95 protein-coding genes (1 of these 95 running past the window's edge) are annotated in these 115343 nt (G+C 32.5%); 57 read left to right on the forward strand and 38 right to left on the reverse strand.

Annotation, left to right across the window (positions count from 1 at the left end):
• Positions 1–316 precede the first annotated feature (316 nt).
• The 11 genes from thrS to DG435_RS09175 all read left to right on the forward strand — a co-directional run bounded on the left by thrS (position 317) and on the right by DG435_RS09175 (position 13438).
• On the forward strand, positions 317–2263 hold the full coding sequence (thrS, locus tag DG435_RS09125) for a threonine--tRNA ligase (protein ID WP_106794915.1): 1947 nt from the start codon (positions 317–319) through the stop codon (positions 2261–2263).
• A 69-nt stretch (positions 2264–2332) separates the two neighbouring features.
• Complete coding sequence (gene infC / locus DG435_RS09130) at positions 2333–2851, forward strand: translation initiation factor IF-3 (RefSeq protein ID WP_084050423.1); 519 nt, start codon at positions 2333–2335, stop codon at positions 2849–2851.
• 60 nt (positions 2852–2911) lie between these two features.
• On the forward strand, positions 2912–3109 hold the full coding sequence (gene rpmI, locus DG435_RS09135) for a 50S ribosomal protein L35 (RefSeq protein WP_027394180.1): 198 nt from the start codon (positions 2912–2914) through the stop codon (positions 3107–3109).
• 141 nt (positions 3110–3250) lie between these two features.
• Positions 3251–3595 (forward strand): 50S ribosomal protein L20, encoded by a 345-nt coding sequence (gene rplT / locus DG435_RS09140; RefSeq protein WP_101449784.1) that lies wholly within the window; start codon positions 3251–3253, stop codon positions 3593–3595.
• 175 nt (positions 3596–3770) lie between these two features.
• The gene (locus DG435_RS09145; RefSeq protein ID WP_106794917.1) at positions 3771–4178 is read left to right on the forward strand and encodes a hypothetical protein; all 408 of its coding nucleotides are present in this window, start codon (positions 3771–3773) and stop codon (positions 4176–4178) included.
• 6 nt (positions 4179–4184) lie between these two features.
• On the forward strand, positions 4185–6959 hold the full coding sequence (locus tag DG435_RS09150) for an ATP-binding protein (protein WP_106794918.1): 2775 nt from the start codon (positions 4185–4187) through the stop codon (positions 6957–6959).
• A 51-nt stretch (positions 6960–7010) separates the two neighbouring features.
• On the forward strand, positions 7011–7820 hold the full coding sequence (locus tag DG435_RS09155; RefSeq protein ID WP_106794919.1) for an RNA methyltransferase: 810 nt from the start codon (positions 7011–7013) through the stop codon (positions 7818–7820).
• Between the two features lie 94 nt (positions 7821–7914).
• Positions 7915–9147 (forward strand): M48 family metallopeptidase, encoded by a 1233-nt coding sequence (locus tag DG435_RS09160; RefSeq protein WP_106794920.1) that lies wholly within the window; start codon positions 7915–7917, stop codon positions 9145–9147.
• 168 nt (positions 9148–9315) lie between these two features.
• Entirely contained in the window at positions 9316–11523 is a 2208-nt protein-coding gene (locus DG435_RS09165; protein WP_106794921.1) for a bifunctional (p)ppGpp synthetase/guanosine-3',5'-bis(diphosphate) 3'-pyrophosphohydrolase, read from the forward strand.
• A 176-nt stretch (positions 11524–11699) separates the two neighbouring features.
• Positions 11700–12167: a Fur family transcriptional regulator gene (locus DG435_RS09170; RefSeq protein ID WP_024771200.1), complete on the forward strand. Its 468-nt coding sequence runs from the start codon at positions 11700–11702 to the stop codon at positions 12165–12167.
• Positions 12167–13438 carry an adenylosuccinate synthase gene (locus DG435_RS09175; protein WP_106794922.1) on the forward strand — a complete coding sequence of 424 codons (1272 nt, stop codon included), beginning with the start codon at positions 12167–12169 and terminating at the stop codon, positions 13436–13438. Before DG435_RS09170 ends, DG435_RS09175 begins: the two co-directional genes overlap by 1 nt.
• Before the next feature lie 71 nt (positions 13439–13509).
• Here the strand turns inward: DG435_RS09175 and DG435_RS09180 are convergent, their stop codons facing one another.
• Positions 13510–14214, reverse strand: a complete 705-nt coding sequence (locus tag DG435_RS09180) for a hypothetical protein (protein WP_106794923.1) — start codon at positions 14212–14214, stop codon at positions 13510–13512.
• An 89-nt stretch (positions 14215–14303) separates the two neighbouring features.
• The gene (locus DG435_RS09185) at positions 14304–15665 is read right to left on the reverse strand and encodes a tetratricopeptide repeat protein (protein ID WP_106794924.1); all 1362 of its coding nucleotides are present in this window, start codon (positions 15663–15665) and stop codon (positions 14304–14306) included.
• Positions 15666–16159: 494 nt separating this feature from the next.
• Here DG435_RS09185 and DG435_RS09190 point away from each other — a divergent pair, with 494 nt between their 5' ends.
• The 7 genes from DG435_RS09190 to DG435_RS09220 all read left to right on the forward strand — a co-directional run bounded on the left by DG435_RS09190 (position 16160) and on the right by DG435_RS09220 (position 26058).
• Positions 16160–17935, forward strand: coding sequence for an OstA-like protein (locus DG435_RS09190; RefSeq protein WP_234387192.1), 1776 nt, complete (start codon positions 16160–16162; stop codon positions 17933–17935).
• Positions 17936–17982: 47 nt separating this feature from the next.
• Positions 17983–19173 (forward strand): aspartate aminotransferase family protein, encoded by a 1191-nt coding sequence (locus DG435_RS09195; RefSeq protein WP_106794925.1) that lies wholly within the window; start codon positions 17983–17985, stop codon positions 19171–19173.
• A 331-nt stretch (positions 19174–19504) separates the two neighbouring features.
• Complete coding sequence (locus tag DG435_RS09200; RefSeq protein ID WP_024771206.1) at positions 19505–20896, forward strand: tetratricopeptide repeat protein; 1392 nt, start codon at positions 19505–19507, stop codon at positions 20894–20896.
• Positions 20897–20983: 87 nt separating this feature from the next.
• On the forward strand, positions 20984–21949 hold the full coding sequence (locus DG435_RS09205) for a DUF368 domain-containing protein (RefSeq protein WP_024771207.1): 966 nt from the start codon (positions 20984–20986) through the stop codon (positions 21947–21949).
• 3 nt (positions 21950–21952) lie between these two features.
• Complete coding sequence (locus tag DG435_RS09210; RefSeq protein ID WP_106794350.1) at positions 21953–22978, forward strand: DUF368 domain-containing protein; 1026 nt, start codon at positions 21953–21955, stop codon at positions 22976–22978.
• Positions 22975–23706, forward strand: a complete 732-nt coding sequence (locus DG435_RS09215) for a shikimate dehydrogenase (protein WP_106794382.1) — start codon at positions 22975–22977, stop codon at positions 23704–23706. The genes DG435_RS09210 and DG435_RS09215 overlap by 4 nt, the downstream gene beginning before the upstream one ends.
• A gap of 141 nt (positions 23707–23847) precedes the next feature.
• Positions 23848–26058 (forward strand): DUF349 domain-containing protein, encoded by a 2211-nt coding sequence (locus DG435_RS09220; RefSeq protein WP_106794351.1) that lies wholly within the window; start codon positions 23848–23850, stop codon positions 26056–26058.
• A 379-nt stretch (positions 26059–26437) separates the two neighbouring features.
• Here DG435_RS09220 and DG435_RS09225 read toward each other — a convergent pair whose 3' ends face one another.
• The 7 genes from DG435_RS09225 to mazG form a co-directional block, all read right to left on the reverse strand.
• Positions 26438–27895 (reverse strand): RagB/SusD family nutrient uptake outer membrane protein, encoded by a 1458-nt coding sequence (locus DG435_RS09225; protein WP_106794352.1) that lies wholly within the window; start codon positions 27893–27895, stop codon positions 26438–26440.
• A gap of 16 nt (positions 27896–27911) precedes the next feature.
• On the reverse strand, positions 27912–30989 hold the full coding sequence (locus DG435_RS09230) for a TonB-dependent receptor (protein ID WP_106794383.1): 3078 nt from the start codon (positions 30987–30989) through the stop codon (positions 27912–27914).
• A gap of 260 nt (positions 30990–31249) precedes the next feature.
• Positions 31250–32686 (reverse strand): AraC family transcriptional regulator, encoded by a 1437-nt coding sequence (locus DG435_RS09235; RefSeq protein ID WP_159025732.1) that lies wholly within the window; start codon positions 32684–32686, stop codon positions 31250–31252.
• 401 nt (positions 32687–33087) lie between these two features.
• Positions 33088–34437 carry a RagB/SusD family nutrient uptake outer membrane protein gene (locus DG435_RS09240; RefSeq protein ID WP_106794354.1) on the reverse strand — a complete coding sequence of 450 codons (1350 nt, stop codon included), beginning with the start codon at positions 34435–34437 and terminating at the stop codon, positions 33088–33090.
• A 14-nt stretch (positions 34438–34451) separates the two neighbouring features.
• On the reverse strand, positions 34452–37490 hold the full coding sequence (locus DG435_RS09245) for a TonB-dependent receptor (RefSeq protein WP_106794355.1): 3039 nt from the start codon (positions 37488–37490) through the stop codon (positions 34452–34454).
• A gap of 571 nt (positions 37491–38061) precedes the next feature.
• Positions 38062–39546 carry a helix-turn-helix domain-containing protein gene (locus DG435_RS09250; RefSeq protein ID WP_106794356.1) on the reverse strand — a complete coding sequence of 495 codons (1485 nt, stop codon included), beginning with the start codon at positions 39544–39546 and terminating at the stop codon, positions 38062–38064.
• Positions 39547–39876: 330 nt separating this feature from the next.
• Positions 39877–40650 carry a nucleoside triphosphate pyrophosphohydrolase gene (mazG, locus tag DG435_RS09255; protein WP_106794357.1) on the reverse strand — a complete coding sequence of 258 codons (774 nt, stop codon included), beginning with the start codon at positions 40648–40650 and terminating at the stop codon, positions 39877–39879.
• Between the two features lie 90 nt (positions 40651–40740).
• Here mazG and DG435_RS09260 point away from each other — a divergent pair, with 90 nt between their 5' ends.
• On the forward strand, positions 40741–42045 hold the full coding sequence (locus DG435_RS09260) for a glycosyltransferase (RefSeq protein WP_106794358.1): 1305 nt from the start codon (positions 40741–40743) through the stop codon (positions 42043–42045).
• A gap of 9 nt (positions 42046–42054) precedes the next feature.
• On the opposite strand, the gene DG435_RS09265 is transcribed toward DG435_RS09260, so the two are convergent.
• From DG435_RS09265 to ruvX, 8 genes are all read right to left on the reverse strand, one after another.
• Positions 42055–42999 carry a nitronate monooxygenase family protein gene (locus DG435_RS09265; RefSeq protein WP_106794359.1) on the reverse strand — a complete coding sequence of 315 codons (945 nt, stop codon included), beginning with the start codon at positions 42997–42999 and terminating at the stop codon, positions 42055–42057.
• 27 nt (positions 43000–43026) lie between these two features.
• Positions 43027–44214, reverse strand: a complete 1188-nt coding sequence (gene mnmA, locus DG435_RS09270; RefSeq protein ID WP_106794360.1) for a tRNA 2-thiouridine(34) synthase MnmA — start codon at positions 44212–44214, stop codon at positions 43027–43029.
• 113 nt (positions 44215–44327) lie between these two features.
• Positions 44328–45017 (reverse strand): toxin-antitoxin system YwqK family antitoxin, encoded by a 690-nt coding sequence (locus tag DG435_RS09275; protein WP_106794361.1) that lies wholly within the window; start codon positions 45015–45017, stop codon positions 44328–44330.
• 148 nt (positions 45018–45165) lie between these two features.
• Positions 45166–47049 carry a membrane protein insertase YidC gene (gene yidC, locus DG435_RS09280; protein WP_106794362.1) on the reverse strand — a complete coding sequence of 628 codons (1884 nt, stop codon included), beginning with the start codon at positions 47047–47049 and terminating at the stop codon, positions 45166–45168.
• Between the two features lie 94 nt (positions 47050–47143).
• Entirely contained in the window at positions 47144–48784 is a 1641-nt protein-coding gene (locus DG435_RS09285) for a CTP synthase (RefSeq protein ID WP_106794363.1), read from the reverse strand.
• Positions 48785–48988: 204 nt separating this feature from the next.
• The gene (locus tag DG435_RS09290) at positions 48989–49411 is read right to left on the reverse strand and encodes a DUF5606 domain-containing protein (protein WP_106794364.1); all 423 of its coding nucleotides are present in this window, start codon (positions 49409–49411) and stop codon (positions 48989–48991) included.
• A 205-nt stretch (positions 49412–49616) separates the two neighbouring features.
• Complete coding sequence (def, locus tag DG435_RS09295; protein WP_106794365.1) at positions 49617–50207, reverse strand: peptide deformylase; 591 nt, start codon at positions 50205–50207, stop codon at positions 49617–49619.
• A 23-nt stretch (positions 50208–50230) separates the two neighbouring features.
• Positions 50231–50641: a Holliday junction resolvase RuvX gene (gene ruvX / locus DG435_RS09300; protein ID WP_106794366.1), complete on the reverse strand. Its 411-nt coding sequence runs from the start codon at positions 50639–50641 to the stop codon at positions 50231–50233.
• A gap of 126 nt (positions 50642–50767) precedes the next feature.
• On the opposite strand from ruvX, the gene DG435_RS09305 reads away from it, so the two are divergent.
• The 7 genes from DG435_RS09305 (at position 50768) to DG435_RS09335 (ending at position 58734) form a co-directional block, all read left to right on the forward strand.
• Positions 50768–51583, forward strand: a complete 816-nt coding sequence (locus DG435_RS09305) for a 2,3,4,5-tetrahydropyridine-2,6-dicarboxylate N-succinyltransferase (RefSeq protein WP_106794367.1) — start codon at positions 50768–50770, stop codon at positions 51581–51583.
• A gap of 77 nt (positions 51584–51660) precedes the next feature.
• Complete coding sequence (locus tag DG435_RS09310; protein ID WP_106794368.1) at positions 51661–52722, forward strand: glycosyltransferase family 9 protein; 1062 nt, start codon at positions 51661–51663, stop codon at positions 52720–52722.
• A gap of 37 nt (positions 52723–52759) precedes the next feature.
• On the forward strand, positions 52760–53527 hold the full coding sequence (locus DG435_RS09315) for a glycosyltransferase family 2 protein (protein ID WP_106794369.1): 768 nt from the start codon (positions 52760–52762) through the stop codon (positions 53525–53527).
• A 154-nt stretch (positions 53528–53681) separates the two neighbouring features.
• Positions 53682–56057 carry a TonB-dependent receptor gene (locus tag DG435_RS09320; protein WP_106794370.1) on the forward strand — a complete coding sequence of 792 codons (2376 nt, stop codon included), beginning with the start codon at positions 53682–53684 and terminating at the stop codon, positions 56055–56057.
• A 12-nt stretch (positions 56058–56069) separates the two neighbouring features.
• The gene (locus DG435_RS09325; RefSeq protein ID WP_106794371.1) at positions 56070–56942 is read left to right on the forward strand and encodes a DUF4249 domain-containing protein; all 873 of its coding nucleotides are present in this window, start codon (positions 56070–56072) and stop codon (positions 56940–56942) included.
• An 11-nt stretch (positions 56943–56953) separates the two neighbouring features.
• Positions 56954–57991, forward strand: coding sequence for a sensor histidine kinase (locus DG435_RS09330; RefSeq protein ID WP_106794372.1), 1038 nt, complete (start codon positions 56954–56956; stop codon positions 57989–57991).
• Positions 57988–58734, forward strand: a complete 747-nt coding sequence (locus DG435_RS09335; RefSeq protein WP_106794373.1) for a LytTR family DNA-binding domain-containing protein — start codon at positions 57988–57990, stop codon at positions 58732–58734. The genes DG435_RS09330 and DG435_RS09335 overlap by 4 nt, the downstream gene beginning before the upstream one ends.
• A 10-nt stretch (positions 58735–58744) precedes the next feature.
• Here the strand turns inward: DG435_RS09335 and DG435_RS09340 are convergent, their stop codons facing one another.
• The 3 genes from DG435_RS09340 to DG435_RS09350 all read right to left on the reverse strand — a co-directional run bounded on the left by DG435_RS09340 (position 58745) and on the right by DG435_RS09350 (position 61659).
• Entirely contained in the window at positions 58745–59530 is a 786-nt protein-coding gene (locus tag DG435_RS09340) for a lipopolysaccharide kinase InaA family protein (RefSeq protein WP_106794374.1), read from the reverse strand.
• Between the two features lie 127 nt (positions 59531–59657).
• Positions 59658–60713: a glycosyltransferase family 1 protein gene (locus DG435_RS09345; protein ID WP_106794375.1), complete on the reverse strand. Its 1056-nt coding sequence runs from the start codon at positions 60711–60713 to the stop codon at positions 59658–59660.
• Between the two features lie 4 nt (positions 60714–60717).
• Positions 60718–61659, reverse strand: a complete 942-nt coding sequence (locus DG435_RS09350) for a hypothetical protein (protein ID WP_106794376.1) — start codon at positions 61657–61659, stop codon at positions 60718–60720.
• 108 nt (positions 61660–61767) lie between these two features.
• Here DG435_RS09350 and DG435_RS09355 point away from each other — a divergent pair, with 108 nt between their 5' ends.
• Both DG435_RS09355 and DG435_RS09360 read left to right on the forward strand, forming a co-directional pair.
• Complete coding sequence (locus DG435_RS09355) at positions 61768–62430, forward strand: class I SAM-dependent methyltransferase (protein ID WP_106794377.1); 663 nt, start codon at positions 61768–61770, stop codon at positions 62428–62430.
• 177 nt (positions 62431–62607) lie between these two features.
• Complete coding sequence (locus tag DG435_RS09360; RefSeq protein WP_106794378.1) at positions 62608–63249, forward strand: class I SAM-dependent methyltransferase; 642 nt, start codon at positions 62608–62610, stop codon at positions 63247–63249.
• 166 nt (positions 63250–63415) lie between these two features.
• Here the strand turns inward: DG435_RS09360 and DG435_RS09365 are convergent, their stop codons facing one another.
• Positions 63416–64366 (reverse strand): hypothetical protein, encoded by a 951-nt coding sequence (locus DG435_RS09365; RefSeq protein WP_106794379.1) that lies wholly within the window; start codon positions 64364–64366, stop codon positions 63416–63418.
• Positions 64367–64574: 208 nt separating this feature from the next.
• Here DG435_RS09365 and DG435_RS09370 point away from each other — a divergent pair, with 208 nt between their 5' ends.
• The 6 genes from DG435_RS09370 to DG435_RS09395 all read left to right on the forward strand — a co-directional run bounded on the left by DG435_RS09370 (position 64575) and on the right by DG435_RS09395 (position 70162).
• Positions 64575–65144 (forward strand): L-threonylcarbamoyladenylate synthase, encoded by a 570-nt coding sequence (locus tag DG435_RS09370; protein WP_106794380.1) that lies wholly within the window; start codon positions 64575–64577, stop codon positions 65142–65144.
• Between the two features lie 7 nt (positions 65145–65151).
• Positions 65152–66594 carry a CCA tRNA nucleotidyltransferase gene (locus tag DG435_RS09375; RefSeq protein ID WP_106794381.1) on the forward strand — a complete coding sequence of 481 codons (1443 nt, stop codon included), beginning with the start codon at positions 65152–65154 and terminating at the stop codon, positions 66592–66594.
• A 72-nt stretch (positions 66595–66666) separates the two neighbouring features.
• A complete protein-coding gene (locus DG435_RS09380; RefSeq protein WP_106794415.1) occupies positions 66667–67683 on the forward strand; it encodes a COX15/CtaA family protein in 1017 nt (338 codons plus the stop codon).
• 47 nt (positions 67684–67730) lie between these two features.
• On the forward strand, positions 67731–68246 hold the full coding sequence (locus DG435_RS09385) for a hypothetical protein (protein WP_106794414.1): 516 nt from the start codon (positions 67731–67733) through the stop codon (positions 68244–68246).
• A 54-nt stretch (positions 68247–68300) separates the two neighbouring features.
• Complete coding sequence (locus tag DG435_RS09390; RefSeq protein ID WP_074408648.1) at positions 68301–69359, forward strand: nucleoid-associated protein; 1059 nt, start codon at positions 68301–68303, stop codon at positions 69357–69359.
• A 29-nt stretch (positions 69360–69388) separates the two neighbouring features.
• Positions 69389–70162, forward strand: coding sequence for a sulfite exporter TauE/SafE family protein (locus DG435_RS09395; protein WP_106794413.1), 774 nt, complete (start codon positions 69389–69391; stop codon positions 70160–70162).
• Between the two features lie 229 nt (positions 70163–70391).
• Here DG435_RS09395 and DG435_RS09400 read toward each other — a convergent pair whose 3' ends face one another.
• A complete protein-coding gene (locus DG435_RS09400; RefSeq protein ID WP_159025734.1) occupies positions 70392–71261 on the reverse strand; it encodes a hypothetical protein in 870 nt (289 codons plus the stop codon).
• A gap of 398 nt (positions 71262–71659) precedes the next feature.
• Here DG435_RS09400 and DG435_RS09405 point away from each other — a divergent pair, with 398 nt between their 5' ends.
• Complete coding sequence (locus tag DG435_RS09405) at positions 71660–72496, forward strand: tail fiber protein (RefSeq protein WP_106794411.1); 837 nt, start codon at positions 71660–71662, stop codon at positions 72494–72496.
• Between the two features lie 80 nt (positions 72497–72576).
• On the opposite strand, the gene DG435_RS09410 is transcribed toward DG435_RS09405, so the two are convergent.
• A complete protein-coding gene (locus DG435_RS09410; RefSeq protein WP_024771245.1) occupies positions 72577–73641 on the reverse strand; it encodes a hypothetical protein in 1065 nt (354 codons plus the stop codon).
• 222 nt (positions 73642–73863) lie between these two features.
• Between DG435_RS09410 and DG435_RS09415 the strand changes: the two genes are divergently transcribed.
• The 7 genes from DG435_RS09415 to DG435_RS09445 all read left to right on the forward strand — a co-directional run bounded on the left by DG435_RS09415 (position 73864) and on the right by DG435_RS09445 (position 82658).
• Positions 73864–74763 (forward strand): ABC transporter ATP-binding protein, encoded by a 900-nt coding sequence (locus DG435_RS09415; RefSeq protein WP_106794410.1) that lies wholly within the window; start codon positions 73864–73866, stop codon positions 74761–74763.
• A 4-nt stretch (positions 74764–74767) separates the two neighbouring features.
• Positions 74768–75604, forward strand: coding sequence for an ABC transporter permease (locus tag DG435_RS09420; protein ID WP_106794409.1), 837 nt, complete (start codon positions 74768–74770; stop codon positions 75602–75604).
• Between the two features lie 25 nt (positions 75605–75629).
• Entirely contained in the window at positions 75630–78455 is a 2826-nt protein-coding gene (locus DG435_RS09425) for a T9SS type B sorting domain-containing protein (RefSeq protein ID WP_106794408.1), read from the forward strand.
• A 46-nt stretch (positions 78456–78501) separates the two neighbouring features.
• Entirely contained in the window at positions 78502–80508 is a 2007-nt protein-coding gene (uvrB, locus tag DG435_RS09430; RefSeq protein WP_106794407.1) for an excinuclease ABC subunit UvrB, read from the forward strand.
• 67 nt (positions 80509–80575) lie between these two features.
• Positions 80576–81595: an adenosine deaminase gene (locus tag DG435_RS09435; protein ID WP_106794406.1), complete on the forward strand. Its 1020-nt coding sequence runs from the start codon at positions 80576–80578 to the stop codon at positions 81593–81595.
• Positions 81596–81646: 51 nt separating this feature from the next.
• A complete protein-coding gene (locus tag DG435_RS09440) occupies positions 81647–81991 on the forward strand; it encodes a 5-carboxymethyl-2-hydroxymuconate Delta-isomerase (protein ID WP_106794405.1) in 345 nt (114 codons plus the stop codon).
• 148 nt (positions 81992–82139) lie between these two features.
• Positions 82140–82658: a flavodoxin family protein gene (locus DG435_RS09445; protein ID WP_106794404.1), complete on the forward strand. Its 519-nt coding sequence runs from the start codon at positions 82140–82142 to the stop codon at positions 82656–82658.
• Positions 82659–82764: 106 nt separating this feature from the next.
• On the opposite strand, the gene DG435_RS09450 is transcribed toward DG435_RS09445, so the two are convergent.
• Positions 82765–85149: a TonB-dependent receptor gene (locus DG435_RS09450; protein ID WP_106794403.1), complete on the reverse strand. Its 2385-nt coding sequence runs from the start codon at positions 85147–85149 to the stop codon at positions 82765–82767.
• A 271-nt stretch (positions 85150–85420) separates the two neighbouring features.
• Between DG435_RS09450 and DG435_RS09455 the strand changes: the two genes are divergently transcribed.
• The 3 genes from DG435_RS09455 to DG435_RS09465 are packed head-to-tail and all read left to right on the forward strand — an operon-like array spanning position 85421 to position 87894.
• Positions 85421–86500 (forward strand): sensor histidine kinase, encoded by a 1080-nt coding sequence (locus DG435_RS09455; protein ID WP_106794402.1) that lies wholly within the window; start codon positions 85421–85423, stop codon positions 86498–86500.
• Position 86501: 1 nt separating this feature from the next.
• A complete protein-coding gene (locus DG435_RS09460; protein ID WP_106794401.1) occupies positions 86502–87260 on the forward strand; it encodes a LytTR family DNA-binding domain-containing protein in 759 nt (252 codons plus the stop codon).
• 10 nt (positions 87261–87270) lie between these two features.
• A complete protein-coding gene (locus tag DG435_RS09465) occupies positions 87271–87894 on the forward strand; it encodes a DUF2306 domain-containing protein (protein WP_234387162.1) in 624 nt (207 codons plus the stop codon).
• A gap of 71 nt (positions 87895–87965) precedes the next feature.
• Here DG435_RS09465 and DG435_RS09470 read toward each other — a convergent pair whose 3' ends face one another.
• From DG435_RS09470 to DG435_RS09485, 4 genes are all read right to left on the reverse strand, one after another.
• Positions 87966–88145: a hypothetical protein gene (locus DG435_RS09470; RefSeq protein WP_024771257.1), complete on the reverse strand. Its 180-nt coding sequence runs from the start codon at positions 88143–88145 to the stop codon at positions 87966–87968.
• A 3-nt stretch (positions 88146–88148) separates the two neighbouring features.
• Positions 88149–89003: an SPFH domain-containing protein gene (locus tag DG435_RS09475; RefSeq protein WP_106794399.1), complete on the reverse strand. Its 855-nt coding sequence runs from the start codon at positions 89001–89003 to the stop codon at positions 88149–88151.
• A gap of 198 nt (positions 89004–89201) precedes the next feature.
• Complete coding sequence (locus tag DG435_RS09480) at positions 89202–89639, reverse strand: Hsp20/alpha crystallin family protein (RefSeq protein WP_106794398.1); 438 nt, start codon at positions 89637–89639, stop codon at positions 89202–89204.
• A gap of 298 nt (positions 89640–89937) precedes the next feature.
• Complete coding sequence (locus DG435_RS09485) at positions 89938–90339, reverse strand: hypothetical protein (RefSeq protein ID WP_106794397.1); 402 nt, start codon at positions 90337–90339, stop codon at positions 89938–89940.
• Between the two features lie 116 nt (positions 90340–90455).
• On the opposite strand from DG435_RS09485, the gene DG435_RS09490 reads away from it, so the two are divergent.
• Entirely contained in the window at positions 90456–90722 is a 267-nt protein-coding gene (locus DG435_RS09490) for a DUF1456 family protein (protein ID WP_106794396.1), read from the forward strand.
• Positions 90723–90800: 78 nt separating this feature from the next.
• Entirely contained in the window at positions 90801–92405 is a 1605-nt protein-coding gene (locus DG435_RS09495; protein ID WP_106794395.1) for a class I SAM-dependent methyltransferase, read from the forward strand.
• A gap of 106 nt (positions 92406–92511) precedes the next feature.
• Here the strand turns inward: DG435_RS09495 and DG435_RS09500 are convergent, their stop codons facing one another.
• From DG435_RS09500 to DG435_RS09515, 4 genes are all read right to left on the reverse strand, one after another.
• Entirely contained in the window at positions 92512–92844 is a 333-nt protein-coding gene (locus DG435_RS09500; protein ID WP_024771263.1) for a hypothetical protein, read from the reverse strand.
• A 150-nt stretch (positions 92845–92994) separates the two neighbouring features.
• A complete protein-coding gene (locus DG435_RS09505; protein ID WP_106794394.1) occupies positions 92995–93501 on the reverse strand; it encodes a cupin domain-containing protein in 507 nt (168 codons plus the stop codon).
• Between the two features lie 85 nt (positions 93502–93586).
• On the reverse strand, positions 93587–94780 hold the full coding sequence (sucC, locus tag DG435_RS09510; protein ID WP_106794393.1) for an ADP-forming succinate--CoA ligase subunit beta: 1194 nt from the start codon (positions 94778–94780) through the stop codon (positions 93587–93589).
• A gap of 153 nt (positions 94781–94933) precedes the next feature.
• Positions 94934–95569, reverse strand: coding sequence for an LON peptidase substrate-binding domain-containing protein (locus DG435_RS09515; RefSeq protein ID WP_106794416.1), 636 nt, complete (start codon positions 95567–95569; stop codon positions 94934–94936).
• A gap of 153 nt (positions 95570–95722) precedes the next feature.
• Here DG435_RS09515 and lysA point away from each other — a divergent pair, with 153 nt between their 5' ends.
• Positions 95723–96952, forward strand: coding sequence for a diaminopimelate decarboxylase (gene lysA / locus DG435_RS09520; RefSeq protein WP_106794392.1), 1230 nt, complete (start codon positions 95723–95725; stop codon positions 96950–96952).
• A gap of 79 nt (positions 96953–97031) precedes the next feature.
• Here lysA and DG435_RS09525 read toward each other — a convergent pair whose 3' ends face one another.
• Positions 97032–98597, reverse strand: coding sequence for an amidohydrolase family protein (locus DG435_RS09525; RefSeq protein WP_106794391.1), 1566 nt, complete (start codon positions 98595–98597; stop codon positions 97032–97034).
• Between the two features lie 211 nt (positions 98598–98808).
• Here DG435_RS09525 and DG435_RS09530 point away from each other — a divergent pair, with 211 nt between their 5' ends.
• Positions 98809–99321 (forward strand): SRPBCC domain-containing protein, encoded by a 513-nt coding sequence (locus DG435_RS09530; RefSeq protein WP_106794390.1) that lies wholly within the window; start codon positions 98809–98811, stop codon positions 99319–99321.
• On the opposite strand, the gene DG435_RS09535 is transcribed toward DG435_RS09530, so the two are convergent.
• From DG435_RS09535 to guaA, 4 genes are all read right to left on the reverse strand, one after another.
• Positions 99322–99546: a DUF3820 family protein gene (locus DG435_RS09535; RefSeq protein ID WP_035092407.1), complete on the reverse strand. Its 225-nt coding sequence runs from the start codon at positions 99544–99546 to the stop codon at positions 99322–99324.
• Between the two features lie 20 nt (positions 99547–99566).
• Entirely contained in the window at positions 99567–100103 is a 537-nt protein-coding gene (locus DG435_RS09540; protein WP_106794389.1) for a DUF922 domain-containing protein, read from the reverse strand.
• A gap of 428 nt (positions 100104–100531) precedes the next feature.
• Positions 100532–102697: a LysM peptidoglycan-binding domain-containing protein gene (locus DG435_RS09545; protein WP_106794388.1), complete on the reverse strand. Its 2166-nt coding sequence runs from the start codon at positions 102695–102697 to the stop codon at positions 100532–100534.
• Positions 102698–102748: 51 nt separating this feature from the next.
• Positions 102749–104278: a glutamine-hydrolyzing GMP synthase gene (gene guaA / locus DG435_RS09550; RefSeq protein ID WP_106794387.1), complete on the reverse strand. Its 1530-nt coding sequence runs from the start codon at positions 104276–104278 to the stop codon at positions 102749–102751.
• Positions 104279–104515: 237 nt separating this feature from the next.
• Between guaA and DG435_RS09555 the strand changes: the two genes are divergently transcribed.
• Positions 104516–104842, forward strand: coding sequence for a hypothetical protein (locus DG435_RS09555; protein WP_159025733.1), 327 nt, complete (start codon positions 104516–104518; stop codon positions 104840–104842).
• Between the two features lie 56 nt (positions 104843–104898).
• On the opposite strand, the gene bshC is transcribed toward DG435_RS09555, so the two are convergent.
• Positions 104899–106494 carry a bacillithiol biosynthesis cysteine-adding enzyme BshC gene (gene bshC, locus DG435_RS09560; protein ID WP_106794385.1) on the reverse strand — a complete coding sequence of 532 codons (1596 nt, stop codon included), beginning with the start codon at positions 106492–106494 and terminating at the stop codon, positions 104899–104901.
• A gap of 215 nt (positions 106495–106709) precedes the next feature.
• Here bshC and DG435_RS09565 point away from each other — a divergent pair, with 215 nt between their 5' ends.
• The 7 genes from DG435_RS09565 to DG435_RS09595 form a co-directional block, all read left to right on the forward strand.
• Positions 106710–109196, forward strand: a complete 2487-nt coding sequence (locus DG435_RS09565; protein WP_106794384.1) for a M14 family metallopeptidase — start codon at positions 106710–106712, stop codon at positions 109194–109196.
• Between the two features lie 11 nt (positions 109197–109207).
• Complete coding sequence (locus DG435_RS09570) at positions 109208–111382, forward strand: M3 family metallopeptidase (RefSeq protein ID WP_108840595.1); 2175 nt, start codon at positions 109208–109210, stop codon at positions 111380–111382.
• A gap of 157 nt (positions 111383–111539) precedes the next feature.
• Positions 111540–112334 carry a hypothetical protein gene (locus DG435_RS09575; protein WP_106794995.1) on the forward strand — a complete coding sequence of 265 codons (795 nt, stop codon included), beginning with the start codon at positions 111540–111542 and terminating at the stop codon, positions 112332–112334.
• Between the two features lie 42 nt (positions 112335–112376).
• Positions 112377–113444 (forward strand): ribosome small subunit-dependent GTPase A, encoded by a 1068-nt coding sequence (gene rsgA / locus DG435_RS09580; protein WP_106794996.1) that lies wholly within the window; start codon positions 112377–112379, stop codon positions 113442–113444.
• 17 nt (positions 113445–113461) lie between these two features.
• Entirely contained in the window at positions 113462–114172 is a 711-nt protein-coding gene (locus DG435_RS09585; protein ID WP_106794997.1) for a hypothetical protein, read from the forward strand.
• A gap of 53 nt (positions 114173–114225) precedes the next feature.
• Positions 114226–114702 (forward strand): hypothetical protein, encoded by a 477-nt coding sequence (locus DG435_RS09590; RefSeq protein WP_106794998.1) that lies wholly within the window; start codon positions 114226–114228, stop codon positions 114700–114702.
• A 6-nt stretch (positions 114703–114708) separates the two neighbouring features.
• Positions 114709–115343, forward strand: the 5' portion of a protein-coding gene (locus tag DG435_RS09595; RefSeq protein ID WP_106794999.1) for a hypothetical protein. The gene runs 58 nt beyond the window's last position; only the first 635 of its 693 coding nucleotides appear in the window; the start codon lies at positions 114709–114711; the stop codon falls past the right edge of the window.

Genomic DNA, 115343 nt, shown 5'->3' on the forward strand with positions numbered 1-115343 from the left:
GTGCAAATATAAAAACCTTTTCCTTCCTAACAACATCTTTTATTAACTATTTTGAAACTTTTTTTTAATACTCTGATATAACAACATTTACATAATCTGCGAAATTAGAGATAGCATAATACAGTATTATTATCTTTCTCTATATAATCATATAAAGACATCACAAAAAGAACTGTCAAGCCTCGTTAAAAGTCAGAGATACCAACGACTACCCTACCCTACTCCTATATTATAGTATTAATCTGTTAAATTATGTCTTATATATATTGTATGGATTTTATTATCGTATTATCTTTGCTCCTTTAATTAGAAAAAGATGATCAAGATTACGTTACCAGATGGTTCGATTAGAGACTACAATAGCGAAGTTACTGCTATGGATGTTGCAAAAGATATTAGTGAAGGTTTTGCCAGAAATGTAATTTCTGCAAAATTTAACGGAACTACTATCGAAACCTCCACAGAATTAACCACAGATGGTAACCTTGTTTTATTCACATGGAGAGATGATGAAGGTAAAACAGCATTTAGACATTCTACATCTCATGTCTTGGCTCAAGCTCTTGAAGATTTATACCCCGGGGTTAAACTATCTATTGGACCGGCTATAGATAATGGGTTCTATTACGATGTCGATCTAGGGGATCAAGTTATTTCTGAAAAAGATTTTAAAGCTATCGAAGACAAAATGCTTGAAATCGCAAGAGGAAAGCATGATTTCAAAATGAGATCTATTTCTAAAGCTGATGCTTTAACTAAATACAAGGAAGAGAACAATGAGTATAAGGTTGAATTAATTGAAAACCTAGAAGATGGTACAATAACATTTTGTGACCACGATACTTTTACTGATTTATGCCGAGGAGGACATATTCCCAACACAGGGCTTATTAAAGCTGTAAAAATTATGAGTGTTGCGGGAGCATATTGGCGTGGTGATGAGAATAATAAACAATTAACAAGAGTTTACGGAACCTCTTTTCCGAAACAAAAAGAATTAAAAGAATATTTAGAATTACTCGAAGAAGCTAAAAAACGCGATCACAGAAAACTAGGCAAAGAACTTGAACTTTTTACTTTTTCTCAAAAAGTAGGTCAAGGATTACCTCTTTGGCTTCCTAAAGGAGCTGCTTTACGTGATCGTTTGGAACAGTTTTTGAAAAAGGCGCAGAAGAAAGCTGGTTATGAAATGGTAGTAACACCTCATATTGGCCAAAAAGAATTATATGTAACTTCTGGTCATTATGCAAAATATGGAGAAGATAGTTTTCAACCTATTAACACTCCCGCTGAAGGTGAGGAATTCTTGCTAAAACCAATGAATTGCCCTCATCATTGTGAGATTTATAATAGTGGACCATGGTCGTACAGAGATTTACCTAAACGATATGCAGAATTTGGCACCGTATACAGATACGAACAAAGTGGAGAACTCCACGGACTTACTCGTGTAAGAGGGTTTACTCAGGATGATGCTCATATTTTTTGTACTCCCGATCAATTAGATCTAGAATTCAAAAAAGTAATTGATTTAGTCTTGTATGTTTTTAGTTCTTTAGGTTTTGAAAATTTTACAGCTCAGGTATCAGTAAGAGATTTAGAAAACCCTGATAAATATATTGGAGATGTAGAAAATTGGGAAAAAGCAGAAAATGCAATTATAAATGCAGCAAAAGATAAAGGGTTAAATTACATAATCGAAAGCGGAGAAGCTGCTTTTTACGGACCTAAGCTCGATTTTATGGTAAAAGATGCATTAGGTAGAAATTGGCAACTAGGAACTATACAAGTAGATTACAATCTACCTGAACGTTTTGACCTTACATATAAGGGTAGTGATAATGAACTACACAGACCAGTAATGATTCACAGAGCTCCTTTTGGTAGCATGGAACGATTTATTGCTATCTTGCTAGAACATACAGGAGGTAATTTCCCTCTATGGCTAATGCCAGAACAAGCTATTATACTCTCTATCAGTGAGAAATATGAAAAATACTCTGAAAAAGTTTTAAATTTGTTAGAAAATGACGAAATTCGCGCCCTTGCCGATCATAGAAATGAAACAATAGGTAAAAAGATTAGAGAGGCAGAAATGAATAAATTTCCTTATATTATCATTTTAGGGGAACAAGAAGAGAGAGACAACACCATATCTGTTCGCAAACATGGTGGTGAAGATTTAGGAGCTATATCAATTGAAGAGTTTTCTAAAATAATAAAAGAAGAAATTAACAGAACGCTAAAACCGTTTAATGGATAACGATAAATAATTAAGTTTAATTTAAAATTTTAAGTCATAGCAATAAGAAGAAGAAGGTCTCAAAAACCACTGAGAGTAATCAAAGAAGATGCACACAAAATCAATCATAAAATTCGTGTTGATGAAGTGCGCCTTGTAGGTGACAATGTAGAAGTTGGTGTTTACCCAACAAAAAAAGCGCTACAACTTGCTGAAGAGCAAGAACTTGATCTTGTAGAAATTTCGCCTAAAGCAGTGCCTCCCGTTTGTAAAATAATGGATTATAAAAAATTCCTTTACGAGCAGAAGAAAAGAGACAAAGCCTTAAAATCAAAGGCGACTAAGGTTGTTATTAAAGAAATTAGATTTGGTCCCAACACCGATGAGCATGATTATGAATTTAAGAAAAAACATGCTATTAAATTTTTATCAGAAGGAGCTAAATTAAAAGCTTATGTCTTTTTTAAAGGACGTTCTATCATATACAAAGATCAAGGTCAAATTCTACTGCTTAGATTAGCACAAGAGCTAGAAGAGTATGGTAAAGTAGAGCAAATGCCAAAACTCGAAGGTAAACGAATGATTATGTTTATCGCTCCAAAAAAATAAGAAATTCCTATTACAAGGAATAATTAAGATAATAAGTGAGATTATAAAAACAAGGATACAATGCCTAAAATGAAAACAAAATCCAGTGCAAAGAAGCGTTTTAAGCTTACCGGTACTGGTAAAATCAAAAGAAAGCACGCTTTTAAGAGTCATATTTTGACAAAAAAATCTAAAAAACGTAAGCTTGCTTTAACGCACTCAACATTAGTGCACAAAAGCGATGAAAATAGTATTAAAGAACAATTACGTTTAAAGTAATTCTTTTTTAATCAGGTTAGAATTAGTATAAACCCAGGAGTTAGGCCTACAAATTTTAGATTCATAATTTTCGAATTAAGATTTAAAATTTAAATGATCAAGTGTCGATTGTCGACCGCCTACTACTAAAAAATTTAAATTATGCCAAGATCAGTAAATTCTGTTGCAAAAAGAGCTAGAAGAAAAAAAGTTCTCAAGCAAGCAAAAGGTTATTTCGGACGTCGTAAAAACGTTTGGACAGTAGCAAAAAATGCGGTTGATAAAGCGATGCAATATTCGTATAGAGATCGTAGAGCAAAAAAGAGAACTTTCCGTGCATTATGGATTACTCGTATTAATGCGGGTGCCCGTTTACATGGTATGTCTTATTCTCAATTTATGGGAAAAGTAAAAGCTAATAATATCGAATTAAACCGTAAGGTTCTTGCCGATTTAGCGATGAACAACCCAGAAGCTTTTCAAGCAATTGTAGAAAAAGTAAAGTAATTCTTTTAGTAAAATAATACAATCTCACTTATAAAAAATCCTGCTTTTGAAGCAGGATTTTTTTTATACCTAATTTTTAAGACACGATGCACTTCATCGTAGAAAACAGTATTTAATCCATTAAAAGGAATGAGGATTGGTATTTTTTCATTACTTTTAAGAAAACTGAATAGGTATGAAAAAAAAACACTTTTTGCTTATATCAACTTTACTTTTAATTAGTCAGGGATTACTGGCACAAGATCATACTACACATTCTAATACTAGTAATTTAGGAGCAGAGCAAATTTTTGGCCTTTTAGAAATGCCTTTTCTTGCCATTGCACTTGTGTTTAGTTTTCTTACAGCGACAAAGTTAAAAGGAGGGAAATTTGGATCAGGAATGACACTACTCGCTTGGGGGTTTGTAGTTATGGCTCTTGGACATCTCCATATGCAGATAGCTCATATCTTTGGCTACAATATTTTCAAGAATATATTTGGAGATACTTTTGGCAACTACATTTGGTTTATCGCACTAATTCTTACATGGGGTTTATCGGCATTAGGCTTTTACAAAATATATAAAGCTAGCAAAATATGACCCTAGATGATCTTAAAATGGTTTAAAAGAATAACGACCGCCAAGAAAACCAGTCCCCAAAAAAGCCAAGAAGAGCAAGAAATTATTGATCTAATTGATTTTCTTTGGAAAGAGATTGACATATCTAAGAATACTTCTAATCTAAAAATAAAAGTAACAGCTTTTAGAGAATTTTCTTATGTAAAAAAAATTGAATTTTTACCAGAACTATACTTATTTCTAGAAGAGTATATTACAGAAAAAAATGCGGTACGCCGGCCTAGCAAACAATTTGTGCGTAATCAAATTATAGAAAGGTATAATTCTGTATTCAAACACACATCTTTCAAATTAATATTTGATCCATTAAAAGAACAAGAATTAATCTTATGTAAAGTTTTTCTCTCTAAAGTATTAGAGAAATCTTCAGAACTTATTGGTAGTTATAATGATGCTAAAATTATTCAGATCAAAAAATATCTGAATACCCCGTATGATTTTCGCACTATTGACCTGATCAAAGAGAGAAAAAATCTATTAGAATTTTCTAATCAGATTTTTCTTAAAATCAAAAACAGTTTAGGCATAAATGCAATTACCAATATCTATTTACTTATCTATAAAAAGCATTTTCAATCTTATCATTTATTAGACTCATTTACTGCAATACTAAATGTAATTCCTGAAGAAATTCTTGCTAAAGATCTTATCAATTTCCCTAGTAAACAACAAATGCATAAGATGCTGCAGAAACAGCTCTATAGCCTAGAGGAAATCAATGAAAGGCTTACCGAAGAAGTTATAGAAAGAAAAAAGGTAGAGGAAGAATTAAAATATAGTGAGCATTTAAACACAACTATTTTAGAAACAGCAATGGATGGTGTGGTTTTGGTAAATAGTAAGGGAGTTGTATTAAATTGGAACAAACAAGCAGAAAACATACTAGAGCTAAAAAGAGAAGAAACGATTGGTCACAATATCTACTCATTAGTCCCATATAAGCTTAGACAAGAGTTAAAAAGAAGTTTTAGCAATTATATACATACCGGAGACGATGAACTGATCAATAAAAGAGTAGAAACTTCGGTGAATAGAAAAAATGGTTCTATTGTATATATAGAACTTACAGTAATTGCTATTGAAACCAAAGATGATTATCTTTTCAACGGTTTTTTTAGAGATATAACAAATCGAAAAATTATTGATAATGAAATTAGAGAAGCAAAGGTTATAGCAGAGAAATCTGCTAAGGCAAAAACCGTTTTTTTATCTAATATGAGTCATGAAATCAGAACTCCTCTTAATGTTATTTTGGGGCTTACAGGTATTTTACAAAAAAGCAACTTTGCAACTTCTCAAATTGACAAAAAAAACTTGGATGGAATTCAATTTTCTGCCGAAAACCTTTTGATATTAATCAATGACATTCTTGATTTTTCTAAAATTGAAGCTGGAAAACTCACATTACATAATACAGATTTTAGTCTTAAGGAACTAATCACTAACATCTCACGTGGTTTTAAAATAAAAGCAGATGAAAAAGGTTTAAAATACACAACGCTTATTGACCCTTCAGTACCTAAATTTATTATTGGAGATCAGCTTAGGCTAAATCAAATTCTAATCAACCTAATAGGTAATGCAATAAAATTTACTCAAACCGGTGAGATAACAATACAGGTAAAAACAGAAGAATCAAACACAGAAGGAATCACTATTAATTTTTCTGTTAAGGACACAGGAGTTGGTATCCCTGAAGATAAACTTAAGAATATTTTCGAAAGTTTTTATCAAGTGCACAAACCAGGGAAAAATAAGATAGAAGGAACAGGACTTGGCCTCTCAATCTCTAAACAACTTATTGAATTACAAGGAGGAATACTTAAAGCTGAAAGCAAACCAGGAGTCGGGTCCACTTTTGATTTCTCTATCACATATGCAAAAAGTAATTTTAGATCTACAGAAATAAATAAGAAACATACTATTATGTCTGAAAATAACTATGACCTATCTGGAATGAGAGTACTGGTTGTTGAAGATAACAAAATGAATCAGTTCTTTATAAAACAATTATTCTCTAATTGGCATATAGATACTCATATAGCAGATAACGGAATGATTGCATTAGAAAAACTTAAGGATTTTACTTATGACCTAATACTCATGGATATGCATATGCCTGTAATGGATGGCCCTGAGGCTACAAAAATCATAAGAAGTTCTAATGATGATAAAATAAATAAAATACCTATAATAGCTTGTTCGGCAGATGTGTTTCCAGAATCAAAAAAGAAAGCAATAGAGTCAGGAATGAATTTTTACCTTACTAAACCATTAAGTGAGCAAGCTCTTGAAGAAGTGCTATTAAGTATCCAATCAAAAAACCCACAAAACGACACCATTATTTCTAGCAATATTGATAATACCGATAAGTCAGCATCTTTAGAAGTTAAAAAACTCTGTGACCTGTCTTTTCTGAAAAAAACTTTTGATAATGATACCGAAATCATTCAGGGAGTTTTACAAATGTTCATTGATGAAACCCCCAAAGACTATCAAAAACTAAAACAGGCCATTGAAGAAAGAAACTGGGACGTGACACGAGAAATTGCTCACAAACTTAAATCTAGTTTTAAAACTATTGGCTTGAAAAATGAAACAAATATTCTACAAAAAATAGAATATTCTTCAAAAGAAAAAATAGAATTTAGTCTACTCAAAGAATACTTTCTAACATTAAATCAATCCTACCATAAAATCATTGCAGAAATCAATCAGTACATACAAGATTTATCCTCTTAAATACATAAAAAAAGAAAACATTTTTTATTGGCTATTATTATCTTTGCGTTTATGCAAAACCAGATAAAAAGTTTTCAGAATGATAAAATAAAATTTCTTAATCAACTTAAAGAAAAATCGAGAGTTCGCAAAAGAGAAAAACGTTTTATTATTGAAGGTAAACGTGAAATTACATTAGCCATACAGGGAGGATATACGATCACTCAACTTTATTATTGTTCTTCTATTATTCCTCTTACAGAAATTTCGACACTAATTACTGCTTCTCAACATCAAATTGAACTGTTTGAAATTACTTCAGAAATATATCAGAAATTAGCTTATAGAACCACAACAGAAGGAGTCTTGGCTATGGCTATTTCAAAAGATATTGATATTAATAATTTTGCACTATCATCAAAAAACTCTTTGATCCTTGTAGCCGAATCTCCTGAAAAACCTGGCAATATCGGAGCATTACTACGTACTGCAGATGCTGCTCAATTAGATGCTGTTTTCATTGCAAATCCAAAAACAGATATATACAACCCAAACATTATACGATCTAGCGTTGGATGTATATTCACCAACAAAATAGCAACCGGATCTTCTAGTGACATTATAGACTTCTTAAAAAAGCACAAAATCAACATTTATGGAGCGGCATTACAAAAATCGATAGATTATCATACCCAGGATTACACTAACCCCTCTGCTATAGTAGTTGGTACAGAAGCTACAGGATTAAGTGACATTTTTTTAGAAAGCGCAACTCAAAATATTAAAATACCAATGAGTGGCGTAATAGACTCAATGAATGTTTCGGTCGCTGCCGGAATTCTTATTTTTGAAGCAAAGCGTCAACGAGGGTTCACAGTCTAAAAGATTAAAAATAGTACTGAAAATCAATTAAAAATCATTAACTTACCATTTCCTACATATCCCAAATCTTTAAACTACTAATTGCTCTAAACCAATGACCCCCAATTCCCTTTTTTATTTATTAATAGCTATTATTATTATTGTATTTCTAATAGATTCTTTATTAGACATCCTTAATTCTAGACATTATAATAATCAGATTCCCGAAGAACTTACAGACGTTTACCCCGAGGAAGAATATCAGAAATCTATAGCATACAAAGAAGCTAATTTCAAATTTAAATTAGTTTCTTCTACTATTTCATTGTGTATAATGCTTGCATTTTTCTTTTTAGATGGATTTGCCTTAGTTGATACTATATCAAGGAGTATTTCAGATAATTCAATTATAGTTGGTCTTCTTTTTTTTGGAATTATAATGATTGGTAGTGATATTCTCTCTACTCCTGCTACTTACTATAAAATTTTTGTCATTGAAGAAAAATTCGGCTTCAATAAAACCACTACAAAAACCTTTTTTATTGATAAAATAAAAAGCATCATAATGATGATGATTGTAGGGGGAGGACTTTTGGCATTGATTATATGGTTTTATCAAATTACAGGAAACTCTTTTTGGATTTATGCCTGGACATTAGTATCTATATTTACGTTGGCAATGAATATGTTTTACGCAAAACTTATTGTTCCGATTTTTAATAAACAAACTCCTTTAGAACCTGGAGAACTAAGAAATACAATTGAAGCTTATTCTAAGAAAGTTGGTTTTCAGTTAAAAGATATTTTTGTTATTGATGGCTCTAAAAGAAGTACTAAAGCAAATGCTTACTTCTCTGGTTTTGGAAGTGAAAAAAGAATCACTCTTTATGACACATTAGTCAATGACCTAGATAATGAAGAGATTGTAGCAGTACTAGCGCATGAAGTTGGGCATTATAAAAAAAGGCATGTGATCGTTAATTTGTTTTTATCTATTGCACTTACTGGTTTAACATTATGGTTTTTATCTCTTTTTATTACAAACCCACTCTTATCTGAAGCACTTGGAGTAGAAACTCCTTCGTTTCATATTGGGCTTATAGCTTTTGGGATTTTGTATAGTCCGATTTCTGAAATAACAGGGTTAATAATGAACATGGTTTCTAGAGCTTTCGAGTATCAGGCAGATAACTATGCGAAGGAAACTTATAATAATGAAGCCTTGATTAATAGTTTGAAAAAACTTTCAAAAAACAACCTTAGTAACTTAACCCCTCACCCTGCTATGGTATTTATTCATTACTCACATCCCACTCTTTTACAAAGAATTAAAAATCTTAGGAAATAAATCCCCTACTCAAGACTTGGTGGTTACATTTCTTAATTGTATTTTTAATTATTAATGACAAAAAAATATAGTTTAATCATTAATCTCAAGGCACAATTTTGTCGGTTAATATTACTAGGGGATATCACACACGATACTTAATAGGGCTTTCTTAAAAAACTTTATGTTATGACTGAAGCTGCTATAGATAAAGAAAATAAACAGATTGCTAAGCAATACAAAGAATTGCTTCGTATTAGTTATAGAGACCTTACTAAAGAGGATAAAATACTTATACGACAGGCGTTTGATATTGCTGTTGATGCACATAAAGATCAGCGTCGTAAAAGTGGTGAGGCTTATATTTTTCACCCTATAGCAGTAGCAAAAATTGTAGCTAGTGAAATTGGATTGGATGCTACATCAATTGCAGCTGCATTACTTCATGATGTTGTAGAAGATACAGAATATACCTTGGTCGATATTGAGCAAATGTTTGGCGAAACAGTAGCTCGTATTGTAGATGGTCTTACCAAAATCTCATCTCTTAAAAAGGACAGAGACATTTCCTTACAAGCAGAGAATTTCAGAAAAATGCTTCTTACACTTAATGATGATGTAAGGGTTATTATTATTAAAATTGCCGATCGTTTACATAATATGCAAACGATGGATGCTATGAGGCCAGATAAGCAGGTAAAGATTGCGTCTGAAACTTTATATATATACGCTCCTCTTGCTCATCGAATCGGCTTATACAATATCAAAACAGAATTAGAAGATCTGGGATTAAAATATACCGAACCCGAAGTATATAAGGATATTCTAGAAAAAATTAAAGAGAGTAAGGAGGAACAAGATGAGTATATCAAAAAATTCTCTGATCAAATTAGAGAAGGCCTTGATAAAGAAGGATTAAATTATGAAATAAAAGGAAGACCAAAGTCCATTTTTTCGATTCGTAGAAAAATGGTAAAACAAAACATCGCATTTGACGAAGTATATGACAAATTCGCAATACGAATAATATACAAGTCCGATAATATAGAGAATGAAAAGTTTATTGCCTGGAAAATATATACTGTGGTAACCGATTATTACAGGCCAAACCCTATTCGATTAAGAGATTGGATTTCTCAACCCAAGTCCACTGGTTATGAAGCTTTGCATATAACAGTTATTGGCCCAGACAGCAAATGGGTTGAAGTACAAATTCGTAGTGAGCGTATGCATGAAATTGCAGAAAAAGGATACGCTGCACATTATAAGTATAAGAATACCGAAGAAAAGCAGGATCAAGGATTAGATGGGTGGCTTAATCGATTACAGGAAGCATTAGAAAATTCTGAAACAAATGCCGTAGATTTTGTAGAAGAATTTAAACTAAATCTTTATGCAAAAGAAATATTTGTCTTTACTCCAGAAGGAGATTTAAAATCATTACCAAAAGGAGCAACTGCTCTCGATTTTGGTTTTAGTGTGCATACCGAGGTTGGATTAAGAACTAGAGGAGCACGAGTGAATGGTAAATTAGTACCACTAAGCCACGAACTTAAAAGTGGTGATCAGGTAGAAATAATTACCTCGACCAAATCAAAACCTTCTTCTAGCTGGCTGGATTATGCCACTACAGCAAGAGCGAGGGCCAAAATTAAATCTGCTTTACGAGACGAGAAAAAACAAATTGCCGAAGATGGCAAAGTCGTTTTGAAACGTAAACTTCGCTCTCAGAAAATAACAATGAGCGAAAAAGTGGTTAACGAACTTGTACTTTATTTTAAACTTAAAACAAGTTTGGATCTATTCTATAGAGTAGGCATAGGGACTATTGACAATCAAAAGATCAAAGAGTTTGCTACTACTCGAAGTAATGTCTTCATGAATTTTATCAAAAATAGAATTCGAAGAGGTAATATTAAAGACGTTAATAAGGAGGAAATTACATCTAAATACGATCTACTTGTTTTCGGAAAAGATTCAGAAAAATTAGAATACAAATTATCAAATTGTTGTAATCCAATTCCTGGAGATGATGTTTTTGGTTTTATAACGGTTAATGAAGGCATAAAAGTTCATAAAAATAATTGTCCAAATTCGTTACAGTTACAAAGTAACTATGCTTATCGCATTATTCCGGCAAAATGGATTGATTCTAGCCAGGAAGAATTCAAGGCTGTAATAAGGCTTAATGGTATTGATAATATTGGAGTAGTAAATGAGGTAACTCAAATTATTTCAAACAATATGAGTCTTGCCATATACAATATGAATTTTGACACTAATGATGGAGTTTTTACAGGTAAAATAACAGTTGGTGTTAAAAATAAAAACACCTTGAAAACAGTCATGAAAAACCTTTCAAAAATAAGTGGTATTGATAAAGTGGTAAGAGAATAAAAACCTCGTATTTTTATTCTAAAAAGAATAATGAATTAAGAATTATACTATTCTATAAAGATTCTTTTTTGTGATAAGGTCAGTTCAAATCAGCTAATTTTAAAAATCCTTAAATAATCGTTTTTAAATCAGAGTCTCACTAATAAAAAATAATGTAACTTTGCGTTTTTAAACGTATGAGTACTAAAGCAACTACACAAAACGACCAGATAATCGTTAAAAATGTTTTTACCAGTTTCTTAGAAGAAAATGGTCATAGAAAAACACCCGAAAGATACGCTATACTTCAAGAGATTTACGAAAGTGATGAGCATTTTGATATAGAATCATTATACATCAAAATGAAAAATAAAAACTATAGGGTAAGCCGTGCAACACTTTATAATACTATAGAGCTTTTATTAGAATGTAAACTAGTTAGAAAACATCAGTTCGGACAAAATCAAGCTCAATACGAAAAATCATATTTCGACAGGCAACATGATCATCTAATTTTAACTGATACCGGGGATGTATTAGAATTTTGTGATCCTAGAATTCAATCTATCAAAAAAACAATCGAAGAAATTTTTGATGTAGATATTACAAATCATTCTTTGTATTTCTACGGAACTAAAAAAAACCCAACTAATAAAGATAACTAATGGCGGTAAACTTATTACTTGGTCTTCAATGGGGAGACGAAGGGAAAGGAAAAATTGTAGACGTTCTTACAAAAGATTATAATATTATTGCACGATTTCAAGGTGGGCCCAATGCTGGTCACACTTTAGAATTTGATGGAATCAAACATGTGTTGCATACTATTCCTAGTGGAATTTTTCATGATAAGGCCATTAATTTGGTTGGAAATGGTGTCGTAATAGACCCTGTGATTTTTAAAAAAGAGTTAGATAACCTTAATAAATTTAATTTAGATTATAAATCCAAATTATTGATTTCTAGAAAAGCCCATCTAATTCTTCCTACTCATAGGATTCTGGATGCTGCTTCTGAAGCTTCTAAAGGAAAGGCAAAAATAGGCTCTACTTTAAAAGGGATTGGTCCTACATATATGGACAAAACTGGTAGAAATGGTATTAGAGTTGGAGATTTAGAATTAAATGACTGGAAAGAACGTTACCGTGCTTTAGCTAATAAGCATGAAGCAATGATTGATTTTTATGATTCTAAAATAGAATACGATCTTACAGAATTAGAGAATGAATTCTTTGAAGCAGTTAAAGTTTTAAAAACACTTACTTTTATTGATAGTGAAGAATACCTTCATCAGGCTCAAAAAGAGGGAAAAACAATTCTAGCTGAAGGAGCACAAGGATCTTTATTGGATATAGATTTTGGCACATATCCTTTTGTAACTTCATCAAATACTACCGCAGCAGGAGCATGTACAGGCCTAGGTATTGCACCAAATAAGATCAAAGATGTTTTTGGTATATTCAAAGCATACACTACTCGAGTTGGTAGTGGACCATTCCCTACAGAATTATTTGATCAAGATGGAGAGACAATGGCGCAAGTTGGTCATGAATTTGGAGCTACCACAGGTAGACCAAGAAGATGTGGATGGCTAGATCTTGTAGCTCTAAAATATGCCGTACATGTAAACGGAGTAACAAAATTAATGATGATGAAAGGCGATGTACTAAGTGGGTTTAACACCTTAAAAATATGTACCGCTTATAAATACCAAGGTAAAACAATTACTCATTTACCTTACAATATAGAACCTGAAAATGTAACACCGGTCTATACTGAAATGAAAGGTTGGTCAGAAGACCTTACTGGTATGACTGATCCTTCTCAGCTTCCAAAAGAGTTAAATGAATATATTTCGTTTTTAGAAAAAGAATTAGAAACACCAATTACGATTGTTTCTGTAGGACCAGATAGAACGCAAACCATACACAGGTAAAAAATATTGTTATAAAAAAATAAGAGTGTTTGTAAAAACAAACACTCTTATTTTTTTATATATATACCCTATTAATTTCCCAAATAAATAAAAGTGTTAATTACCAGATAAGGTTGATAGCGATCAAAAGATTGATTTGTTCCTCCACTATTTAGTGTTACATTATGGTTATGATTACCTGCATTACCTGTATTTGTATTTCCTCCAGCTAATAAAATTCTTCTATTAGCATCTACCCCATTCTGTACACGTTGATTAGAAAAGAAACCAGCAAAACCATGTCTGTGATTTCCTCTGTTTGTGGTTGTACCGGTAAAATTAACATTAGGCAAATTTGCCTGGACTAACGTTGTATTTGCCTGGCCTCCTGTATCTCCTATATTTTCTCCTCCTGCAGGATGTTTTAAGACTCTATCTGTTGCATTGGGTAAATTTGTGGTAAATCCTAAACTAGTTGCAACTACCTGAGCAGTAACCGAAAGTGTTGCAGTACTACGACCATCTAAAATATACCATCCACCATGATCTGCAGTAACAACACTAAATTTCACATCTCCATCTGATGCTGATTCATTTGCAGCAACCCATTTTGTTCCATCCCAGTAATATATCTTATCATCTGTAATATTATACACTATGGATCCTTCATTAGGGGTTGCAATACCATTCATTTCGGCGGTAGTAACATTAGGCAGTCCTAATATAGAATTCCTATCTACTTGAGAATAAAAAAAATGAGATATAAAAATGAAAATTAAAAATAGTTTTGCTTTCATATAGTTACTTCTTTTATCATAAATATATAAAACCAAAAATACTTATTAGAAAATAAATCCAAAAGATATTCTTTATCAATCTATAAATATCATAACGAAGTAGTCCCTTCCTTATTAGATTTTAACTCTATCACTCTTTCTAATTTTCGAATAATTTTCTGTTTACGATAATACCGCTCAGGAAATGGGCTTATCTGCTTGAAACCATAGATATCGTCATCACCCTTACCTCCCTTACGATTACTTGCAAAATATCCTGTTTTATTTTCTTCATTAATAATAAAGGTAAAATCATCTTTGGGACTATTAATAGGGTTTCCTAAATTATAAACTTCTACCATTCCCTCTTCATTTGGAATAGCCATAAAAATATCTAAACCACCTAATCCCTTATGTCCGTCACTTGCAAAAAACAATTTTCCTTTATCACTAATATAAGGGAAAGTTTCACGCCCCGAAGTATTAATTAAACTTCCTAAATTTTTAGGAGTCCCAAAACTCTTATCTTCATTTATTTTGACTACATACAAATCTGATTTCCCATGAGTTCCTGGCATATCACTTGCGAAATACAAAAATTTCTCGTCATAAGATAACGCAGGGTGTGCTATTGAATATTCATTACTATTAAACGGTAATTCTTCTATATCTCCCCATTTTCCCTTATCATAATGTGCTCTATATATTTTTAACAAAACAACACCTTCCGTATTCGTTTTAGATTTTCTTTTAGAATAATTATTTCTAGTAAAGTATACAGTTTTTCTATCCTTGCTAAAAGTTGCAGAAGACTCATGAAACTTTGAATTAATATTTCCTTTTAATTTTTCAACACTTTTTTCTTCAGAAACGTGTGTAGTTGTATACAAGTCTAAAAAAGGTTGATTATTCCATTCATGTAATACTGTAGAAAAATTATTAGTGTTTCGTGAAGATGCAAATACCAATTCACCATTATAAAAACTAGGAGCATAATCCGAATATTTCGAATTGATCTTTAGGGTATCAACTATAAACTCCCCTGACTTATCTCTCCTTGATGAAACACCACCTAATGAGTCACATGCCTTTTCTTCTCTTGCATCATTATTTGTATATAACCAATGAGCTATATTATCTTCATTTTTATATCCTTCGGTACTCTTAATGCATTGTGCATATCTGGTTCGATATTCTGATTTTATCTTTTCTGGATACAAAGAAGACAATACTCGATACCATTGTGCTGCTTTTTCTAACTCCCCATTAAAGTAATATGAATCCCCTAATCTTTCATATAACTCTACAGATTTACCTCCTTTTCCTATAGCTTTCAAGTACATTTCCCTTGCCTCGATATAGGCATACTTTTTAAAAGCTTCATTTGCTTTTTCCAGCTGTTTTTCCTGAGAAAACACAGCGCCCCAAAAAAACAAAAAAAATAGAGCCCCTAAGTTTTTTTTCAAAACCATCTATTATCCTTTTGTTAATAGTATAACGACCTAAACTTTTCTTTTTCAAAAAAAAAAAAAAACAACAACTCTATATCTATTCTTAAAAATGAATCAGAATAAACAAATTCGTGTTTGATAAAAAATAAAAAGTTAAGATGATGCTATCCCCATAGCATTGATCGTTCCCTTGTTGTTTCCTATCGCAATTTACTGATGCTTAAGTAGATCTAGTGTTAAAAAATTCGAAAATTTCTTTTGTTTGCTTCTTTTTATCTGTATTAGTCCTTTGATCGTACAAAACTTACACATTATCCTTTTTTTATTGATGTACAACAATTCATCAATTATAGAAATCGCTTGATTTTAAGTTATTAAAGAGGTAAAACATGTTAAAATGCAACATGAGATAAGACATAAAGTTATTAATTGAAAATGACTTACTTTTTATTTTACCGTCATAGCCACAATCATTAGATACAATTTTCGTTATTTTGCATACAAATTTGAAACACTTGAAAAACAAATTCTTCTATATAATACTTGCCTTTATATTTTCGGTAGCATCATTTGCACAGGAAGGAAAACAAATCAAAGTTCAATCTGATCGTACCATAAAAGATCAAAACCGGTTTCCTGGAGCAACTATTCTGGCAAAAGTAGACAAACAGGTATATATGCAACATGAAGGGATTGAGATATGGTGTGATCAAGCTATTCATTATGGTGAAGATAAGTTTGTCAAGGCTTTGGGAAATGTAAAAATGAAACAAGGAGATACCATTATTATGACTAGTAAATATGCTGAGTATAATGGTAATACTAAATTCGCATACGCGAGTGATAATGTATTTATGGAAACTCCTTCTAATACATTGCGCACCGATACTTTATTCTTTGATCGACTTAGACAACAAGCCTATTACCGTAGTGGTGGGACAGTTCGAGACTCTTCAAATACATTGACGAGTCAAATTGGGAGGTATTTTATGGACCGAAAACAATATTCATTTAATACCACAGTAAAAATTGTAAATCCTGAAAATACAGTAGATTCGGATCGATTAGATTATTATACAGAAAATGGTCATGCATACCTGTATGGCCCTTCGACAGTTAAAGGTAAAGAAAGCACTTTATATTGCGAACGAGGGTTCTATGACACTAAAGCTAAGACTGGATATGCCATCAAAAATGCCAAAATCGATTATGATAAACGTACTGTTTTTGGAGATAGTATTTTTTATAATAGTGCGGATCAATTTGCATCAGCCACTAATAATATTAGAGTATTAGATACAGCTAATAATTCTGTAATCACCGGGCATTATGCAGAGGTTTTTAAAGAAAAAGATTCTGTCTTCATTACAAAGAGAGCACTTGCAGCCACCTTGCAGGAAAAAGATTCTATTTTCATTCACAGTGATACACTTATGATTACTGGTAAACCCGAACGAAGAATAATGAATGGTTTTTATGATGTAAGAATCTATAAGAGTAATATGAGTGGCAAAAGTGATTCTATTAATGTAGATCAAACCACAGGCTATACCAAAATGATTGGCCGACCTATTATTTGGTCACAAAGAAATCAAATGACTGGTGATACCATAAAAATTATCTCGAATACAAAGACAGAAAAATTAGATTCACTTATCGTATATCAAAATGCTTTTTTGGTTCAAGAAGACACCCTTAAAGCTGGATATAACCAGGTAAAAGGTCAAATACTTTATGGTTTATTTAAAGATAATGAACTCTATCAGGTAGATATTGATAAAAACACAGAAACTATATTTTACCAAAGAGAAAGTGAAGGTGAATTAAAACTTATTGGTATTAATAAAGTCCTCTCTAGTTCTATTAAATTATTACTAAATAATCGCGAGATAGAAGATGTCTATTATTATCAGAATATTGATGGTACATTATATCGTGAAATTGATCTACCAGAAAATGCTCGTGAACTCTCTGGTTTTAATTGGCGTGGTGATGAACGCATTAATAGTAAAGCTGATTTATTTAGAGGAGAATCTCCTCCTGAACTTATTAAAATAACAGGAATCCCATTACCAAAAGACGAAACAGATTTCTTTGATGAAGAAACGGTGAAACGTTTGGAGGATAATAAATCTGAAGGTTCTCGACTACTTGAGCAAGAACTCAAAGATGCTGAACTTAAAGAAACTAACGAACAACTAGATTCTATTCCTTTTAAAAAGAAAGTAAAAGAAGAACTTAATACCGAAAAGAAAAAAAATCAAAAAGATAGTATCAACATCGAACATTGATCTCTTTTTGTGTAAAAAATATCGGATAATCTAGTAAAAAAACAATCTTGAAACAGGATTTTTTCAAATATCAAGCCCAAACTACTCCGCATCCCTTAGCTATAGAAGTTTCACATGCTATCGGTAGTTATATTTATGATACTAATGACAAGAAGTATTTGGATTTTGTTGCTGGAGTCTCAGCATGTAGCTTAGGACACAAACATCCCAGAATTATACGTGCAATAAAGGATCAGTTAGATAAATATCTACATGTCATGGTGTATGGGGAATATATACAACAACCTGCTGTAGAACTCACTAAACTATTAGCTTCTCACCTACCCCATCCATTAGAAAAAACCTACTTAACCAACTCAGGAACAGAAGCTATTGAAGGCTCTTTAAAATTAGCCCGAAGAGTTACAGGTAGAAGCCAGATTATTGCAGCAAAACTAGCATATCATGGTAACACTATGGGATCTATGAGTGTAATGGGGTATGAAGAACGTAAACAAGCATTTAGACCATTAATTCCCGATACAGCTTTTATTACGTTTAATGATGAAAAAGATATAAAACAGATTACGCACAAAACCGCAGCAGTTATCTTAGAAACCATACAAGGAGGAGCAGGATTTATTGAGCCTAAATACGAATATTTAAAAAAGGTAAAAATGCAGTGTGAAGAAGTTGGGGCACTGCTAATTTTAGATGAGATACAACCTGGATTTGGGAGAACCGGTAAATTATTTGGTTTTCAAAATTATGATATCATTCCTGATATCCTTGTAATGGGTAAAGGAATGGGTGGTGGACTTCCGATTGGAGCCTTTACTGCTTCAACATCAATGATGAATCAATTACAGGATAACCCAAAATTAGGTCATATTACAACATTTGGAGGAAATCCTGTCATTGCAGCTGCCGCTTTGGCAACATTACAGGAAATTACCGAGAGTGACGTAATGGCAGCTACTCTGGAAAAAGAAAAACTATTCAGATCACTATTAATTCATCCATTAATCAAAGAAGTTAGAGGTCTAGGCCTTATGCTAGCTTTTATAACTCCTTCTGCAGAAATAACGAATCAAGTTATATTAAAATGCCAAGACCATGGATTAATATTATTTTGGTTACTTTTTGAACCCCTTGCAATACGTATTACACCGCCACTCACTATATCTGAAAGTGAAATCAGAGAAGGATGTCAACTCATTCTTACTGTTTTAGATCAAATACAAGACATCAAAATTTAAAAGACAATTATTGAATTTTTATTAAAAAAACCGTATCTTTAGTAGACCATCCATTATTTTCACAAATCCCTTAATACATTTCGGCTTCTATAAAAGAAAAACTCTATATCATTATCATATAATGGTACGTATTTTGTTAATTAGTTTGTTAAAAACAATTGGTTTTTGAAGTATAATCATTCAATTACATTTGTAATTTTAATACTGAGGAAATCAATAATGCGAAAATAGATTAAGTAATGGATTTATTAAATACTTTTGATTGTTGGGGAAGACAAAAAAGGTATTTACATCAATTTTATGATTTATTGAGCATCTTTAATCAACGTGTATGAGATTTAACCACGAAGAAGAAGAAAATAATTTCTCGATTACTCGATACGAGTCTATGCTGAGATCTAATGATGTTAAATTTTTTGATTCAGATGAATTTGAATCTATTATTCATCACTATCTGGAAAACGGAAAAATTGCTAAAGCAAAAAAGGCAATTTCTTTAGGCCTTTCTCAACATCCGTCATCCGTTAATCTTAAATTACTGCAAGTCGAAGTTCTCGTCTTTGAAAATCGCTTGGATAAAGCAGATAATCTTTTGGCTCAGCTACATGCTATAGAACCAGAAAACGAGGAAATCTACATCCAAAAAGCTAATATTCTTTCTAAACAAAATGATCATATAAAAGCTATAGAGTTATTAATGATGGCTCTTAGTTATACAAATGACGCAGCAGATGTGTACTCCCTTATAGGAATGGAGTATCTTTTTATGGATGATTTTGAAAATGCAAAAGTCAATTTCATGAAATGCCTTGAAGCAGATGATCAGGATTATTCTGCTTTGTACAATGTTATATATTGTTTTGATTTTCTCGAACAACATGAAGAAGCCATCGAATATTTAAATATGTTTCTAAACAAAAATCCGTACTGTGAAGTAGCCTGGCATCAGGTTGGTAAACAATATTTTGATTTAGAAGAATATGAAAAAGCACTTGCAGCTTATGATTTTGCAATTATAAGTGATGAATATTTTATTGGTGCTTATTTAGAAAAAGGAAAAGTATTAGAAAAACTCAAAAGACATAATGAAGCTATAGAAAACTACAGAATAACATTAGAACTGGATGACCCTACTTCTTTTGCTCTGTTAAGAATAGGAAAATGTTATGAAAAATTAGGTGTAGATGACCTGGCAATTCAACATTATTCTAAGACCGTACATGAAGACCCATTACTAGACAAGGGATGGATAGCCATTACCGATTTCTATATGCGTAAACGTGATTATCAAAAAGCACTGTATTATACTAACAAGGCTATAAACATTGATAGTGAGAATGTTTTATACTGGAAACGCTATGCAAAAATAAACAATAGACTTGCATTTTTTGAAGAAGCAGAACGAGGATATAGAAAAGCTATTGAACTAGGAAATTATGAACTAGAAACCTGGCTAAATCGTTCTGATATCCTTAGGTTTATTGGAGAATCAGATGCTGCAGTACAAAATTTACACCAGGCTATCGAGTTTTATCCAGATAATGCAGAAATTCAATATAGACTTGCTGGTTTATACTATGAGCTACAAGATTATCAAAAAGGTGAATATCATATAAGAAAAGCACTGGATCTTGACTATGAATACCTTATTGTTTTAGAAGAGCTTTTTGAAAAGATTTTCAACCTCACTCTTGTTAGAAACATTATTTCTGAATATAAATAATTCTAAAAAAGACTGTTTTTTTTCTAATAGGTTGCATTGCAAAAATCCATACATTTGTTTTAACTAAAAACACCAAAAACAATAAGAATGCAAAGAAATCTTAAGGATTACCTTATCATCTCTGCAAAAGGATTAGCAATGGGAGCAGCAGATGTAGTTCCTGGAGTTTCTGGGGGAACTATTGCATTTATATCTGGCATATATGAAGAATTAATTGAAACTATTAATGGTTTAGACCTTGGTTTTTTCTCAGTTTGGAAAAAAGAAGGATTTAAAACTTCCTGGAAAAAATACAACCTTTCTTTTTTAACAGCACTTTTTTTAGGTATAGTAACCAGTATTCTTTCTCTTGCAAAACTTATAAAGTGGTTGCTTCATAATGAGCCGTTATTACTTTGGGGATTTTTCTTCGGATTAGTTCTTGCCAGTATCGTTTATATTGGAAAACAAATTACTGCCTGGAAACCAAAAGTAATTATTGGTATTGTTCTGGCGGCTGTACTTTCTTATTTTATAACTATAGCAGAACCTTTGGCTTCACCAGACAGCAATTGGTATCTTATGTTTTGTGGATTTATAGCAATCATTGCTATGATACTACCAGGGGTATCCGGAGCTTTCATTCTACTTATCTTAGGAGTATACCAAACAGCCATTGATATCCTAAATCAATTACGTGATGGAGTTGTACAAATGGATTTCGATATGATGTGGCAAGCTATTTATAAAATAATAATCATGGGGATCGGTGCCGTTATAGGTTTGAAATTATTTTCTAAAGCACTTAACTGGATGTTTAAGTATCATAAAAATATGACTTTAGCTATACTTACAGGATTCATGATAGGTTCGCTAAATAAATTATGGCCTTGGAAAAAAGTAGAATCCTGGAGAACAAACTCTGAAGGAATCGAAGTCCCTTTCATAGAAAAAAGCATTCTACCAAGTCAATTTGAAGGTGATGTTAAAATGATTTGGGTTTTACTTTTTATAGCTATAGGTTTTCTATTAATTCTTATCTTAGAACGCCTTTCTGTAAAAAAACCAAACTAACCAATGCAACAGAGTACCCGAACCTTTACTGATAGACTTTTCCTTGTTATTAAAGGTCTTGCAATGGGTGCTGCAAATAAAGTCCCTGGTGTTTCTGGAGGTGTCGTTGCATTTGTTGCCGGGTTTTATGAAGAATTTATTTATTCTCTTCAAAAAATAAATTTTAAAGCATTTAAACTTTTTATCAATTTTAGATTTAAAAGTTTTTGGAGATACATAAATGGACGATTTCTCGGCCTCCTAATTTTAGGAATGTTAATTAGCTATTTTAGTGTTTCTAAAATTCTGGATTACCTTATTATTCATTTTGAATTATACGTATGGGCAGCATTTTTCGGGATGATTATAGGCTCTATTTATTATATAGTAAAAGATTTTAACGATTGGAACAGAAGAAATATCTGTCTGATCATTATAGGTATCATAGTTGGAGTTAGTATAAGTTTATTGGCTCCTGCAAAAGAAAATGACAATCTTTGGTTTGTATTTATCTGCGGCATAATCGGTGTATCAGGCATGACATTACCTGGGTTATCTGGCTCTTTTATTCTTATTTTACTAGGTAATTATGTTCTTTTACTGGTTGATTCTGTGAATGCGCTATATGACACAATAGCTGATCTAATACGCTGGGATTTTTCATTTATAGAAGATTCTCACAGAACTCGATTATTGAAGGTACTTGTTGTGTTTAGTCTTGGCTCATTAACTGGTCTAGTTACCTTATCTCATTTTTTAGGGTATGTTTTAAAACACTATAAAAATGCGACTTTTGCAGCCATTATTGGATTTATAACCGGTTCTCTAGGTGTTGTTTGGCCCTGGAAAAATAAAATTTACAAAGTTGATACTATAGGAAACACACAAATTGATGCACTAGGCAATCCAATATTGGATAATTATGATCGATATTTTCCTGATTTTACAACTATCGAAACCTATATTGGGATTTTTTATATTCTTGTAGGTATTGGTATCGTTTTATGGTTAGAATGGTATGGCCAAAAAACACTAAAAACTTCAAAATGAAAAAAGTATACGGCTTATTAGGCAGAAACATCAGTTATTCTTTTTCTAAGGGTTATTTTTCAGAAAAATTTGAAAAAGAAAATCTAGATTGTGAATATAACAACTTCGATCTTACCCAAATCAAAGATTTTATAGAAGTTACTAAAGATCCTCATGTACAAGGTTTAAATGTAACAATACCCTATAAAGAAGAAGTAATTCATTATATGGATGATTTGGACCCAATAGCCAAGGAAATTGGAGCCATAAATGTTATAAAATTTGATAAGGATCAAAAACTCAAAGGATATAATAGTGATTATTATGGTTTTACAGAATCTCTAAAACCTTTACTTAATAAAACGATAAAAAAAGCATTAATTCTTGGTACAGGAGGTGCTTCAAAAGCTATTGCTTATGCATTAAGCCATCTAAATATCGATCATACATTTGTATCTCGTAATCCTGATTTTAATGAACTAAGTTATAGTGATCTCGATGAGGATATTATACATGCATACAAACTAATAATCAACTGTACACCTCTGGGGACGCATCCAAACATTCATAATTATCCAGATATCCCTTACGAATATATTACCAAAAACCATGTTTTATACGATTTGATTTACAATCCAGATGAAACCACCTTTATGAGTAAAGGAAAAGAAAAAGGAGCTACAGTTTCTAATGGATTACAAATGCTAATACTACAAGCAGAAAAGGCCTGGGAAATCTGGAATATGTGACTTTTCACTTCATTTTGTCATAAAATTCTTACTAAAATCCTTTTTAACTAATCTTAAAACCTTTCAATAACTTTGAGTTTTTCTAATATGTTAGTATCTTAGTCAGGCTATTAAACTCAGACAAACAAAAACGCTCACACAATGTCCACACGTGATAACCTGCCTAAGGCAGATGGAAATGAAGAAAATAAGACTAAGATTTTAGATGTAAACTTAGAAACCGAAAATCCAGAAGCTGTTAAACCAGATGGTTCTGATGAAGAAACCACTGAAAATACAGAACATTCTGAAAACGAAGAATCTAAAACATTAGTTAATCCACAGATTACAGATACTATAGAAGAAGATTCTGAGTCTGAAAATAGTATTACAACTTCAGAAGAAGCATTAAATTCTGACACCGACGTAAAAGAAAATGCGCCTACTCCAGATGAAGTTACTGTAGAGAATAGTGATGATGCACCTGCTTCAGAAAATGATGTAAAGGAATCTGTAGATGAGAGCAGTGAGGCAATTACTTTACAAAAAGAAGAAGCAAAGCCCAAAACTCCTGCGGGCGAGGATCAAATTCAAGATCAAATGGACGAAGCTGTCGCTGAGCATAGTGAAGATGAGACTACCATAGAGCGCCATAATATCGAGAAGAAGGATTATCATGCCATGAATAAGGAAGAATTGATCAAAGAATTACGAGAATTGGTCAAAAATGAAAAAATTCAGGCAATAAGAGAACATGTTGAGGAAATCAAAAATGAGTTTAATGAAAAATTTAATGAAGAAGTAGAACAAAAGAAGGAAGAATTCATGGCCGATGGTGGTGATATTATAGATTTCTACTATTCTACGCCAATAAAAAAAGAATTTAATTCTGTTTATTTTGATTATAAAGAAAAACGAAATTCATATTACCAAAATCTTAAAAAAGACCTTCAGGAAAATCTAAAAAGAAGATTAGAATTAATTGATGAGTTAAAAGGATTACTTAATGTAGATGAAAATATAAATACAACATACAATCATTTTAAAAGTATCCAGGAAAGATGGCGTAATGCGGGTCCTATACCAAGGGATAAATACAATACGGTATGGAACACCTATCATCATCATACCGAGAATTTTTATGATTTTCTGCATTTAAACAGAGAATTTAGAGATCTTGATTTTAAACATAACCTTGAGCAAAAACTTAAGATTATTGAGCGTGCTACAGAATTAGCACAGGAGACGGATGTTAACAGAGCCTTCAGAGAATTACAGTTACTTCATAAAATGTGGAAAGAAGATCTGGGACCTGTTGGAAAAGAATACAGAGAACCTATCTGGGAAAAATTTAGCGCCTTAACAAAGCAAATTCATGAAAACCGCCAGAGGTACTTTAAAGATCAGGATAAAGTCTATGAACAAAATCTAGTAGTCAAAAGAGAAATCATTGCAAAAATTATTGAAGTTAGCCAGGATCATCCTAAAAACCATAGTGGTTGGCAGCAAAAAATAAAAGAAATTGAAGCATTAAGAGATCATTTTTTTAAAGCAGGAAAAGTACCTTCTAATGTAAATGAGCAGACTTGGAGTGAGTTTAAAACTGCCGTAAGAGATTTTAATCGTAATAAAAATGCATTTTATAAAGGACTCAAAAAAGATCAGTTTGATAATTTAAATAAAAAGATGGAACTGATCCAGATTGCAGAAGACAATAAGGATAGTGATGATTTTACTGCCATTACTCCACTTATGAAAAAAATTCAATCGGATTGGAAAAAGATTGGCCATGTACCTCGAAAGGATAGTGATAGAATCTGGAAAAGGTTTAAAGATGCATGTAATTCTTATTTTGATAGACTTCATGCAGAGAGAAATGAAGCTAATAAAGAAGAGCTTGTTTCTTTAGAAAAGAAGCAAGAACATATAGAGATTCTTAAAAAATTAGAGTTTTCTGGGGATACCGAAACCGATCTTAAAACTATAAAAGAAAACATTGCTACCTGGAAAACTTTAGGTAGAGTGCCATATAAAAAGAAAAATATAGAAACCGAATATAACAAAGTTCTCGATGGTTTCTTTCAGCAACTTAATTTAGGTCGCAAAGAAACAGAACTTATTAAATATGAAAACAAACTAAATACTTTATCCGGTCAGAGTGATGATCGAGCTCTTAGAAATGAACAGAGCTTTATTCGTAAAAAAATTGATGAAGTTAATGGTGAAATTCGCCAATTAGAAAACAATCTTCAGTTCTTTAAACATGCCAAAGATGACAATCCAATGGTAAGAGATGTACGAAAGAATATCGAAAAGTATAAAGAAAACTTAGATGTATGGAAAGCTAAATTAAATAAGATCAGGCAACTTTAGTCATACATACAATGGCTTTCTGTAATGTAGAAACATAGTATTCTGGAAATACAGAAACGAATACATTCGTATTACATTCCTTTAACATTTTCTTTCATTCAGTATAGAAAGAGAGCCATCAATTGCTTCAAAACGAAACAAATGATTCTACATGTGCTTTTTCCTATTCTACTGATTTAAGTTGTGATATAAAACTTTTAAAGTGTCTTATAGAAATTTATCTCGACTTTTATAGATTCATATAAAAATATCTTCCTTTTTTGGTCGAATCAAAAAGTTAAATAAATAAGTTCAAAAAATAAATTACCCGTCAACTCTTGAAGTTGACGGGTAATTTTGTTTAAAATGTTTGTTTATTTAACAAACAGTGTATTTCCAATTAATAACCTGGATTCTGTTGTCCAGCTATAGTTGGATTTGCGTTAATCTCTGCTGTTGGAATAGGGAACTGAAATCTAAAATCTCCTGCAGCTAGAGTTGGAGCTTCAGGAGGTGTTCCTGTACCATCAATAATATCTCCTGCAGTAGCATTTCTTGTTATACTCTCTCCTCTTCTTTTAAGATCAAAAAATCTATGACCTTCACAAGCTAATTCAACTCTTCTGTTAAATTGGATAGCGTCTTCAAGAGCTGTTCCTGTTTCTCCTCCTGTAAAGGAAGTAAAGCGCTCATTTCTTAACTGATCTAAAGTAGTTAATGCCTGAGCTCCCTGACCTAGTTCAAATTGAGCTTCAGCTTTGTTTAAAAGAACTTCTGCATAACGAAGTACTTTTACATCTACTCTACCATTAACCTGACCTGCTTCACCTAAAAACTTTTTGATTGCATTGTAGTCATTCCCTTGATTTGTTCCTACAAATTGTAAAATATCTCTTCTTACATCATTAGCATCTATACTATTGAAGAAATCAAAATCAAGTACATATTCTGAAATAGTTGCAGAACTAGAAGATTGACTATAAAGAACCCCTACATTATTACCATTAGATTCTGAAGTAGTATTAATAGAAAGTTCTATCACTACACCAGCATTGGTAGCATCTGTATACACATCTGGGAGTTCTGCTGCAGTTGCTAATGCAACAGAAACTGCATCAGCTGCATTTATAACTTTTTGATATTCTCCATTGTATAAATATACTCTGGATAATAATGCATTTACTCCATTTTTATTTAATCTTCCTTCTCCATTATCATCTCCAATTAATGTGCTCGCTCGCTCTAAATCTTCAATAATTTCAGCATAATTCGATGCCACAGTTTCTCTTGCAGGTTGTGCAAAAGGATCCCCTGTTTCACCATCTTCTACTTTAAGGTACACAGCACCTAAAGAACCATTAGCGTCACCACTTTGTGTTGGGATTTTACCAAAGATTCTTGCCAAGTCAAAATGTGCCCAGGCTCTTGCAGCTAATGCCTGTCCGAGGATATTATCCTTTTCAGGACCATCATTAAGGTTTTCTATTTGTCCTATTACCAAATTGGCAACATTAACTGCCTCATACGCTTCACTCCAGTATAACGGAATAGGCCCAAGAGTACTTGCTACATATCTAAGATCATGATAATCATCATTAGATCTTCTACCAGTCTGTGCCTGTATTACATTATCAGAAACTATATCTGGAATACCCTGTAAACCAGAGTTAGGGTTAGAATAATAAAGCCATAACTGTCTATAAATACCATCTACACCGTTTTGAAAAGCGGCTGGGCTATTAAAGAAAGTATTTGGATTACCTTCCGTAAAAGGTTGCGCATTATCTAATTCATCGTCGCAGGCAAAAAACCCTAACGATAGAAATAAAATAACTACTATATAAATTTTATTGTTCATCTCTCTTTTTTTTTAATTAAAATCCTACTTCAACTCCAAACGTGTAAGATCTCGTTTGTGGGTAACTAAACAAACTAAACTCTCCAGGAACAAAACCTGCATCTCCTTGTTCTCCTGATTCTGCAGAACCTATACCGATTTCTGGATCACCATTATAATCTGTTATTGTCCAAATATTTTGACCCGTAACAAAAAGTCTAAGTGATTCTAATTTTATAACGTCTAAGAATTTTCTAGGCATATTATAATCAAGAGTTAATGTTCTTAATCTAATAAAATCACCTTTTTCTAAGAATCTTGTTGTTCCTCCTTGATCCGCATTAGCTTGAAATAATGGACTAGGTAAAACATTAGTATCTCCCGGTTGTCTCCAGTAATTAAAAGCTTCTGTTCTTAGGTTTCTGTTAATGTTTCCTATTGCGATACCTTGTTGACGTTGGTTATTCAATATATAGTTTCCTCCTCGGTATACAAAATCACCTCTTAAACCAAATCCTTTATATTTTACAGAAGTATAAAACCCTCCTTCGTATTTAGCTATTGGAGATTTTCCTTCCTGGATTTTTTGGAAACTATCATTGTATGTTTCTGTAACATTTCCGTCAAGATCTACGTATTGCGGTGCTCCATTGGCAGGATTCACTCCAGCATATTCTACTAGATAGAAAGAATTGATATCTTGTCCTTCTCTAAGAATGATATTACCAAATGTTCCTGTAACGATATCCTGACTGTTGATCAGTTTATTAACTTTTGTATCCAACAGTGTAATATTTCCTCCCATAGATAAAAGGAAGTTATCTGTTCTTATTACATCAGCATTTAAAGTAATTTCAAAACCACTATTTTCTACCTCACCAATATTCTGGAAAATTGCATTATCTTCATCTCCAACAGTAAAAGAAATAGGTCTGTTAAGAAGAAGATCTTTTGAAGTCTTCTTAAAGTAATCTACAACACCACTAATTCTATTGTTAAAGAAAGCATATTCTAAACCAATATCAAGAATAGCTTGAGACTCCCACTGAATAGCTGGGTTTGGCGCTCTTAAAGGTACAGCTGTTGTCTGACCGTTATATGTATTATTAAATCCTAGTACCGGTAAAAATTGAAAATTAGGAATATTCTGGTTACCTGCTGTTCCGTATGAAGCACGAAGTCTTAAGTCATTAAAAAATGAATCATCCATAAAACTTTCTTTAGCTATATTCCAAGCTAAACTTCCACTAACAAAGGTACCATATTTATTATCTGGTCCGAATCTAGAAGATCCATCACGTCTAACCGAAGCAGAAACAATATATCTACCATCAAAATCATAATCTGCAAATACTGCCTGAGAGAATAAAATTCTTCTATCTTCTTCTGATCCAGCAGCTGTAGCTTCTGCAGCAACATCTAAATATGGAATATCTGGAGAAGGAAACCCTCTTGCTGTTGCAAATAAATCTGTTCTGATATTTTCGTTATATTCTAATAAGAAACTAGCAGATACATTGTGTAGGTCATTAAAAGTATCATTATAGCTAAATAAGTTCGATACATTATATTCAAAATCAAGGGCAAAATTTTCAGTCTGAGTTCCAGGGAAATTAGCATCTCCGATAAATCCTTGTAATACTCCTCCTGCAATTGATCTATTTGTTCTGTTAAAACGATTACTTACAAGTCCAACAGCGAAACGGTTTGAAAATTTATCTGACAGCGTAAGATCTGCAGCTACATTACCTAAAATTAAAAAGTTACGATTGTTTTCTGGCTCTGTTTGTAAAGCTAAAGCAATCGGAAAAAATGTAGTTGTTGGGTTATATACAGGATTTCCTTGAGAATCTAACAAAATACTTCCATCTGTATCTCTAGAGAAAAGTGGATCATAAGGATTATAATCATACAATCCTCTAAATGGATTCTGAACATTGTTTCTATCTCTAGGAAGATCTGTAGTACTTCTGGCAAAAGAAACATTAGCATCTATACTAAGCCAATCTTTTGCTTGATACGTAGTATTTAAACGAGCTGTAATTCGCTCGAAACCTTTAATTCTATCAATTACACCAGTATCCTTGTTATATCCAAGCGAGAAAAAATAGCTCAAACGATCACCAGCACCAGATATAGATAAAGAATTAGATTGAATTACCGATTTTCTTAAAAGTTCATCTTCCCAATTTGTATCCAAATCAATAAACGCCTGGCGTTGCTCAGGAGTAGTAGCTGTAGCACCAGGTAAACTTTGTGCAGCACCAACACCTAAAGCAGCATATTGACGCTCTATTTCTAGCTTCTGAGCTGCATTCATTAAATCAAAAGAATCCGGAATACGCTCTCCAAAACCATAAGAAGAAATAAATTTAATTTTAGCGTCTCCCTTTTTACCTCTCTTAGTAGTAATCAATACTACACCATTTGCTCCTCTAGAACCATATTTAGAAGCTGAAGCAGCATCTTTAAGTATAGATAGAGACTCTATGTCATTAGGGTTTAAGTTTCCTAATGGGTTAATATTGTTAGTTGTTGAGTTATCTGTAATAGGAACAGGAACTCCGTCTATTACATAAAGAGGAGTTGTACTAGCATTAATTGAACCAACACCACGTATTTGAACAAATGCAGTATTTCCTGGTCGTCCATTTGCAGCAGTTACCTGCACACCAGCGGCTTGACCCTGAAGAATATTATCAATACTGGTAGAAGGTACAAAATCTTGTAAATCTTGCGCACCTACTGTTGATATCGCAGAAGTCACATTTGATCTTCTAGAAACACCATATGCAGTAACGACAACTTCTTCTAATTCGGCAGCAGAAGTAGCTAACTGAATATTTATAGTAGTATTTTGACCAACTACAACGTCTTTGGTCTCAAAACCAACATAACTAAAAGAAATTACAGCACCTCTACTAGCAGAGATTGTGTAATTTCCATCAAAATCAGTTTGAGTTCCGTTATTTGTATTCTTAATAAGGACATTTACTCCCGGAAGAGGTAATCCCTTATCATCTGTAACTGTTCCCGACACGCTTTCTCCTTGCGCGAATGTAATACTACACACAAAGAAAAATAACATTAGAAACTTGTAATAATGTACTTTCATAGATAAAAAAGTTTTCAAAAAATTAATACTTAACATAGTTATTAGATATAACCATAAAAGGAAGGATTAGAATATTTTGATGGCTAACTCAAATTTACTTTCACAAAACTTGAACAAAGTTTAAATGGAAATAATACATTCATCCTCCCTATTTATGATTATAGTCCAAAGAAACATTTTACAGGCATGAAGAAAGGTAACCCCTATAAGCTTTTACCCTTAACCGAAGAAAGTTTACCCGTACGCGAGCCCCTTTACCTTTAGGATTTAACGTATTCTGATGGTGTAATTCGATTGTATTTCTTGAATGATTTATTGAAAGTCACCTTGTTATTAAAACCAACCTCATAAGCCACATCAATGATATTGATATTCTCATATTGATATTGCTTACCTTTTAAAATTTTTTTTGCTTCTTCAATTCTATACCTATTAATCAACTCAAAAAAGTTAAGATTGAAGTGTTCATTTATAATTTGAGAAGTATTATGCCTTGTAGTATTAAGTAATTCTGAAAGCTTTTGTAGACTTATATCATTTTTTCGATATATTTTATCTTGATTCAATAACTCCAATAGTTTTTCTTTTAACTCTAGTGAAAGTTGTTCTGTAAGCCCCGATTTTTTATATTTATTTAACCCTTTCTGCACTTCATCCTTAATCATTTTTAATCCACTAAATACGCTAGGTTCAACAAATGCAGTATAACTAATATATAAAATCAGCAATGCAATTGACAAGATTTGAAAATTAATAGGAAAATCATCTGTTACACGCCTTATCATCAGGATATCATAAAAGACATACGAGATTATATGTAGTGAGCATAATATAATAATATTTCTATGCCAGTGATGTTGTATTCTGGATATAACTCTATTATTCTTAACCGATTTAATATATATTCTTATCGCCAAAATCATATATATCAATAATGACAAAAGCTTAAAATCTGATATTAAGGTTATGTATGGACGTTTATCATTTAACATCATCCACAATTTCTCTTCTACAGATAAATTATATACTGGGAGCAATAAAAGGAGAAGTAGCAGTGTTGGCACCAAATGCAGTAAATCTATAGGCATAAACCTATATCTCATAATTACTCTTTTAAAATAAAAGTAAATAAGTGGCCCGTACAAAAAAGAAAACAATGTTGACAGGTATAATGAATGCGGAAAATAGAATTCATAATTTGTAGGTAATAGACTGATATTAATTATAAAAATTGAATGTTGAAATAAAAAAACACTCATTAAGAAATTAGCAATTTTGTCTGAGCGCCTTCTAAAATTTAGTACTACTGAAATAAACACGCCTACAAACCCAACGTACAAAGAAAGTAACCACCAGAAATCAAATTTCTGATGATATTTATCTACTAATCGGATATAGGAATCAGAATCATTAATTGGATCAAAATTACTATGGCTTACAAAAGAGACATCGAGGCTTATTTGTATATACTTTTCTATATATAGGCAAGCCAATTTTGCTTTTTTAGCTTTAGCATAAGAAAATGCTAATTCCTTAAATAAAGCTATTGAATCAACATTTTTTCCTTTTCGTACTTGTTGGTAGGATTCTGAGTTTAATTTATACGCTTCTAACTCATAATTATTAGTAGAAAATAAATGGCCGTACTCACTAGTGTCCTTATTTTTTATATTTATTTCTTTTTCATAACAATACATTTTTGAAGAAATAAATAAAACAAGGACAATCAGTACTAGAATTGATCTTTGTGTTTTCTGAGTTAGCCGCATAATTATTCTTAGGATAATTATGATCAATATGGTACAATATGTTTTTTAAAACCTAATTACTATATATAGTCGGATTAATCCTTTAAAAATTACATTCTAATACGAAAAAAAAACAACTTTAGGGTAATGATTATCTTCACCAATAACATCTATACTAGTAAAACTTGTTTACTTTTCTTTTTTTAAGTTATCAACTTTATTTTGAAGAACAAAAAGAAGTCATGAAATAGTCATCAAAAAAGTGTAAAAATTAAATTGCCCACCAATAGTATTGGCGGGCAATTTTACTCATAAAAAATTAAGAGTAGTATTTATATTAAAAAGTTAGTTTAATATCCTGGGTTTTGATCTAACAAATCATTTCTGTCTCTTGCTTGCTGAGGTACAGGAAAAACTAACTTATTGTCATTATATGGCAATCCGCCTATATTACGTTGTGTTCGTTTATAATCATGTAAAGCAAACCCTTCGAAACCTAGTTCTAATTCTCTTTCATTCAAAATTAAATCAATCGTTAATGCACCAAGTGCAGGAGCGGATGATCTTGCTCTTAAAGCATTTATTTCTGCCAATGGAGCTTGACCAATAGATGAGCCTTCTCTAAAGTTAGATTCGGCTCTTATTAAGCGCATTTCTGCCAATCTGATTTGCTGGGTATTAGCAAACTGTCTTACAAATTTAGAACTTAAAGTTAATCCTCCATCTGTATAGGTATAATTTCTTCTTTCATCCGCAGCAGAATCAAACTTATCTATGTAGGCCTGAGCAATAGATATATCTCCTCCTCTACCTCCTAAAGCTTCGCTTGCAAAATGTACTACATGCCAATTAGTTCCTTCTTGGGTATTAACGATAAATGAAAAAATAGTTTCTGCTGTGTTATCATCAGAATCAAATACGGCATTAAAATCAGGCATTAAACTATGTCCGCTATTTTGTATCACATCATCCGCAGCATCTCTTGCAGCGACATAGTTACCTTGTTGCAAATACACTCTTGCCAAAACTGCCTGAGCCGCATATTTATCAGCTCTATCTCCATTAGTGTCAGGCAATTTACTGTAAGCACTTGTTAAATCTTGTATAATTTGCGTATACACCTCTTCTACAGAATTTCTAGGAACTAATCGCTCAAGACTTGGAGGGTCCAAAACAATAGGAACACCAGCTTGAGTATTTCCTCCACCCGCATTATATTGCTGACCGTACAAACGTATGATATCAAAATATGCGAGCCCTCTTAAGAATAATGCTTCTCCTTCAACTCGATTTTTTTGATCCTCATCGTCGAACTTATCTAAGTTTACCATTACTGTATTAACAGCTCCGAATAACAAATAAGCATCACGCCACATTCCATTAGCACTAGTATTAACATTATCCAGTTCTTTATTAAACAGCTCTCTTAAGTTAGCAAATGTCCCATTCCATTCTATTTGATCTGTATTACCATACAAGACAGCTATATTTGCCAAATCTCCGTCATAGTTTCCGCCTCCAAAAGTGGGATCTCCACTTCTTGCAGAATCATAAGCACCAGTAAGAATAGCTTCAATATTTGCTGCTGTTGATGTCGCCACTTCAGTAGAAACACTTTGTTGTGGCTCTATATCCAGTTCATTCTCGCACGATACAGTACTGAATATCACTATTAATATTAAATATTTCAAAAATTTCATAATCTATTTTTTTTTTAAAATGTTAAATTAACACCCAGTGTATATACTTTTGACGGTGGTGCAGAATAAAAAGTACTACCCACGTTAGTATTAGTATTAGCATCATCGTTAGTTGATTCTGGATCATACCCTCTATAGTCTGTAAAAGTTAGAAGGTTTAATCCAGCCACATAGAGTCTTATCTTACTCATTCCTAGTTTATCCAATGCACTTTGTGGCAGAGAATATCCAAGTGTTATATTTCTCAATCTTATAAAATCTGCATCTTGCAAATATCTAGTACTATTAGAGTGTCCATTATTTAAAAATAATCTTGCTTGAGGTACATCTGTTATATCTCCTGGGTTTTGCCATCTATTCTCATAAATATATACATCTTGATTATCTAAACCGTTTCCAAAACCTGTTTCTTGATATTGTCCAGCACCATTAAATACCTGGGCGCCCCATTGTCCTTGAAAAGTAAAAGAAAAATCAATCGTTTTGTAATTCAGTGTACTTGTGAAACCTCCAAACAAATCCGGGTTAGGATTTCCGGCAATAATTCGTTCTGCCTGCGAAAAATCGTTAGTCCTGTCTCTATTTATTGTACCATCGGCATTTGTCGTGTTCAAAATATATTCTGCATCACCATTATCTGGATTTACACCTGCATATTCTACCATATAGAAAGAGTTGATAGCTTCTCCTTCTCGAAGAATGTTTTGACCTGTAATCAAATCATCACCATTTGGTAAACTAACAATTTCATTTTTATTTGTAGCAATATTAAAACTCGTCTCCCATGTAAGGTTATCAGTCTGAATATTTATCGTATTTAACACGAATTCAAAACCTTTATTTTCTAGATTTCCAATATTTTTAAGTATCCCCGCATTATTAGGGGCACCAGTTTCATAAGGAAGTCGCTGATTAAATATCAAATCATCTGTCTTTTTAATATAATAATCAACTTCACCAGTTATTCTATTATTTAAAAATCCAAAATCAAGTCCGAAATTTTGTTGTGCAGTTTCTTCCCATTTTAAATCAGGGTTGTCTATTTGCGTAAAAGCAATACCAGAAACACCTCCATAATTAGTACCTCCGTATAGAGCTAAAGATCCAAAATTGGCGATAGGAGTATTACCATTAACCCCCCAACTGGCTCTAAGTTTTAGATTAGATAATATACTGGAATCTTGTAAAAAGTTTTCTTCAGACACAATCCAACCTACCGAAACTGCAGGGAAAAATGCATTTCTTTGATCTTTACCAAATCGAGATGATGAATCACGACGAAGAGTAGCATTTATAAGATATCTCTTTTTATAGTCATATGATGCTCTGGCAAAATAAGCAATCTGCGCCCAATTTGTAAAAGTACCTGTACCAGCAGAAATTGTTGCTGCACTAGAAACAGATCTAAAACTATCGGTAGGAAAACCATCTCCTGTTACCGAATTAGCTCTGTTTTTTAATCGAGTATAACTCATACCTAAAACAAAATTTAGACTAGATGCTCCCCCAGATGAATAATCATATGTGAAATAATTATTAGTAGACAATATTTCTGTACCATTATCTGAAGCAAAACTCTGCCCATTTGTAGATTGAAATGGTGCTAATCTACCTGTATTTCTATCAACTGTTTGATATAAATAGTCATAACCAAACTCTGATCTCAAAGTTAATGATGGTAAGATATTTATATCTCCAAACACCTTCGATAAAATTCTTCTAATAGAAGTTTTACGAAATGAGTGTTTATCCTGCAATAAGAAATTAGCATATAAAGTTCTGGTACCTGTACCATTAGTACCATTTGGCTCACCACTTAATAGATGTGATGGTGATGTAGGTACTTGCGCAATAACTTGCAAAGGTGTAACAAATGCATTATCCCCTGCAATCCTATCAATCACAGTACTGGAGTAACTTGCATTTACACCAACCTTAAGGTTTTTACTAACATTGTGGTCAATATTAGCCCTCATGCTATAACGCTTTAGACTATTACTTCTAATAATACCTTCTGAATCATTAGTTGATCCAGATATAAAACTTACCGTTTTTTCATTTCCACCAGAAATGGATACATTAACATCATTAATGTAGCTATCTTGAAAAGCTTCTTCTTGCCAATCTGTATCAACGTTTCTCCAATCCTGATCACCTTCATATCTTGGCAATCTATTATCTACCCAATCATCGGCTGCAACCTGATCTCCAAATCTGTTGAATGCAGATTCTCGAAGTAATTCTTCATACTGGCTCGCATTTAACCAATCTCTTTTGTTTGTTGGTTTTCCAAACGCCGTAGAAAGATCAACAGAAACCTGTGATTTACCTTGTTTACCTCTTTTGGTTGTAATCAGTATAACTCCATTTGTACCTTTTGCTCCATAAATAGCTGTAGCAGATGCATCTTTTAAAATATCAATTGACGCAATATCATTTGGATTTACTGTTAATAATGGGTTCAAATTTGCACCAATCGAGGATGTATTTCTATTATTCATCTCAATCCCATCAATAACATATAATGGTTCCTGAGAAGCCGATATTGAAGAAAGACCTCTAATAATCACTTTTACACCACCTTCTAACTTACCATTAATTTGTGTGATTTGCACCCCTGGAGCCTTAGCTATTAATGCGTTTTGTACACTAGGTGTGGAAATACCTCCAATTTGACCTGACTCAATTTTTGATACATTACCAGTTAACAATCGTTTTGATTGAGTACCAAACCCAACCACAACTACTTCTTCTAGCACTCCTACTGCTTCCTTAAGCACTACATTAATTTGATTTTGCCCCGATACAGTTATCTGTTGGGTAACAAAGCCTAAATACGAATACACAAGTACTTCGCCTGTCTCGACATTAATTGTGTATTGCCCGTCAAAATCTGTTTGTGTACCTGTGGATTTACCTTGTATTAAAATGTTAACCCCAGGTAATGGCAGCCCTCCTTCTCCCTGAACTGTTCCAGAGATTTGTTGTTGGGCGCACATCATGCCCGATATTAAAAAAGCGAGCATAAATAGTTTGTAATGATGTAACCTCATAAATAGAATTTTTAAAAAGATTAAACTTAAATAGTTAGTTTTATCACAAAAGGAAGAAGAGAATCATGTGTATAATTACGCTTACGTTTTTACGAATTCTAATAAAATTTCATAAAAAAACAACATATACTTAATTTATCTATTCTTTTGTTTATGATATCATAAATATAAGGATTGTTTATTAACAATCCCTAATTTTTTAAAAATACCCTGTATACTGAAAGTGATTTAAATATTAAAATCAACCTCAGAGATCATATTTTTAGTTTAAAAAACATCTTTTTTTACAAGTAAAAAATCAATATGTAATAGAATTTGAGAAATAATAAACCATCTGATCTAAAAAATCGTACAAAATGACAGATTTTAAAAAATAAGCACCACTATTTAGCTTTCTTAGAAAATTTTCATACCAACAATAGGTCTATTATTTTCTTTTTTTGATTCCAAATAATGAGATCATTTTGTGGTATATTCTCCTGCTTTTTTAAACAAAGAGATCGATAATTAAGATAGAGAAAAGCGTACGTCTCAAAAGAAAAGAATTTATCTTTTACCTAAGATACCTGCACTATGCAACAAACCGCTTTAAATATTCTGAGGGAGTAATTTGGTTATACTTTTTAAATGATTTATTAAAAGTAACTTTGTTATTAAAGCCTACTTCATAGGCTACATCGATGATATTAAAACCTTTATATCTTTCTCCTTTTAAAATCTCTTTGGCCTCTTCTATTCGATATTTATTAATTAATTCGAAAAAATTAAGTCCAAAATGTTCATTTATAATCTGAGAAGTATTGTGTCTTGTAGTGTCTAGCAATAGTGAAACTCCATGAAGGGTAATATCATTTTGCTTATAAATTTTATCTTCTTTTAATAAATACAACAACTTCACCTTAAGCTCTAACGACAAACTGGGTGTTAGTCCAGATTTTTCGTATTTATTATTTTTATTTTTTGGTTCTCTTTCTTCTTCTTCTTCTTCCGATTTTACTATTCTTAACTTCCCAAATAGTGAAGGTTGAACAAATGCAGAATAGCTAACATATAACACCATACTTGCCAACGAAATTACCTGCACATTAAACAAAAACCCGTTACCTAAATGTAATACATTTAAAAAACCGTATATAGCATATGACAATATATATATGGCACAAAACATCATAATATTCCGTTGCCAGCTAAGTAACTTTTTAGAAAAATAAAGTCCTTTTTTAACAGTCTGAATGTGAACCCTGACCATTAAAACACCATAAACTAACAATGATATTAACTTAGAAACCGAAATTAAAGTAAGATATGGTCTTTCATAATGTATAACCATTCTAAGTTTTTCTTCTGCAGGCAATAAATAAACAGGTAATAACAAAATTATCAGAAATACGGTAGGTATTAAATGTAATAGATCCAGAGGCTTTAATCTATAGTTTTGTGACGCTCTCTTAAAATAAAAATATATAATAGGGCCGTATAATAATCCAAACGTAGAAAACATAAACAATGAATGCGGCCAATAATATTCATAATTCATAAAATATAATCCCAAATGAGTCATGAAACATGAATTCAGGAGTACAAAAATACTCATCAAGAAACTAGCTGTCTTATCCGTACCTCTTCGAAAATTTAATACAATGGCTATAAAAAAGCCTACAAAGGAAATATAAAAGCAGAAGATAGCTAACCAACCAAATTGTCTCAAATACTTATCTGCGAGTTTTTTATGAGATTCTGATGTACTTATTTGATCAAAATTACTATGACCAACAAAGGTAACATCAAGAGTAGATCCAATATATTTTTCAATAAATTTACAAGCTAATTTTGGCTGATCAATTTTAGCATAAGTGAATGCCAATTCTTTGAATATACCAGTAGAGTCTACTACTTTTTCTTTTACTGTAGCTTGATCAGTCTCTGTAGCTACTACAAAATCTGTTCTATTAGAAAATAGCAGCTTATAGGAATCCGCATCCTCATTTTTCTCACTTGTTTCAATAGAGAAACAATATCCCTTTGAAGGAATGGATAAAATAAAGATGAAAAACAAGCATGTTAATATTGTTTTTCTTTGAGTTAGCCTCACGATTGATTGATGATGAATTTAACGCCTAATTTACGATTTCTTTCTGTTAAAAAATTGTTATAGAAGGGTGTCCCGATAATATTTTACCAAAAAAACCAGTGTTTATAGGCTTTTCGAGGTAATAAAAAATATTATAAAATAAGTGAAAACCATAATAAAAAAACACAAAAACAGTATTCTGACATCTATTTATTATCAAAAAACTTAGTCATTACTATGTTTCAAAATATAAAGTAAGAAAATTTTGACAAGAATATGAGATTATATGGTTTTCAAACCGACTATACGCATTGGTTATTGTTTTTTTGCTTCTTCCCAAAAAACATCCATTTCGGCAAGTGTCATATCTCCAAGATTCTTATTATTTTCTTTTGCTTTTGACTCCAGGTACTGAAACCGTTTTATAAACTTTTTATTAGTACGCTCTAACGAATCTTCTGGGTTTACCTTAAGAAAACGGGCATAATTAATCATAGAGAAAAGAACATCTCCAAATTCTGATTCTATTTTATCCTGATCCTGCACTTCGATTTCGTGTTGTAATTCGTCAAGTTCTTCTTTAAGCTTATCAAATACCTGGTATGGTTCTTCCCAGTCAAACCCCACTCCAGCTACTTTATCCTGAATCCTACTTGCCTTTACCATTGCCGGTAAAGATTGAGGAACTCCTTCGAGAACGCTATTTTTCCCTTCTTTAAGCTTTAAGTTTTCCCAATTACGTTTTACATCTTCTTCATTGGTAACGGTAACATCTCCATATATATGAGGGTGTCTATGAATTAGTTTTTCACAAATCTCATTAGCAACATCTGCAATATCAAAAGCTCTTGTCTCACTACCGATTTTAGCATAAAAGATGATATGTAGTAATAAATCACCAAGCTCTTTTTTCACTTCTTCAAGGTTATTATCCAGAATTGCATCACCTAACTCATATGTCTCTTCTATAGTTAAATGCCTTAAAGATTGAAGCGTTTGTTTTTTGTCCCATGGACATTGCTCTCGAAGCTCATCCATGATCGTTAGCAATCTATCAAAAGCCTGAAGTTGATCTTCTCTTGAGTTCATTTATGTTTTTGTTTCAAAAGTAATGTTTTATCAAAAATTAGGTTTAGTTTTAATATATTATAATTTTACCTCTCCAAAAAACATATCCTAATGACACGAATGTCCCCAAAAAAAATTCTTTTCGCTTGTATACCTGCAGACGGGCATTTTAATCCTATGACAGCTATAGCTATTCATCTAAAAACAAAGGGATATGATGTAAGATGGTATACTGGGGAGGGGTATAAAAACACACTACATAGAATAGGGATACCATATTTACCGTTCCAAAATGCGCAGGAGCTTAAAATTGAGGAGATAGATCAAATGTATCCGGATCGAAAAATGCTAAAAGGAATCGCACATATTAAGTTCGATATTATTAACCTGTTTATTAATAGAATGAAAGGGTACTATGAAGATATCGCAGAGATACATCAAGTTTTTCCGTTTGATATTTTAGTATGTGACAACACCTTTCCTGGGTCTATTATTAAGAAAAAACTTAATGTACCAATTGCTAGTATAGGAGTGGTACCTTTAGCACTTTCTGCACCGGACCTCCCATTATACGGTATTGGCCATCAGCCTGCTACAACTTTTTTCGGCAAAAGAAAACAGAACTTTATAAAACTAATGGCCGATAAGCTTATTTTTGATGAAACAAAAGTAGTCTATAATCAATTATTACGTTCATTGGATTTACCTGAAGAAGAAAATCTAACTATTTTTGACGTAGCTCCATTACAATCGGATGTTTTTCTGCAAAATGGAATTCCTGAGATCGATTATCCAAGATATAGTCTTCCCAGAACCATAAAATATGTTGGGGCATTACAAGTACAGACTAACAATAATAACAATCAAAAGCTAAAAAAGGATTGGGGTGCTATTCTGGATACGTCAAAAAAAATCATATTAGTATCTCAGGGAACCGTAGAAAAAAATCTTGATAAGCTTATTATTCCTTCTTTAGAGGCTTTTAAAAACTCAGATTACATAGTACTGGTAGCTACTGGTTATACCGATACTAAAGGTTTACAAAAACGATATCCTCAGCAGCATTTTTATATCGAAGATTTCATAGCTTATGATGCTGTAATGCCACATATAGATGTTTTTATCATGAATGGAGGATACGGTAGTGCTTTGCTAAGTATTAAACACGGCGTACCAATGATTACTGCTGGGGTTAATGAAGGTAAAAATGAAATCTGTTCCCGAATGGATTATTCTGGGGTCGGTATTGATCTAAAAACAGAAAAACCACGAGTAGTCGCAATACAAAATGCAACTGAAAAAATATTAGGTACAGACAAATATTTAGATACTATACAGAAAATACAACAGCGTATGAATTCCTATAATACATTAGATATCTGTGAACAGCATATCGTCCACCTTATTTCAGAATAAAAAAGGTTTTTATAACGAAATATTGCTCATTTTATGATGTACAATATCAAACTCTGTGATCATATCTTCTAGTATTGTGGCTACAGGCTTAATATCATGAATTAATCCTGATACTTGTCCAATCTCTAATTCTCCTTCGGTAAGATCTCCTTCAAACATACCCCGTTTTGCTCTGGCACGCCCTAACAGTGTCTTTAACTCATCTACCGAAGGTGCAGTAGCATATAATGCTGCTACATCCTGATAAAATTTATTTTTTAGCATTCTAACCGGCGCTAGTTCTTTTAAAGTAAGCTGCGTATCGCCTTCTTTTGCTTCAACCACCATATTTTTAAAATCGATATGCGAAGATGCTTCGTCACTTGCCACAAAACGACTTCCTACCTGAACTCCATCTGCTCCCAACGCCATAACAGCATACATAGCTGCACCTGTAGCAATACCGCCTGCTGCAATTAAAGGAATATTTATCTTTTCTTTTACCATAGGAATCAACGCTAATGTGGTTGTCTCATCTCTTCCGTTATGCCCTCCTGCTTCAAACCCTTCTGCCACTACAGCATCAACACCTGCATCCTGCGCTTTTAAAGCAAATTTAAGACTACTTACTACATGTACAACCGTAATTCCTTTTTCTTTAAGATATGATGTATATGTTTTTGGGTTTCCGGCAGAAGTAAATACTATTTTCACGCCTTCCTCGATGATGATTTGTATAATCTCATCCAAGTTGGGGTATAGCATTGGAATGTTAACTCCAAAAGGCTTACTGGTTGCTTTTTTACATTTTTGAATATGATCTCTAAGCACATCCGGATACATAGACCCAGACCCTATAAGTCCTAATCCTCCTGAGTTACTTACTGCACTTGCTAACCTCCAACCACTTGCCCATATCATCCCTCCTTGAATTATAGGGTATTGAATATTAAATAGCTCTTTAATTTTATTCATACTATATAAATATGTGTAATTTAATTCTTATGAAATCACTCCTGACCCAACTAATTCATCTTCGATATACCAAGCTACAAATTGACCTTCGGTGATTGCGCTTTGATCATTTTCAAAAACAACATACACTCCAGAATCAACCATATATAGTGTAGCTTTATCTAACGGCTGCCTATACCGAATCCTCGCCATCACTTCTAGTTCTTCATCCACCGCAAGCTTAAGGTCGTCTCTTACCCAATGCAGTTCTTCTTTAGCTATAAATAAAGCTTTCCTATATAATCCAGGATGTCTTTTTCCCTGACCAGTATAAATAGTGTTTGTCTTTACATCTGTTTCTATTACAAAAAGTGGTTCTGGTGTACCACCAACAGCCAAGCCTTTACGTTGTCCTTTAGTATAATAATGTGCTCCCTGATGCTTCCCTACCACTTTACCGTCATTAATATCATAAGAGTATTTATTAGATAAAAATTCTAGTTCATCTCTTTTAGAAGCAAATTGTGGGCGTTCTCGCTGATATTTTTTTTCTGAAGGAGATATTTCAACAATATTTCCTTGTTTTGGTTGTAATTTTTGCTGAAGAAATTCTGGCAATCTTACTTTTCCAATAAAGCATAATCCTTGAGAATCTTTTTTATTTGCGGTTACTAGATCTTGCGCTTTGGCAATATCTCTAACTTCGGGTTTCAGCAATTCACCTACAGGGAAAAGCGTTTTTGCCAGTTGTTCCTGAGATAGCTGACATAGAAAATAGGATTGATCTTTATTAGGATCTTTTCCTTCCAATAATCGATGTACTTCTTTTCCATCTTTTATAACAGTATCCTTTCTACAATAATGACCTGTAGCTACATAATCCGCTCCAAGAGATAATGCTATTTTTAGGAAAACATCAAATTTGATTTCACGATTACATAATACATCCGGATTAGGTGTCCGTCCTTTTTCATATTCATTGAACATATAATCAACTATACGTTCTTTATACTCTTCACTTAGATCAACAGTCTGAAATGGAATTCCTAATTTTTCTGCCACTAGCAATGCATCATTACTATCATCTAACCAAGGGCATTCATCAGATACTGTGACCGAGTCATCATGCCAGTTTTTCATAAACAAGCCAATAACTTCATACCCCTGCTCTTTAAGTAAATATGCTGCTACACTAGAATCAACTCCTCCTGATAATCCTACGATTACTCTCTTCATCAAAAATGCTTTATTTAATCGTTTAAAATTTTATGCAAAAGTAATAAATAAAAAAAGCAATGCTAGCGCAATGCTTTATGGTTTTATCTATACCGGTATTTTATATATCAATCTTAAAATCCTCTTTTTTGAACCGGAAATAATTTTTGCTCCGAGAGTTTTCCATCTTTATAGTAGTTCCAAATACCATCTTTACGGCCTCTTTTATAACTCCCCTCGATAATCAATACTCCACTTATATCATAATACTTAGTAACTCCGTGTAATTGGTCATTTTCATAGGTAAACTCCTTTATTATCACACCTGTATCAGAATACATAATTCTCTTTCCGTTTTGTTTGCCATCGACATATGAAGCTCTCTCTGTTAACTGGCCATTTTCGAAATAAGTAAGCTGTTCTCCATTTAATTTTCCAAATTGATATTGTTCGGTCATCATGATCTTATCAGATTCATTATGGTAATATTTCCATAATCCTATACGATCTTTACCAATCATCTGACCCAGACTTATTACTTTTCCTTTTTGGGTAAAATATTTTACATTAACAGTATCATTATTTTTTGAAAACGTTTTAATTGCTGTAGGAAATTCTCCATTAATAGGTTTGTAAAATTTAAACTTCCCCATTTCTTTTCCGTGATCAAAAGTTCCTTCATAACGAAGCTGATCACTCCCTTCATATTTTTTCTGCCATTTACCATGTCGCTTACCATTAGCATCATAGGCATTATATTTTTGACCTAAAACGGAGAAACATATAAGAAAAGATAAACTACAAAATAAAAATATACTTCGCATAACTACTATTTAATTTGGGACATTATTTCAACGAACCTAATCTCCAAAAAGTATACCAATATTATAAAATCAAATTCAATAAACGAAGTTTAAAGCATAAAAAAGCTCCTAAAAAAAGGAGCTTTTCTAAAACATATAAGCAATAATGTTATTTCTTTTGCCCTTTTTGTTGTTCTGCCTGCTCCATTAATTCTTTCATTTTTTTCTGGAACTTACCTTGCTTCTTAGGCTTCTTCTTATTTTCTTGAATTTTGGCATGAATCTTATCTTCATCAATAATTACGTTTTTAATAACCAACATAATTCCGATAGTAATCAAGTTAGAAATAAAATAGTACAATGATAACCCACTTGCATAGTTATTAAAGAAAAATAACATCATTAATGGGGATAAATACATAATAAATTTCATGTTAGGCATCCCTGGTTGTTGCGTTTGCATCGTTTGCCCTGTAGTCATCATCATGTAGATAAATATAGCTACTGATGCCAGTATAGGAAACAAACTAATATGATCTCCATAAAAAGGAATCGTAAATGGCAGCTCTGCTATAGTATCATAACTAGATAAGTCATCTGCCCATAAGAAACTTTTTTGTCGTAATTGAAATGCGCTTGGAAAGAAATTAAACAAGGCATAAAAAACAGGAATCTGCATTACTGCCGGTAAACAACCACTCATAGGATTAACCCCTGCTTTACCATAAAGAGCCATTGTTTCTTGCTGTTTCTTCATTGCATTATCCTTATGCTTCTCATTAATCTCTGTAATCTCTGGACGTAAAACTTTCATTTTAGCCTGCGACAAGTACGACTTATACGTAACTGGAGATAAGATGATACGTACAATTATAGTCATTACCACAATTGCAATACCATAAGGAAGAAATCCACTTAAAAATCCAAAAAACGGAATAAACAAATACTTATTTATTATTCCGAAAATACCCCAACCCAGAGGTACTATTTCATCAAGGTTGCGATCGTAAGTATTTAAAATTCTATAATCAGTAGGACCATAATACCAATCCATTGTATAATTAAGTTCTCCTCCTTGTAATTCTAAAGGAATAGAGGCAGAAAACTCTTTGGTTACTTTTATATCTTTATCATCCAACTCACTTGAGTTAGCTATATTCTTAGAGGTAAAAGATGCTTTTTTGAACGGGGTATCTGTTAGAAGTACAGAGGTAAAGAAATGTTGCTTAAAAGCTATCCAGCTTACGTCTTGCTCTTCGTCATCCGCAAACTCTCCTTGCCCTAAATAATCATCTTTATCACCATCATATTCGTATGAAACCTCGGTATAGCGATTTTCATATGCTGCACTTTTAGCATGTCTTATCCCTTGTAGCTGCCAATCTAAGTTTACTGTTTGACCACTATTAATTACTTGTTGTAACCCTTGAGATCGAATAGTAAAATCGACCATATACTCATTTGGTTTCAATTCGTATCGATACTCCAGAAATTTAGTATTAGAAACCTTAAGTTTCATAGACAGCACTGTGTTCTCTCCATTTTTGGTTACCGAAGGTTCAAAAAATAAATCTTTTGTATTTAAAATTCTATTATCTGTGGTTCCAAAATTAATATTGAAAGAAGCATTTTTCCCATCTTTAATCAGATATACCGGAACAGAATCATAGGTTTTAAAGTTTTTTAGCAATGCTTCAGAGATATATCCTCCTCTATTATTTACCTTAAGACTTAAAACCTCATTTTCGACCTTTGTAAATTCATCTTTGGCCGAAGGTAAGCTAGCAGAGTATGAAAATGCACCCAATTGTGATTTTGCATTAGATAATGCAACAGAATCCTGAGGGTTTGCTACGATAGCTTCGCTTTCCTTTACAAAATCTGTAGTTTTTTCCTTGTCTGTTTTTTTCTCAGACTCTAGTTCTTCTTTTTTAGCTTTTTCTGCCTCAATTTCTTCAGGAGTTGGTTGATTTAGATAGAACATCCAAACGATGATTCCAAAAATAAGTGCAAATCCAATTATCGAATTAAGATCAAATTTCTTTTCTTCCATGTATTGATGTATAAAAAGCCTTTATCTGATGACTCAGAAAGGCTTTTAAAATTATATATATATTGTTATTCGTTGTCAATTATCTAGCCAATTACTATCCTTGTGACACTTTGGCACTCTTATCATTTTTTGAATATTCAACAGCTGCTCTTATAAAAGCAATAAACAAAGGGTGTGGATTTGCAACTGTACTCTTATATTCTGGATGATATTGAACCCCTACAAACCATGGATGATCAGGGATTTCTACAATTTCTACCAATCCTGTTTTTGGATTAATTCCTGTAGTCCTAAGTCCTGCTTTTTCTAATTGCTCTTTGTAATTATTGTTATACTCATATCTATGACGATGACGTTCTGCTATCATTGATTTTCCATATGCTTCTAACACTTTACTGTTTTCCATCAATTCACAATCCCAAGAACCTAATCGCATAGTACCTCCCATATCCGTAATACTCTTCTGCTCTTCCATAATATCAATTACAGGATGTGGTGTATTTTTATCTACTTCTACAGAAGAAGCTTCTTTAATTCCTAAAACATTACGAGAGTACTCAATAACTGCCATTTGCATCCCTAAACAAATTCCGAAAAACGGAAGTTTGTTTTCTCTTGCATATTGTACTGCTTTTATTTTTCCTTCTGTCCCTCGTTCTCCAAATCCAGGAGCCACTAAAATACCATCTAAATGAGCTATTTTATTTTCTATTGTATCCTTAGTAATATATTCTGAATGTATACTTACTACATTTACTTTTACTTCATTCTCTGCTCCTGCATGAATAAAAGATTCTAAAATTGATTTATAAGAATCTTGTAATTCTACATATTTACCTATAAGTCCTATAGTGACCTGGCATTTTGGGTTTTTATGTCTTTGTAAAAAATCATTCCATTTCTCCAAATTAGGTTCGTCGTCATCCTGAAGAAGTAGTTGCTTAAGTACTACTTTATCCAAGCCTTCTTCTAACATCAAATTAGGTACATCATAGATTGTTGACGCATCGATAGATTCTATTACTGCTTCTTGTCGAACATTACAGAAAAGTGCTAATTTTCTTCTTAAATCATCAGAAAGTTCATGTTCTGTTCTACATACCAGAATATCTGCTTTTATACCGCTCTCCATCAATGTTTTCACACTATGCTGAGTCGGTTTTGTCTTTAATTCCCCTGCTGCTGATAGATAGGGAATTAAGGTTAAATGAATAACCAAAGCATTAGCATCTCCTAGTTCCCATTTTAACTGACGTACAGCTTCTATATAAGGTAAAGATTCTATATCACCAACGGTTCCTCCTATTTCGGTAATTACAATATCATAATTTCCACTTTTTCCCAGAATCTGGATTCTTTCTTTAATTTCATTGGTTATATGTGGAACAACCTGAACTGTTTTTCCTAAAAATTCTCCTCGTCTTTCTTTTTGGATAACACTTTGATATATTCTTCCTGTGGTTACATTATTGGCTTGAGAGGTTGGCGTATTCAAAAAACGCTCATAATGTCCTAAATCAAGATCAGTCTCTGCTCCATCATCGGTTACATAGCATTCACCATGTTCATATGGATTTAGTGTCCCTGGATCAACATTAATATAAGGATCCAGTTTCTGAATTGTAACCCTGTATCCTCTTGCCTGTAATAATTTTGCCAGAGAAGCTGCTATAATCCCTTTTCCTAAAGAAGAAGACACGCCTCCGGTTACAAAAACATATTTGGTATTAGCCATGTAAACTAAATATTTAGTAAGATTGTATTAAAATTTTGCGCAAAAATACAAAGAAGTCATCAAATCATACATCGAAAATCAATCAATATTATTTAACTTATCCATATTCCGTCAACAACTTAAAAATCTGAAAATGAATTCACAACATATATAAAAAATAAAATCCTGCCTCACGACAGGATTTTATTATAAAAAATTATGCTCTTATTCTTCTTCTTCAGTAACTTTATCTTCTTCTACCTCTGTAAAATCTGTTAACCCTTTAGATTGTAAAATATTATACCACTGAATTACTTTTTTCATATCGCTAGTATACACTCTATCTTCATCATAATCCGGTAACACTTCGCTAAAATAGGCTTCTAATTTATCCTTAGATTCTTTGTGACTTATAGCTTTTTCACCATTTTCCTTTTCAAAGATCTTTTTAAAAATCTCACGTAAAGGAACTTCTTCTGTAAATGTATAAATTGCAATTTCGCTAAGTACACTTACATTGTGTCTTATACTTACCGATAATCTTTTTCCATCTAATAAAGATTCTGCTAAAAATCCACTTCGAGTTTGTGTTTTTAACTCATATAAACCAGGTTTACCCGAAATTGCTAATATTTTATCTAAGCTCATATATTTTTATCTATTTATGATATATTCTTTTTAAAGACCAGACCTGTAATAACGCAGATCGATAAGGAGTTTACATATAAATCATTTCAACTACTATAGAAATTCTTAAAATACGTTTATCTCTCCTCAAAGTTGGCAAATATCAGTAGTTCGTTTTAAAAAATCAAACATTTAACCAACATAAATATTTAAAAGTATAATGCAATTATCTTCCTTTTTTTAGTAATGGAAATCGCATTCTGTATTCTGAACTAATTTTTCCTTTAGAAATATTAGCTAATTTTCCTTTTATTAAACGTTTTTTAAGACTCGATAGTTTATCTGTAAACAAAACCCCTTCGATATGATCGTATTCATGCTGAATTACTCTTGCTACTAACCCGCCATAAGTCTCGGTATGTTCTACAAAATTCTCATCAAAATAATGAATCTTTATAGTTTCATTACGAAATACGTCCTCTCTTATATCAGGAATACTCAAACATCCTTCTGCAAAAGCCCACTCCTCACCTGTTTCTTCTAAAATAGTTGCATTAATAAATGTTTTTTTAAAATTCTTTAACTGATCTGCTTCTTCTTTAGATAATTCTTCATCTTCAGAAAAGGGTTCTGCATCAACGATAAATAATCTAATAGGGAGTCCAATTTGAGGAGCAGCTAATCCTACTCCATGTGCATTATACATGGTTTCAAACATATTATCCAGTAACTCTGATAATTTAGGATAATCTTTGGTTATCTCTTTTCCTTTTTTCTTCAATACCGGATCTCCGTATGCTACAATTGGAAGTATCATATTTTATTTCTTATTTCTATTATTTATCGATTATACAAATAATCTTGTAATATAATCGTTGCACTTATCTGATCTACTAATGCTTTATCTCTTCTTTTCTTTTTTGAAATACCACTAGCAATCATAGTATCAAAAGCTATTTTAGAAGTAAAGCGTTCATCAATCCTTTTTACAGGAATATCTGGAAGTAATTTATTCAATTTTTCTAAAAAAGGTAAAATTAGTTGTTCACTTTCTGAAGCTTCTCCATGCAACCTTTTCGGTTCTCCCACTATAAAAAGCTCTACCTCTTCCTTAGACACATAATCTTTTAGCCATGACAATAATTCTACAGTATCAACTGTAGTCAACCCAGAAGCGATAATTTGCAATTCATCTGTAACTGCAATTCCGCAACGTTTCCCTCCATAATCAATCGCTAAAATCCGTGCCATTCATTTTTTTTGCAAAAGTATAATATTATTACAAAACTGTCCTTATTTATTAATGGTTTCCTAAAATATCTATAATCGATACTTTTTTCAAAGGAAGCTATTATCTTTACCAAAATTTTTTATTCGATGAACCAACTAAAAGAAACCATAGAAAAAGCTTGGGAAAACAGAGAGCTTTTAAAAGAATCAAATACGCAAAGTGCAATACGTGAAGTAATTAGCTTGTTAGATTCCGGAAAACTTAGAGTAGCAGAACCTGTAGAAGGTGGCTGGCAAGTAAATGAATGGGTAAAAAAAGGAGTAGTATTATATTTCCCAATCCAAAAAATGGAAACCCTGGAAGCTGGAATTTTTGAATACCATGATAAAATTCCATTAAAAAAAGGATACGAAGCTAAAGGAATTCGTGTAGTTCCTAATGCTGTTGCGCGTCATGGAGCTTACATCTCTCCTGGTACTATTTTAATGCCTAGCTATGTAAATATAGGTGCCTATGTAGATCAAGGAACTATGGTAGATACATGGGCAACTGTAGGTAGTTGTGCCCAAATAGGAAAAAATGTTCACCTTAGTGGTGGTGTTGGGATTGGTGGTGTTCTAGAACCATTGCAAGCTGCTCCGGTCATTATAGAAGATAATGCATTTATAGGATCCAGATGTATTGTAGTCGAAGGAGTTCGAGTAGAAAAAGAAGCTGTATTAGGTGCTAATGTAGTATTAACAGCATCTACCAAGATAATTGATGTTACAGGAGATACTCCTGTAGAAAGAAAAGGAGTTGTTCCTGCTGGTTCTGTGGTAATCCCAGGAAGTTATACTAAGAAATTTGCTGCTGGAGAATTTAATGTACCTTGCGCTTTGATTATTGGAAAACGTAAAGAAAGTACTGACAAGAAAACTTCACTTAATGATGCTCTTCGTGAATATGATGTAGCCGTATAGTGTAAAACATGTAGAAAGAAACTTGAGCTTGTCTTCTCTTTTTTTAGGACAAGCTCAATTATTTTGATCAATAGTATATGAAGATTTTGGTTATTCAACAAAAGATGATTGGTGATGTGCTCACAAGCACTATTATTTGTGAAGCATTACGAAAAGAACACCCTAATGCTACTATTGATTTTTTGGTGAACTCTAACACAAAATCTGTCATCACAGAAAACCCATTTTTTGACCATATTATAGAGTTTAAAAATGAATACCAAAATGACAAAAGAGCTTTTTACACCTTTTTAAAAGAAATACGAAAGTCTAAATACGATCATGTTATCGATGTATATGGAAAATTAGAAAGTAACCTCATCACTCTATTTTCTGGTGCTTCAAAGAAAGTATCTTTCTATAAATGGTACACTCAGTTTTTTTACACAAAAACTATTAAAAGGAATCTTGTACCTATTACAAATGCCAGTATTGCTATAGAAAACAGATTACGTTTGGTTTTTCCTGAAAACAGAATCACTTCTGAGATCACAAGACCAAAAATATTTTTAACCAAAGAAGAAAAAGAAAAGGCTCGTGAGTTTTTAGAATCTAATGGAATTATTACCAAGACACCATTAATAATGATTAGTGTTTTGGGTAGTGAAATGAGAAAAACACTTCCTTTCGAGTATATGGCCAAAGTTATAGATGCAATTGTTAAGAATACAGAAGTAAATATTCTTTTCAATTACATTCCAAATCAGGAAAAAGATGCACGTACAATTTATAACCTTACCATGCCTAAAACACAGAGGCATATCCATTTTGATGTATTTGCCAAAAGTTTACGAGGATTCCTTGCAATCCTCTCTCATTGTGATGCATTAATAGGTAACGAAGGAGGTGCTGTAAATATGGCTAAAGCACTTGACATACCCACTTTTACTATTTTTTCTCCCTGGATTCTTAAAAAAGATTGGAATATGTTTGAGGATGGAGAAAGACAAACATCTGTTCATTTATCAGATTATATGCCAGAGTTATTTTCAAACCAAAGCTATAAAGAACTCAAAAAGAAATCTTTAGAACTTTACCCTCACTTTAAAACAGAATTATTCATTAATCAATTGCATAATTTTTTAAGTAAAAACTTGTAATTTGCATTTTTAAAACCAAATCATCATAGAAAAAGACATTTTACATAGAGAAAAAGTTACAGCTATAATCCCATGCTATAATGAAGAACATAATATCAAGGATGTATTAGAATCAGTTTCATTTGCTGATGAAATTATGGTCGTTGATTCTTATAGCACAGATAAAACGGTCGAAATTGCAAAAGAATATACCGATTTCATTATTCAAAGAAAATTTGATTACCCTTCATTTCAAAAAAATTGGGCTATTCCTCAGGCTACACACCAGTGGATATTATTAGTTGACGCAGATGAAAGAGTAACCCCTGAGCTTAAAAATGAAGTATTAGAAGTACTAAAAGATCCTGAAAAAGATAATTTTGTAGCATACTGGATAAAACGTATGAATCATTTTATGGGAGAAAGAATACACTATAGTGGATGGCGAAATGATAAGGTTATTCGATTATTTCATAGAGATAAATGTAAATATGATGATAGACATGTACATGAAGAAATTGTTACTCCAGGTAAAATAGGAATATTAAAAAATAAATTTTACCATAATACATACACTACTTTTGACGCTTATATCAATAAACTAAATAGATATGCTTCCTGGCAAGCAGAAGATTATGACAAAAAAACAAAACGATTAACACCATATCACTTTGTAATAAAACCACTTTGGGCGTTTTTTAAACATTACTTCATACAAAGCGGGTTTAGAGATGGTGTTCCCGGTTTAGTTATAGGTTATGTCCAGGGATATGCGGTTTTTATGCGATATGTAAAGCTTTGGTTGTTTCGACGAAATCTAAAATAACATTTAAAGATTTCTATATTTTTTCATAGAAAAAAATTCTTCTTTTTAAAAAAACAAGGCTTATCAGGTTTTTTCGAGGTTCTTCTTTATTTTAGGATCCAAAGTACATAACTGGTATAGTTTTGAACAAAAATTGTTTAAAACTGTATCAAATATGAAGAAACTACTTGTATACCTATTTTGTCTATTTTGCCTTGGGAGCTATGCTCAAGAAAAATTTTCAATAAGTGGCTATGTAAAAGACAATAATTCTGGAGAAAAACTTCTAGGAGTTAACATTATCATTAACAACACTTATGGAACTACGACAAATGACTATGGTTTTTATTCTATAAACCTACAAAAAGGTATTCACCAAATTGAAATTAGTTATTTAGGATATAAAACTATTAGTAAAGAAGTTAGTATAACAGGTAATCAAAAAATAGACTTCGACCTTACTGAAGAATTAGCAGAATTAGATGAGATTGTGATTTCCTCTAATAAAGCTCGAAAGAATATAGAGTCGACTGAAATGAGTGTGATATCCTTAAAAGGAGAAACCATCAAAAAACTACCTGCTATACTTGGTGAACCAGATGTACTTAAATCACTTCAATTATTACCAGGTGTATCCAGTGTTAACGAAGCGTCTTCCGGGTTTAATGTAAGAGGTGGATCTGTTGATCAAAACCTTATACTTCTTGACGAAGCTACTATTTATAATGCCTCTCATCTATTTGGGTTTTTCTCTGTCTTTAATTCTAGTGCTATTAAAAATGCAAAGCTATACAAAGGAGGAATCCCATCAATATATGGAGGTAGATTATCATCGGTACTCGATATTAAACAACGAGAGGGCAACACTAAAGATTTTGGTGGAGAAATAGGAGTTGGTTTAATTTCGGCAAAAGCACTTATAGAAGGGCCAATATTAAAAGGAAATAAAGAAGAAGCTTCTGGAAGTTATATGCTCGCAGGTAGAAGGTCTTATATTGATTTGTTTACTTTTCTTACCGATGATTTTAAAGATAGTTCGCTTTTTTTCTATGACCTCAACCTTAAATCGAATTACAATATTAACACTAACAATCGTTTATTTTTATCTGGATATTTTGGCAGAGATAAATTCGAACTAGATAAGTTTTTAGGAACCATATGGGGAAACACATCGGCATCCTTACGCTGGACTAGTATTCTTAACGAAAAACTCTTTTTGCAAACCTCTGCTATCTATAGCAATTACGATTATAACCTTGATAATTTGAGAACTGGATCTGAGTTTAGATGGAAATCCAGTATTACTAACTATAATTTCAAACCAAGGTTATCCTGGTTTATTAATAACAATAATACTCTTAAGACAGGTATCGATATTACGTATTATAATTTCAAACCAGGAAAAATATCTCCTTTTAAAGGCTCTACTATTAATGAGGAAGAATTTAGTCAGAAATTTGGTTTAGAAAATGGTATTTATGCCGATTTAAAACAAAAACTTTCTAACGATTTAAGTTTACAATATGGAGTACGTTGGTCAAACTTCTCGAGGTTAGGAAAGGAAGATATTCGTGAATATAATACAGGAACTCCTCTTACCTATAACCCAGAACAAGATATTTATGAAGAAAATGAAGTGACACAGATCACGAATTATAGTTCTGGGAAACGTATTAAAACATTTAATGGTTTTGAACCTAGAATTTCTATTAGATACCTATTAAACGGATCTAATTCTTTAAAACTAAGTTATAATAAAATGTATCAATATTTACATCTTATTTCTAATACTACTTCTCCTACTCCTCTAGATGTATGGTCGCCCAGTGGCCCGTATTTATCACCACAATCAGCAGATCAGCTCGCACTTGGATATTTTAAATCTTTTAAAAAAGGGAAATATGACCTCAGTCTTGAAACTTATTATAAAAAACTAAAAGATGTAACCGATTTTATTGACGGAGCAGACCTTTTATTTACTGAAGAAATAGAAACTCAGGTCGTACAAGGAAAAGGAAGAGCATATGGACTTGAAGTACAGCTTAACAAAAACGAAGGCAAGCTTACAGGATGGTTGAGTTATACCCTCGCTCGCTCTGAAAACAAAGTACTAGGCATTAACAATAATAAATACTATCCCAGCAATAGCGATCAATTACACGAACTAAACCTGGTTGGTTTCTATAAACTTAATAATAGATGGGATTTTGGGGCAAACTTCATTTTTGGCTCAGGAAGACCAGTTACTTACCCTACAGGACGATATACACAAAATGGACTAGTAGTAGCCGATTATAACAATAGAAATGGCAATCGATTACCTACATATCACAGACTAGATATTTCTGCAACATTAAATCCAAAAAAAGGTAAAAAAGGAAAATGGGTTTTCAGTATTGTTAATGTGTATAACAGACAAAATGCAGCCTCTATCTATTTCAATGAAATTGGCGAAACTAACAATGTAGAGATAGCTACGGGAATGACGCAAGCAACCAAATTATCATTCTTTGGGATCGTACCTAGTATATCATACGAATTCAAATTTTAAAAAATTATTAGCATGAAAAAAATAATCACAATAGCATTCACATTAATAACTATAATCTTTTTTTCTTCCTGCGAAACAGATGTTACCAATGATATATCTCTAGTCGAAACACCGCCTCGACTAGTAATCGACGGAGGTTTGGAACGAGATATCAAAACTCCCGTTACTACACAACAAATAAGATTACTAACCACAGCACCTTTTTTATCTAATAAAGATTTTCCTTTCGTTAGTGATGCTCAGGTTACTATATCTAATGGTACAAATTCCTGGGTTTTTGAACATACAAACAATGGATTTTATGAAAACTCAGATATAATCCTGGAAATCGGAAACACCTATACTATCACAATCTTATGGAAAGGAGAAACATACCAAGGAACCGACACACTAAAGGAAGAGGTCCCCAGATTCGATAAGTTTTATTTTGAGTTTGAAGAAGAAACTGTTTTTGCAGACGAAGGATACTTTATAAAATTTGATACAACCGACCCTATTAATGTTCAAAATTTTTACCATTACAGACTCTTCAAAAATAATGAGTTCGTCACCGTTCCCGATCCGGGGAATAGCCAAGTACTAGTCGTATCCGACGAATTTTTTGACGGCAAGCAACGTATTGGGGTTAATCCTAACGAAGATATCTTTTTTGAAATTGGAGATATTGCAACCGCTCAGCAATTATCTATATCAGAGCCCTATTTTGATTACCTTAAAGAATTATTTACCCAGACTGGTAATTTAGGAAATCCAATAGTTGGTAATCCTCCTCCAGCATCAATACGAGGAAATTTGATAAATTTAGACAATAGTAATAATCGTGCCCTTGGATATTTTTATGTAGTAGATATTGAAGAAGATACTATAATCATTACTGAAAACTAAAATATTATAAATTGAAAAGTAACAGAATTTATTTTTATTTACTCGTTATTCTTTTGTTGAATGCTCTTCACCTTATTGGTGAAATCTACGCTGATGGCTTAGAAGAAGGTATCACTGAAACCCTAATTTTGTTACCCATCAGTTTTTCTTTTACTTTATTTGTCTTTTGGTCACGTTTGTACATCAAAAAAACTATCGCAAACAAAATTATAACTGGTAAAAACAAATTACATTTTTTAAGTTTCTGGGCTATAGTTATTACACTCAAAACTTTAGTGTTAACTTTTATTCTTAAAGGATTCAGTTCTTACTTTTTTAATGATGATGAAGGACCAGAACCCTTTTTCGATTTGGCGTTTTGGGCAGTTTTACTCGCTTGCTTCTCTATAATCGTGTTTGTATATTTTATTGAGATTTTTCTTGAGTCTCAAAAAGAAAAACAAGATATTAAAGTAAAGTTAACCCAATACCAAAGTGAAAAATCAATAGCCCAATATTTAGCCTTAAAGAAACAACTAAACCCTCATTTTCTTTTTAATAGTTTCAACAGTCTTCTGGGCTTAATCAGTATTGATAGTAAAAAGGCTGAATATTTTTTACAGGAATTATCTAATATTTATAGATATAATTTAACCCAAAGTGAAGAAGTTGTAGTAACATTAAAAAAAGAACTTAAATTAATATACTCCTATATGTCCTTGCAAAAAATAAGGTTTGGAGAACATATAACTCTTGAAGATCATATCGAAGAAACAAAACTTAACTTTTTATTACCTCCAATGACTTTAGAACTGTTACTAGAGAATGCTATAAAACATAATGTCATTGAGAGTAATAAACCGTTAAAAATATCTATTATAAGCGAGGGTAATAGCATTAAAGTAATGAATAACTTTCAGCCTAAGAATCATCATTATGAAAAGTCATTAGGAATAGGTCTTAAAAATTTAATCAATCAATATAAAATGCTGCATACAGAATCTCCACATTTTAAGATAATCAATGGTAATTATATTGCTTATATTCCTCTAATAGAACCTGAATTATGATAAAAAGTATTATTATAGAAGACGAAAGTATTGCTGCAATTAGATTACAGAACTTAATTCAGGAAGTTAATAACCAAATTGTAATCACAAAAGTACTTTCTTCTGTAAACGAATCTATACAATATCTATCTACAGAAAATCCCGATTTAATTTTTTTAGACATTAACTTATCTGACGGGTATTCTTTCGAAATTTTTAAAATATTAGATATTAATATTCCTATAATATTTACAACAGCATACTCTGAATATGCTATCAAAGCTTTTGAACAAAATAGTATTGATTACCTCCTAAAACCAATTACCAAAGAAACATTACAACGTAGTATAGATAAGTTTTTTTTACTTAATAAAAATCAACTTCCAAAATACAAAGATTTGTTTTTACACAATGAACATGAATATAAAAAGAGGTTTTTAGTAAAGATGAATACCAGTTTAAAAACAATAGATATTAATCAGGTTGCATATTTTTATACAGACGAAAAACTTACCTTCATTAAACTATGGGATGGTAAGAAAATACCTGTTGATTTTTCTTTAAAAAAGCTAGAACAAGAGCTAAACCCATTAGATTATTTTAGAATAAACAGAAAATATATTGTTCATTTAAAATCTATTGGTGAAATGTATTACTCTTCTAAGTCGAGGATAAAAATAGCTTTAAAACCTGCATCACATGAAAATAATATATTTGTTGCTATTGAAAAGCTTGGGAAATTTAAAAAATGGCTCGCGCTCTAATAGTAATTCTCTATTTTGAATCTTCCCTATATTTTTTCTTCCAGAAAAATATTTTTCTTTTTAAGGCTATTTTATCATGATATTTCTTTTGAAATGCTGCAGTAAGACTCCACATATTTTGATACATCGTTGATTCATCCTCACCGGTTAACTTAGCATATTCATTCGACATAATTGCAACCATTTCCTTTTTGGGAGTTAATCTCGAGAAATTACGAATTCTGGTTTCCATATCTAAATCCCTAAACTCCATCCTATTTAGATCTACTAAATAAAAATCATACCCAGAACTTGTTTTTACGATCAAAGTGTTCCCTGGAGAATGATCTAAAAATAGAATTCCCTTTTCATGAAGATCATAAGTAAATCTTGTAAAAGCTCTTAAAATGGCTTCATGATCAGGATAATCCGGTTCATGTACCAATTCTCGATAAGTAAGATCGTAATTAAGTAATTCACTAACATAATAGCTTTTTCTAAATAAAAAGAACGTAGTGTATAAATCATACGCCAACGGGAATGGGGTTTTTATGCCCAACTCTAATAGCTTATTCGCATAATTATAAGATCTTTCTGCCTTTGACTTTCTAAAGAATCGATATACAACCTGATTTATAAAATTAGGAATCTTGAATGATTTGATGGTGTACTTTTTACCTTCAATCTCTACAATTTTTATAACATTGCGCTCTGCATCTCCCAATATATCATGATAGTCATCAAAATGCGCTATTGTTTTCTGCACTTCGGTTTTAACTGATTTATAATCTGGATGTATGATAAATTTACGTTGCATTCTTTATTCATAAAATAAGTTAGACAAAAGTAACTTTTTGATATAATTCTATACTACTCAGCAGTAATAAAAAATGTAAGGCACATTGTAGAAATACTTATTATAATATCCAAGTGTATATCAAAAATCACATTAGAGATTTGTATATTTCATTGTATTCTAATGCTGCTGATTTCCAACTAAATTTTTCTAATTGGGTTTTAATTTTTCCTTCCATTTTAAGTCTATTAGAATCAAAATAAGTGATTTTTGTTAAAAACACATCAGCCATATATTCAGGTTCTAATTCTTCCCAATAAAAACAGGCTTCTCCTCCTATTTCGGGTAAAGAAGTTTTATTATATAGAAAAATAGGTTTATTAAAGTTTAATGCTTCTACTATCGGCAATCCAAACCCTTCTCTGGAAGAAGGGAATACAAAAGCAAAACAACTGGTAAACAGCTTCACTTTTGTTTCTTCAGATACAATACCTTTCAAAAAAACTCTTTCCGTAAGGTTATTTTCTTGAATTAAATTTTCTAAATGTAAAACATAATCGCTACTACCTTTTCCTGCAAGAATAAGTTTAAATCTTTCCGGAATGTGGTTCATCATTAAGATAAGTTTCTCCAGATTTTTGTACGATCTCATTTCCGTAATACAAAAAAGATAATCATCTGTATTTTCATCAGGACTAACTAACGAGGTTTCTTTTAAAGAATTACCATTATATATTACTTTTTGTGTTTTTGACGTAGCAACATTAAAATGTCTATTCACTTCATTTTTAGTAAAGTGTGATACAAAAACAAGTACTTGAGCTCTATCTATTTTTTTTTGAATAAAATCCTTAGTTTTCTGATCTACTGTATCCTCATAAATAAAATTAATATCATGAATGGTTAAGATGTATGGAATTTTCTTATTTGAAGGTTCAATTTTACTTAGTTGGTTGGTGCAATGAAATATATAATTACGACCAAAAATACCCAACTGGCGATGAATTGAATAATAGTATTTAACAAAAATATTCTTCTGACTAAATATTGATTTATAACCGCCTTTTTGGGGGGTGTAAAAAATATAATTTATATCAGTATCAATAGATGAAAACGCTTTAGATAAATGATATGAAAATTGCCCAAAGCCTTTATTTAGATTTTTTAAGTAATGAAAATCTACAAATACTCTTTTATTTTTCACCTTTTTATAAATTTAGAATTCTGTTTATCCAATTATCCACCAGGTACTTTTGATAGATCTCATTTGGTATTTCTTCATATTCATTCTCAAAAAAAGATTTAGGAATTTGAATATTATTTTTATCTATTATCAAGATATTATTTGGATTATAAAAATCATAAGTAGCAATGGCTGCATTAGTAGTTATTAGTTTTTTGCTATTCCCTAAACTTTCAAAAACTCTAAACGATAGTCCATCCTGCCCTTCTCTATGAGTATCTAACAATACGTTAGAATGTGCTACTAACTCATTTACCTCTTTCATGTTTATCCGTTCTGTAACGTACTCTACACTACTTTTGGATTCAATTTTCTTTTTCCCGAAACTAATAATTTTATATGATACACCTAACCCATCTAATTTTAGGGCTATATCATCTATAAATTTAGATCGTTTGCTAAATGTGCTTATATTAAAAACCTCTTGTTCTATAGGCAGGTTATTTTTGTTTTCTTTAAAAATATAATTTGTCGCAAATTTAAAATTATGTTTTTTTGAATCATTGGGTTCAAAAGTATATACCTCATCAAAAAAAGGAGCTACTAATAATATCTTTGGTATTCTTTCTATATTATCATTAAAAAACGCTGTCAAATTACCGGTAAATGAGCTTATATTCTTAATAATCTGAGGAAGTAAAAAATTAGCATTAAGCATTAGGATTTTATCTTGTTTCCCAATTTCACTCAATCGCTTAAGAATCTCTTTATTTAAGTGATTCTTTTTTATATCGTATTTAAAAAAAGTTTTTCCAATAAAATTAAAAACTCGGTGAAAAACCGTAGGATACTGATACCTAAAAGTATGAAAGTTTATATGATTAACTTCATATCCCTGCTTTTTTAGACTCTTGGCAATTTCATCGTTAATCCCCAAAACATCTAGACTAATCAGTGTTATTTTCATGTTTTAAATAATAATAGAGACAAACTTACTAAAAGTAAAGAATGATATTGCTAAAAAAGTAATTTTTAAAATCAATACATTTGTCAGCGTTATATTAAAACCATCATAATGAATTATCTATTTATCATATTACTTCTTGTGTTATTAGGAATTGCATTTCCTAAATTACTCAAACTCATCAAGCATAAGTCATTATATCCTTTCATGCCTTATAAATATAATTTTAGAAGAAGACGCATCACTTTTTCTAAAACACTACAGCTTTTAAATGAACGAAATGCTAAAATACTGGTAGAGACAGGAACTTCGAGAAACGGTCTTAAAGCGACTAAAACTGATGGTGGAGCAACAATCGTTTTTGGTAAATGGGCAAAAGAAAATAGTGCAAAATTGCATTCTGTGGATATTAGTAAAGATTCTGTGCAAGGAGCTCAGGAAGCAGTACAAGAAGAAAACTTACAAGATAGTACAACAGTATATCTAGGAGATTCTCTAGACTTCTTAAAGAATTTCAACGAATCTATTGACTTTTTATATCTAGATAGTTATGATTATTCAAAGACCGATATAGATGTTCAAAAGAACAGTCAAGAACATCACTTAAAAGAATTTATTCTGGCAGAAGGCAAACTACATGATAAATCTATCGTTTTAATAGACGATTGCAGACTTCCTGGAGGTGGTAAAGGAAAAACAGTTGTAGAGTATATGCTAAAAAAAGATTGGAAAATTTTAATTAATGCTTATCAAATTTTATTAGTAAAAAAGTAGCTTTTTTATGGAGTCTAAATAAATTTATTGAACCCAAAAATATCTATACTAAATAATGTGATTTTCGTATAGATCGATATATTTGTACGGTATCAATAATTATATCCTAAAAACAAATAATTATTTCTATTCAAAACGCAATAGCAAAAATTATCATTAACTAAAAACAATACAGTAATGGATTATGACAATAAACCCGAGGGATACTACAATAATATCAGAAATGAAATGTTCGCCTTTTTTCCAGAAAATGCAAAAGTAGTATTAGATGTTGGTTGTGGAGAAGGCACTTTTGCTGCTTTTATTAAAGAAAAACACAATACAGAAACCTGGGGTATTGAATTGATGCCAGAGCATGGAAAAAAAGCCGAAAAGGTACTCGACAAAGTTTTTATTGGTGAATGTGAAAAATTTATTGATGAGCTACCCGATAATCATTTTGATGTTATCTATTTCAATGATGTATTAGAACATCTTGTAGATCCATATTGGGTGCTAGAAAAAATTAAAAGCAAACTATCAAAAGATGGTGTAATTATAAGCTCAATACCTAACATGAGATACCATAGTGCTTTAAAAAACCTAGTACTTAAAAAGAATTGGGAGTATGAAGAACATGGTATAATGGACAAAACGCACTTACGATTCTTTACTGGTAAGAGTATTGCAAATATGTATACGAGATTAGGGTATAAAATAGTACTTCATAAAGGCATTAATAAAACAAAATCTATCAAACCATTCTTCTATAATATTCCTTTTTTATTTACTGCAATGGACATGAGATATCTTCAGTATGCTACAGTTGTCAAAAAGTAAACCCTAAGAAAAGATGTGTAATCCGTATCGCTTAGATAATGCCGATATCGTATTAACATATCACACACTCTGAAATACTGAGAAAGTTTTATATACAAATTAAGAAAGGATTCCAATTATTGGAATCCTTTCTTTTTAAATAGATCTAATTTTGGTCCAAATCAAACTACCAATTAATTCGATCTCTCCATCGGTTACGTTCTACATCACCATACATCTTCTCTGTTATGGTTCCGCTTACATTAATATCCCAATGAGCACCGGCTATTGGTCCTGGAACAGTGACAGAATTAAGAAGTAGCGTTTGATGAGTAGCACAAGAGGATGAAAATACAACAGAACGATTATTAACATCACTTGGATGGGGTGAAACCGGACCATTATGATTTCTTAAAAAAGAGTTATTACTTAAATTAATTGAAATTTCTCTTCTTTCCCCAGAAAGTCTCCATCTTCTACGTTTAGGATTATATTCTAACTTTACTCGTAAGAATATTCTATAAGTATCTACCCGGAAAGGTCCTCCTGTATTTAAATGTTCTGCATAAACTTCGTGCACATATTTAAAAGCTCGAGGAGAAGTTCCTTGAACGTTACCCGAACCGCAATTCTCTACATATCTTTGTTTTCTAAATTCATATTGATTATCTACAACAACTGTTTTTGCTGCACCTATTCCTGTCTCATTACCAGGTACTCCTTTAGGATCAACTCGGGTGTAAGATACAGAACCAACTTCTTTAAGGTTTCCAAAATTAGATTTTTGAGCTGCAATTCCTTCTGCATCAAGTTCATAAAATTTACCATCCTTAAACCAAATGATTTTACCTCCTAATTCAAACTCATTATCATTATTTAAAATTCCTTGAATTGCAGGTGAAACTTCCAAATCTCTATCAAAGGAGAAAAAAGAATTCATTTCTAACTCCTCCATACCAAGTTTTGAAAATTTAGAATAAAGATCATTGAATTCATTCCAATCTTTAAAAGAAAATCTATCTGTTTTTGATTCAATAGCTGACTCGATGTTTGTCTCTTCTCCAGTAGAATTAACATCTCCCTTTTCACAAGAAATTATTACTGTCATTATGAGCAGTAAAAAAATGATTTTTTTCATAATATTAAGGTTTTAAGATTATTTTTGCACAAAATTGTTTCTGTCATGCATTCAGAATGGGTATCATGAAATTGGCCAATTCCATAAATAAATGTTATCAGCAATAAGTATGTTACCGGTAAAAACAATAATTAGAATTACTTTAACTTTTCTTACAAAAGAAGATTTAAAATAGTACCTTTTCATAATCATCATTAATTCATTACTAATGTCAGATCAAATTATAGAAACCCAAAATGCAATTAACACATTAAAAAAAGGAGGGATCATCCTCTATCCTACTGATACAATTTGGGGTATTGGCTGTGACGCGACTAATGCAGAAGCTATTGATAAGTTATATGCCTTAAAAAAGCGAGAAGAAAGCAAGTCTATGATTTGTTTGGTTAGTGATTTTAAAATGCTACAGCAATACATAGAAGAAGTTCCAGAAGTAGCCTATGATATTCTAAAATATGCTGCAAAACCCACTACTATTATCTATGACAGACCTCTGCATGTTGCAGAAAATATTATTGCAGATGATAATACATTAGGTATTAGGGTTGTGAGAGACCCTTTTTGCGGAAAACTAATTAAGAAGCTTAAACGACCTATCGTTTCGACTTCTGCTAACATTAGTGGTATGCCTGCTCCAAAAAACTTAAAAGAAATACCTGCCGCAATTTTGGAAGGCGTAGACTATGTCGTAAATTTGCCTCTACAAAAAAAAGGAGTTAAACCTTCTTCGATTATTAAAATAGGAAGCGATAGTACCGTAAAAATTATTAGGAAGTAATTGATTCATGTCAGAAATCAAAAATTATAAAGAAGCTTTACAACATCCAATTTTTGATACAATTGCCAAAGCATCAGCAAATCTAGAACTAGACAGCTATGTTATTGGTGGATTTGTAAGAGATCATATATTGCAAAGAAAAACTGCCAAAGATATTGATATTGTCGCTGTTGGTAGCGGAATAGCATTGGCAAAAGAAGTATCCAAACTTTTACCTGGTAATCCCAAAGTACAGGTTTTTAAAACCTATGGTACTGCAATGCTAAAAGCTGATGATATCGAGGTAGAATTTGTTGGAGCACGAAAAGAATCTTATTCTGAAGATAGTCGCAATCCCATTGTAGAAAATGGAAGTTTGGAAGACGATCAAAATAGACGGGATTTTACGATCAATACTCTTGCCTTACACCTATCGCCAGAAAATTTTGGCGAAATATTAGATCCTTTTAATGGTTTAGAAGATCTTAAATCAAAAATAATTCGTACTCCTCTAGATCCTGATATTACGTATTCTGATGATCCTTTGCGAATGATGAGGGCAATTCGTTTTGCTACACAACTTGATTTCAAAATTGAACCCACCTCATTAAAAGCTATTACTAAAAATAAAGATCGAATTAAAATCATTACCAAAGAGCGCATAGTAGATGAGTTACATAAAATTATTTTAAGTAATAAACCTTCAACAGGCTTTATATTACTGGAACAAACTGGTCTTTTGGATTACATACTACCAGAGCTTATTGCGCTAAAGGGTATTGATGAAGTCGAAGGACAACGACATAAAGATAATTTTTATCACACTTTAGAGGTTGTAGATAATATTGCCGAAAACACAGATAATCTCTGGTTGCGTTGGGCAGCTTTACTTCATGATATCGGTAAAGCTCCTACCAAAAAGTTTAGCAGAAAAGTAGGATGGACTTTTCATGGCCATGAATTTGTAGGTTCAAAAATGGTATTCAAACTCTTTAAGCGTCTAAAAATGCCGCTAAATGAAAAAATGAAGTTTGTTCAAAAAATGGTATTAATGAGTTCCAGGCCTATAGTAATTGCAACAGAAGTTACAGATTCTGCTGTTCGAAGACTGGTCTTTGATGCAGGAGAGTATATTGAAGAATTAATGACACTTTGTGAAGCCGATATTACAACCAAAAATCCTAAACGTTTTAAAAAATATCATAATAATTTCAAGATTGTAAGGCAAAAAATGATTGAAGTTGAAGAACGAGATCATGTTCGCAACTTTCAACCACCTGTTACAGGAGAAGAGATTATGAAAACCTTTAATATCAAGCCCTCTCGTGAAATAGGAATCATTAAAGAAGCCATTAAAGAAGCAATTCTTGAAGGTGAGATTCCTAATGAGCATGAAGCGGCTTATGAATATATGGTAAAGAAAGGTGAAGAATTGGGGTTGATTACAGAAAGTAATGAAAATTCAAAATAAGTATCGTTACACTTTCTTACTATTCAACTTTATAACTCTCAATTTTTGTCACTTTGAAACTTTGAATAAAAAATGAAAAAAGACAATAAAAAAGTAATATACTGGCTGCTTACAGGATGTTTATTGATTTTTATTATGGTTATTATTGGCGGAATTACCAGACTTACTCATTCTGGATTATCTATCTCTAATTATAAATTAATTTCGGGTACTATTCCTCCTATGAGTGAAACAGAATGGAATACTGCATTTGATCTATACAAGCAATATCCAGAGTATCAAAAGATAAATCACCAATTCACACTTGAAGATTTTAAAGATATTTATTTTTGGGAATGGTTACATCGTGTTATCGGAAGATTTATCGGTGTTGTATTTATAGTACCTTTCGTATATTTTCTAATAAGAAAACAACTTACCACACCCACAATAAAAAAATCCATAGTACTGATGTTACTAGGAGGTTTTCAGGGTTTTCTTGGTTGGTTTATGGTAAAAAGCGGACTAATTGACAGGCCCGATGTAAGTCATTATCGACTTGCAATGCACCTCACTGCTGCATTTATAACCTTTGCATATACATTTTGGGTAGCTCTAGATCTTATGTATCCAACCCAAAAAACGGTGAATCTAAAATTCAGAAACCTGATTCGATGGGCCTTGTCTATACTCATACTTCAGATTATCTATGGTGCTTTTGTCGCTGGCTTAGACGCTGGTCTATTACATAACCACTGGCCATTAATGAATGACGGAACTTTAATTCATGAATCCGTCTATATAGAACAATCACCTTTTGCTAAGAATTTTGTAGAAGGAAAGAGTGGAGTTCAGTTCATACATCGTTATCTGGCTTATATAGTTGTAGGGCTTATTGCCTTTATATGGTATAGAGGTAAAAGAATTGAAAAAAATAATATTCAATCCAATTCATTAAGTATATTAGTAATTATCGTTTGCATTCAGTTTTTACTGGGAGTATTCACACTAATTTTTAGAGTACCTATAGTATTGGGGATATTACATCAGATTGTTGCTTTTTTCTTATTAGGGGCAATGACTTTTTCATTACATCGTTTTAGTAAATAACAATGCATTTATAGTATCTTTGCATTTCCAAATTAATTAATTTAATAATGATATACCGTTTCAGAATTATCCTGGATACAGAAGAAGATGTGTTTAGAGATATTGAAATAGAACAAGATGCTACTTTAGAGCAGTTTCATAATGTGATAACCCAATCTTTTGGTTTTGACGGAACAGAAATGGCTTCTTTTTACATTAGTGATGATCAATGGAATCAAGGAGAAGAAATATCATTATTTGATATGAGTGATGGTAATCAGCCCGTTAGATTAATGAATGAAACTACTCTTATTGATGTTGCTCATGAGGCTTCTCCCAAGTTAATTTATATCTATGACTTCTTGAGTATGTGGACATTTTTGGTAGAACTTGCAGAAATTGCCGAACATGAAAACGGAAGAGAATATCCAAATGTAATGTACATTCATGGTCAAATACCTGATCAAGCGCCTGATAAAGAATTTAAAGCAGAAGAATTAGACGACTTTAATGAAGGCGAAAATAAAGATTTCATGGATCTTGATGAATATGAAGATTTGGGGTTTGATGAAAATTGGAATTAAAATTTAACTATTAATTAAAAAGATCTCAGCCTTCGCTGGGATGACATACATGTCATGATCAACTTATATAGCACTCAAATCGAATCATTATCGGTTCATCAGGTTGGAAACAAGAATAAAAATGAAAATTTATTCTTGTCAGAATCACCGTATGCCCTTAATGATGAATTAACTGCACTTCTAAAAGAGTATTTTTTTAAACCTTTTAGAGAAAAGGAAGAAAATTATTTTCAATTTGCCAATGAGGTAGATATAGAATTTAATCCTCTGTTTAAGATCGTAACCGAAATTTTTGAACATCCTTCTTCAGTTCATGAAAAATCTAAACGAATCGCTTCATTATTGTTTGAACAATCACAACATCCACATATTAAAAGTGGTGAGGTATATGTTACATATTTAGATAACGTAACTATAGATAATGAAAAAGTTGATGCTATTGGTATTTTTAAATCAGAATTAAAACATGATTTCCTTCAGTTTGAAGAAAAAGAAACTGATATTGAATTATTAATTCAACAAGGGGTAAACCTGAATAAGCTTGATAAAGGCTGTTTAATTTTTAATCATAAAAAAGAAGAAGGTTATAAAATCCTTTCTGTAGATTCTAATCGATATGATACTAAATACTGGTTAGAACATTTCTTAGGTGTAGAAGCTTTTGCTGATGAAAATTTTTACACTAAAAAATACATGAAATTCTGCCAGGATTTTGCAAAGGATGTAGTCCTTCCTGCCGAAGATAAAAAAGAAGAAGTAATGTTTATGAATCGCGCAGTAAATCACTTTGCCAAAAATGATGAGTTTGAAGAATCTGCTTTTTTAAATGATGTGATTGATAATCCTGATTTGATTCCAGAATTTAAACATTATAAGGTAGAAAAAGCACCAAAATACCAGATCGAAGACCTTACCACCTTTCCTATTGCCAATAATGCAGTAACTGCTGCTCGTAAAAAGATGAAAAATGTCATCAATCTAGATACTAATGTACAGATAAAGATGGATTTTATCAACCCAGAATCTGCAGAAAAATTTGTAGAAAAAGGATGGGACGAAGAAAAGCAAATGTATTATTATTTGGTATATTTCAATAAAGAACAAAAAACCTAAGAAAATAGAAAATTAATAGCGACCCTATTATGGATTTTATTCTGGTTGGTATTATAGCTTTATTAGGATCAGGGTTAACATTTTTTTCTGGTTTTGGATTAGGTACTTTATTGATGCCTGTGTTTGCATTATTCTTTCCAATAGATATTGCAATTGCTCTTACCGCAATAGTACATCTACTTAATAACCTATTCAAACTAACTCTTGTTGGCAGAAAAGCGAATACACAAACTGTACTACGCTTTGGTTTACCTGCTATTGTATTTGCCTTTTTTGGTGCATATACATTAGGCAAACTCACGTATATAACCCCTCTATTTAGCTATACTATTGCTGGTACCACATATCAAATTACAGTGGTAAAAATATGTATTGCTATCGTATTAATCTTTTTCTCTCTTTTTGATCTTATTCCAAAACTGAAACGATTAGAATTTGATATCAAATATTTACCATGGGGTGGTGCATTAAGTGGTTTTTTTGGAGGATTATCGGGGCATCAAGGAGCATTACGAACAGCTTTTTTGATTCGGGCAAAACTTAGCAAAGAAGCTTTTATAGCCACAGGAGTTGTTATTGCTTGCTTTATTGATATCTCGAGACTTACTATGTATGCCAAAGATCTTTTGCAATTGGGTGATCAACTTAATTATCCTATGCTTATGGTCGCCACACTAATGGCTTTTATTGGAGCCTATATAGGTAATAAATTTCTTAAAAAGATCACCATACATACAATTCAAATAGTGGTAGGAGTTTTATTAATTGTGTTTGCAATACTTCTGGGAATTGGTATTTTGTAACCTGAGTTCGACCTAAGCTAAAATGTTATAAAAAGCGTCAATTCGGTTGGTTTTTCAGAATGACCTCTCGACTACGCTCGAATTGACTTGATTTTCTTACGTCGAACTCAGGTTTGTAAATCTGATCTTAGGTCAAACAGCATAGATCTTACACTTTTTTTTGTTTCTTACTCCTATTCAGATTACACATTTAAAAAAAAGTGTAATTTTATTTTTGTTTCAATCGATGTTAATCAAATGGATTATCAAAAGTATTTGCTCCTTTCTGATAGAATAACATTTCGCCTCCTACTCTTCTATCGTCATTCCACTCATTCCAATACGAATCAAATAATATCCCTCTTTTTCTATATTTATTCCACTTATTTGAAACGTAACCAGACACCTGAGTTCGGGGTGCAAGATGTACTGTTTTAATAACTTTATTAAACAATGTCTCCTGACGTACTTCAAACTTAACCTTTCTGTCATGATCACAGTTTCCAATCTTATATCCAAATGATCTGCAATTGAGTGCTACGCTCCAATCACCATGTGTATTTGGGCCAGCTTTCCAATTTAAAGGTGTATAACTAAAGAAATACGCTCTACCAGAATTAGTTGAACTCTCTTTCCATACTCTTTTCCCTCCTGTAAGGAAGCTATTACATTGCGAGAGCACAACACCAACAGGTGAAGTACCCCGGTTTTTTAATTTTAACATCGTTGATGCTGATATTCTTATAGGACTTTTATGTTTCTCTATCATTTTTCTGGTAGAGATCAACTTTTGTACATCTTCAGATTCGGGTGAATCCATAAATGCTTTTGGTACTGCAATATGGTCTTCTGTAAGTGTTAAAAATCGCTTAAGACAACTATCGTTATCTTCAAAACCAATTATTTCATTATCTATAGAACCTCTTTCTTCGTAATAAAAATCCTCACCGTTAAATTGAAATGTCACTGTATTGTTATTAGGCAGCTGCAATGTTGCCAAAGTTTTCCATACGAATTCTTCAGTTTCTGGCTCATATCCGATCTCATCTTGATTTGTACAACCCAATAAGAATAAACATACACCTAGGGGTAAGATGTTTTTGATCAATAATTTTCTCATAGTTTTACCATTGGTAAGATTTAAAATGTTTGACAACATGGTTTAATTTTTAAAATTAAAATCTCCTAAACTTTTATAGACACTCAGGGATATGTCTTTATGGTTTTGCTATTTGTTTTAAAGTAACATCTAGCTTTCTAATATTTGTCAAACCTAGGGAGCTATCGATATTATAGTGTCCTGATTCTTTGAATTTTCAAGAAATAAGGACAGTTTTATGAAATTTTATAAGGCTCTATTAGAGTGAGGCTACCACAGTTATTTATATCGAAAATCTACTAACTTCTCCCAACTCTATAAATTCATTAATCTCTTGCAATTACAAACTACATTTATGTATATTTGTATTTGAATTCCTACCCTATTACAAAATCAATATTTATTTAATTTTTTAAACCATGAAGAAAAGTATATTTCTATCAGTCTCTTTTGTATTGGTATCATTAATCAGTACTGCTCAAAACAACACTTTTCCAACTACTGGTAATGTAGGAATAGGTGTCACAAGCCCAACCTCTCCTTTACAAATCAGCTCATCAAATAATGATATTATTAAATTAAAAACTTCTGATAATGAGTGGTTATACACTACATGGCTTGACAATACCAATACTCGTAGAACATGGATGGGGTTAAATTCAGATCTTTCCTCTTTTAACATTAAAGTTGAAAACGGAACTAATAAAATACTTTTTAATGGCGGTAATGTAGGTATAGGAACAACCACTCCAACAGCCAAACTGCATATTAAGGATCCAGAAGGTGGTGCAGCTTTTAATATTGAACGAGGAGGGAAAATTTGGAATTTTTCTATTCAACATACAGGAAATAACCTCTTTTTAAATAACTCTGATACTCCAAATACATTTTTCACTTTTACTAAAGATGGAAAATTCGGTATAGGAACAACAACTCCAGATTCAAAACTTGCAGTAAATGGCAAAATACACGCCAAAGAAGTAAAAGTTGATCTAACCGGTTGGCCAGATTATGTATTCGAAAATGATTATAGCTTACCTTCTTTACAAGAAGTAGAACATCATATCGTAGAAGAAGGACATTTACCTAATATTCCATCGGCTTCTGAAGTAGAGAAAAATGGTATTCAACTTGGAGAAATGAATGCAAAATTACTTCAAAAAATAGAGGAGCTTACGTTGTATATGATTGCACAAAACAAAAAGACTGAGCAGTTACAGAAAGAAATAGAGTTACTTAAGAAGAAAATGAAATAAGTCGGATGTTCGAAGTCTGGTGTCAGAGGTTGTCCGTCCCTGACACCAGACTTCAGACCTCGGGCTTCTAACATAGCTTATCACTCTAGTAATCGTCTCATATTCACATTCTCATAATTACGTCGTACAAAATCCATTGCCGTTTTAAGAACTTCGCCCATAGATTTGCTACGGCGAAATTTTAAATCCAAAGTAAAATTATACAGATGCTCTCTAAGTTCTTTCAAGTTTTCTTCGGTAGAGATATGATCTGCACACATACATTCGACCAAATTTTCATAACGAGATCTCGATGTTAATACTCGTTTTGCCAGAATAGAACGCTCTTCTTTTTTATATTGTTCGATAGAACTGGGCTGTAACCTGTTCATTACAATATCTACCATATCGAAATTCTCTTTAAAAAACTGAGGTTGATATACCTTTAATTTACCTTCATAACACTGCTGATCAAAATCAATAGCCCTGATCTTATATTCTACATGGTCAAAATCATGAATCGGTATAATCACATAATTATAAGATCGCATATCTCCCAACAATCGCATTTGACAACGCTCATTAAACTTCACAAATTCCTTAGCTATCTGCGACTTGGCCTGATCACTTAAATCGGGCAAAAAATCTTTAATAAATACATCACCAGGAATTCCTGCAATATGCTCCTCTATCAATGTATTTTTATACACCAAAAAGTTAATTCTATTTGGCGAAAACATATGCTCTAACTCTAGCCCATAAATACGTGAAGCATCTGCCTTTTTTACATAGATATAAGTGTAGTTATCATTTAAGATATTTCTTACTCTTATTCTAAAAGGCTTTGAATTCCCAAAAGTACAATAGTCTATAGCATCAATATTAAGAAACTCAATTGCATCCTCATTACCATCAGAATGCAGAATTGTATATACTTTTTTAAGACTGGATTCTATTTCTGGTCGCTCATGTTCTTCATAATACACTCGTACCCATAGCGTATCTTCATCTTTACTGTCATAAACAACTATAGAACCCGAAAACCTAAGTAAATCATCATAAAATACTGGAATCTTGATTTTACGATTACATTCTTTTAGATACATATCCAGTTTGTCATTGATTGGATACGTAGGTTTTTTCTTCGACATTAATTTTTCATCCATAATCTTCTATCATTTCGATTAGCAAGTTACAAATAACAATCATGAAATAAGCCATCACTTTATGTTGATACCAAAACAATAGAAAATTGAGTATCAGCACATAATAATCTAACCTCTAAAACAATAATTATAAGCAAATGAAACACTAAAACTATCAACTTTCTTGTAACAAAATCCTATACTTGTCGTCTTGTTTTATATAACCACCAAAAACAATTGCAATTGGAAAATATTCTCACCTTAAACAATCTCACAAAAAAGTTTGGAGCACTAACAGCTGTCAAAGACCTCTCTTTTACTATAAAAAAGGGAAATGTGTATGGCATTCTTGGTCCTAACGGAAGTGGTAAATCTACCACTTTGGGTATCGTACTTAATGTTGTAAACAGTACTTCTGGTGGGTTTACTTGGTTTGATGGTAATACATCAACTCACAATGCACTAAAAAAAGTTGGAGCAATTATAGAACGTCCTAACTTTTATCCATATATGACTGCAGCACAAAACCTTAAATTGGTATGCCAAATTAAAGGAGTTGACAGTAATAAAATTGAAGAAAAACTTGAAGTCGTAGGATTATTAGATCGAAAAGATAGTAAGTTCAGAACTTTCTCTCTGGGGATGAAACAACGATTAGCTATTGCTTCTGCCTTGCTTAATGATCCCGAAATATTAATCCTTGATGAACCTACTAATGGGTTAGATCCACAAGGGATACATCAAATCCGTGAAATCATCAAAAAAATAGCCTCCCGAGGGACCACTATTCTTTTGGCATCTCACCTACTCGATGAAGTAGAAAAGGTATGTAGCCATGTAGTGATTATAAGAAAAGGCGTAAAACTGTATTCTGGACCTGTAGATGAAATGAATACTAGTTATGGGTTTTTCGAACTTAAAAGTGATCAAAAATCTGCATTAACAGAGTGGTTATCTAAGCATAATGATTTTAAAAATTTCAAAGAAGAAGATGGCAAAATAATTGCGTTTTTAACGAATGAGCTAGACGCAGAAAGTCTTAACAGGCAACTATTTAAAGAAGGAATAGTTCTTACACACCTTGTGAAACGAAAAGAAAGTCTCGAAGAACAATTCTTACAATTAACCAACAATTTAAACTAAAGCTATGTTACGACTACTCAATATAGAATTTCAAAAATTAAAATATAATAAAGCGGCAAAAGTAATTACTATAACTTACTTTATACTTATAGCCTTTATCGCTTTAATCGCATCCATAGAATTTAATTTTGCCGGTGTAAAATTTAGAATAGCTGACCAGGGAATTTTCAATTTCCCATATATATGGCATTTTAATACTTATATAGCTGCGTGGTCCAAGTTATTTTTGGCTATTGTTATTGTTTCTATGATGGCCAATGAATACAGTCATAGGACTTTAAAACAAAACCTAATCGATGGACTAAGCAAAAAAGAGTTTATAAGTTCTAAATTTTTAACCGTTGGTGTTTTTGCCTTGATCTCTACTCTATTTTTATTCGTAGTATCTATGATTCTGGGATTAAGCTTTTCGGACTATAATGAATTTTCTATTATATTCTCTGATCTGGAATATGTTCTGGCTTATTTCATAAAACTAATTGGTTTTTTTGCCTTTTGTATGTTCCTGGGAATTTTTGTGAAACGTTCTGCCTTTGCCCTTGGGTTTCTATTCATCTGGTGGGTTGTAGAAAACATTATATTCGCATTGCTGAAGTTTAAACTATTTAAAGGAACCGAAATCGCAGATAACATCGTGCAATTTTTCCCTTTAGAATCCATGGCAACCTTGATAAATGAACCTTTCACACGTTTAAATTTTATCCAATCGGCTGCTAATCAATTAGGAGAAACTTTTCAAAGAGATTATACTGTACATTGGTATGAAATCTTAATCGTACTGGTTTGGACAGTCGTTTTTATATATCTATCTTATTACTTGCTTAAAAAGAGAGATTTATAATATATTTGGGCTTCAGAGCTCAATTATGCGATACATTTATGTAGTCTTTTTTGCTTTATTCCTTTACTATCCATTAATGTATAGTCAAGGAGAAGCTAATAGCTGGTATTTTGGTCAAAATGCAGGAATAAGTTTTAATACAACTCCTCCTACAGCACTTACTAATGGTAGAGTAAATACATTAGAAGGATGTACCACAATATCTGATGCAACAGGAAATTTATTATTTTATACTGATGGAATTACCGTTTGGGACCGGCTTCATAATATTATGCAAAATGGTACCGGGCTAAAAGGTGATCCTTCTAGCACCTCATCTGCATTAATTGTTCCTCAACCAAACACTCCAAATCTATATATAGTTTTTACTGTGGACGAGCCTCATCATGATAATGCTGATAATGATCCCGCAACTTTTGATGGAGATGGTATAAACGATGGGTTTATGTATTCTATTGTAGATATGTCTTTGAATGGAGGAAACGGAGCTGTAGTGACAGGACAAAAAAACATACCTCTAATTACTTACAATACGTCAAACGGCTTAGAAAGTCGATATAAGTGTTCAGAAAAAATTACAGCTGTAAAAAGCAATGATTGTGATTCATTTTGGGTAATTACACATTTTGTAGACTCGTTCTATGCTTTCAAAGTTGACCAAACCGGAGTTAACACAACACCTGTTACTTCTCGTATTGGAGTCACTGTTCCTATTTCTGGGTATCGACGTAATGCTTTAGGGTATATTAAAGCTTCTCCAGAAGGTGATAGACTAGCTGTAGCACATTTTGGTTTTGCAACAGTCACAGCAGGTAATGGACCAGGAAAAGTTTTACTTTATAATTTTGATAACACTACAGGAACTATTAGTAATGAAATCGAGCTAAGCAATAGTAATTCTCCTTACGGAATAGAGTTTTCTCAAACCGGTCAAAGACTATATGCCACTTTCGATATTGGAGATGCAGGAAACGGACAAAGTTTTTTAATGCAATACGACGTGTCATTACCAGATAATCAAATTGCAGCAAGTGGCACAAGAATTCTTAATCAAAATAATCAAAGTACTTTTTCTTTTAGTGCCGGAGCTATACAGCTCGGTCCTGATGGTAAGATTTATCGATCGTTATATGATTTTAATTCCCAGAGAGGTGATTACCTTGGCGTAATCCAAAATCCCGAAGCAGCTGCAGCCAGTATAATTTATAATGAGCAAGGCATACTTGTTAATACAGATGGTTCTAGAAGTGCTCTTCTTGGACTTCCTCCTTTTATTCAATCTATTTTTGCACAAAATATTGACATCATCAATAACGGGGATCCCAATAATGTCAATCTTGCTTTATGTGAAGGAGGCACATACCGATTGTCTTATCAAAATATGCCAGGTGCTAGCTATACCTGGTTTGTAGATAATCTTCAGATTGCAAATGCTGTTCATTTTTTAGATATTACAACAGCAGCCAACTACAGGTTAGAAGTTGATCCTAATGATGGCAGCTGCCCCCTCACAGGTGTTGCCAATGCCACTTTTTTCGAAGTTCCAACTGCTATTCCTTCAACACTAGTTCAATGTGATGCATATCAAACTATTGGAGATAATATTACCTTATTTGATTTACATTTTGCAAATGATCAACTTACCGGGGGAAATAATCAATACACAACCGAATTCTTTATAGATCAAGCTTCTGCACAAGCAGGAACACCAAGAATTAGTAATGAAAATGCATTTCAAAATACTCAAAACAATCAACAAGTATATGCACGAGTAATTAACACCAACAATACAAATTGTTTTGATATCACTACAGTTACTTTAGAGGTGAGTTCTACCGATGTAAACGATGCCGAGCTAAGAGTTTGCGATGATGATGGTACCGAAGATGGGTTTACCGTTTTTAATATAACTGAAGCAGATCAACAGGTATTATCAGGAATTACTAATCCTGGATTAACGATTACTTATTATGAAAATACAGATGATGCATTATTAAACAGAAATCCTATTACAAGCATTACCAATCAAACACAAAATACTCTAGGTGACGATATTGTTTATGCTAAGGCCGAAGAAAATGGAGGGGAATGTTTTGGGATAAGCAGTGTGCGTTTATTTGTAATTCCACTACCCAATATCGAACCTGATTCTGAATATTTTCTATGTCAAAACGAAACAAATGTTGAAATCGACGCCGGTTTACCAACCAATAGTGACCCCAATGATTTTACAATCTTATGGTCAACAAATGAATCTACAGAAACAATTTTGGCAAATCAACCCGGAGGTTATACTGTAGAAATCACAAACCAATTAACGGGATGTTCTAAGTCCAGAACCGTAACTGTAATTGCATCCAGCTTTGCAATTATACAGTCTATCGATATCAATGATGCAAGGGATAACAATACCGTTACCATTAATGCAGAAGGTTTGGGTAGTTATGAATATGCAATAGAGATAAATGGAGTTTTAAGTATATACCAAGACGACCCCACTTTTACAAATGTACCACCTGGATTTCATCGCGTATATGTAAGAGACAAAAACGGATGTGTTCCAGTAGCAGCTCAGGACATTTCAGTCGTTGGGTTTCCAAAATATTTTACTCCAAATGGGGATGGTTTTCATGAAACCTGGAACGTAGAAGGAATATCAAACCAGATTATGAGTAATTCACTAATCTTTATATTTAATCGCTACGGAAAATTAATCAAGCAGCTAAGAGCAGGTACCCCTGGATGGGATGGAACCTTTAATGGGAAACTAATGCCCTCTAGTGAATATTGGTTTCGTGTAGAATTAGAGGATGGTAGAATTCTTACCGGAAGTTTCTCCCTTATTCGCTAATTCTATATGTAGATTTGGTATCTTTATTGTGAAAAAGAAAAGATACATGAAGTTCGAATTGGAATCAGAATTCAAACCTACTGGAGATCAACCAGAAGCAATACGACAATTAGTTGAAGGTATTGAATCTAACGAAAAATACCAAACGCTTTTAGGTGTAACAGGGTCAGGAAAGACTTTTACTGCTGCTAATGTAATTCAACAAGTACAGCGGCCAACTCTAATATTGGCACATAATAAGACATTGGCCGCACAGCTTTTTTCAGAGTTTAAACAATTTTTTCCTAAGAATGCCATAGAGTATTTTGTTTCCTATTATGATTATTATCAACCAGAAGCTTATATCCCTACTTCAGGAACCTATATCGAAAAAGATTTATCAATCAATGATGAGATCGAAAAACTACGTCTAAGTGCTACATCTTCGCTCTTATCAGGAAGGAGAGATGTTTTGGTTGTCGCTTCTGTATCTTGCTTGTATGGTATTGGTAATCCTGCAGAGTTTAAGAAAAATGTGATTTCAATACAATCAGGACAATTTGTATCCAGAACAGCTTTATTACATCGCCTGGTACAAAGTTTATATTCGAGAACTGAAGCCGAGTTTAAACATGGAAATTTTAGAATAAAAGGAGATACCGTTGATATTTTCCCAAGCTATGCCGATGATGCATTTAGAGTTCATTTCTTTGGAGATGAAATTGAAGAGATTGAATCTTTTGATGTACAGACCAATACTATTATTGAGAAATACGATCAACTGAATATTTATCCTGCCAATATGTTTGTAACCTCTCCCGATATATTACATAATGCAATTGATCAAATTGCGCTCGATTTAGGAAAACAGGTAGAATATTTTAAAGAAATTGGAAAACCACTGGAAGCCAAACGACTAGAAGAACGTACCAATTTTGATCTGGAAATGATCAAAGAACTTGGGTACTGTTCTGGTATTGAGAACTATTCTCGTTATCTCGATGGTAGAAATCCAGGTACACGACCATTTTGTTTACTCGATTATTTCCCTGATGACTATTTAATGATTATTGATGAAAGTCATGTCACTATACCTCAGACACACGCCATGTATGGTGGTGATCGTTCTAGGAAAGAGAATCTGGTAGAATACGGTTTCAGGCTTCCTGCAGCAATGGATAATAGGCCTTTAAAGTTTGAAGAACTCGAAGCGATTCAAAATCAAGTCATGTATATCAGTGCTACGCCAGCAGATTATGAGTTACAAAAAAGCGAAGGAACTTATGTTGAACAAATCATTAGACCAACAGGGTTATTAGATCCTGTAATAGAAGTTCGTCCAAGTCTAAATCAAATTGACGATCTCATCGAAGAGATGCAAAAACGAATTGATTTGGATGAACGTATCCTTGTTACTACGCTAACCAAAAGAATGGCAGAGGAATTAACAAAATATCTTACCAGAATTGATATACGTTGTAGATACATTCATAGCGATGTAGATACACTAGAACGGGTAGAAATTATGCAAGATTTACGGAAAGGTATTTTTGATGTATTAATAGGAGTAAACTTACTACGGGAAGGTTTAGATCTTCCTGAAGTATCATTAGTAGCTATTCTAGATGCTGATAAGGAAGGTTTTTTAAGAAATAAAAGATCATTAGTACAAACTGTGGGTAGAGCAGCAAGACATGTAAATGGAAAAGCAATCATGTATGCCGATAAAATTACAGATAGCATGCAAAAGACTATTGATGATACAGAATACCGACGACAAAAACAGATAGCTTACAATACCAAACATGGCATTACACCAACTGCAATTAAAAAATCTCTGGATAATGCTTTAGCTGGTAAAAAGGTAGAGCCTTATACTTTTGAAAACGCCCCTACCCTACAAGCTGCGGAAGAAGAAACGGCATACTACACCAAAGAACAATTAGAGACACGAATCCGAAATGTTCGTAAGGAAATGGAAAATGCCGCCAAAGAATTAGATTTTATGACTGCAGCACGTTTACGGGATGAGATTAAAATGTTGCAAGATAAGATACAGGACCAAAAAGTGTAATTTTTAGCAATATTATCATGGTATGAATCTTTAGATTATCATGCTATTAAAAAAACATAAGACCATTATGAATAACATTTCAATTGAAAGATTTATTGAAGGAATACCTAAAGTAGAACTTCACCTACATATCGAAGGAACATTCGAGCCAGAATTAATGTTTAAAATTGCAAAAAGAAACAACAAAGAAATTAAATACTCTACAGTAGATGAATTAAAAAGTGCATATAGCTTCAACAATCTTCAAGAGTTTCTTGATATCTATTATGCTGGTGCCAATGTATTGATCGAAGAACAAGATTTTTATGACCTCACCTGGGCGTATCTTACCAAAGTCCATACACAAAATCTTGTGCACACAGAGATTTTTTTTGATCCTCAAACCCATACCGATAGAGGTATTTCATTTGATACCGTTATTAAAGGAATTTATCGTGCATTAGAGGATGGTAAAGAAAAACTAGGGATTACCTACAAATTGATTCTTTCTTTTCTACGGCATCTAGATGAAGCTTCGGCATTCGAAACATTGCAACAAGCATTACCATACAAAAAATGGATCAGCGGAGTTGGTTTGGATTCTTCTGAAGTAGGAAATCCACCTTCAAAATTCGAACGTGTTTTTGCTAAAGCAAAAGAAGAAGGTTTTATAACTGTAGCTCATGCAGGAGAAGAAGGGCCCGCAGAATATATCTGGGAAGCTATTAATTTATTAAAAGTAACTCGCATTGATCATGGTAACCGGTGTTTAGAAGATGATCGATTAGTAAAGCTACTAGCAGATTTACAAATACCACTAACATTATGCCCTTTATCCAATCTTGAGCTAAAAGTGATTGACGATTTAAAAAAATACCCTTTACCAGAAATGATGGATAAAGGTTTATTAATAACAATTAATTCTGATGATCCAGCATATTTTGGAGGATATATGAACGAGAATTATATTGGTCTTGCTCAAGCACTTAACCTTTCTAAAAAACAAATTACAGAGTTAGTTAAAAATAGCTTCAAAGCAAGTTGGTTATCTGACAAAGAAAAAGAAGAGAAAATTATACAGGTTGAAGCGTATTTTCAAAATAATTAAATTTCCATACTTGTATAGAAAACAAAGATTAAACAATAAATAAAATAGTACATGCCGCATTTCATATTAGATTGCTCTGAACACATTATTCAATTAAAATCACCCGAAGAAATTATACAAGCCGTATACGACGCGGCTGACGCTACCGGTCTTTTTACCACAGGTGATATTAAAGTAAGAATCAACCCCTTTAAATACTACACTGTAGGAAACACTAAAGATGATTTTATTCATGTTTTTGGTAACCTGATGGAAGGTAGAGATGATAATCAAAAAGCTGATCTTTCTAAAAAAATAGTCAGCACATTAAAAACGATGTTTCCCGATGTCCCTATTCTCTCTATTAACCTTAGAGAGTTTGAAAAGTCATCTTATTGTAATAAAACAATGGTGTAATCAACTTTAAAACATAAGTTTCCTGTCTGTTTTTCAACTTTTTCAACAAATTGATTATCGAATAATATAGGGTAAAATTTGCCCCTTATTTGATAAAAGAAATAAACCAAATAGCTTTGCTCTGTAATCTTTAAACATAAAAACAAATATGAGGAGAGGAGTAATACTACAAGGAAGTTCAAAAAGTAATGGAAACACAAACAAAATAGCATTATTTATAAAAGAAAGAACTGGATTCGACATCATAGATTTGAAATCTAAAAATATAGGCCCTTTTGAGTATGATTTTAAGAATAGGGGTGACGATTTTTTACCTACAATAAAAGAGATCGTTGAAAACTATGATACACTTATTTTTGCCACACCAGTATATTGGTATGCAATGAGTGGAATAATGAAAACTTTTATGGATAGGATAACGGATTGCATAAAAATCGAAAAAGAAACCGGAAGAAAGTTAAAAGGAAAAAAGATGGGAATGATAAGCTGTGGTTCGGGATCAGAATTAAAAGAAGGTTTTACAATGCCATTTATAGAAAGTGCAAATTATCTTGGCATGCATTATTTAGGAGATATCCATACATGGATAGAAGACGAGAATATTCCAAAGCAATTACAGAATGATATAAATGTTTTTATTTCTGAAAAGATAAAAACAGAGATTTAAACAAAAAGAGACTGTCTAAAATATATTTTTTAGATAGTCTCTTTACAAAAAGTTACATACATACTTCTAAACTACTTATTTCCATACTAATGAGAAATAATTTTACTTAAAACTGAAAACGATATCCGAAATCAGGAAAAAAACCAATTTGATCTACTTGATCTACCTGATTAGTCAAACGGTTGTAACGACGCGTAAAAATATTTTCATTATTTGTTACATTTTGAAGATCAACATAAAACTGGTGAGAACGTTTTTTTGATTTACTATTAATTTTGTATCCAAATTTCACATCCAATCTAAAATAATCATCATTTTGCTCACTAAAAGCCAAGTCCTCCCTTAACACTTGATAACCCGCTAACTGAGAAGCCTCTAGATCAACAGGGGTAAAATATCTCCCTCCAGATACTGTTACCTTAGTATCAAAAAATAATACATCTTTCTTCGTCTTACCGATAGTGAATTCTTTTCCCGCAAGAAGATTTGCCACATATCCATTATTAAAAGGTGTATTTCGTTCTATACCATCACTTCCTTCATACTTACTTTCGAATAGCGAAGTGGTTAACAATCCATAATATCCATCACTAAAAAACTTCTCTAAGGTTAATTCTACCCCCTGATTAAAACCCGTACCTTCATTAACCAGCGATACCCTATCGTTTTCGAATCCAAAATTTGCTCCTTCTGTTAAAGAAGAATAACTTGATGAAAAAGATTCTACAGCGGCATTACTAACATCCTGATAGTACACTTCTATTTTACCTCTCCAGCCTTTACTAATTCTTACATCATAACCCAATACATAATGATTACTTCTCACAAAATCAAGATCCTGATTGGTCTGTAAGAGTTCCCCATTAACATCTTCATTTAAAAACAATAATGGCAAAGAAACTGGTTGATGATGTAATCCATACCCTAAACTAAAGCGATGATTTTGATTAACTTTATAAGAAAGTCCTGCTCTGGGTTCAAATACAAATTGCTCATTTAAAGTACTATACTGCCCGTGTAGCCCTGCATTTAATGTTAGTTTCTCTGTAAGTCTGAACTGCCCCTGAATATACGGTTGAATAATACTTAGGTTTTCATCTATATCTGTAAATGTAAATAGGTCTGGATCTCCATCTCCATTACTATCGGGTTGTTTTTCACGGTCACGCTGTAGAAGTTCTACACCAAAATTCTCTACCAAAACTCCGGTTCGAAGTGTACTTTTACTACTTAATTTAGAATTAAAAAGCGTAGAAAACGTAAGTCGTGATTCTGTGTTATCAGCCTCTGTATATTTTATTATACGTTCTTGAGGGGTATTTTTTTCAATAAAACGATCCGCCTGAAATTCATTAGTTGCAAAAGACCCAGCCACTGTTGTTCTTAAAAAAGAGGATGAGCCAATATTGATCTGGTGTTTTAGGCCAATCACTCCAAAACCAGAATCTGCCTTAGAATTTTCATCTTCGGCAGCAAATAGATCATCTTCATCTATATCATCTCCCAAAAATTCAATATCTGAAAAACCAATAATTCCAAATAATGAAAAGTTACCTAATTTACTTTTTCCAAAATCAACATTAAACGAAACATCGTAGTAATTTGGTGTAGCTGATGTTCCTCCTGCCCCGATTCCTAATATACTTACCAATGAATATCTTCCAGACACTAAAAATGAACCTTTATTTTTCCCTAAAGGCCCCTCTGCCATTGCTTCTACTCCACTAAAGACACCAACCTGGCCAGCAAATTCGTAATCATCTATATTTCCTTTTCGAAATCCTAAATCAAATACTCCTCCGATTGCATTACCATATTCTGATGGAAATGCTGATGTTATAAAATCAGAATTTTTTAAGAGATTTGGATTAAGTGCAGACACTGGTCCTCCTGTAGTACCAGCTGTTGAGAAATGATTAGGACTTGGTATTGGCACTCCTTCTAATCGCCATAACAATCCAACAGGAGAGTTACCCCGTATTACAATATCATTTCTACTATCATCGGGAGAAGAAACACCTGCAAAATTTGCTGCCAAACGGCCAACATCACTTCTTCCTCCAGAAAAACGTGTTACTTCCTCGACTCCAAACTGTCTGGCCGAAACAGATGTAAGTTTATTTATAGCCTGAGCTTTGTTTGTTTCTGATGTAATAATAACTTCATCTAATCGGTCAAAAGCTTCTATAAGTGCCACATTAACGGCAGCATCCTTACCAGAAGTCACTACAATATTAGGTATCGTAATCGATTCGAACCCTATATAACTTACTCGTATTGCTTGACGGCCAAGGGGTACATTTTCTAGTGTAAAATATCCATCCATATCGGTTACTACCCCAATAGCTTGTTCTACATTTAATAATTCAATTGTAGCTCCTGGTAGAGGGCTTTCAGATTGTTTATCAATTACAAGACCTTTAATTATTCCTGTTTGTGCACTTGCTACGTATCCTAGTGCAATAATAAATATAAAAGTGATTTTTTTCATGATTTGATTACTATTTTGCTCAAATCTGTGATTTCTTTTTTAACTCCTAAAATTAAAAATACCCAATTGGTGTTTTTACCCGTGAAATGTCAAAAACAAGTTTGAATAGTATAAAATGAAGTAATATCCTGTGTTATCAGATCAAACTTTGTTTAAAACAATTCAGCGTTTTATTTAACAGTTGAATATATCTATAAATGTTTATTGTGTATCTGTTGTGTATCTTTACAATACTATTAAATAAGAACACATCTATTATTGATTTTCACACATGATATCTAAAGCATACATAAAGAAGTTTACATTTCGCTTTATCGTTATAAACGTGGTTTATTTCCTTATTAAATCGACTATCGATCATAATGGTGATGTTACAGAATTTGATGCTACTAGTTTATTTTATTATTTAACTGCTTTTTTCCTTTTTATATTCACTTGGGAGACCAATGACTGGTTAATACGACGGGAGATTAAACTTAATCAAGGTAAAAGCCTGGATCTAAATAATGGAATGAAAATTATTGCTATAAATATGGCAATTTTTATCCCTATAGCCGCTTTACTATATTATTTGGCAATTTTTGAATTTAATCATGTTTGTGAAATTAATACCGATAAACCCTGGTTACGATTTAGGATAGATTTTTTCAGAGCTACACTCTTAGGTTTCGCCGTTGTTATTTTTAATCTTTTCTATTATTCTTTAAAACAGAAAAAAGAAATGGAAAACACAATGAATAAGCTAAAAAAAGAGGTCATGACCTCTAAATATAGATCTTTAAAAAATCAAATTAGTCCGCATTTTTTGTTCAATAGCTTAAATACTCTTACATCATTAATGTATCAAGACAGGGATTTGGCTTCTGATTTTGTATCAAGACTAGCCACATGTTACAGATATATCCTAGATAACCGTGAGGCTGATCTGGTAAGTCTGGAAAAAGAATTAAGTTTTCTCGACTCTTTTATATTTATGATGAATGTAAGGCACGAAGGAGCACTTAGTATTACTACTCATATTTCTGTTAACCCAAAAAAATATGTAATCCCAACATTATCAATACAAATGCTTGTAGAAAACGCTTTAAAGCATAATTATTACTCTAAAGAAAGACCTTTGGAAATTAGTATTATTTCTATTGAAAAAAGCAGTATTGTTATTCAGAATAATTTACGTGTAAGAAAACAAAAAGAGGAATCTACACAATTAGGACTTAAAAATATTAAGAAGAGGTATTCTTTTTATACAAATCAAGAGGTATTAATAGAAACAGAGCATGAATATTTTAAAGTTACTCTCCCTCTATTGACCAAAGATATAAATGAAGTTACCATGATAAAAGTTTCATAAAATGACTGCTGTAATTGTTGAAGACGAAAATATAGCCTCTAAGCGTTTGGCAAACCTCATCGAAGAATTGGCTCCGGAAATAAAAATTGCTGGTCAAATCACTTCTGTAGAGAATGGACGACATTGGTTTGAGAATAACCCACTCCCCGATCTAATATTCTTAGACATTCAGTTAAATGATGGATATGGATTCGATATTTTGGATACACTGGAAGATCATCCCCCTATAATATTTACTACAGCATATAATGAATATGCCATAAGAGGTTTTAAGTACAATGGGCTGGATTATCTTTTAAAACCAATTGATAAAAAAGATTTAAAAAACGCTCTCGCCAAATACAAAAAGAGTTTTACAGAGTCTGATAAATCAATAGATGATGCAAAATTCGAACGCATCAAAAACTTGTTTGTGAAAGAATACAAACGTCGTTTTATGGTTAAGGTCGGAAATCAATTTAACACCTTTAGTGTTGATGATATTGCTTATTTTAAGTCTCATGAAGGAATTATTTTTTTGCACTCTCACACTGGAAAACAATATCCTATTGAATACACTATAGATCAATTAGAAGAAATTCTAGACCCTGTTCATTTTTTTAGAATTAATAGAAAATTTATGATTTCTGTTAAAGCTGTGATCGAGATCCACAGTTATTTTAATAGTCGATTATTATTGAAAATGAGGCCTATGGATGATGAAAAGATTATTGTTTCCAGAGAACGGACTACTAATTTTAAAAAATGGCTTGATCTTTAATTTACAGGTAGTGAAAAAAATCATCCAAGCCATTTTTATCCTATTAAATATTGTGATAGGTCTCTATCCTTTTGTATATCTTTTTGTGAATCGAGAATTTGGTTTATTAAGTTCGAAAAGTAGTGACTTACTTGTGGATACCATTTGGAATATTGCCTTATATAGCCATATCTTTTTTGGAGGTGTTGCACTACTGGTAGGTTGGATTCAGTTTAATAAAAAAATAAGAATCTCTCGATCAGAATTGCATAAACGTATTGGAAAAATCTATGTGACTATGGTCTTTATAAGTGGAATTTCGGGAATTTATATTGGCTTCTTTGCTACAGGAGGAATTATTGCATCTCTTGGATTTATATGCTTAGGAATACTTTGGGTATATACTACCTATAAAGCGTATTGGTATGCCAGAACTGTCCGGATATCCCAACATCAAACTATGATGTATTACAGTTATGCGGCCTGTTTTTCTGCAGTAACACTTAGAATATGGTTACCCATACTTATTATGCTTATTGGAGATTTTATCATTGCATACCAAATAGTAGCATGGCTTTGCTGGATTCCGAATCTTATTTTCGCATATTATCTTGTAGGTAAAATCAAATCCAGGTTAGTTGTAAATTCTATTTAAATATCACTATAAAAAATGCCCCTGGTATATCAGGAGCATTTTTACATTAGTAAATATTTAAAATCTTTATACTATTCTTCAGAATCGTTAGACTTTTTTTTAGGTTTTAAACGCTTAGCATCTTTAAGACTTTTATGTATCATCCATTCTAATTGCCCATTAACACTCCGAAATTCATCATCAGCCCATTTCTCAATCGACTTAAATGTTTCTGGGTCTATTCTAAGAACAAATGATTTTTTCTTACTCATAAATTACGAATGTAATGTTCCAGTATTAATTACTGGTGTTGCTTCTTTATCTCCGCACAAGACAACCATCAAATTACTCACCATAGATGCTTTCTTATCATCATCAAAATCTATAATATCATCTGCAGATAATTTGGCTAAAGCATCTTCTACCATACCAACAGCTCCTTCTACTATTTTTTTACGAGCTGCTACGATAGCTACTGCTTGTTGCCTTTTCAACATCGAACTTGCTATTTCTGGCGCGTATGCCAAGTATCCAATTCTGGCTTCCAGAACTTCTATTCCAGCAATGGCCAGACGTTCTGTTATTTCATTTTCTAAAGCTTCATTTACTTCATCCATACCAGATAACAATGTTACTTCCTGTTGCCCATCGGCAAAATTATCATACGGATAAGAACCTGCAAGTTTTCTTACTGCTGCATCAGTTTGTACTCTTACAAACTCTTCGTACTGATCAACATCAAAAGCTGCTTTATATGTATCTGCTACCTTCCACACCAAAATTACATTAATCAAAATTGGATTACCAATTTTATCATTCACTTTTACCCGTTCGCTATAGAAGTTTCTAGCTCGCAAAGAAATTCTTTGTTTCGTAAAAAAAGGATTGGCCCAAAAGAAACCATTATTCTTTACTGTTCCTTTATACGCTCCAAATAACACCATTACTTTAGAACTATTCGGGTTAACAATAAAAAAACCTTTAATGATAAACAATATTACCATTATAAGAATTATAAATAAGGGATTTTCACTTAGAAGCAAACCAGTAACCATCCCCATTACAACTAACATAAGTAGACCTAACATTAGATAGCCACTACTTGCTTTTATATTTTTTTCGTATTTCATAATAATATCATTTTGATATCACAATAATACGAATATTTTTTTAATATTCTGAGAAATGCCTAAATATTAACTATTTAAAGAGGTAAAAATTCCTTAGTTAAATTATTGCATTTTAGACTTGGGCTAAAAAACAAAAACGCCCTTTATATCGAAGAGCGTTTTTGAAACATTAACTAACTAAATCTCAAATCAATCAAATCATGAAATCTCAATCAACCGTTTTGGTTGTACTTTTGCCTCTTCTTTTTTAGGGAGTTTTACCAATAGCACTCCGTTTTCGTATGAAGCTTCAATCTTGTTACCATTTACCGCTTCTGGCAAGCTAAATGAACGTTTAAATGCATTGTACCCAAATTCTTTTCGGGTGTATTTTCCTTTTTCATCCTTAGTTTCTTTTTCTGATGTGGTTTCAGAAGAAATGGTAAGCACATCATTATTCAGTTCAATACTAAAGTCTTCTTTAACAAGCCCTGGCGCAGCTAATTCTACCACAAAATCTTCATCTGTTTCTTTTACATTAACTGCTGGAGTATTTACACCAATTTTATTGATATTAGATGTTCCTCCAAGCCAATCGGTAGTAAAGAAATCATCAAAAAGAAAAGGTAATCTGTCTGTTTTTTTTAGTAAACTCATTGTATATTTTTTTAAGGTTATTCAAAATTTTAATTACAATGAGTGTATAGCAATTTGGATTCCATTTCAAAATAACAGACACTTTGTCATTATTTTGTATTCAAATAATGACATTTTGTCAAAAAACATCTCTCCCAGGATGACAAAACATCTTAAATAGTAAAAACCCGAAAGGATATTCCTTCGGGTTTTTAGCTTTAGGTTACAGAAACTTAATTATAAGTAAGTTTTATATTTTAAAATATAGGTCTTATCTCTTAAATAGATTTCAAAACCAGTATATACATAAATTCATATATTAATTATAAAAACGAGTGAAAATAGAGATCAATTCTTTTGGCGGAATTATTTTGTTCGGGTATTCATTCATTTTCTCCAGAACCGTATCAATTGCCTCTAATCTTAGCCCCATATGTAATCCTATTTCTTTTATCTTATGAATTTCTAATTGAGAAGTTTCTTGATCTATATTCATAAGCAGCACCAATCTATGAAATTGAAGAATTCTTTGTGATTCGGGCTGTAAATTCTTTTTTTCTACTCCTTTCTCTATCAAAACATCTACCTCTTCTTTTGTAATCTTAAGCTGCGATGCAATGACCAGAATAAAGTTATATTCTTGTTCTTTAAATTTTTTATCTGCTTTTGCAAACTGTATCATTTCAGAAAGCAAACTTAATTTCTCTTCTTTACTATACATAAACCAATTACTTTTTGCCGAAAATAGTAATTTTCAACTAAACCTATATAACATTCTTTATATTCAACTTCTGATTTTAATCCCATTTTCAATTCAAAAAAATATACCTTTGCAATATGGGTTTAACAAACAATGATATTTTTAAAAAGTTAAGGGTTGCACATAAATTACGCGATGACGATATTGTAAAAATCTGCGCATTGGTAGATTTTAAAGTTACCAAAAGTGAATTAGGTGCATTTTTCAGAAATGAGAATCATCCAAAATACATGGAATGTGGTGATCAAATATTACGTAACTTCTTAAACGGGTTAATTATTCATCTTAGAGGTCCGATGCCCGAAAAAAAGAAAAACTCGACAAAGGATAAGAACACAAACTAACGTTTTTTACCTCGAAATAAATGCTTAATTTGGTAGGACTAATATTTTTTATCCAACAATTACTCAACTTAAGTATCTATGCTTACCACAGCCGAAAAACAATTGTATAGAGAAGAGCTGTTCTGTCATTTAGACGGGATTGCTGTAGCTCCTGTTGCTTATTCTCTTTATAAAAACAATATTACCGATTATCTAATTAGCAATAAAGAAATATCAGTTTCACAAATTGCAGCATCTCATAAAACCAATGAAGGATATCTAAATATCGCTCTGCGCATACTAAGTGCTCAAGGCTGGTTGGATTATGAAGCAAATAAAGATGATGTAATTATAAAAACCAATGCGCTTTCTAAACTGGCTTTTGATCATTTTTATTTATATGAAGAGGTCGTTAACCTATTAGAATATTCTGGCAAATTTCACCCCCGGAAATTTGAATTAGAGCCTTTTCATAAACTCGAACAACTATTCAAAAAATATCAAAACCGCTTTGATTTAACCTTTGAAAAAGACAGTACAATTACTCAAATCCAAGATCAAGTCCTTAAACATATAGAAGGTATTTTGGTTGGACCAACTACTGTACATCTTGGTATGGGTGGAATGTTTCATAAATATTTTATGGAAGCTTCTTTTAGCGCTGATGAATACCACAAGTTTCCAGAAAGCTTTGACACCATTCTTACATTCCTAAGCCACCTGGGTTGGTTTAGCAAATCAAATAGCAACTATACTTTTACCAATAAAGGATTGTTTTTTGCTAAAAGAGCTTCTGCGTACGGCGTAACTGTTTCATACATTCCTATGTTTCGACAAATGGATGCTTTATTATTTGGCGACCCTAATGTACTATGGCCCCTTCAAGCTGATACTGAAATACACGTTGACCGAGAAATGAATGTATGGGGAAGTGGAGGCGCACATACTACATATTTTAAAAAGATTGATGAAATCATCATTAGCCTGTTTAATAAACCTCTGGATGAGCAGCCCAAAGGAATTCTGGATATGGGATGTGGCAATGGTGCTTTTTTAATTCACCTTTTTGAAGTCATCGAATCCAAAACACTACGAGGCAAACACTTAGATGACTATCCATTATTTCTGGTTGGAGCAGACTATAATAAAACTGCTCTAAAAGTCACCAGAGCTAATTTAATCCAAGCAGATATATGGGCCAAAGTTACTTGGGGAGATATTAGCGATCCTGATTTACTAGAAAAAGATTTAAAGGAAAACTATACTATAGCATTAAAAGATTTATTATCGGTAAGAACATTTCTAGATCACAATAGAATTTGGAATAAACCAACTTCACAACTGGACACTCCCAGCCAATCTACAGGTGCATTTGCTTATCGGGGAAAACGATTACTTAATAGCGATGTCGAACGAAACTTAAAGGATCATTTTAAAAAGTGGGCTCCTCATATTGAAAAATTCGGGTTAATTGTCATAGAATTACATACTATATCTCCAGAATTAACTGCTAAAAACCTTGGTAAAACTGCAGCTACCGCCTATGATGCTACTCACGGATTTTCTGATCAATATATTTTAGAAATTGATTCTTTTTTAAAAGTAATTAAAGAAGTAGGCTTACAAAGTGATGATAAGTACTTTTCTAAATTCCCGAATTCTGACCTGGCAACAGTAAGTATTAATTATATTATTGGAGAGTAGCAATCCAACTTAATGCTTAAAATTTAATTACCCTCAATATTGACAAACAAAAAAGCCCCGGTTGATGATTCCCGGGGCTTTTTATGTATTTACATGTTTCACAATCTTATTCTTCTACGATACGCACAGGCATCTTGAATACTTTAGCTTCAGAACCATATTGGGTTCCTACTTTTTTATAGTTTAAGCGACTCTTAATAAAACCATCTAAGTTTTCACTTTTAGAATCAACAGATAATACTACGATTTCACCTTTACTATTTAAAGTAAATGTTACATAGGCCGTTAATTCTTTTTTAATTTTAAAAGATGGCTTCTTTAATAATGTACTAATTTCTTTATTAAGAGCGTTTTCTGTTTTTGTTGGATTAGTACTCGCGCTTGCAACACTACTTACTGCAAAAGCAACTGCTAAAAGTAATACATTCAATTTTTTCATGATCTATTCGTTTTTATTGATTTATACTTATAAGACCACTGATTACCCAAATCTGTTACACTAAAAAGAAATATTTAACACAGATTAACAAACCGACCGAATGCAATTAACACAGAAACTCCCTAAAAAAGGCACCTCCCAGCCCTTATGTTAATTTCTTGTATACTGAGTAATTACATCTTTATATTCTGGAAATTGCTGAACTAAGTCCTTTTTTTCTCCCAACTCAAAATCATCAAAATCAAAACCAGGTGATACTGTACATCCCACCAAAGAATAACTATCCTCTTTTTTCACACTAGAAGCAAACCAACAACCTGCCGGAACTACCAATTGAGGTAGCTCTCCCTCATCTAGATTTATACCTACAGAATATCGATGATATTTCCCTTCTAAATCGATCACATGTACGAACAAAGAAGACCCTTCATAATAATGCCATATCTCATCCTGATTAATTTTATGAAATGCCGAAAAATTGTCTGAGGTAAGAAGAAAGTAAATCGCCGTACAATAATTACGTTCTCCCTTAAATTTCTCGTTTAAAATTTGTTGAGGGATAACACCTTCACTTCTATACGTTTCTTTATAAAATCCACCTTCGGGATGTGGATTCATATCTAGTTTTTGAACTATCTTTTCTATCCTTGTGTTCATGGTATTTATATTTAGGTGTTTTATAAAAAAAAAGAAGCGATCATCAATAGATCGCTTCTAATATATACTAAAATCTAATTAGTTATTATGCTAATACTGCCTGCACTTTATCTGCAGCTTCCTGAAACTGTACTGCACTTTGTACATCTAGCCCACTACTGTCAATTAATTCTTTCGCAATATCAGCATTAGTACCTTGCAAACGAACTATAATTGGCACATTAATCGCATCACCCATATTTTTATAAGCATCTACAACTCCTTGTGCTACTCGATCACAACGAACGATACCTCCGAAAATATTGATTAAAATTGCTTTTACATTTGGGTCTTTAAGGATTATCCTAAATGCTGTCTCTACACGTTTTGCATCTGCGGTACCTCCTACATCAAGGAAATTTGCCGGCTCGCCTCCTGCTTGTTTAATTAAATCCATTGTAGCCATTGCAAGACCAGCTCCATTTACCATACATCCTACATTTCCATCAAGATCCACATAATTAAGTCCTACTTCTTTTGCTTCAACTTCGATTGGATTTTCCTCTCTAATATCACGCATATCTACATAATTCTTATGACGATATAACGCATTATCATCCAAAGTCACTTTGGCATCTACTGCCATAATTTTATCATCACTTGTCTTAAGAACAGGATTTATCTCAAATAAAGATGCATCTGATTTAACATAAGCTGTATATAATGCCATTACAAATTTGGTCATTTCTTTAAAAGCAGTTCCGCTTAATCCCAAATTAAAAGCAACACGTCTTGCTTGAAAAGGAAGTAACCCAACAGCTGGATCGACTTCTTCTGTAAAAATTAGATGAGGAGTTTCTTCTGCTACAGTTTCGATATCCATACCTCCTTCTGTAGAGTACATAATCATATTACGCCCAGAAGTACGATTTAGCAATACCGACATATAAAACTCATCCGGTTCGTTATCTCCAGGATAATACACATCTTCTGCAACTAATACCTGGTGAACTTTCTTACCTTCTGCAGAAGTTTGAGGAGTAATCAAATTCATTCCTATGATCTGTTCTGCTATCTCTTCTACTTCCTTAAGGTTTTTAGCAAGCTTCACTCCACCGCCTTTTCCTCGTCCACCAGCGTGAACTTGCGCCTTAATTACATGCCATCCTGTTCCGGTTTCTGCAGTAAGTTGTTTTGCCGCAGCTACAGCTTCATTTGCATTTTGTGCTACAATACCGCGCTGTATACGCACGCCAAAGCTATTTAATATCTCTTTACCCTGATACTCGTGTAAGTTCATACTATTATTTTTTTGCCTTTTTTAGGAGTTCCAAAAATAGGAAAAGTGAAGTTATTGTGCCAATCTTTTTATAGTAAAAAAAACTAGTCTTTTTTAATTCTATAAACAATCAAAAAATTACGTTAATACAGGTAAAGATTGCCTCTTAACTCATTACAATTTAAAATCCTCAAAATCTAAGGGGTCAAAGTTTTTAAAATGCCCATTCATTTTGATTGCCTTCTTAGCATTATTCATCTCTCTCACCACAGGAATTGTCTTTTTAAGATGACTAATCAAATACTTTAATCTTTCAACCTCATTACGAAGTTTCAACAAATGATATTCCTGGCGTAAAGCCAATCCTATTTTATGCGCTACCTGATAACTAACAAAAGGAATATCAAACACAGGTGGATTATCTATTGTTAATTCTACATACAAAATAGCAATATTTTTAAGCAATTCTTCCTGCAACTCTTCTTCACTACTATCATCATCCTTAAGAAACTCTACCTCTCCCCCAGCGTATAGTTTGCCAGGAAATTGCTGATAAAAGTTTTTGATTCTAAAAATTCTTGTTCCCTGACATATAACATCACTCTCTCCTCCCGGGTATTTCTGAGCTACTTTTTGAAGTTTTACTTCGGTACCATACTCTAATTTTTCATCAATATAAGTAGGTATCCCAAACAAGGCCCCTTCTTCTTCACAGTCATTAATCAATTGTTGGTACCTTTTTTCAAAAATATGCAAAGGCAATCGCTCTTCGGGATAAACAACGGTTTGTAATGGAAAAAGAGGTAGCATGATTTTTTTATTAAATGTACTAATTAACACTGTTTATATCCCTTAAACACAAGTTAAAAATCTTAATTTTTCTTATGCATAAGATTTTTTCTTTTCAAGACACAGATATCTCTAATTTTATTGATAATTTCGTAGGCTTAAATTTGTGACACAATGGAAAATGAAAATTTATTAGCAATTGCAAATGAGTTTGGGAGTCCGATTTATGTATATGACTCCTCAAAAATTATCTCACAGTACGACCGCCTTTCTGACGCTTTTAAGAAAGTCAAACGGTTAAAACTTAATTATGCAGTCAAGGCACTGTCTAATATTGCTGTTTTAAAGTTGATGAATTCATTAGGAGCCGGACTAGATACTGTTTCTGTTCAAGAAGTAGAATTAGGATTAAAGGCAGGTGTCAAACCAAGTAATATCGTTTTTACTCCTAATGGAGTTTCTCTTGAAGAAATCGAGGAAGTTTCTGCCTTAGGTGTACAAATCAATATTGATAACCTTTCTATTCTGGAGCAATTTGGCACAAAACATCCTAATGTTCCAGTATGCATTCGCATGAATCCGCATGTAATGGCAGGAGGCAACAGCAAAATATCGGTAGGACATATTGATAGCAAATTTGGGATATCAATTCATCAAATTCCACATATCCTTAGGATTGTAGAAAATACTGGAATGCGTATTAATGGAATACACATGCATACAGGTAGTGATATTCTGGATATCGAAGTATTTCTACGTGCTTGTGAAATACTTTTTGAAACTGCAATGAATTTCAAAAATCTTGATTTTATCGATTTTGGAAGTGGGTTTAAAGTACCTTATAAATTAGGTGATATTGAAACTAATATTGAGGAGTTTGGCAGTAAGATGACTAAACGTTTTAATTCTTTTTGCAAAGAATATGGTAAAGAGCTAACGCTAGGTTTTGAACCCGGTAAATTCCTGGTGAGTGAAGCGGGATACTTTTTAGCCAAAGTAAATGTAATCAAACAGACTACATCTACTGTTTTTGCCGGAATTGATAGTGGTTTTAATCACTTCATTCGACCTATGTTCTATAATTCTCATCATGAGATTATTAATATCTCTAATCCAAAAGGAAAAGAACGGTTTTACTCGGTGGTTGGATATATTTGCGAAACAGATACTTTTGCCACAAACAGAAGGATTTCTGAAATTAACGAAGGAGATACTATTGCTTTTAAAAATACAGGTGCTTACTGTTTCTCTATGTCTAGCAATTACAATTCTCGTTATCGCCCCGCAGAGGTATTATGGCATGAAGGGAAAGCGCATTTGATTCGTAAGCGTGAAACATTTGAAGATCTTACGAAAAACCAGGTAGACATAGATGTCTTTTCTAAAGTTGTTGAAACGACATAATATAACACTTATATATATTTATAAAGCGTCAGGTTTTTTATCTGACGCTTTTTTTTGTATTGTAAATATTATCAAAAGTTTATTCTTTTATCCCAGGTTGCAAAATAGTAAACTTCTCTTTTTCTTTTGCCTCATCTACCATTCTTTTCACATCAGCTAGAAGTGCTTTTGCATCATAAATTACCCCATCTTTAATGGTATAACTAACTCCTCCTGCTCGAATAACTTTGTTGTCGTCTGTTAATCGAATGGCTCCTGTTCCATAAAGGACTTTAAAGTTCCGAAGTGGATTTTCTTCTACTACCACAAAATCTGCGAGTTTACCTACTTCGACAGAGCCAATTTTGTCTGACACTCCTAAAGCTTCTGCTCCATTTAATGTAGCTGCTCTAATTATTTCGAGAGGATGAAAACCAGCTTCTCGAAACAACTCTAATTCTCGTATGTATGCAAACCCATATAGTTGAAATATAAATCCAGAATCTGATCCTACCGTAACACGCCCTCCTCTATTTTTATACTCATTAATAAAGGTCATCCACAGGCGGTAATTTTCTCTCCAAACCACTTCTTGTTCTGTTCCCCAATCATGCCAATACGAGCCATGTGAAATTTTACTGGGTTGATAAAACCTCCATAACGAAGGTAATGTATAAGTCTCATGCCATTCTGCTCTACGGGCTCTTTGCAAATCTCTACTCGCTTCATAAATATTAAACGTTGGATCCAGTGTAAAATCAAGTTCTATTAACTCATTCATTACCTTATTCCAATGATCAGAATAGGGTTTTGCTGCTTGTTTCCATAATTTACCTGCTTCCTCAAATCGATGCTGCTCATTTTGATAATTATAATCCAAAGGGTAATGCTGAACGGTTTTATCTTCAAACAGCGCTTCTGGTAGTCCATACCAATGCTCCATAGAAGTAAGTCCTGCTTTTGCAGAATTTAAGACATTCCATCGAGCCACATCGGTTTGAGAATGATGACAGGCAGAACGCAGTCCTAGTTTTTTGTTTTCATCTAATGCTGCAGTCATAATTTCTGGAGCTGCTCCAAAGAATTTTATCCCATCTGCTCCTTTCTTTGCATTTTCCTGAACCCATTTTCTTGCCATCTCAGGAGTGCTTATTGGTGATGTACTACCTTGTCCGAATCCTGTATATGCAAAAATACGAGGGGCTATAATTTCATTTTTATCGCTTGCCTTTTTTAATTTCATTGTCCAATCTACACCTCTTCCACTAGGTTCTCTAACTGTGGTTACACCATGTGCCATCCATAATTTAAAGACATAATCTGCATCTGCTCCTTGTGCTACTCCTCCAATATGTCCATGCATATCTACAAAGCCTGGCAATACATACATCCCCTCTGCATTAAGCTCCTTACCTCCTGGTTTTAATACTGGACGCTTCGTTGCCTTGATAGGCATACCCGGATACCCAACAACAACAATATTTTTAATTATGTTTTTTTCTATAACAATATCGACTGGCCCTCTTGGAGGGGCGCCATTACCATTAATTAGTGTTACACCTCTAATGATTAGTTGAGAGAAAGGTCCTTCTTTAAGTTCTTGTGCATTGGATTGTGATATAAAAAATACAACAAGGAGGAGGAGTAAATGTTTTGTGATTTTCATTTTAAAAGGTTTGCATAAAACAAGAAAAAGAGCGTCTTTCTTTATAAGTTAGAAAATACGCTATCAATAATTGTGATTAAACTTACTCAATTCAAAATAAAACTGAATGATCTCTATGAAGAATTTAACACCTCTATACCTCTTCATTAAAGCGAAATACAACAATTATAATATTCACTATCTTTAATACACTACTAAAATCATTTTAATCATGGAAAAGTTACAATGGAATTCGTTTACCAAAAAAATTTATATTCATAAACCTATTGAAGAACTATATGATTTATGGGCCACCCCAAAAGGCATCACTTCTTGGTTTTTAAAACAAGCTAAATACAACACCACAGATGGACAAATCAGAGAGCCATCGGAGCATATTCAAAAAGGAGACACATACACCTGGCAATGGCACAATTGGGACGAAAAAGAAAAAGGGGAAGTACTAGAAGCTAATGGAGATGATTATATAGAAATTAGCTTTAGCAATTCAAAAGTCTCTGTAAAGCTCGAAAAGAAAAATAATGCGACTATGGTGATTTTATCTCAATTTGACATACCTGTGGACGACAAAAGCAAATTACAAATACATTATGGATGCAGTAATGGATGGACATTTTGGCTTGCCAATTTAAAAGCTTTTGTGGAGCACGGTATTTTGCTAAATGAAACTGAAATAAGTCTACAGGAGAATGAGCTTTCTGGATATGAGTTTGTAAATATGTGATTACAAATTTTTAATATTTCTAATTAAATACTCTAATCCGTTAAGTTTTAATTCATAAACTGTTTGCAATTGTTGCCCCAGTAATCCTTTGGGGAAACCTTTGTTGTGATACCATACAACATAATACTCTGGAAGATCAATAAGGTATCTGTCTTTATACTTGCCGAATGGCATTTTGGTATGTGCTAATTTGATTAAAAAATCCTTTTGAAGTTGGATTTCCATGAGGTTAGTTATAAGAACAATTATTCAGTGAAATCTCGGTAATACCACATTAATGTCTCTACCTTTCTTTCCCATTTTTTTTGAGCCTCTGCGTTTCTAGAATGATCCGTCTCTTCATCATATCTCTCCTGCATATTAATTCTCATCCTTTCAACCAGCTTATACATTTTATTAAGGTCTCTTCTTATGTTTTTACCCGCACTATATTCTTTAAGTCTTTTTCTCATTATTCGGGCGTGTAATTCTGAAATATCAAAGTGCAATTGCTCATGAGAAAGAAGAGCTAACGACATTTGCCCTCTCTTAACCCAAGATAAAGATGGATAACAAAAGCTATCTACCTGATAATTTAATTCAATTTCTCCTTTATCTTTACCATAAGACCATTGATAGGTTATTCCCGTATTTACACTAGCGTCATAATTACTATTCAAATTAGGTTTTCCTCTAAAATCTGACCAGTCTAATTCGCTCCTTTCTGCGTACGAGAATTTCCCTACATAACCATTATTACTGGTAAAAAATAAAATTAAAATAATAGTAAAGCACTTACTCATAATTGCAAACAATTATGCCCAAATAAAAGTTATATTTTCATCTATTTCGGAGGCGCCAGGGGAACACAATATGGGGCAAATATTGTTTGCTCTCTGCAAAATAGCATTATTTTTTAGTTCTAAATATACACGTATTTTTAAAAAATACATAATTTCTAGAATCTAATTTCGATTTATTTTTCCTTTGTTTTCCTTAATATTCCAATCTAATCAATTATAATGCCAAGAAATCTTCATTTCATAAAACAATAATAACAAAAAAGATAACAGATACAGTATCAAAGATATATAAAAAATCCTTTTTTATATATCAAAATGTATTTTTAATTTAATAATAAAAATATTCCCCAAATAATACTAGTATACTTTATTTTTCTTTAAAAATTAATTTTTCAGATTGAGTCTTAAGATTCCAAAACTAACAAAAATTATTCAACCAGAGTTAATTTTAACTCATCATCAAACTTAATCAAATATGCTGCATTATTATGATATCCACCTAAAAGTTTCTTAGAATAGCTAAATTTATTCTCAACATACTCTGTTGTCCCTTCATAAGAAGCAGAGTGATATAGGTCATCAGCGGTTCCTAGTCGCATCAAAATATCATATGCTATATCAAAACCACGTATAGCCCAATTATTAGGATCGATACCGTATTCTTTCTTATATCTTTTAACAAATGGAGTCATCTCTTCACCTTCTTCTACTTCTTTATTATCAAACTCCTTATCTACCGATGGGTAATGCATATGTAACTTTGATAAGTGTTCATTTTTAATATTATCATTATTAAATGCATTATTTTTATCTGTAGTAAACAATGTTATTTTATGGCTCTCTGCTTTGGCATTAAGTAAAGGAATAACATTACTTATCATTGCTACATCATTTGATTCCAGAAAAACCCAATTAGGTTTATTCTTATCCAAAACCTTGTTCAGTCTAATTTCATAAAGATAATTACCTTCTTCAATTTTAGCAATTTTAGCTTTAGGGAATTTAGCGACTAGCTTCTCTTTAATTTGCTCATATTTTGCTCCCTGTTGTACTATAATTATAATATTTTTATCGATTGAATCTTTTTCTACAAACGATATTATTTTATCCTGAAGTATTACATTAGTAGGACGGGTTTGAAAGAAATTGTCATACAAGCTCGATTCTTTTCTTGATGCAGGTGAAAAAACAGGTGTATTGTACTTTTTAAGTTCTGAAGCTACTATTTCTAAATTAGTTTGATATAATGGTCCAATCACCACATCTGTTTCGTTAAAATCATTTTCTGCCATTAGTTTTTTAATATACTCTTCATTATTACTTTTCTGAGTATCAAAAACATTAAGCTCTGTAGTAATTCCTCTTGTCCTAGCTGAATCTACGGCAATCAACACTCCGCTATAAAGATCTAATGCTATTCTAAGACTTTGTTTGCTTTTAAGAAATTCTTCGGTATCTTTTCTAGCATCAAAGTTTAATGTATCCAAACTAAAAGGTAACATTATAGCTACTTTTTTAGGAGAGAAATTGTAAAGGTTTTTACTTAAGTCTATATATTTCTCTTTGGTCACGTCTAAATCTGTAACGGCGTTTAAGGTGTCTTTAGGAATTGTAATCACCATACCCGCTTTAAGCCCATCTCTTAAATAAGGGTTCATTTTAAACAAAGAATCAGCAGAAATACCTGTACGTTGTAAAATTCTAAAAACGGTCTCTTTAGGTTTTACTTCATACAACTCAAATCCTGGTTGAATTGAATCCTTTAGAGAGACAAAAATAGTCGTGGGTACCGTAATTTGCATTCCGATAGGAAAACTAGGATTCATGTTAGGATTGAGCTGTTCTAACTCTGCTATCGTAATTCCGTGTCTTCTTGCAATATTGTATTTAGTATCTTTTGGCTTTATCGTATATCTGGTTGTGGCAGATAATCTAGAATTGGCTGGATCCTTAATTGTTTCAACAGTTGAAGTCTCTTCTTCATATACTGGTATCCTTATTTTATCTTTCTTTCTTATCTGTTCGGAATATAACCGTTTATTATTCTTTTTTATATCCTCAACCGTAATTTCATACTTCCTTGCTATACCATATAACGTTTCTTTTCTTTTAACTTTATGAGTAATAAACCGAACAATTTTTCGCTCTTTAGGAATAACTTTCAAACTATCAAGCACAGTATCTTTTCCTTTTTCTGAAATCGCATCAATAGAGGTAGGGTCCTTTTTTACAATTTTACCTACATTTAGTATTTGCCCTATATTAATGCCCTTATCTGCTTCTGGATTAAGCAAGTAAATAGTTTCTATACTTATATTATATTTTTTAGACAGACTGTATACAGTATCATCTTTTTCTACAACATGAGTATTATATTCCTGATCATCTACTATTGGGATAGCTAAAATTTCTCCTTCACTAATTCCATTTTTTGCAGTTGGATTTATTCTATATATAGCTTCTGGAGTTGTATTATAACGTTTAGCTATTCTGTATACATTTTCTCCTTTTGCAACGGTATGACTTTTATATTGCTGTGCAAAAGTTGAACCTGATACTATCAACAACAGAAATATCAATAAAAACTTTTTCATGTATTTATCCGATTTGTTTTTTAATTCCCTAACTTTTAATTTAATATATTTCTATTCCCATTCTATCGTCGCCGGAGGCTTAGAACTAATATCATATACTACTCTATTAACGCCTTTTACCCTGTTTATTATTGCATTAGAAGTTTTTTGTAGAAATTCATACGGTAGATTTACCCAATCTGCCGTCATCCCATCTGTACTTTCTACAGCTCTTAATGCCACACAATTTTCATAAGTACGTTCATCTCCCATTACTCCCACACTTTGCACAGGCAATAAAATAGCTCCTGCTTGCCAAACTTTATTATAAAGACCATCTTCTTTTAATCCATTAATAAAGATAGCATCTACTTCTTGCAAGATAGCAACTTTCTCTAGTGTAATATCTCCCAATATTCTAATTGCTAATCCAGGACCAGGAAAAGGGTGTCTTCCTAACAATTCTGGATCGAGTTCCATCGATGCTCCTACTCTACGCACCTCATCTTTAAACAACATACGCAATGGCTCTACGACTTTCAATTTCATATAATCTGGCAGTCCACCAACATTATGATGTGATTTGATCGTAGCAGAGGGGCCATTTACAGATATAGATTCTATTACATCTGGGTAAATTGTTCCTTGTCCCAACCATTTTGCATCTTCTATTTTATGAGCCTCATCATCGAATACTTCTATAAAAATCTTTCCTATAATTTTTCGTTTTCCTTCAGGATCGCTTTCTCCAGCCAAAGCATCCAAAAAACGTGCCGAAGCATCAACGCCTTTAACATTAAGTCCCATTCCCTCATACTGTTTTAATACCGCAGAGAACTCATTTTTACGTAACAACCCGTTATTAACAAAGATACAATGCAAGTTTTCACCAATAGCTTTATGTAATAATACTGCCGCTACTGTAGAATCTACACCTCCACTTAAACCTAATACTACTTTATCATTACCTATTTTATCCTTAAGCTCTGCTACTGTTGAATCCACAAAAGAATCAGGTGTCCAATCGGGTTGAACATCTGCTATTTTGATCAGGAAATTTTCTAATAATTTTTTTCCATCAGTAGAGTGATACACTTCTGGGTGAAATTGGATAGCATAGGTTTGCTCATTTTCTATCCTATATGCTGCATTTTCTACATCACCGGTACTTGCTAATTTAACAGCTCCTGTAGGAAGTTTTTTTATGGTATCACTATGACTCATCCATACCTGAGAGCCTTTAGTAATATTTTCAAAAAACTGTTCTCCCTCCTGTACAAATGATAAATTAGCCCTACCATACTCTCGTGTATTTGATGGAGCAACTTCTCCTCCACTAAAATGAGCCAGGTACTGAGCACCATAACAAACAGCCAAAAGTGGTTTGTTACCTCGAATTGCTGATAAATCAGGATGAGGAGCATCTTCTCCTCTAACAGAGAAAGGAGAACCAGAAAGGATTACCGCCTTAAAGTCTGATATATTCTCTGGTAAGTTATTATAAGGATGTATCTCACAATATATATTTAACTCTCTAACTCGTCGTGCTATTAGCTGAGTATATTGCGATCCGAAATCTAAAATAAGTACGTTGTTTTGCATAGGCAAAAATAAAATTAAATTACAACCCTCGAAATCCTAAAAGGAATAATTTTCAATATTATTTACTATCTAAGTTTTTAGGCATCATTATTCTTATAAAACAAGCTATTACCAAAAACCTTCTACCTAAACCAATTAACCGTTCGTCGGTATTTAAACGCATTTCATCGATTACAGTCCTTATAAATGACACAATCATTTTAAATTTACATCAGAAACCTTCTAACCCCCAATACGATGAATAACTTCACTTTGAAACTTGCCATAATAATCATTCTTTTTTCTAACACAAGGTGTTTTGCCAACGATACTGAGCATAGTATAAAAATCTTTGATCAGCATATGTCGAGTATGATTATAAAAATTCCTGACACCACGGTGGATCAAAATACATTACACAGCACTTCATTAGAAAAAAAGGACGAGGTTCTTACAATGTCTATTTTAGAATTTATTAAAGAACATACCGATCCATATAAAAAGAAAAATGAAGCTCAAGGTAGTTGGATAAAAAGCACTAAATGGATTAAAGATCCTAATTGGATAAAAAGAGAACTTGTGTAATCATAACTGATTAAGTTATAAAACACATTATTTACAAAAAAACTTAAATACTTCTTTTAATATTTCAAGACCAAGAACTCTCCTTTTAAAGGATCTAAATACTTCATCAATGTTGGAATTAAATCAGAACCATACTCCAGATACAATTCTGTAAAGTTCTTGTTACGTTCTTGCAAACTTTGATTAGGAAAAAGTTCGTTTTGCAGTGTTGTTAAACGTTTTACATGATCACCTAATTTGCGTCTTTGCGCTTTTAACAATCGTTTTTCTAAAACATCTAATCCTTTAAGTTGTTTTATTTCTTGTGCTTTTACTGCATTATTAAAAGTTACATCTGTTTGCTCTGCCAACTTATACATTGCCTCAAACTGCTCTTTCAAATGTTTACGCTGCGGATCAAAATTAATATCTATGTTTGATACTCGACGAACTTTACGATTAATTAACTCATGTTGTTTCAAAAACAACTCTGTATCAGAAACATTGAGTTTTTCGATTTTCTCAGCTTGTTTTTTAGTTTGGATCAGCACCGAGTTACGGAGTAACAACATGGGAAAAGGGATGTCTACAGTTTCAAAATAGTCTTTCAACTCTAACCAATACGCTAATTCTCCTCCTCCACCGATATAACAAAGATTAGGTAAAATCACTTCCTGATACAAAGGTCGCATCATTACATTAGGACTAAATCTTTCTGGAAACTCAGAGAGTTCTTTTAATATCTCACTCTTGCTCCAAGAGATATCGGTTTCGTTTACAAAGTATTTTTCTTCTTTTTCAATAATTCGTTCGCGTAATCCATCTGCCAGATAAAACAAATTGATTTCTCTTGGGTTTACCTGTACTTTATATCCTTGTACTTCTAGTTTTTCTGCTTTTGGTATTACCTTAGTATATGCAACCTGATCTATTAATTCTTTTTCTACAAACGGTATGAAAAGCTTCTTTAATTCATGGTCGTCTCCATCTATAATAACCAGACCATACTCACCAAACAATTCATTAGCCAGATATCGGGTCGCTTCAGCAAGGTTATTATGTTGTAGATATGCTTCCTTAAATAAAGACTTAAGGTATTCTGCATTTCGTCCTGATCCAATTTCCGAAGAAAAAATATCAAAAACTTTATCTAATCCTTCGGTATCAAAAACTCCTACCGCCCCTCCATCGTTACGATTCCATTGTACCTTCTTCCCAAAAAGATTAAAGTAATTAATCTCTTCAAAATCGTGATCTTCTGTTGCCATCCAGTATATAGGTACAAAATCATATTCTGGATGTCTCTCTTTTAAATCTTTAGTAAGATTGATGGTAGAAATGATTTTATATAAAAAGTATAATGGTCCTGTAAAAAGATTCAGTTGATGCCCTGTAACCACAGTAAATGTTGTAGGCTTATCTAATGATTCTATATTTTGATTGGTGAGATCTGAAGGAACGACGCCTATATATTGTTTGCGCAAAGCTTGTACCAATACTTTTCTATGTTCATTAGAAAAAGAGTGTTGTTTTTCTTCAATTTGGTCTTTGAAGTTTTCTAATTTTGGAAACCGATTATAAAAAGGTTGTAATTCAGATTTTTGATCTAAATAATTACAAATAAGAGAAGAAAAGTAATTCGTATCGCTAAACGGAATACAGTCACTAGGCATAAGCAAACTTTTTGGTCGATAAATATACGGCAGATTGTGATCTCATTCGTTTTTTTATATTTTTTTTAATAGTTTGAAAGAATTCATACCTAAGTTTTTACCTAAGTATTAAAATTTATCAATATTATCTATTTCAAATCCTAAATTTTAGTTAATACCGATTAAATCCTAAATTTAACTCGGTATTTTACCCTTTTAAAAGAATTCACCGATCAATGAAAAAACTAATCATCACACTCTTTGTCGTAACTATAACGACTTGTTTAACCTATTCTCAAAACAAATTACAATCTCCTGCCGAATTTTTGGGCTATGAAATAGGCGACCAATTTACACGTCATGCAGATGTTGTAAATTATTTTAATCATGTTGCCGGCCATTCTAATATGGTAAGCTATCATACCTACGGAAAAACAAATGAACGTAGACCGTTGACTTACGCTATTGTTTCTTCTGAAGAAAATCTAAACAACATAGAAAACATAAGATTAAACAATCTAAAAAATATTGGTATTGCAGAAGGTACAGCTAATCCAGAAGTTGCAATTGTATGGTTAAGTTATAATGTACATGGTAATGAAGCTTCTAGCACAGAATCTGCTATGCAAACTGTTTATGAGTTAATCACTAAGAAAACAGCTTGGTTAAAAAACACTGTAGTTATTATAGACCCTTGTATAAATCCTGATGGGCGAGATAGATATGTAAACTGGTATAACCAGACAAAAGCAACACCATATAATACGGATCAAATAGCAACAGAACATAATGAACCCTGGCCGGGCGGAAGACCAAATCATTATTTATTTGATCTTAACCGTGATTGGGCATGGGCAACCCAAGTAGAATCAAGACAACGTATAAAAGCATACAATACATGGATGCCGCATATTCATGTAGATTTTCATGAACAAGGGATTAATGAGCCTTATTATTTTGCTCCTGCTGCAGAACCTTTTCATGAGATTATTACGCCATGGCAAAGAGATTTTCAAACTCAAATTGGTAAGAATCATGCTCGATATTTTGATGCAGAAGGGTGGTTGTTTTTTACCAGAGAACGTTTTGATTTACTATACCCTAGTTATGGAGACACCTATCCTACTTTTATGGGAGCAATAGGAATGACATATGAACAAGCGGGGCATGGACGTGCAGGTTTAGGTATCCAAACCGACGAAGGTTATGTATTAACTCTAAAAGATCGTGCGTTACACCACACCACAACTGGATTATCAACAGTCGAGATCTCATCCAATCAAGCTGCAAAATTAAATACTGAGTTTAAAAAATTCTTTAATACCGCTGGGCTTAAATATAAAAGTTATGTATTAAATGGAGAAGCCGATAAGATCGATGCATTAGTAAAATTGCTGGAAACTCATGATATCAAATATGGGTATATAAATACTGCAAAAGTTTCGGGATTCAATTTTAAAGAAAATAAGCAAGGGAGTATTAATGCTAACGGAGCACTCGTAGTTAGTACTAATCAACCCAAGGGTAAAATGGTAAAAGTACTTTTTGAGCCAAACGCCAAGCTAAATGATCCTTTGACTTATGATATTACAGCATGGAGTGTACCTCATGCATATGGATTAAATGCTATTGCTTCGACTACATTAATTCCTGCTAACGGAAATAAGAAACCTAATACTATAAATAACGTTGCTAATTCATCTGGGCCAGGGTATATCGCGAAATGGAACAGTATAGATGACGCTGCTTTTATGGCAGACTTATTACGTCATAATATTAGAGTACGTTTTAGTGAAAAAGATTTTAGTAACGGCACAGAGAATTTCAAAAAAGGAAGTCTTATCATCACCAAAAGTGATAATCGCAAAACTGCTAACTATGATAAAACGGTTATCGATATTGCCAATGCTCATCACCGAAAACTATATACTGCTCCTACTAGTTTTTCTAGCAAAGGGGTAGATTTTGGTTCTCCAGATGTAAAACTCATCAACAACCAACGCATTGCAGTGTTAAAAGGTAGATACACTTCTTCTTTAAGCTATGGAGAGATTTGGTATTTTTTCGAACAACAACTTAAATTTCCTATTACCTCAATAGATACAGATTATTTTAAGAATGTCGACCTTACCAAATATGATGTATTAGTTATGCCAAATGGATATTACAACAGCTACCTGGATAAAGGAGCTTTAGATAAATTGAAAGAATGGGTAAGTAGTGGTGGTAAAGTAATCGCAATTGGTAATGCAGTAAGAACCTTTTCTGATAAAAAAGGATTTGATCTTAAGAAAAATAAGGCTGATGAAAAAGAAAAAGACTCTATTGGTAACCTTACGCCTTATGATCAACGTGAACGAAAAAGCGTAAAAAACTTTATTACCGGAAGTATTTTTAAGACTAAAGTAGATCCTTCACACCCGATGGCTTTTGGATATGATGACACTTATTTTAGTTTAAAGTTAGGAAGTAGTTCTTATAAATTTCTTCAAAATGGGTATAATATCGCTTATATAGAAAAACCACAAAGTGTTTCTGGATTTGCAGGTGCAGATGCCTTAAAAAACTTGAATAACTCATTGGTATTTGGCGAATCAAGAGTAGGTAACGGAAGTATTATCTATATGGTAGACAATCCACTATTCAGATCTTTTTGGGAGAATGGAAAACTCTTCTTTGTGAATGCCATCTTTTTTGCTAATAACAATAAATTTAGAATTTAAATTAAATAATCATGATTAACTCACAACTCTCTACAACTTTTAAGACCGTAGCTTTATCGGCTATTGTGCTTTTAGCCAGTTGTAACCAAAAGAAAGAAACTGTGGAAACTACAACAGCATCGGAACCTAAAGAGACAGCAAATGTCTTACTAACCAAATGGACTGGTCCATATGGGGGTACTCCTGCATTCGACAAAATGAATGTCGCTGACATAAAACCAGCCCTTGAAAAAGGAATGGAGCTTAATCTTAAAGAAATTGATGAGATTGCAAATAACTCTGAGGCTCCTACTTTTGAAAATACCATAGTTGCAATGGAGAGATCCGGAGCAGAACTCGATAGAGTTTTTACATACTACGGTATCCTAAGTAGTAATATGTCTTCTCCAGAATTTAGAGACGTTCAAAAAGAAATGGCTCCTAAGCTATCAGAATTTAGTTCTAAAATATCACAAAACGAAAAGCTGTTTAAGCGAATCAAAACGGTTTATGATAATGCTCAAAAAACACCATTAGAAGCAGATCAACAACGTGTGGTGGATCTTACCTATAAGTCATTCGCTATGAATGGAGCAGAGTTGGATGAAGAAAAGAAGAAACGCTATGCAGCAATCAACAAAGAATTATCAGAATTATATACCAACTTTTCTAATAATGTTTTAGAAGATGAAGAAGGATATGTTACCTATCTAACCAAAGATCAATTAAGCGGTTTATCAGATCCTTTGATTAAAGCATATGCAAAAGCGGCAACCGATAGAGATCAGGATGGTAAATATGCGGTGACCAATACAAGGTCTTCTATGGATCCTTTTCTTACCTATTCTGATGAGCGTGCTATACGTGAAAAAGTATGGAGAACCTACTATTCTAGAGGAGACAATGGTGATGCTAAGGACAATAATGAAAATATCGCCAAAATACTAAAATTAAGAAAAGAACGTGTTGGTTTATTAGGACACGATAATTATGCAGACTGGAGGCTACAAAACCGTATGGCTAAGAATCCTGACAATGCTATGAAACTTATGAATGCTGTTTGGCCAGCTGCTATAGCAAGGGTAAAAGAAGAAGTAGTTGATATGCAGGCCGTAGCAGATGCAAATGGGGATAAGATAACAATCGAACCATGGGATTATCGCTACTATGCAGAAAAAGTAAGAAAGAAAAAATATGATCTGGATTCTGATGAAGTAAAACAATACTTACAGCTAGATAAGTTAAGAGAAGCTATGTTCTTTGTTGCTGGTGAATTATTTAATTTTAAATTCACTCCTATCGAAGATGGTAAAGTTCCTGTTTTTCATGAAGATGTAAAAGTATGGGAGGTAAATGACAAAACTTCTGGAGAGCATATTGGTTTATGGTATCTCGACCCATTTGCCAGACCTGGTAAGCGATCTGGAGCTTCGGCAACTACCTATAGAAGTCATACTACTTTTGATGGTAAAAAGAATGTCTTGGGATCTAATAACTCTAATTTTGTAAAACCGGCTCCGGGAGAAGCTGTTTTAGTATCATGGGATGATGCCACTACTTTTTTCCATGAATTTGGTCATGCTTTACATTTCTTCTCCTCTGAAGTGAAATACCCAACTCTTAATGGAGGTGTACGTGATTATACAGAGTTTCAATCTCAATTGTTAGAACGTTGGTTATCTACCGATAAAGTAATTGACAACTATCTTGTACATTATAAAACTGGAGAAGCTATCCCAAAAACACTGGTTGATAAAATTAAAAAAGCAGCTACCTTTAATCAAGGATTTGCTACAACAGAATACCTGGCCTCTGCCCTAATGGATATGAAATTTCATTTAGCAGACCCAACCAATATCGATGTAGATAAATTTGAAAAAGAAACACTAACAGAATTACATATGCCAAAAGAATTAGTGATGCGTCACCGCACACCACATTTTGGACATGTCTTTTCTGGAGAAGGATATGCCACTGCATATTATGGATATATGTGGGCAGATGTACTTACCTCTGATGCAGCAGAAGCCTTTGCCGAAGCTCCAGGAGGGTTTTACGATAAAGAAGTTGCTGCTAAACTGGTAAAATACCTTTTTGCACCACGTAACGCTATGGATCCTGCAGAAGCATATCGCAAATTTAGAGGACGTGATGCTAAGATTGAAGCATTAATGAAAGACAGAGGATTCCCAGTTCCTAAGTCGTAACTAAAAATAACATGTAATTAAAATACACATATGCCACTATAACAGAAGGTATATGTGTATTTTTATATAGAAGAGAGTTGTACTTCATAATAAAAATTAAACCATACGAAGTATAGAATAGATGCAGTTGTAATAAAAGAACTAATAAAAAACTTTTATGAAATACATATATAAATCAGCATTTGTACTTTGTGTTCTTGTACTCTTTTTTAATGGAAAAAAATATCAAAAAAAATCATCAATGGATATAGTTAGAGGACTTAAGCCTGCCATTGCCGAGTTTACGAGTTTAGAACAAAAACTTATTGTAAAAGTTGTCAAAAAACTAGAAAACAATGGATTTCCGATTGATGATTTAACAAGAGTTCATCTCAAAAAAAGAATACTTAATGATAAAGATTATTATGCTAAGAATGAAATTACATTTTTTGTGAACCCCGGAGTTTACAAAGAAGATGAATTTAATTGGGGGATAGAAACAATTACTATAGATTGGGAAGACCCTTCTGTCATAAGAACACCAGATGGAGGTATCGAGTTTGTGGTAGGTAACAAAATAAAACCCGAAGACCTTGTGATGAATCTTTATGGGATGAACGATTCTTATTCATACCATTCACTTCTAGAAGATCATGATGGTATTGTGAAAAAAATAAATGATATCCTGGTGACTAATGATGTAGAAGAAATTAAGAATTTCGCTTCCCAAGGAATAGTAGAACTAATTAGAAATTACCTAATAGTAATAACAGCACATAATGAAAATGTATATGAAATGGCAATAAGAAGGATAGACCATGACCTTATTGATTCTAATCACTTTAATGAACTCTTTGAGCAGTATCGTTTAAAAATAGACATAAACACGTCAAGAATAGAAGTGTTAGACAGATTTGATCCAACTTTCTTCCCTACTCCTGCTCCAGTACCACCAATTAAAAATAAATTTTAGAGAATATAATGTAACCAAACTCTAAAAAAACAAAAACACAGAATGACAACTCAGGATTTAGGATATACCAATGCTTTAGAGCAGTTTAGAATCAAACAAAATTTGGATTCTTTTGAAGTTGGCAGAATACTATCTGAGCATAAAGAAAGATATGTTATTAAGACTCCGACACATGAATTTGATGCTGAACTCATTGGTAATTTAAGGTATACAGCAGAAAGCAGATATGATTTTCCTGCTGTTGGGGATTGGGTTGCTTTTTCAGAGTATGATGAAGGCAAAGCTCTAATTCATGCTATTTACCCTCGAAACTCTATCATAGAAAGACAAGCTGTTGGAGCATCTGGAAAAGTACAAATAATCGCGACAAATATTGATTATGGTCTAATTGTTCAAGCTGTAAACCGAGATTTTAATATAAATAGATTAGAAAGGTATTTGACAATCTGTAATGCCTCTAAAGTGGAACTTATTATTATTTTAAGCAAAATTGATTTGCTAAATGAAACCGATTTGCAAAATATTATAAACCAGATAAAGCAACGAATCAAGGACATTACAATACTTACAGTTAGCAATCAAACAATCAAAGGGTATGATCATCTAAATCAAATTATCCAAAAAGGAAAAACATACTGTTTACTTGGATCTTCCGGAGTCGGAAAATCCACTCTTCTTAACAACCTTGCAGGTAAGCAACAAATGAAAACAGGAGAAATAAGTTCGAGCGTAAACAAAGGAAAGCATATAACAAGTCATCGAGAATTAATTGTATTGGGAAATGGAGGTATTTTGATCGATAATCCCGGGATGCGAGAAGTCGGAATTGCTGACACAACAAGTGGATTAGAAACTACATTCGAAACCATTATTGAATATGCTAACAATTGCAGATTTAAAGATTGCACACATGTCCATGAGGAAGGTTGCGCTATACTGGAAGCTGTTGAAAACGGAGAAATTGACAAAGACTCGTATTCTAATTTTCGAAAAATGGAAAAAGAAAAAATGCATTTTGAATCAGATATCAAAGAGAGAAAAAAGAAAGATAAAGACTTAGGAAAAATGATTAGAAATGTTCAAAAGCAAAGAAGAAATCATAAATACTAATAAAATGTAGTCAATATATGAATAACAGTATAAACCTGGAACCAGAAAAAATCATTAAAACCATCGATCTACTCGAAAAACGAGTTTCGGATCGATTTCCTGATTCAGGACTTAGAAAGGTTTGCTTTCAATTCTTGCATACCGCTCAAAAAAGCAAGCAAAATATTGATTGGATCTCTTCTCCAAATATTTTACTTCGTGTATTTTCTCATATGATCATACTAATCGGTTTAGGAGGCCTGATCTATAGTATCACCTATATTGATTTACAAATTGAAAATACTACCCTTGCTAATGTGGTTACGATTTCTGAAGCTATTTTTAATGATATCATACTATTAGGTGCTGCAATTTTTTTCCTTTTTTCACTAGAATCTAGGCTAAAAATGAAGCGAGCACTGAAGTCTCTTAATGAACTTAGGGTAATTGCTCATGTTATTGATATGCATCAATTAACAAAAGATCCAAATGTCACTGATGTACCAGAATCTGCTACAGAAAACTCTCCTAAACGAACCTTTACTAACTTTCAGCTTCAGCGATATCTTGATTATTGCTCTGAAGCCACAGCATTAGTTGGTAAAGTTGCGGCACTATATTCTCAAAGTCTACCCGACGAAAAAGTAGTAAGGGCAGTAAATGAAATCGAAATACTAACTACAGGATTAAGTAGAAAAATATGGCAAAAACTCATCATATTAAACGAACTGAAAACCAATAAACAATAATTAGCTGAAAGAAAAAGTCTTCTAAAATCTCGTCAAATAATAAAAATCAAAATATGAATCAAGATACCATAATCAAACAGATAATAACAGATCTTCTAGAGAGTTTTACCTATTTTGCTGATTCGAATTATACCGGGTATGATCCTTTACACCCAGTTTCAAAGATTGTATTTGCTGCTCAGGGAGAAATCACAACACCTCCGGATTTAGGCTTTATGGGATATGGTGGTGGATCAGAAGGAGAAGCCTTTAGTGATTGCGGAGTATTAGATTTAGAAGTATTTTTTCCGTTAAATGAAGAAGGTGATTATTATCGTGAAGATGATCACGAGTATAAAGAAAAATGTTTCCATAATGCTTGCCAGGCAGTTTTGCAAGGTCTTACTGCTATTGCTAAGAGTGATGAATTTCAAAAAATACCTAAAGAAGGGCCTGTGGTATTTGTCCTAAACTTGATAGATCAGTTTAATAAAGTACTATGTCGTATCCATCCTGACGGAGAAGTAGAATTACCACCAAAAAAGGAGTAGTATAAAATGAAAAAAATCAAATTTCTATTCATAACAATGATACTCTTCTCCTGCAATAGCAACAAGAAACATATTCCAATAAAAAAAGATGTTAAACAAGAGAGTAGTAAAAAAGACTTTACTAATTTTATTGCTGAAGGTTTTGAAGTCGCTGTAGTTCAAAATGAAAAGAAGATAGCGTTTGGAGATTTGAATCAAGATGGTTATCAGGATTTTGTGACCATAATTGTAAATTCAAACACCAATATAGAGAATACTGATCCCGAAGAGGTTAGAATTGCAATATACGAAGGATCAGAAAATGACACCTATAAACAAAAAGCACTAAGCGGAAACTTAACCTCTGCTTTTATTTATAATGAAAATCCAACACTTAAAATAACAACCCAAATACTAAGCATTAGTCATCAATCTATGAGGCATGATTATGAAATAAAATTTAGATTCGAAAAAAAACACAATGACTATATGCTTATTGGTTCAGAATTAAACAACTACGGGAATGCCACTCACGATGGGGCTGGAAATACCAGTATTAATTTCTTAACAAAAACAAAGGTTAAGAAAACATTAGAATATGATCATGAAACAGAAAAATTAAAAGAACTGAAACCCGTTGTAACAAAAATCAAAGAAGACCT

It is taken from the genome of Aquimarina sp. Aq78 (assembly GCF_900299525.1).
GTDB lineage: Bacteria > Bacteroidota > Bacteroidia > Flavobacteriales > Flavobacteriaceae > Aquimarina.

Excerpts from the sequence above, each read along its gene's own strand:
- DG435_RS09460 (WP_106794401.1), top strand. The coding sequence starts at position 86,502 with ATGACTGCTGTAATTGTTGAAGACGAAAATATAGCCTCTAAGCGTTTG.
- DG435_RS09210 (WP_106794350.1), top strand. The coding sequence starts at position 21,953 with ATGCAACAGAGTACCCGAACCTTTACTGATAGACTTTTCCTTGTTATT.
- DG435_RS09475 (WP_106794399.1), bottom strand. The coding sequence starts at position 89,003 with ATGAAATACGAAAAAAATATAAAAGCAAGTAGTGGCTATCTAATGTTA.
- DG435_RS09305 (WP_106794367.1), top strand. The coding sequence starts at position 50,768 with ATGAACCAACTAAAAGAAACCATAGAAAAAGCTTGGGAAAACAGAGAG.
- def (WP_106794365.1), bottom strand. The coding sequence starts at position 50,207 with ATGATACTTCCAATTGTAGCATACGGAGATCCGGTATTGAAGAAAAAA.
- DG435_RS09365 (WP_106794379.1), bottom strand. The coding sequence starts at position 64,366 with ATGAAAAAAATCATTTTTTTACTGCTCATAATGACAGTAATAATTTCT.
- DG435_RS09500 (WP_024771263.1), bottom strand. The coding sequence starts at position 92,844 with ATGAAAAAATTGAATGTATTACTTTTAGCAGTTGCTTTTGCAGTAAGT.
- DG435_RS09470 (WP_024771257.1), bottom strand. The coding sequence starts at position 88,145 with ATGAGTAAGAAAAAATCATTTGTTCTTAGAATAGACCCAGAAACATTT.
- DG435_RS09260 (WP_106794358.1), top strand. The coding sequence starts at position 40,741 with ATGACACGAATGTCCCCAAAAAAAATTCTTTTCGCTTGTATACCTGCA.
- DG435_RS09185 (WP_106794924.1), bottom strand. The coding sequence starts at position 15,665 with ATGGTTTTGAAAAAAAACTTAGGGGCTCTATTTTTTTTGTTTTTTTGG.
- DG435_RS09340 (WP_106794374.1), bottom strand. The coding sequence starts at position 59,530 with ATGCAACGTAAATTTATCATACATCCAGATTATAAATCAGTTAAAACC.
- DG435_RS09485 (WP_106794397.1), bottom strand. The coding sequence starts at position 90,339 with ATGTATAGTAAAGAAGAGAAATTAAGTTTGCTTTCTGAAATGATACAG.
- DG435_RS09410 (WP_024771245.1), bottom strand. The coding sequence starts at position 73,641 with ATGGATGAAAAATTAATGTCGAAGAAAAAACCTACGTATCCAATCAAT.
- DG435_RS09480 (WP_106794398.1), bottom strand. The coding sequence starts at position 89,639 with ATGAGTTTACTAAAAAAAACAGACAGATTACCTTTTCTTTTTGATGAT.
- DG435_RS09375 (WP_106794381.1), top strand. The coding sequence starts at position 65,152 with ATGTCAGAAATCAAAAATTATAAAGAAGCTTTACAACATCCAATTTTT.
- DG435_RS09585 (WP_106794997.1), top strand. The coding sequence starts at position 113,462 with ATGAATAACAGTATAAACCTGGAACCAGAAAAAATCATTAAAACCATC.
- mazG (WP_106794357.1), bottom strand. The coding sequence starts at position 40,650 with ATGAACTCAAGAGAAGATCAACTTCAGGCTTTTGATAGATTGCTAACG.
- DG435_RS09515 (WP_106794416.1), bottom strand. The coding sequence starts at position 95,569 with ATGCTACCTCTTTTTCCATTACAAACCGTTGTTTATCCCGAAGAGCGA.
- DG435_RS09545 (WP_106794388.1), bottom strand. The coding sequence starts at position 102,697 with ATGAAAAAGTTTTTATTGATATTTCTGTTGTTGATAGTATCAGGTTCA.
- DG435_RS09335 (WP_106794373.1), top strand. The coding sequence starts at position 57,988 with ATGATAAAAAGTATTATTATAGAAGACGAAAGTATTGCTGCAATTAGA.
- rplT (WP_101449784.1), top strand. The coding sequence starts at position 3,251 with ATGCCAAGATCAGTAAATTCTGTTGCAAAAAGAGCTAGAAGAAAAAAA.
- DG435_RS09370 (WP_106794380.1), top strand. The coding sequence starts at position 64,575 with ATGTCAGATCAAATTATAGAAACCCAAAATGCAATTAACACATTAAAA.
- DG435_RS09440 (WP_106794405.1), top strand. The coding sequence starts at position 81,647 with ATGCCGCATTTCATATTAGATTGCTCTGAACACATTATTCAATTAAAA.
- DG435_RS09535 (WP_035092407.1), bottom strand. The coding sequence starts at position 99,546 with ATGGAAATCCAACTTCAAAAGGATTTTTTAATCAAATTAGCACATACC.
- DG435_RS09170 (WP_024771200.1), top strand. The coding sequence starts at position 11,700 with ATGAGTACTAAAGCAACTACACAAAACGACCAGATAATCGTTAAAAAT.
- DG435_RS09265 (WP_106794359.1), bottom strand. The coding sequence starts at position 42,999 with ATGAATAAAATTAAAGAGCTATTTAATATTCAATACCCTATAATTCAA.
- rsgA (WP_106794996.1), top strand. The coding sequence starts at position 112,377 with ATGACAACTCAGGATTTAGGATATACCAATGCTTTAGAGCAGTTTAGA.
- DG435_RS09150 (WP_106794918.1), top strand. The coding sequence starts at position 4,185 with ATGATCTTAAAATGGTTTAAAAGAATAACGACCGCCAAGAAAACCAGT.
- DG435_RS09435 (WP_106794406.1), top strand. The coding sequence starts at position 80,576 with ATGAATAACATTTCAATTGAAAGATTTATTGAAGGAATACCTAAAGTA.
- DG435_RS09200 (WP_024771206.1), top strand. The coding sequence starts at position 19,505 with ATGAGATTTAACCACGAAGAAGAAGAAAATAATTTCTCGATTACTCGA.
- DG435_RS09425 (WP_106794408.1), top strand. The coding sequence starts at position 75,630 with ATGCGATACATTTATGTAGTCTTTTTTGCTTTATTCCTTTACTATCCA.
- DG435_RS09455 (WP_106794402.1), top strand. The coding sequence starts at position 85,421 with ATGATATCTAAAGCATACATAAAGAAGTTTACATTTCGCTTTATCGTT.
- DG435_RS09205 (WP_024771207.1), top strand. The coding sequence starts at position 20,984 with ATGCAAAGAAATCTTAAGGATTACCTTATCATCTCTGCAAAAGGATTA.
- DG435_RS09530 (WP_106794390.1), top strand. The coding sequence starts at position 98,809 with ATGGAAAAGTTACAATGGAATTCGTTTACCAAAAAAATTTATATTCAT.
- sucC (WP_106794393.1), bottom strand. The coding sequence starts at position 94,780 with ATGAACTTACACGAGTATCAGGGTAAAGAGATATTAAATAGCTTTGGC.
- DG435_RS09175 (WP_106794922.1), top strand. The coding sequence starts at position 12,167 with ATGGCGGTAAACTTATTACTTGGTCTTCAATGGGGAGACGAAGGGAAA.
- DG435_RS09160 (WP_106794920.1), top strand. The coding sequence starts at position 7,915 with ATGACCCCCAATTCCCTTTTTTATTTATTAATAGCTATTATTATTATT.
- DG435_RS09215 (WP_106794382.1), top strand. The coding sequence starts at position 22,975 with ATGAAAAAAGTATACGGCTTATTAGGCAGAAACATCAGTTATTCTTTT.
- DG435_RS09235 (WP_159025732.1), bottom strand. The coding sequence starts at position 32,686 with ATGTATTGTTATGAAAAAGAAATAAATATAAAAAATAAGGACACTAGT.
- DG435_RS09165 (WP_106794921.1), top strand. The coding sequence starts at position 9,316 with ATGACTGAAGCTGCTATAGATAAAGAAAATAAACAGATTGCTAAGCAA.
- DG435_RS09555 (WP_159025733.1), top strand. The coding sequence starts at position 104,516 with ATGAATAACTTCACTTTGAAACTTGCCATAATAATCATTCTTTTTTCT.
- DG435_RS09220 (WP_106794351.1), top strand. The coding sequence starts at position 23,848 with ATGTCCACACGTGATAACCTGCCTAAGGCAGATGGAAATGAAGAAAAT.
- DG435_RS09565 (WP_106794384.1), top strand. The coding sequence starts at position 106,710 with ATGAAAAAACTAATCATCACACTCTTTGTCGTAACTATAACGACTTGT.
- DG435_RS09180 (WP_106794923.1), bottom strand. The coding sequence starts at position 14,214 with ATGAAAGCAAAACTATTTTTAATTTTCATTTTTATATCTCATTTTTTT.
- uvrB (WP_106794407.1), top strand. The coding sequence starts at position 78,502 with ATGAAGTTCGAATTGGAATCAGAATTCAAACCTACTGGAGATCAACCA.
- DG435_RS09285 (WP_106794363.1), bottom strand. The coding sequence starts at position 48,784 with ATGGCTAATACCAAATATGTTTTTGTAACCGGAGGCGTGTCTTCTTCT.
- DG435_RS09310 (WP_106794368.1), top strand. The coding sequence starts at position 51,661 with ATGAAGATTTTGGTTATTCAACAAAAGATGATTGGTGATGTGCTCACA.
- DG435_RS09490 (WP_106794396.1), top strand. The coding sequence starts at position 90,456 with ATGGGTTTAACAAACAATGATATTTTTAAAAAGTTAAGGGTTGCACAT.
- DG435_RS09350 (WP_106794376.1), bottom strand. The coding sequence starts at position 61,659 with ATGAAAATAACACTGATTAGTCTAGATGTTTTGGGGATTAACGATGAA.
- yidC (WP_106794362.1), bottom strand. The coding sequence starts at position 47,049 with ATGGAAGAAAAGAAATTTGATCTTAATTCGATAATTGGATTTGCACTT.
- DG435_RS09590 (WP_106794998.1), top strand. The coding sequence starts at position 114,226 with ATGAATCAAGATACCATAATCAAACAGATAATAACAGATCTTCTAGAG.
- DG435_RS09355 (WP_106794377.1), top strand. The coding sequence starts at position 61,768 with ATGAATTATCTATTTATCATATTACTTCTTGTGTTATTAGGAATTGCA.
- mnmA (WP_106794360.1), bottom strand. The coding sequence starts at position 44,214 with ATGAAGAGAGTAATCGTAGGATTATCAGGAGGAGTTGATTCTAGTGTA.
- DG435_RS09320 (WP_106794370.1), top strand. The coding sequence starts at position 53,682 with ATGAAGAAACTACTTGTATACCTATTTTGTCTATTTTGCCTTGGGAGC.
- DG435_RS09225 (WP_106794352.1), bottom strand. The coding sequence starts at position 27,895 with ATGAACAATAAAATTTATATAGTAGTTATTTTATTTCTATCGTTAGGG.
- lysA (WP_106794392.1), top strand. The coding sequence starts at position 95,723 with ATGGAAAATGAAAATTTATTAGCAATTGCAAATGAGTTTGGGAGTCCG.
- DG435_RS09420 (WP_106794409.1), top strand. The coding sequence starts at position 74,768 with ATGTTACGACTACTCAATATAGAATTTCAAAAATTAAAATATAATAAA.
- DG435_RS09230 (WP_106794383.1), bottom strand. The coding sequence starts at position 30,989 with ATGAAAGTACATTATTACAAGTTTCTAATGTTATTTTTCTTTGTGTGT.
- DG435_RS09360 (WP_106794378.1), top strand. The coding sequence starts at position 62,608 with ATGGATTATGACAATAAACCCGAGGGATACTACAATAATATCAGAAAT.
- DG435_RS09445 (WP_106794404.1), top strand. The coding sequence starts at position 82,140 with ATGAGGAGAGGAGTAATACTACAAGGAAGTTCAAAAAGTAATGGAAAC.
- DG435_RS09325 (WP_106794371.1), top strand. The coding sequence starts at position 56,070 with ATGAAAAAAATAATCACAATAGCATTCACATTAATAACTATAATCTTT.
- DG435_RS09570 (WP_108840595.1), top strand. The coding sequence starts at position 109,208 with ATGATTAACTCACAACTCTCTACAACTTTTAAGACCGTAGCTTTATCG.
- DG435_RS09155 (WP_106794919.1), top strand. The coding sequence starts at position 7,011 with ATGCAAAACCAGATAAAAAGTTTTCAGAATGATAAAATAAAATTTCTT.
- DG435_RS09245 (WP_106794355.1), bottom strand. The coding sequence starts at position 37,490 with ATGAGGTTACATCATTACAAACTATTTATGCTCGCTTTTTTAATATCG.
- DG435_RS09450 (WP_106794403.1), bottom strand. The coding sequence starts at position 85,149 with ATGAAAAAAATCACTTTTATATTTATTATTGCACTAGGATACGTAGCA.
- thrS (WP_106794915.1), top strand. The coding sequence starts at position 317 with ATGATCAAGATTACGTTACCAGATGGTTCGATTAGAGACTACAATAGC.
- guaA (WP_106794387.1), bottom strand. The coding sequence starts at position 104,278 with ATGCAAAACAACGTACTTATTTTAGATTTCGGATCGCAATATACTCAG.
- DG435_RS09290 (WP_106794364.1), bottom strand. The coding sequence starts at position 49,411 with ATGAGCTTAGATAAAATATTAGCAATTTCGGGTAAACCTGGTTTATAT.
- DG435_RS09400 (WP_159025734.1), bottom strand. The coding sequence starts at position 71,261 with ATGAGAAAATTATTGATCAAAAACATCTTACCCCTAGGTGTATGTTTA.
- DG435_RS09380 (WP_106794415.1), top strand. The coding sequence starts at position 66,667 with ATGAAAAAAGACAATAAAAAAGTAATATACTGGCTGCTTACAGGATGT.
- DG435_RS09275 (WP_106794361.1), bottom strand. The coding sequence starts at position 45,017 with ATGCGAAGTATATTTTTATTTTGTAGTTTATCTTTTCTTATATGTTTC.
- ruvX (WP_106794366.1), bottom strand. The coding sequence starts at position 50,641 with ATGGCACGGATTTTAGCGATTGATTATGGAGGGAAACGTTGCGGAATT.
- DG435_RS09525 (WP_106794391.1), bottom strand. The coding sequence starts at position 98,597 with ATGAAAATCACAAAACATTTACTCCTCCTCCTTGTTGTATTTTTTATA.
- DG435_RS09240 (WP_106794354.1), bottom strand. The coding sequence starts at position 34,437 with ATGAAATTTTTGAAATATTTAATATTAATAGTGATATTCAGTACTGTA.
- DG435_RS09405 (WP_106794411.1), top strand. The coding sequence starts at position 71,660 with ATGAAGAAAAGTATATTTCTATCAGTCTCTTTTGTATTGGTATCATTA.
- DG435_RS09540 (WP_106794389.1), bottom strand. The coding sequence starts at position 100,103 with ATGAGTAAGTGCTTTACTATTATTTTAATTTTATTTTTTACCAGTAAT.
- DG435_RS09575 (WP_106794995.1), top strand. The coding sequence starts at position 111,540 with ATGAAATACATATATAAATCAGCATTTGTACTTTGTGTTCTTGTACTC.
- DG435_RS09505 (WP_106794394.1), bottom strand. The coding sequence starts at position 93,501 with ATGAACACAAGGATAGAAAAGATAGTTCAAAAACTAGATATGAATCCA.
- rpmI (WP_027394180.1), top strand. The coding sequence starts at position 2,912 with ATGCCTAAAATGAAAACAAAATCCAGTGCAAAGAAGCGTTTTAAGCTT.
- DG435_RS09145 (WP_106794917.1), top strand. The coding sequence starts at position 3,771 with ATGAAAAAAAAACACTTTTTGCTTATATCAACTTTACTTTTAATTAGT.
- DG435_RS09495 (WP_106794395.1), top strand. The coding sequence starts at position 90,801 with ATGCTTACCACAGCCGAAAAACAATTGTATAGAGAAGAGCTGTTCTGT.
- DG435_RS09390 (WP_074408648.1), top strand. The coding sequence starts at position 68,301 with ATGATCAACTTATATAGCACTCAAATCGAATCATTATCGGTTCATCAG.
- bshC (WP_106794385.1), bottom strand. The coding sequence starts at position 106,494 with ATGCCTAGTGACTGTATTCCGTTTAGCGATACGAATTACTTTTCTTCT.
- DG435_RS09395 (WP_106794413.1), top strand. The coding sequence starts at position 69,389 with ATGGATTTTATTCTGGTTGGTATTATAGCTTTATTAGGATCAGGGTTA.
- DG435_RS09385 (WP_106794414.1), top strand. The coding sequence starts at position 67,731 with ATGATATACCGTTTCAGAATTATCCTGGATACAGAAGAAGATGTGTTT.